Origin of the sequence: Enterobacter chuandaensis (assembly GCF_003594915.1) — a bacterium.
Taxonomy (GTDB): Bacteria; Pseudomonadota; Gammaproteobacteria; order Enterobacterales; family Enterobacteriaceae; genus Enterobacter; species Enterobacter chuandaensis.
The window spans coordinates 1-108,210 of the sequence record NZ_QZCS01000016.1 but is presented as its reverse complement, the minus strand read 5'-3'; the positions used below and the strand labels follow the sequence as shown (position 1 = coordinate 108,210).

The following is a 108,210-nucleotide window of genomic DNA, read 5'->3' as shown; positions in this document are numbered from 1 at the left end:
ATCGGGTAAAATTGTCGGGTGGCGGCTGCGCCTGACCCAACCTACAAAACCAACGGACCGCAGATCGACAAATAAAAAAAGCTCCCTGTCACCAGAGAGCCTTTTTCACAATTCGCTGCGATTACTCGCTTTTTGCTTCGGCGTTTTTGATTTCGCCCATCACTTTCAGCTTCTTAGAGATGTCGCGACGCTCTTTGGACAGCTCCGCATTTTTGATGATGTAATCATCAACACGGTCTTCATAGTCGCTCTTCATGCTGGCGATGATGCCCTGAATAGCTTCAACGCTCATGCCTGGCTTGATGTAGTCGCTCAGGTTGTCGAGCAGCAGAACACGCTTCTGGTTGTCACGGATCTTCTTCTCAACGTCCTGGATTTCACGCTGCAGCTTGTTTTTGCGGCGGAACAGGCGGACGAATTCCAGAACATCCTGGAACGAAGGCTTGGTAGTTTCCATTTTTACACCCCTGATAATGTGAGATTCGGATTCGTTAAAGCAACCGTTGTAACAATAACCTTACTGACAGCGGCTGCGAATGACAATGGCTATATCGTTTAAAGCTATCATAACCCCAATTGCTGCTGAATCGAAGCAGCAGGCGTCACATCCGCGTTTTATTTGCGCAGCGCCCGACAAATCAGGTGCGATAGCAGCTCAAGCTGACGCGCCAGTTCCAGGCTCAGCCAGACATAGCCATGGATGGGCGTTTCCGCCACGTTATCGCCCTGCCGCTCATTGATCAGCTGTTTCAGCTCTGCCACAATTTCATTCAGACGCTCGCTGTTCGCCAGAACGGGCTGCGGGTTGCCTTCATAGAGCGCATGGGCGATGGTCAGCAGGGTTTGCTGCGTCATCATTTGCGTCTCTTTGAGGGTCTGCGCGTTAAGCATCAACAGGTGGCTGGGGCGAGAAGCCCAGTGCGCATTGATTTGCAGTTCAAGCATGCACACCAGATTGCGGCTGACCGTCTGGATAGCTTCGAAAATTGCTTTCTGGATATGGGTCTCTTTGCTGACGGGCGTGATCAGTCCGCGCATTTTAACCACGTCGTTGAGTATGGTTTGCAGATGCTTTTCCAGCCGCGGACGTTCAACCAGATTAGGGGAAAAACCGGCCTGATAGACGCGGTTAAAGGCGGTAACGTAGTTTGCCATCTGGATACGCCAGTGCAAAAAAGCCCGCTGCGGCCAGATGCCGGTAAACAGCATGGCGAGCAGCGATCCCAGAATGACGTCCCCGCTTCGCCACAGCGCCGTGGTCATATCCCCGGCGGGCGCACCGACCACGACCGCGAGAGTGATACCAATCAGCAGCGCCTGATAAGGCCGCTTGCCCAGCGCCAGCCAGCCGCACAGGAACATGGCGGCCCCGCACCATGCCAGCATCACCGGAAAGGAGATCAGCTCCAGCTTCAGGGCGATAAGCCCCAGTGCAGAGCCGAGAACGGTACCGCCGATGCGCTCGAAGGCGCGCGGGACAACGTTCCCCCAAAATGAGATAGGCCCCATCACCACTACCAGCGTGATCAGCGGCCATGTCCCTTCCGGTACATCCAGCAACCGGACGAGGACAAACGTCAGCACAAATGCCAGCGCAATGCGGCACCCGTGCACCACGCGGTAATGTTTATATAAACGAATTTCAAAAGGGGTTAATGATTTGTCGGGACGCACACCCGCTCTCCAGCTACACGGCAAACCACAATTGTACTGTGTTTTCAGCCGGACGGATCGCTCCCGGCTGAAAAACCCTTCATTAAGCAGGCTTAAACCGTTTTGTGCTCTACTGCGATGAACATTTCAATATCCCAGTAGCCGTCCGCGTTGCCATCATTAAGATAGCGCTCAAAGCAGGGCTTAAGCGCCATCTGATATTTATTGTCCTGCAGCAGGGAATTAAAGAACTGATACCACGGGGTCGCAAAGTCGTAGTTTTCCACGCGCGCCGTCGCCACGGCATAATCACCAGCCGCGATTTCCGTCATCATCACCCCTTCGCTATTTTCCGGGATCACGAAATCATCCGGCACCGTAACGGCCGTATCGCAGCGCAGTTTTTCTGCCGGAACCTCATCGGGATTATCGTAATAGACCGCCACCCACTCCAGCGGCTCAATGTGACGCCCGTCCACCCACATGACCAGCTGTTCAAAGCCCTGCTTGACCGTTTTTTCCCACGGCCCAACAAGATGAAAACCCGCAATTTTACGCTTCTGTTGCTGCTTGATGCTGTAGTCCATGCTGCCTCCGATTATCACTGTATATTTATACACTATAAAGCAGGATTTCTATTATCGGCAAACGAGGAGTGTTTATTATGTGAGCAGACTCGCAACCCTGCCAGTCTGCTCATCAGCGGTTACAGCGTGTGGTGAAGATAATCGCTCAGGCGTGAGAATACGCCGCCCTTATCAACGGCTTCCAGCGTGACCAGCGGCCAGTGCGCCACAACTTTGTCGCGATCGTAGAGCTGGATCTCCCCGACCCGCTGATGGGCGGCAATCGGCGCTTCCAGCTCTTTTTTATCCAGCACGTATTTGGCTTTGATGTTCGGCACTTCCGCTTTTGGCAGTGCCAACCAGAAGTCCTGATCGGTGCCCAGGTTTATCTGTTCTTTATCACCGTACCAGATACGCTCTGTCCCCACTTTTTTACCGTTATGCAGGATCTGCACCGTATCAAAATTCTGCTGTCCCCAGTGCAAAAGCTTGCGTGCCTGGTCCTCGCGCCCTTTCGGGCTGTCGGCCCCCATCACCACCGCGATCAAACGACGCTGGCCGTCCACCGCGGAGGCAATCAGGTTAAAGCCCGCGCCCGAGGTATGCCCCGTTTTCAGACCGTCCACATTCATGGTCTTATCCCACAGCAGGCCGTTACGGTTCTGCTGAGTGATCCCGTTCCAGGTCAGGCTCTTTTCGCTGTACATATGGTAAAACTCTGGCTCACCGTGGATGATGGCGCGGGAGAGCACGGCCAGATCGTAAGCGGAGCTGTGCTGGCCCGGCGCGTCCAGACCGTGGACGGTTTCAAAGTGCGTATCGCGCAGGTTCAGCTTCTGCACGTAGTCGTTCATCATCTTCACAAACTGCGGCTGCCCGCCCGCCACGTGATCGGCCAGCGCCACGCAGGCGTCGTTGCCGGAATCGACAATCAGCCCACGGCTCAGGTCACGCACGGAGACGCGATCGCCCTCTTTCAGGAACATCAGCGACGATCCGTCAAAAACCGGGTTGCCTTTCGCCCACGCGTCACGCCCTACGGTGACAATGTCGTCCGGCGTAATGCGATGGCTGTCAATGGCCCGATCGACCACATAGCCCGTCATCAGCTTGGTGAGGCTCGCCGGATTGCGTTGCTGATGTTCGTTGCCCGCCGTTAAGATCTGACCAGTCGTGTAATCCATCAGCACCCAGGAGCCCGCCTGAATGGCCGGAGGCTGCGGCGAAAAATCCAGTGGTTCGGCCGCAAAAGCAGATGAGACACTCGAAGCGAGTAAAGAAACAGCAATAAACAGACGGCGTTTCAACGGTATATCCTCAGGTCATTAAAAATCGATGACCTTTTTACGGGAGTTCTGATGTCGTTACCTGGCTTAATTGAAAAAAAATGTGACAGAACTCAGGTTTTTCTCTGAAGCTGTCTCACAAATTTACGCCACCGCGGCGCTTTTTATTCGGTCTGACCCGCACGATCGTTTACCATAGTGACGTCATTTTTTAACAGGATGGTATTACTGGTGTCTGACTCTGCCGCACGCCCGACTTTTTTATTCCACGACTACGAAACCTTTGGCACGCATCCGGCGCTGGACCGACCGGCGCAGTTTGCCGCCATCCGTACCGACGACGAATTCAACATCATTGGCGAGCCCGAGGTCTTTTACTGCAAACCGGCGGATGACTACCTGCCGCAGCCTGGCGCGGTGATGGTCACCGGAATTACGCCGCAGGAAGCGCGGGAAAAAGGCGTTAATGAAGCAGAGTTCGCCCGCCGCATTCACGAGCTGTTTACCGTTCCCAACACCTGCGTGGTCGGTTACAACAACATCCGTTTTGACGATGAAGTGACGCGCAACATCTTCTATCGCAACTTTTACGATCCCTACGCCTGGAGCTGGCAGAACCGCAACTCGCGCTGGGATTTACTCGATATCATGCGCGCCTGTTATGCCCTGCGTCCTGAAGGCATTAACTGGCCGGAGAATGAGGAAGGGCTGACGAGCTTCCGGCTGGAGCACCTGACGCGCGCCAACGGCATCGAGCACAGCAATGCCCACGACGCGATGGCGGACGTTTATGCCACCATCGCCATGGCAAAGCTGGTGAAAACCGCGCAGCCAAGGCTGTTTGAGTATTTGCTTAGCCACCGCAGCAAGCAGAAACTGACCATGCTGATTGATGTACCGCAGATGAAACCGCTGGTGCACATTTCCGGCATGTTTGGCGCCTGGCGCGGCAACACCAGCTGGGTTGCGCCGCTGGCGTGGCATCCGGATAACCGTAATGCGGTTATCATGGTGGACCTGGCGGGCGATATTTCGCCGCTGCTGGAACTCGACAGCGATACCCTGCGCGAACGGCTTTACACCCCGAAAAACGAACTCGGGGATCTGCCTGCGGTGCCGGTCAAACTGGTGCATATCAATAAATGTCCGGTGCTGGCGCAGGCCAACACGCTGCGCCCGGAAGATGCCGACAGGCTGGGTATTAACCGCCAGCACTGCCTGGATAATCTTAAGGTTCTGCGTGAAAATCCGCAGGTGCGCGAAAAAGTTGTCGCCATCTTTGCCGAAGCAGAGCCATTTGTTCCGTCGGAAAATGTAGACGCACAGCTGTATAACGGCTTCTTCAGCGATGCCGATCGTGCAGCCATGAATATCGTCCTGCAAACCGAGCCGCGCAACCTGCCGGCGCTGGATATCACCTTCGCCGACAAGCGCATCGAAAAGCTGATGTTTAATTACCGGGCACGTAACTATCCCGGCACGCTGGATGAAACAGAACAGGAACGCTGGCTACAGCATCGTCGCAATGTCTTTACCCCGGAGTTCCTTAATAGTTATGCCCAGGAGCTGGAAATGCTTTATGGCCAGTACGAAGGGAATGCTGAAAAACAGGCACTGTTGAAATCCCTGTTCCAGTACGCGCAAGAGATAGTCTAAGTGAGGGGAATAAAAAAGCCGGAGGCGATGTCTCCGGCTTTTTTTGCCCGCTGGCGCGGGCCTGCGTGTTTTGTAGGTCGGGTAAGGCGTAGCCGCCACCCGACACAATATTACGCGACGTCTTCGTACTGAGGAACCGGGTTACGGAAGCTCTTCGTAACGCAGGCCAGGTAAACCAGACCGATACCGCCCCAAATCAGCCCCAGAACCATAGAGCTCTCTTCCAGGTTAATCCACAGCGCGCCTACCGTCAGGGCACCACACACTGGCAGTACCAGGTAGTTGAAGTGGTCTTTCAGCGTTTTGTTGCGTTTCTCACGGATCCAGAACTGAGAGATCACGGAGAGGTTAACGAAGGTGAACGCCACCAGCGCACCGAAGTTAATCAGCGCGGTCGCCGTCACCAGGTCAAATTTAATCGCCAGCAGGGCAATCGCGCCAACCAGCAGCACGTTCCACGCCGGGGTACGCCATTTCGGATGCACGTAGCCGAAGAAACGAGTTGGGAACACGCCGTCACGACCCATAACGTACATCAGACGAGAAACACCCGCGTGTGCCGCCATGCCGGACGCCAGCACGGTCACGCTGGAGAAGATCAGCACGCCCCACTGGAAGGTTTTACCTGCTACGTACAGCATGATTTCAGGCTGTGACGCATCCGGATCTTTAAAGCGAGAGATATCCGGGAAGTACAGCTGCAGGAAGTAGGAGGCACAGATAAAGATCAGGCCGCCAATCAGCGCTGTCAGGAAAATCGCTCGCGGGATTACGCGCTCGGCGTCTTTGGTCTCTTCAGACAGAGAAGAGATACCGTCGAAGCCCAGGAACGAGAAGCACAGGATGGTCGCACCGGTGATCATCGGCACAACGTGTGCACCTTCAGACCAGAATGGACGGGTGCTGGTCAGCGTGCCTGCGCCTTCGCCGTGAGAAACGCCGTAGATGATCAGGCCGACGATAACCGCAACAATCCCCATCTGCAGGATAACGATCAGGGTGTTGAAGTTAGCCACGGTCTTGATGCTGCGCAGGTTAGAGATGGTCATAAAGGCCACCAGCGCAACAACGAAGAGCCACGACGGCACGGAAGGCACCAGCGCTTCAAAGTAAATTTTTGCCAGCAGAATGTTGATCATCGGCATGAACAGGTAGTCCAGCAGCGATGACCAGCCCACCATAAAGCCAACCGCCGGGCTGATGGATTTCTGGGCATAGGTGTACGCAGAGCCTGCGGACGGGAAACGGCGAACCAGCTTACCGTAGCTCAGCGCAGTAAAGAGAATAGCGACCAGTGCAAAGGCGTACGCCGTCGCAACGTGACCGTCAGTGAGGCCCGATACGATACCGAATGTATCGAACAGCGTCATCGGTTGCATATAGGCAAGGCCCATCATAACAACCGGAATCAACGTAAGCGTTTTACGTAATTCCACGCGAGAGGTGTTTGGAGTTGCGTTATGCGACATAGTTATTCTCCTTTACGGTGATAACCGCCACGTAAGCGAAAAATTGCCCCATTTGTTTCTTCCTCAGCGACAACAACTGTCGGATTTTAGTAAATATCTATCCGGTACGAAGCCCGGCCTCTTGGTTTTTAGTTTCGTTTCGTACATGCAAAAAAAAATAACCGACGCCTTTTATATCGTCGATTATTCATTTGGTTGCAGCGGCGGCATTTTGCCCCACATCGGATACAAAAGGCAATACTTTGCAACGCACCGGGCAATTTTCTTTTTGCTAACTGGCTGATTTCTCGACGCTGCTCTGAGAGTAAACGGCGGCGATAGCACTATTTGCTAAAATTTCGTCCCGCCACCAGGCGCTGGCAAGCCCGGCGGTTTGTTCATTCCAGCCCACCCACACCGATTCGTTACTGCTTTGAGCAAGTACCTGTTTTTCAACAAGCGCACCGCTATCAATAAAGCGCTGCGCCAGATAACGCGGCAAATAGCCACAGCCCAGACCGCTAATTTGCAGTTCCAGCTTGGTTTTGAAGTCGAAAACGGTGATGGCTTCCTGCTCATCCAGCAGCTGCGAGGAAACCGCACATTCGGGGCGTGAACTGTCTCCCACCACAATCGCGCGGTACCCCTTAATGATGCGGCGGTTAAGGGGCTCCGGCACCTGGGCCAGCGGATGATGGGGCGCCACGGCAAATACCTGCTCCAGCACGCCCAGGCGGGCAAAACCAAAATCACTCAACTGGGGAGGCTCATGCAGGGCACCGACAAAAATGTCCGCCCTGCCCTGGGTTAATGCATCCCAGGAGCCGCCCAGCACGCCATTGATGAAGATAAGCCGGGTGACGCTGTGATGCAGATAAAACGCTTCAATAAGCGGCGTCAGGAGAGAAAACGGAAAGGTATCATCCACGCCAATAACCAGCTCGTTTTCCCACCCCTGATGGAGCTTGACCGCCTGTTTTTCCAGCTCGCGAACGGTATGCAGAACGTCGCGGCCTTTTTCCAGCAGCATTTGCCCGGTGCGGGTGAAACGCGCGCGATGCCCGGTGCGATCGAGGATCTGAATATTGAGATCGCTTTCCAGTTTCTGAACGGTATAGCTAAGTGCCGAAGGGGTTTTGTAGAGCTTTGCCGAGGCAGCCGCAAAGCTCCCCTCTTTTTCCAGTGCATCCAGAATAATAAGAACATCCAGCAGCGGTTTCATGCTCGCCCCCTTCTGGTGTGCGATCGTCTCCGCTGCGGGACTTATTCCATGGGCATCACCAGCGGATCGGGATACTGATACTCAAACCCCAGCTCATGGCAAATGCGATTGCCATCAACAATTTTGCCTTTGCTTTCGTCCTTTGCTTCACCAAAAACTGGCGGAGTTAACCCAAGCTGGCGTGCCATGAGCGGGTAAAACGTGCTTCGCGCCGGATGAGACGGTGCACATATATTATAGATGTGTCCGCCTTTTGGAGCCTGCAAGAGTAGCTCAATCGCGCCAATAACATCTTCAAGATGCACAAGATTCACGCCATGCTGACCGTCTGGCGCGGTTTTTCCGGCAAAGAAGCGTCCCGGATGACGCCCGGGGCCAACCAGCCCCGCCAAACGGACGATATCCACCTGCGTGCCGGGAAGGTTGTGCAGCCAGTCTTCCAGTTCTTTCAGAACCTGACCGCTTGCTGTAACGGGACGTCGCTCGGAACTCTCTTTCACTACGCCCTCGGCATCGCCATAGACCGACGTCGAGCTGGTAAAAATAATGCGCGGCACGTGGTGCGCCAGCGCGCTGTCGACAATCTCCTGCATCGCCTGCAGATAAAATGACTCGCCCGGCCCGCTGCGCCGCGCGGGTAGCGTAATCACCAGCGCATCCACGTTCATCAGCGTGTCCAGATCGTCAGCATCACACACCAGCTCCGGTTCAAGACGCAGTTCAACGCCATCAATACCACACATGCGCGCGGCCTCTACCCCATCCGCCGTGGTTTTGCTCCCGGTCACCTGCCAGCCTTTCGCGGCTAATGACATCGCCAGCGGCATTCCCAGCCATCCTAAACCGACAATCGCGACCTTTTTCATGCGAATTCTCCTGACTCTTACTCGTCTTTCATAAGGCTACGCCAGCCCGGCAGAACACACAATTCATAGCATCAATATGAAATGAATTAATGATCAAAAAAAGCCCTTGCAATATGTCGTACAACTGGTTTAGGTTAAAAGACATCAAATGAATAAGCATTCATCGAGAATTTATATGACACGCGTTCAATTTAAACACCACCATCATCACCATCATCCTGACTAGTCTTTCAGGCGATGTGTGCTGGAAGACGTTTGGATCTTCCAGTGGTGCATGAACGCATGAAAAAGCCCCCGGAAGATCTTCTTCCGGGGGCTTTTTTTTGGACCAAATTCAGACAGGTTAAAACAGGTTAACGAGGAATAAAGAATGTTAGATAACTCACGTTTACGCATAGCTATTCAAAAATCAGGCCGTTTAAGTGATGATTCACGCGAACTGCTGGCCCGCTGCGGGATCAAAATCAACCTGCACACCCAGCGCCTGATTGCTCTGGCTGAAAACATGCCGATCGACATTCTGCGCGTGCGTGATGACGATATCCCGGGCCTGGTGATGGATGGCGTTGTTGACCTCGGTATCATCGGTGAAAACGTGCTGGAAGAAGAGCTGCTGACCCGCCGTGCTCAGGGCGAAGATCCGCGTTACTTCACCCTGCGTCGCCTGGACTTCGGCGGCTGCCGCCTGTCGCTGGCAACGCCGGTCGATGAAGCCTGGGACGGCCCGGCCGCACTGAATGGCAAACGTATCGCCACCTCCTATCCTCACCTGTTAAAGCGTTACCTGGACCAGAAAGGCGTACAGTTTAAATCCTGCCTGCTGAACGGCTCTGTTGAAGTGGCGCCGCGTGCGGGTCTGGCGGACGCCATCTGTGACCTCGTCTCCACGGGTGCCACCCTGGAAGCGAACGGGTTGCGCGAAGTGGAAGTGATCTACCGCTCTAAAGCGTGCCTGATTCAGCGAGACGGCGAGATGGCCGACGCCAAGCAGCAGCTCATCGACAAACTGCTGACCCGCATTCAGGGCGTGATTCAGGCGCGTGAATCCAAATACATCATGATGCATGCCCCAACCGAACGTCTGGATGAAGTGATTGCCCTGCTGCCAGGCGCCGAGCGTCCAACAATCCTTCCTCTGGCGGGCGATCAGCAGCGCGTGGCGATGCACATGGTCAGCAGCGAAACCCTGTTCTGGGAAACCATGGAAAAACTGAAGGCGCTGGGCGCAAGCTCTATCCTGGTGCTGCCAATTGAGAAGATGATGGAGTAATGGCCATGAGCTTTAACACAATCATCGACTGGAATAACTGTAGCGACGCACAGCAGCGCGAGCTGCTGATGCGCCCGGCGATTTCCGCCTCTGAGAGCATCTCGCGCACCGTTGCGGAGATCCTGGATAACGTCAAAGCCCGTGGCGATGAGGCTCTGCGTGAATACAGCGCGAAGTTTGATAAGACCGAAGTCGACGCACTGAAAGTGACCGAGCAGGAAATCAGTGATGCAAGCAATCGTCTGGGTGATGACATCAAGCAGGCGATGGCCGTCGCGGTAAAAAACATTGATACCTTCCACACCGCGCAGAAACTGCAGACCGTGGATGTTGAAACCCTGCCCGGCGTGCGCTGCCAGCAGGTGACGCGCCCGGTTGCATCCATCGGCCTCTATATTCCTGGTGGCTCTGCCCCGCTCTTCTCCACCGTATTGATGCTGGCGACCCCGGCGCGTATTGCCGGGTGTCAGAAAGTGGTGCTCTGCTCTCCGCCACCGATTGCCGACGAGATTCTCTACGCGGCGACGCTGTGCGGCGTGCAGGCGGTCTATAAAGTGGGCGGTGCGCAGGCGATTTCCGCCCTGGCGTTTGGGACGGAATCCATTCCGAAGGTCGACAAAATCTTTGGGCCAGGCAATGCGTATGTGACCGAAGCCAAGCGCCAGGTCAGCCAGCGTCTGGACGGTGCGGCCATCGATATGCCTGCCGGCCCGTCTGAGGTACTGGTGATTGCCGACAGCGGCGCCACGCCGGACTTCGTGGCCTCCGACCTGCTTTCACAGGCGGAACACGGCCCGGACTCGCAGGTCATCCTGCTGACGCCGGACGGCGATATGGCGAAACGCGTGGGTGAAGCCGTCGAGCGCCAGCTTGCCGATCTGCCCCGCGCCGACACGGCACGCCAGGCGTTAGCGGCCAGCCGCCTGATTGTGGCGCGCGACCTGGATCAGTGCATAGCCATCTCCAACCAGTACGGCCCGGAGCACCTGATCATTCAGACCCGCAACGCGCGCGATCTGGTCGACAGCATTACCAGCGCAGGCTCGGTGTTCCTCGGCGACTGGTCACCGGAGTCCGCGGGGGATTACGCCTCCGGCACCAACCATGTGCTGCCGACTTATGGCTACACCTCTACCTGTTCCAGCCTCGGCCTGGCGGATTTCCAGAAGCGCATGACCGTGCAGGAACTCTCCCGCGAAGGGTTTGCTTCACTGGCTTCTACTATTGAAACCCTCGCTGCCGCCGAGCGCCTGACTGCCCACAAAAACGCCGTGACGCTGCGCGTTGCCGCCCTGAAGGAGCAAGCATGAACATTGAAGAATTAGCCCGCGAAAATGTCCGTCGCCTGACGCCTTACCAGTCCGCGCGTCGTCTCGGCGGCAAAGGGGATGTCTGGCTGAACGCCAACGAATTCCCGACGGCAGTGCAGTTTGAGCTGTCGCAGCAAACGCTGAACCGCTACCCGGAGTGTCAGCCAAAAGCAGTAATTGAAAACTACGCGCAGTACGCGGGCGTGAAGCCAGAGCAGGTGCTGGTCAGCCGCGGCGCGGATGAAGGCATTGAGCTGCTGATCCGCGCCTTCTGCGAGCCGGGGAAAGACGCGGTGATGTACTGCCAGCCCACCTACGGGATGTACAGCGTCAGCGCGGAAACCTTTGGCGTGGCGTGCCGCAACGTGCAGGCGCTGGAGAACTGGCAGCTGGATCTGCAGGGCATTGCCGACAATCTCGACGGCGTGAAGGTGGTCTTTGTCTGCAGCCCAAATAACCCAACCGGGCAGATTATTAACCCGCAGGATATTCGTACCCTGCTGGAGATGACCCGGGGTAAAGCGCTGGTAGTGGCCGACGAAGCCTACATCGAGTTCTGCCCGCAGGCGACGCTGACGGGCTGGCTGGAAGAGTATCCGCATCTGGTGGTGCTGCGCACGCTGTCAAAAGCCTTTGCCCTCGCGGGCCTGCGCTGCGGGTTTACGCTGGCGAATAAAGAGGTTATCGACCTGCTGTTGAAAGTGATCGCCCCGTACCCGCTCTCAACGCCGGTCGCCGATATCGCTGCACAGGCGCTGACGCCTCAGGGTATCAACGCGATGCGCGAACGCGTGGCGCAGATCCTGGAGGAACGTCAGTACCTTGTCACCGCGCTGAAAGACATCCCTTGCGTCGAGCAGGTGTTCGACTCGGAAACCAACTACATCCTGGCGCGCTTCACCGCCTCCAGCGCCGTATTTAAATCTTTGTGGGATCAGGGCATTATCTTACGAGACCAGAATAAACAACCTTCTCTGAGCGGATGCCTGCGCATTACCGTAGGCACCCGTGCAGAGAGCCAGCGCGTGATTGACGCCCTGAAAGCGGAGAAAGTATGACCCAGAAGATCCTTTTCATCGATCGTGACGGCACCCTTATTTCGGAGCCACCAGCCGATTTCCAGGTCGATCGTTTCGACAAGCTGGCTTTTGAACCGGACGTGATCCCGGTGCTGCTTAAGCTGCAAAAAGCAGGCTATAAGCTGGTGATGATCACCAATCAGGACGGTCTGGGCACGGACAGCTTCCCGCAGGCGGACTTTGACGGCCCACATAACCTGATGATGCAGGTGCTGACCTCTCAGGGCGTGGTATTTGATGAGGTACTGATTTGCCCGCACCTGCCGGCTGACGAGTGCGACTGCCGTAAGCCGAAGGTGAAGCTGGTTGAGCGCTATCTGGCTGAAGATGCGCTGGATAAAACCAACAGCTACGTCATCGGCGATCGCATCACCGATATTACGCTGGCGGAAAACATGGGCATCGCGGGGCTGCGCTACGACCGCAACGACCTTAACTGGGCGAAAATTGGCGAGCAGCTGACAAAACGTGACCGCTATTCCCACGTTGAGCGCAACACCAAAGAGACGCAGATTGATGTGAAGGTCTGGCTGGATCGTGAAGGCGGCAGCAAGATCCACACCGGCGTCGGTTTCTTTGACCACATGCTGGACCAGATTGCCACCCACGGCGGTTTCCGCATGGAAATCGCGGTGAAAGGCGACCTTTATATTGACGATCACCACACCGTGGAAGATACCGGCCTGGCGCTGGGTGAAGCCCTGAAGCTGGCGCTCGGCGACAAGCGCGGTATTAACCGTTTTGGCTTCGTTCTGCCGATGGACGAGTGTCTGGCGCGCTGCGCCATGGATATCTCCGGTCGTCCGCACCTGGAATATAAAGCCGATTTCACCTATCAGCGCGTGGGCGATCTCAGCACCGAAATGGTGGAGCACTTCTTCCGTTCATTGTCCTATACCATGGGCCTGACGCTGCACCTGAAAACCAAAGGCAAAAACGATCACCACCGCGTGGAGAGTCTTTTTAAAGCCTTTGGCCGTACGCTTCGCCAGGCGATCCGCGTGGAAGGTGACTCCCTGCCCTCGTCGAAAGGAGTGCTCTGATGAACGTGGTGATTCTGGATACCGGATGCGCCAACCTGAACTCCGTGAAATCGGCTATTGCGCGCCACGGCTATGAGCCGGTGGTCAGCCGTGACCCGGACGTGGTGCTGCGCGCCGACAAGCTTTTCCTGCCGGGCGTTGGCACGGCGCAGGCGGCGATGGATCAGATCCACGCTCGCGATCTGGTCGATTTGATCAAAGCCTGTACTCAACCGGTGCTGGGGATATGCCTGGGCATGCAGCTTCTTGGCCGCCGCAGCGAAGAGAGCAACGGCGTTGACCTGCTGGGCATTATCGACGAAGACGTACCCAAAATGGCCGACCACGGCCTGCCGCTGCCGCATATGGGCTGGAACCGCGTTTACGCCAAAGCAGGCGATCGGCTGTTTCGCGGCATTGAAGACGGCGCGTACTTCTACTTCGTGCACAGCTACGCCATGCCGGTGAACGTCAATACCATCGCCCAGTGCACTTACGGCGAGGCGTTTACCGCGGCGGTGCAGAAAGACAATTTCTTCGGCGTGCAGTTTCACCCGGAGCGCTCTGGTGCCGCAGGCGCGCAGCTGCTGAAAAACTTCCTGGAGATGTGATGATTATTCCCGCTTTAGATTTAATCGACGGCACAGTTGTCCGTCTTCATCAGGGCGATTACGGCCAGCAGCGCGACTACGGAAACGACCCGCTGCCGCGCCTGCAGGATTATGCCGCTCAGGGTGCTCAGGTGCTGCACCTGGTGGATTTAACGGGCGCGAAAGATCCGGCGAAGCGCCAGATCCCGCTGCTGAAAAAACTGGTTGCGGGTGTTGATGTGCCCGTCCAGGTAGGCGGCGGCGTGCGTACCGAAGACGACGTGACAGCTCTGCTGGACGCGGACGTGGCGCGCGTGGTGGTAGGGTCAACCGCCGTGAAAGATCCTGAGACGGTGAAGGGCTGGTTCCGCCGCTTTGGCGCCGAGGCCCTGGTGCTGGCGCTGGACGTTCGTATTGACGAGCAGGGTAACAAACAGGTTGCCGTGTGCGGCTGGCAGGAAAACTCCGGCGTGACGCTGGAAGAGCTGGTCGATATTTATCTGCCCGTTGGCCTGAAGCACGTGCTGTGCACGGATATCTCGCGCGACGGTACGCTGGCGGGCTCTAACGTCTCGCTGTATCAAGAGGTCTGCGCGCGTTATCCGCAGGTTGCGTTCCAGTCTTCGGGCGGCATTGGTGATATAGACGACGTGGCCGCGCTGCGCGGTACCGGTGTGCAGGGCGTGATTGTGGGCCGGGCCCTGCTGGAAGGTAAATTTACAGTAACGGAGGCGATTCAATGCTGGCAAAACGGATAATTCCTTGTCTTGACGTGCGCGATGGTCAGGTCGTGAAAGGCGTGCAGTTCCGCAACCACGAGATCATTGGCGACATCGTCCCGCTGGCAAAACGCTATGCAGATGAAGGCGCAGATGAGCTGGTCTTCTATGATATCACCGCCTCCAGCGATGGCCGCGTGGTCGATAAAAGCTGGGTGGCACGCGTGGCGGAAGTGATCGACATTCCATTCTGCGTGGCGGGCGGGATTAAGTCCGCTGACGACGCCGCCAAAATTCTCTCCTTTGGCGCGGACAAGATTTCGATCAACTCCCCTGCTCTGGCCGAGCCGGAACTCATCACCCGCCTGGCCGATCGCTTTGGCGTGCAGTGTATTGTGGTAGGCATTGATACCTGGTTCGACGCCGCAACGGGCAAGTACCACGTCAACCAGTACACCGGAGATGAAAGCCGCACGCGCGTGACGCAGTGGGAAACGCTCGACTGGGTGCAGGAAGTTCAGAAGCGCGGTGCAGGCGAGATAGTGTTGAATATGATGAACCAGGACGGCGTGCGTAACGGGTATGACCTCGAACAGCTGAAAAAAATTCGTGCGGTCTGCCACGTGCCGCTGATTGCCTCCGGCGGCGCGGGCACCATGGAACATTTTCTGGAAGCCTTCCGCGATGCGAACGTGGACGGCGCGCTCGCAGCCTCCGTGTTCCACAAACAGATTATTAATATTGGTGAGTTAAAAACGTACCTGGCTGACCAGGGCGTGGAGATCAGGGTATGTTAACAGAGCAACAACAGGCGCAGCTGGACTGGGAAAAAACGGACGGATTACTGCCGGTAGTTGTCCAGCATGCCGTCTCAGGCGAAGTGCTGATGCTGGGTTATATGAACCAGGACGCGCTGGCGAAAACGATCGACAGCGGAAAAGTGACGTTTTTCTCACGCACGAAACAGCGCCTGTGGACCAAAGGGGAAACTTCGGGTCACTTCCTGAACGTGGTCAGCATGACGCCTGACTGCGATAACGATACACTGCTGGTGCTGGCAAACCCGATTGGGCCGACGTGCCACAAAGGGACCAGCAGCTGCTTCGGCGAGACGAGCCACCAGTGGTTGTTCCTGTATCAACTGGAACAATTGCTGGCAGAGCGTAAAACGGCGGATCCTGAGAGTTCTTATACGGCGAAGTTGTACGCCAGCGGGACTAAGCGTATTGCACAGAAGGTGGGAGAAGAAGGCGTTGAGACGGCGCTGGCCGCGACCGTGCATGACCGCGAGGAGCTGACGAATGAAGCGTCTGACTTGATGTATCACTTGCTGGTGCTGCTGCAGGATCAGGAGCTGGATTTGACGGCAGTGATTGAGAATCTTCGCAAACGTCACAAATAAAAAAACCGGGGATAATCCCCGGTTTTTTTTATCTGCAAATCAGGCTTTAGGTTTGTAGTTGCGCAATGCATTACGCCCCAGAACCACACCACAGCCAATCATACCGCCCAGCAGCACGGCAAGAACCAGAATAACCGCTTTCTTAGGACTATCGCGACGAACGGGCAGATCCGGCTTCATAACGTAACGATAAACATGGATAGTGTCCGGGTTTACGTTCAGGTTCTGGATGTCCAGCAGGTTTCGTTTGGTCTGATAATATGCGGTAGAGAAGATCAGCGGGCGGGACGCTTCATTATCTATCATCGATTTCAGCCCTTCACTACCCAGCAGGAACATCGTCTCCTGGGTGACATCCTGGGTTTGCTGAATCTGTGGCGAGGAGATTTTCGCCGCTTCAGCATTCTTCAATGCTTCTGCAATCTGTTTAATACGCAGATCTTTCTGCTCCTGAGCGACCTTCTCCTGGCTAACCAGAGAATCGTTCAGGGTTTTAATCTGCTCTTTAATATTGTCTTTGAGATCAAGGGCCAGTTCCTTTGACGTTTGCTCATCAACCTGTTGGATGTACTGCGCCAATTGCTTTTGCGCCGCTTCTGCAGAGGTACTGGTATAGGATACGCTTAACGGCAGCGGCTGCCCTTTAACAGCAGGCTCAATGGTCAGTTTTTCAGGCACATCCTGGTTGTCCAGGGCTTGCGATAACGCCGAGAAAGAGGCGTTAAAACGATCAATCGCGCGCGTTTGAATGTCCAGCATTGAAGGAGCAGCGCTGCCGTAGAGGATGTTCAATGCGTTTGAGTAGGTCGCTATCTGCGCCGCATCAGGTTGGGCGATGATCGCACTTGAGGTCCACTTTTCCTTTGCAACTGTGAGATATCCCACGGCCAGGGCAATAAAAACAACGACAAACGTTGCTATTATCCATTTCCCACGCCACAGCTGTACCACTAAATCAAGTAAATCAATTTGCTCAGGGTCGTTGCTTCGGCTGACCTGGCTATTGTTGTTTTGCGTCATACAATCCCTAACAGATGAAAAAGGGGAAACATAATTATGTTTGCATAGTTTATCGATTACTGCGGATTTTTCTATAAGAATCCGATGAGTTATATCGTAAAGATGGGTTATGTAACTCATCCCCCTTCGCGCTATCATAGACATCATGTGATGCGTTATAGCATCTGTAAGAATAGGGTTTAAGAGGGAATATATGAAATTTTTGGTCACGGGTGCAGCAGGTTTTATCGGTTCGAATGTCAGTAAACGCCTCATTGAAGCTGGCCATCAGGTTGTCGGTATTGATAACTTAAATGATTACTACGATGTCAACCTGAAGCTGGCACGTCTGGAACGGCTGCAATCAGAGCGTTTCACCTTTCACAAGCTGGAGTTAGCGGACCGTGAAGGCATGGCAGCGCTTTTCGCCGGTGAGAAGTTTGATCGGGTCATTCATCTGGCTGCACAGGCTGGCGTGCGCTACTCCCTGGAAAACCCGCACGCCTATGCGGATGCCAACCTTATTGGCCATCTCAACGTGCTGGAAGGATGCCGTCACAACAACGTTCAGCACCTGCTTTATGCCTCATCAAGCTCCGTGTATGGCCTCAACCGCAAAATGCCGTTCTCCACTGACGATTCAGTGGATCACCCCGTTTCACTCTATGCTGCGACCAAAAAAGCCAATGAACTGATGTCGCACACCTATTCGCACCTGTACAACTTGCCGACCACCGGACTGCGCTTCTTTACCGTGTACGGTCCGTGGGGACGCCCGGATATGGCGCTGTTTAAATTTACTAAGGCAATGATTGAAGGCAAAAGCATCGATGTCTATAACTACGGGAAGATGAAGCGCGACTTTACCTACATCGATGATATTGCTGAAGCAATTATTCGTCTGCAGGATGTTATTCCCCAGCCTGACACAAACTGGACCGTTGAGACCGGCTCACCGGCAACCAGTTCAGCACCTTACCGGGTTTACAACATCGGTAATAGCTCGCCAGTAGAGCTGATGGACTACATCACCGCACTGGAAGACGCACTGGGTAAAAAAGCCGAGAAAAATATGTTGCCACTCCAGCCAGGGGACGTACTGGAAACCAGTGCCGACACGAAAGCGCTGTATGACGTGATCGGTTTTAAACCGCAAACCTCGGTTAAAGACGGCGTGAAGAACTTCGTTGACTGGTACCGAGAGTTTTATAAGGTCTGAAAATAATAAACCCGGCAAATCAGCCGGGTTTTTTATGAAGCAAGAGAATTAGTCGCTACCGAACAGATCGCGGGTATAGACTTTGTCCGCTACGTCAGCCAGCTCTTCCGCCATGCGGTTCGAGATGATGACATCCGCTTCCTTCTTGAAAGCATCCAGATCGCGGATCACGCGGGAATTGAAGAACTGATCTTCCTGCATGGCTGGCTCAAAGATAATAACCTCTACGCCTTTCGCCTTAATACGCTTCATGATCCCCTGAATGGAAGAGGCGCGGAAGTTATCGGAACCGCTCTTCATGATCAGACGGTACACACCAACCACCTTCGGTTGACGTGCAAGGATCGAATCGGAGATGAAATCTTTACGCGTACGGTTAGCATCAACAATCGCCGAGATGAGATTATTCGGCACCGCCTGATAGTTTGCCAGCAGTTGCTTCGTGTCTTTCGGCAGGCAATAGCCACCGTAGCCAAATGACGGGTTGTTGTAATGGTTGCCAATGCGCGGGTCGAGACACACCCCTTCAATAATCTGGCGCGTATTCAGTCCAAGGCTTTCTGCGTAGCTGTCGAGCTCATTGAAGTAAGCCACTCGCATTGCCAGATAGGTATTCGCGAAAAGCTTAATCGCCTCGGCTTCGGTTGAATCAGTGAACAGCACCTGAATATCTTTCTTCACTGCGCCTTCCTGAAGCAGCGCGGCGAAACGTTCAGCGCGCTCGGAACGTTCACCAATGACGATACGGGAAGGATGCAGGTTATCGTAAAGCGCTCTCCCCTCACGCAGGAACTCTGGCGAGAAGAAGATATTATCAATACCAAACTTTTCTTTGATGGATTTGGTAAAACCAACCGGGATCGTCGACTTGATGACCATTACCGCATCAGGGTTGATGGCGATAACGTCCCTGATAACCGCTTCTACGGTTGAGGTGTTGAAATAGTTGGTTTTTGGATCGTAGTCAGTAGGCGTGGCAATAATGACGTAATCCGCATCGCGGTATGCATCTTCTTTATCCGTCGTGGCGCGGAAATTCAGCGTTTTATTGCTGAGATAATCCTGGATTTCTTTGTCGACAATCGGCGATTTCTTCTGATTGAGCATATCCACTTTAGTCTGCACGATATCCAGTGCAACCACTTCATGATTCTGAGCAATCAGAATGCCGTTAGAAAGACCGACATACCCTGTTCCGGAAATTGTTATTTTCATTCGCTAATGACTTCTTTTAGTTAACTGTATTGATGGCCGGCAGACCATCGCGATAAACATAACTGTTGGGCTTTGTACCTCCTGGCAAACAGCACTGTCAAGGCAAACCAGGAGCAATCACTACGAGCGGGACGAGATTCAGACTACTTCGAATATTGCGCGGCATTTTTTGCATAAAAAAAACCCGGAGACGAGCTCCGGGTTGATGTTATTCCTGAGAGTTAACTCATTCCATCCATTCGGTATGGAAGACACCCTCTTTATCCGTGCGTTTGTAGGTATGCGCACCGAAGTAATCACGCTGTGCCTGAATCAGGTTGGCAGGCAGCACGGCAGCACGATAGCTGTCGTAGTACGCCACCGCAGCGGAGAAGGTTGGAACCGGAATACCGTTCTGTACCGCGTAAGCGACCACGTCACGCAGCGCCTGCTGGTACTCGTCCGCAATCTTCTTGAAGTACGGTGCCAGCAGAAGGTTGGCGATACCGGCGTTCTCAGTATAGGCATCGGTGATTTTCTGCAGGAACTGCGCACGAATGATGCAACCCGCACGGAAGATCTTCGCGATTTCACCGTAGTTCAGATCCCAGTTGTTCTCGTCTGACGCCGCACGCAGCTGAGAGAAGCCCTGCGCGTAGGAGACGATTTTACCCAGGTACAGTGCACGACGCACTTTCTCAACGAACTCAGCTTTGTCGCCAGCTGGTTTAGTCTGTGGACCGGACAGCACTTTAGATGCCGCGACGCGCTGCTCTTTCAGAGAAGAGATGTAACGCGCAAAGACGGATTCGGTGATCAGAGACAGGGGTTCCCCCAGATCCAGAGAGCTCTGGCTGGTCCATTTACCGGTACCTTTGTTCGCTGCTTCATCCAGAATCACATCAACCAGGTATTTACCCTCTTCATCTTTTTTCGTGAAGATATCTTTGGTGATGTCGATCAGGTAGCTGTTCAGCTCGCCTTTGTTCCACTCGGTAAAGGTTTCAGCCAACTCTTCGTTGGAGAGGTTCAGGCCGCCTTTCAGCAGGGAATAAGCTTCAGCAATCAACTGCATGTCGCCATATTCGATGCCGTTGTGCACCATTTTCACATAGTGACCTGCACCGTCCGCACCAATATAGGTTACGCAAGGCTCGCCATCTTCAGCCACGGCTGCGATTTTGGTCAGGATAGGCGCAACCAATTCGTATGCATCTTTCTGGCCACCAGGCATGATAGATGGACCTTTCAGCGCGCCCTCTTCACCACCGGAAACACCGGTACCGATGAAGTTGAAGCCTTCAGCGGACAGCTCACGGTTACGACGAATGGTGTCCTGGAAGAAAGTGTTACCGCCATCAATGATGATGTCACCTTTTTCAAGGTAAGGCTTCAGGGAGTCGATAGCTGCATCGGTACCCGCCCCTGCTTTCACCATTAACAGGATACGACGAGGCGTTTCCAGAGACTCAACGAACTCTTTCACCGTATAGAAAGGAACCAGCTTCTTGCCTGGGTTCTCGGCAATGACTTCTTCGGTCTTATCACGGGAGCGGTTGAAAACGGAGACGGTATAACCACGGCTTTCGATGTTGAGCGCCAGGTTGCGCCCCATCACTGCCATACCGACAACGCCGATCTGTTGCTTGGACATTACATACTCCTGTCAGGTGTGGATACCCCGCCGGAATGCGAACGACGGGTAAAGTAAAAAACATGTTAACTCAAGGGCGAGGTAAGAGGATAGCAAATGATGCACTGATCACATAACTGCATATTTTCTAGTGAATTATCGGCTGAAAATCTCAGTATGCACCATCGCGATGTAACACAACCTTCACCGTCTTAAACAAAATGGCAATATCATTCCAAAGAGTCCAATTTTTGACGTACCATGCATCAAAATAGACGCGTGTATCGTAATCAACGTCGTTACGACCACTCACTTGCCATAAGCCCGTCATGCCAGGCTTTGCCATCAGATAATAGTCAACATCATCACAGTAACGTTCCAGTTCGTCAGAAATGATAGGTCGCGGACCAACCAGGCTCATTTCACCTTTAAGCACGTTGAATAATTGCGGTAATTCATCAAGGCTGGTTTTACGAATAAAACGCCCCACAGCGGTAATGCGTGGATCATTCTTTAATTTAAAATCTTTTTCCCACTCGGCCCTCGCTTCCGGATCGCTATCCAGAAGCTCTTTTAACACTTCCTGAGAATTCATCACCATTGAGCGGAATTTGTAGCACGGGAATAACTTTCCGTTTCGCCCTACGCGCTGATGACCATAAATGGCTGGCCCACCGTCACGTGTCACTTTATACCACAGGTAAATCATGAGTGGTGATGCGACTAACAATATTAATGAAGAGCAAACAATATCGAAAGTACGCTTAAGAAAACGAGAGGTCCTTTTGGCAAGATTGTTTTGTATCCTCAATAACATCACTTCATGGCTAAAAATGAAGGACATATCTGTATTATATAAGGGCAATCCGCGGAAAGAAGGCACAACAGTAACTGAACGACAATGGTGTTTAGATAACTCACGAAGCCATAATTGTGTTTTATCAAGCTCGGTATATTCATAGGCAAGTATATAATGAATATCGCCAGTGCGATTTAAACTCCAAATTTTTTCTACATCTTGTATTACAGGTAGTGAACAAATTTCAGATGATACAGCATCAGTATCAAAGAAAGCCACAACATTAAAACCCATCATTTCTTCGCTCTGCAAGGCATTGTATGCGCCGATTGCATTTTCACCACATCCAAGAATGACGGTTGTTTTTTTCCAGATACCTAATTTATTTAGCAAGTGTTTTGTTAGAACACGGAATAAGGGCACCAAAATCAGCGCAAACGACCAGCAGAACACCCAAACATAACGAGAAAATTGCCATTTTGTAAACGCAATCAGCGCCAAATCAAACACGGCAAAAATCACAATAGTCCGAATAATCTCTTTTAATTCATACCAAAATGGTTTGCGATAAGTGTAATGACGCAAACGTATCCAAAACCATCCAACACAGACGATTGAAAGTATGAAATGGGAAATGAAGCGCGAGTCTAATTGTTCTTGCGGAATAAAACGCTGAACCTCATTAAAAACTAAATATACGCATCCCAAAGAAAGCCATAAAGCCACATTAAAGAATATCAGATCTGAAACAGCCAATAAGATCTTACATAATTGTGGATTATACTTATTATGAATATTATCCATTAACCCTCACCCTCTAAATGGGTAACAACACATCGTATAAATATGTTTTTATTTATTTGCACTCAAACACAAAAATGAAAATAAAGATATTCTCAACTAAGTATTAACAATGGTAGTGAGAACTCTCTTCACAATATGTTGAGCTGTCTCGAGCGAATTAGCTTCTGCATAACAACGTAACTCTGGGGCATTTCCTGAAGGGCGTAAATGCACGATACTATTACTGTCGAGCGCTATTCTTATCCCATCAGTTGTATCTAGCGATACAGCAATTTCGTCTTGTAGACCTATAGTATTTAATAATAATTGCTGATTTTTTATGCCCATCGCAATCAACTTGTGGCTCTTTTCAGGGCTGACGTTCTGTAATCGATCAGAGTAAGTGTAGCGACAAGGCAGTTGTTGAACAAGAGAACTAATACTTTTGTCTCTGCTACTATAAAGAAGCATGATGGCAGGCAGTACAGCATCACGAGTTGGTAGAGCTGCTAATGGTTGCTCGTTAACTAAAATATTGCTTCCTAACAGGAACCCGCCGTTAGCTTCAAAACCTGCGATATTTTTATAGCGTGTTGATAATTCAGAGAAGGCCGCGATCACGAAGGGAGAGCCAATTTTAGTAAGTTTAACATGCTTAAAAAAATGTCCGGTAGAAATCATGCTATTGCAACTCACTGGAATAGCGACTGCCTCAGCAGAAAGTGCCAACGAACACAAAAGACCTAAAACATCGCCTCGCAGCCACTGCCCTTTCTCATCAGAAATTAAAGGCCTATCTCCATCACCATCAGTAGAAAAAATAGCATCTAGTTTATAATGCTCAGCCCAGAGAATCGCTTTCTCCCTATCGCCTTCACTAACTGCTTCAGTATCGATAGGAACAAAATTGTCGCTTCTACCCAAACTGATAACTTCGGCTCCTAAGGCTTCAAATAAGGGTTTATAAAGATCGCGCCCTGCACTTGAGTGCTCATAAATTCCAATGCGTTTATTCTTAAGGAATGGCGTAGGGAATAAGGAGAGATAACGCGAGATGTAATTTTCTGCAGCAATTGTAGAAACTGGCAAGGTCTTGAGTACAAGTTTTTTACATGTGGCTTCAGTTTTAAGTATCGCTAATTCATCATCTTTCGTAATTTCACCATCGGGACGGTAGAATTTTAACCCGTTCCGATCAAACGGTATGTGGCTACCCGTGATCATGATTGCAGGAATACGATCAGTCATAGCCTGGAGCGCTAAAGCAGGTGTTGGGATAACACCATAAAAAATAGCACTAATGCCTTTATCTTCTAACGCTGCCACGCAAGCCTGGGCCATTGCGTAGCTGCTTGGTCGATTATCAATCGCTAATGCAACAGTTTTAAACACAAAATCTTGCTGCATAACGGTCACAAATGAAGCGGTAAAAGCAGCACATACTTCAGGTGTAAAATCGCTAACAAGACCCCGAGCACCACTGGTTCCAAAAGCAATGCCTGAGGCAGCAATTACATCACAACTATTACTTACCTGGTTCATCATTCCCTTCCTCTGAAAATCCCGAACGCTGTTCAAGGCGGATAATATCATCCTCGCCAAGGTAAGAGCCAGACTGGATTTCTATTAATTCTAATGGAGTTATTCCTGGATTTTCTAGCGCATGAATTGTCTGAAACGGGATAAAGGTTGACTCATTTTCAGAGACTAAGAATGTCTGCTCTCCCTTTGTGACACGGGCAGTACCAGATACTACAACCCAATGTTCAGCACGATGGTAATGCATTTGCGCAACAAATTTCCCTCCTGGGTTAACAGTAATACGTTTGACTAAATAGCCATCACCGCTATCGATTATGTTATATTTTCCCCAAGGACGAAAAACTTCTTGATGTTGCTTATATTCACTTCTGTTTTTTTGTTTTAAATGGTCTACTATTTTCTTAACGTCTTGTACATCATTTTTACTCGCAACAAGCACAGCATCAGCTGTTTGAACAATAACAAGATTAGTGACGCCCAAAGTACTTACAAATGCACTTTCAGAATAAATATAATTATCTTCACTTTTGTGTATAAATACATCGCCGTGAAGGACATTTCTTTGCTGATCTTTTACAGAAATATCCCATAACGAAGACCATGACCCCACATCTGACCAGCCTGCATCCATTGGCACAACTACCCCATGCTGCGTATGCTCCATAACGGCATAATCTATAGAATCACTGGGGCAAAGCGTAAATGCCTCTTGATCAATACGAATGAAATCAAGATCGGGATTGACACGCCCTATTGCTTTTTCGCATGCAAGATAGATATCTGGAGATAATTTCTTTAATTCATTTAGATAAGCGCTTGCACGAAAAAGGAACATACCACTATTCCAATAATATTTCCCAGTTTCAAGATAATGGCAGGCAGTGTCAAAATCAGGCTTCTCGACAAACTCAGCAACAGCAAAAGCATCTTCCCCGAGATGTTCACCACGTCGTATGTATCCATAACCCGTCTCGGCATGCGTAGGGACGATGCCAAACGTCACAAGTTTACCTTGCTGAGCAAGAGGTTCAGCCTGCTTAATTGCCCGAATAAAAGCAGCCTCATCTCGAATAACATGATCCGCTGCGAGAATCAGTAAGATAGGATCATTATTCAACGAATTCTGCCGAGCACCTAATGCAGCTAGTGCAATCGCTGGAGCTGTATTACGGCCTACAGGTTCAAGAATAATATTATTGGCAAGTTTATTAATGGCTCGAAGTTGTTCCGCCACGAGAAAGCGATGGCGGTCGTTACAAATAACCACAGGCGAAGCCGTTGTGAGAGGCGCTAATCTGGATATCGTATTTTGTAGCATCGAAAACTTACCTTCAACGCTAAGAAATTGTTTAGGATGATATTCACGAGAAAGCGGCCACAGACGGCTGCCTGTACCGCCTGCCATTATTACGGGAAGAACAGACATTTTATCTTATCTCTTTCGTTTTTGATCCCTGGACATTGTTCCAGTAACTCTTGTACATACTTAAAGTCCGGCACAGAGGCAATGGTAGCGACTGCCAACGTTTTCCTAACTTATATCCTAAAAGCTTAGCAACTGTTGTAAGTAGCGCCCTGGGAATCCATAAGGGGGCCTCTTTAAGAAGAAATCGCATTTCGGACTTAACAAACCGTAATCCTTCACCACCAGCGCCGCCAAAATCGCGCTGGATCCATGGTGTGCATGCATGGAATACGCCAGTATCAAAATATCGTTGGAACTCTTCTTGCGGTGTATAGTTGTGAGAATGTCTTACTACTGCCTCAGCACAGTACGCGACCTTATAACCTGCCTGAATCATTTTTGCTGCCATAAACATATCCTCGGCGAGAATTGTATGTTCAGGAAAACCACCTAATTGTTCAAAAACGGTACGCCTATAGGCAGCAAAGGAATTCGACATAAATACTGTTTTAATACCGAAAGTATTTATATCAGACTGGCTTTTTATTTGAGAATCAGAACTATAATTAAAATTTCTGGCATGAATCGCTAAAGGGTTTGCATCATAATGAGGAATTTGTCTTCCGCAAACAGCGGCAACTTCAGGATCTCGAAATACAGCTATCATTTGAGCCAACGCATCCTCATTGTCAAGGATGGCATCCTGCGTCATAAATACAACTAGTTCACTTCCGGCCGCATTGGAGAGTGCTCTATTTCTTGAACCACCGTGGTTAAATTCACTTGAAGGGATTATGATTAATTTGCAACCAAATTCTTTCGCTATTTCTGCCGTCTTATCAACAGATGAAGAGTCAATTATAATTAGCTCTGATGGTTGAATAGTTTGTTTCCCAAGAGCAATAAACCATTCTTTCCATCTATCACCTGCGTTATATGTTGGTACAATTAAAGTAAATGAATACATATTTATATTAATCCAACAATTGTAATATTTTTATTCCAATATTCTCTTTATCAACTACATAAAGATCTTTATGCTTCTGAATTCCTTCAGCCCCAACCTCTGTGGCAACAACTTTAGCTCCAGCATCAAGCATTTGAAGTACTTTAATTTTTACGCCGGCACCATATAACAATGGGGCAACGCTTAAATCTGATTTTTGGAAGGCTAACGTAGGATCAGACACAGCACCAACAACATGAACATTTGCAATGCAACTACCAACAATCTTTAACAGGCGTCGTGGACCTAAACCTAAAATCCAGAAATGAAGATTAGGTTGTTTGCGTTTCAGTCTCAAGAATACAAAAAATATAAACCATATTATAGACCAATGGTTTTCAGAGCGAGTCATATTACCAAAAAAAATAATATTTTTTTTATTCATAAATTCAGAAACTATTTCTTCAATCGGTACAGAATTAAAAACCTCACCAACTTTTTGTTTACCAAGTTCTGCGACTTCAACATTTCCATAGTAATTCATGGAGTTAATTAAATCTCTATCTTTATTAGACATCGCAATTATTGACGACAAACTATTAAACAAATCAGCCTCGATACCTAAAATTTCTGAATTTATCGGTTTTTTTAACAAAGAGCGACTCGTTCGTTGCGATACAACATCATGTGCAAAATATATGATATTGTTATGTGAAATATGTTTAACCACACCTAAGACAGAAGGAAAATCTAGCCAAATCAGATCATACGTTGTTTCCTTCAATCTTTTATTAACATAATCAACTAACTTTTTGCTGACCCGAGTAAAAAACCATGGAGCTAAAAATGATCTGTTTTTTAGGTTAAAGAGAATACCTTTAACATAGTCTAATTTATCAACGTTAATTAATTCATATGAATGACATAACTTTTTTAAATCCGGGTTTTCATGTTGTGATGCCGGAGACAACACGATAACATCAACTTCGCTACCATTAGCTATATGCTTTTTTAAATTATCGCCACATATTGCCTCCCCCGCACCAATTGTTCCTTTAGCTCCAGGATGGAAAGCACTAATGAAAAGTACCTTATGCATCATCTATTTTACCTGTCTTGAGTGGTAGCAATTTATATACAAAATAAAAGAAGATCATAAAAATTAATAACAAGGAGATATATTTAACACCATATGTCAGATCTTTTCGCATTGCTACAAAAATCAATGAAACAATTGGGAAATGATAAATTATTAATCCACTCTTTTTTGCTATGCGGTAAAAAACTATCAACGTTATCCCAAGCATTAGTCCGTGAATAAAAACTCCGACATACCCCAAAGAGTGAAATCCTTCAGTAAAAATAAACTGCCCCCCTTTATCTTCATAATAACGGATTTCAGTATTTTCGAATAATTTTTGCTTATCTAAACCTAAAACACCATATATAAATGCTGGGATAATGAACAGTATCGGTGATAAAATCTCCAGAACACCACCATAAGGCAAATTGTTATACAAATGCCCTCTGACTTCATTAGCTAATGTCGCTAAAGAAAAATGTGTTTCATACATAATAGCAAAGGGAATTGCTGTAATAATACTACCACCCGATGTGGAGGTGCTTTCGCGAAGATACAGACCTAGCCCAGCTATAAAAAATAAAATAGTAAAAATAAGTAAAACTTTAATAATACGTAAAAAATTGATACTGCTGCTTAATAGATAATATGAAATAAAGCAAAAAATCAATAATATCAAATTCTCTCTGCGACCTTGAATAAAGATAGAGATAAGAACAAATAAAGAAATTATTATAACTATTTTATTAAATAAAGTCGTATTTTTTATTTGTGTTCTAATACTAGTCAACAAAGCATAAATTGAGAGTAAACCAGATGAAGAAATAAGAACATCCTTGGTTTCATTTTCGGCACTTCCTTCATAGATCGGTGCATAAGGAGTATGGATGAAAGAGAAATAACCTCCATAAGAATGGACACCTAAATAAAAAACAAGGAGCGCTGCAATTGCGAAACACATCGAACAAAAGTTAATAAAACTTGGATTATTAAAATCTCTTATACCTATAAGTCTGACCTTTGAAAAGGATAAATAACCCATACATACGCCACACATACCTATTATAATTACTATAGCTAGATCATTAACTGTATCAGGGAATGATAATGCTCCGAGAGGTGATAATTGTGGGAATTGTAGATAAAGTATGCCACAAATCAGATATAGAGCTATAACAAGAATCCAAGCTATTAGTACCATACATATATCTCATTTTTAATGGCAGAAAATAAAGTAAACTGATTTTTTAGCATTCATTTGCTTATTTTTTTTAAGCATCTCTTGATGATATCAACATTTTTAGCATATCCAGCTAAAAACCCAAATCTGAGTAAGGTACCAGTTAGATTCTTTGAGTACCCTAACCGAGCATAGAAGTCTGAAATATCTCTTTTATCCGCTGTATCGCCATAACATGCAACAGCTAATGTTGTATATATCCAAGGTCTTTCACTTAATAAAATACTTTCAAACTCCCTCTTGAGAACTGGATTATTAGCGTATAAAGTATCAGCCAGTTTAAAATAACCCATAAAATCAATCTTTATTCTATGTGCCTTGCCTTCGTGCGCGAATGTATCATTGTCTCCACGACAAAGCACAAGAGGCTTCGAGATATAATGTAACCGGCATCCATTATTATTAAATATATTCATCATAATGAAAACATGAGGGTAAGAAGTTCCAATAAAAGAATTATCAAATTTTACAGCAGTCCACCTCTGTCTTTTTACAACTAAGGAACTTAGATAACTAAAAACACCACCTATAGATAGACAACTTTTAAAATAATTAATTCTATCTAATTCTTCATCAAGAATGTTTAATTTATCCTTAATACTTAGCCAAGAACGATGTGGGTTTTTTATATCATTTAAGTTATATCCGGTTTCGCACCTATCACATAGATATATATCCCCATTGGAAATAAGATAAGACTCCAAAATAACTAAAGCGTCATCAGCGAGAGCATCATCACTTCCAAAGATCCAACAGTAATCCCCTTTAGCCAAAGATACCGCTTCAAGGAAATTTTTATCCGGGCCAACATTTTCACTATTACGCTTATATACAATGGGGAAACTATATTTGTTCCGCCAAATGTCGATCATGATGTCCGTACCATCCGTAGAAGCATTATCTGAAATGCAAACCTCTATATCAAAGTTTGGTTTCTTCTGATTTTCAATACTATTTAGCAATTCTTCTAAGAATGTTTTTCTATTATACGTAGGTACACAAAATGAAACGAGCATAATTTTAAACCTTTTTTGCTTTTATAACATAAGCTACTGGAAGTCCCCAAAACACAGTCAGGGCAAAAGAGATAATTAATCCAAGTAATACACCATTGATTCCATATGCAGACGAGAAATACCATTGAGAAATAAACCCGATAACTGCCTGTAGTGGAACCATCAGCCAAAGTATTTTTAGATAATTCATACTTTGCAGGAGCATTGCATATGTATCACACCAAACACGCAAACAAAAATAGATTGCTATTAATACAAATGACCATATAGAAACTTGGTATGTAATACCCTTCGCAATTATTGCAAATATCTGTACTCTAAAAACATAAGCTAACATTGTACAGGCAATCACGAAAAGAGAACCAGATAAAATGTTTACGCCGACCATTTTATTAAGTTTCTTCCACTCGCGCTTTACTCTTAGTTCAGCGCATATTGGCCATAGTGCTTGTAGTACAGCTGTATAAATGAAGAATACTAATCCAAACACCTTCATTGTTATCGTATATTGAACAATATCAGTTGGTGCAAGTCTTTGTGATATAACAATATAATCTGTCTGAAGAACTATAATAGACAGTAATGTAAAAATGAAAAAACCAGAAGATCTGCGAAGGAGAGTTAAGTAATGATATTTAGTCGTTTTTATATGAAAGAGTTTGAAATATCTATAGATAATATAGAGGCCAGAAATAGCCCCAACAGGCAAATATACAATCACCAGTGATTCTTTTATGTCGATAGGAATTTTTGCATAATATACATATAGAAGTCCTAGTAAACCCACCATGTACGATGATGCGTTCAAAATATTAGCTTTCCAGCCAACTAATTCAGCGAAGAGGATTTTATATGCAATAGTGCCAATACCTATAGAACTAAACACTAAGCATGCAATAAAGAAAATAGAACTAGCCTTGCCCTGGAGAATCTCATAAAATGATGAAAGATAACGTGATGAGACAACCCCAGATAAAAAATAAAATAACACAATGAATAAGAGAATTGCACCGAAACTCAATTGCAATGCAGCTTTAATCAATGGTCTATAATCTTTATTTTTTGCTCTGAATTCTGATATGTAATTTTGAAGACCAGTCCCAATACCAAAATCCACAATGCTACACCATACTAACAATCCAGTTAATAGGCTAAATGCCGCATACTTCTCCTCTCCCAATATAGAAAGAAGATAAGTTATGCTTGCAAGTTGTACGCCAGCAATTACTATTTTAGATAACCAAGAAGAACAGGCAACGATTAAATGATTTGGAATCTTTAACAATTTATATTTCACTATATTATTGTTCAACTGTGTCTTAAATGTTTTTTGAATTTATTAAGATTTTTTCTCTGCACAAACAAATGAATAAGCATTTAGCATTTCCCTAATACCACTTTTATAATCGTATTTTGGTTGCCATCCCAACAATATTAGCCCTTCATTATTAGCAACAGATTTCATTATTTCATTTTTTCTCTGCTCCAAAGCCCCGAATTTAAATGAACCAGGAGAACCAGGTATCATCTCATGTAAATAAAGAAGAAATTCTTTTAAATTAACACCATGTCCTGTACCAACCTGATATTCAATATAGGTAGGTACTTCGCTAATCTTGTCTAAAACCACCAAATATGCCGAGACAACATCATCGACGTAAGTGAAATCTCTTATCTGCTGTCCTGAAGTACAATGGATATCTAAATCCCCATTGCATAATCGGGATAGAATATGGGGTACAAACTTAGTTTCAGCATCTCCTGGTCCGTATACATGTTCAAGTCTCATGTTTACAAAACTAATATCATGATTATCGCTATAATACCTTCCTATCTCATTAAAATGCCTTTTCGTCATTATATATGGCCGCATATATTGATAATCAAAAGCTTCTTTTGCAAAAAAACTATCTGTATTTAAGAATATAGATGCTTGTTTTTTAACAGCCAAATCAAGAAGTTTCAATGGTTTTACAACGTTTCCATCTTCAACTTCCATCAGTGACGATGTATTACGTCCATATTCTGTAGCAAGATGAATAACTCCGACCATAACTGCATCAATCGGCATTTCGTCTACTGCCGAGTCGATACTTTCCCAGTCACACCACTTTAAACCAGGGGTAGTACTATTATGATAATTCCCAACATTACGGCTGATTGCGATGACAAACAAGCCAACGTGTTGCAAAGCTTTGAGCATATGCTTACCTATAAATCCGGATGCCCCAGTTAAAACAACATATTCTTTATTGTTCATCACCACAATCACCAATATTTTAAAAATTAAAAGTTCAAACCAAAGAATTCTTCAAACTTACTCACGACGTAGTCCAGGTGCTCGGTAGTCAGCCCTGGATAAATACCAATCCAGAAAGTTTGATTCATAATACGGTCTGTATTTGTTAATCGCCCCACAACACGATATTTCACATTTGCAAAATATGGCTGACGCGTCAGATTGCCAGCGAATAACAGACGGGTACCAATTTTAGCTTCATCAAGAAACTTGACCAAATCAATGCGTTCAACACCGCTAGTTTCTTTCAGCGTAATAGGGAAACCAAACCAGGATGGATCAGATTTCTCCGTAGCTTCCGGTAATTCCAAAAACTCAGCGCAGGATTGCAAACCATTTTTAAGGTATGCAAAATTCTCTTTGCGTTTTTGCACAAACTCTTCCACTCGTTCGAGCTGTGCAAGGCCACAAGCAGCCTGCATATCCGTAATTTTCAGGTTATATCCCAAATGCGAGTAGGTGTATTTGTGATCATATCCAAATGGCAGAGAACCCAACTGCTGACCAAAACGTTTCCCACAGGTATTATCACAACCAGGAGCGCAGTAACAATCACGTCCCCAGTCTCGGAAAGATTCAATCAATTTCTTTAATTCACCTGATTTGGTGAACACAGCTCCGCCCTCACCCATCGTAATATGGTGGGCCGGATAAAAACTTACTGTACCAATATCCCCGAAAGTACCTACCATCTGGCCATCATATGTCGAGCCCAGAGCATCGCAGCAGTCTTCAATTAACCACAGATTATACTTATCCGCGATGCGGCGAACTTCTGTAAGATCAAATGTGTTACCTAAGGTGTGCGCGATCATAATCGCTTTTGATTTTTCACTCACAGCAGCTTCAATAAGAGAAGCATCAACATTATACGTTGGGATATCTACATCAACAAAAACTGGAATCAACCCATTCTGAATTGTTGGGTTAACAGTAGTCGGGAACCCGGCGGCAACAGTAATTACTTCATCACCGGGTTTGAGCGCACGGTCTCCTAACTTTGGCGACGTCAATGCGGTCAAAGCTAACAAGTTTGCTGAAGAACCCGAAGTGGTGGTTAATACATGTGGTACACCAATAAACTCACCGAGTTTCTTTTCGAAAGCATCATTAAAGCGTCCCGTTGTAAGCCATCCATCTAAAGAAGCCTCAACCATCAGCTGTAGCTCTTTAGCCCCGATGACTTTACCTGAAGGTGGTACAACGCTGACACCAGCATTAAAAGGTTTCGGGCTTAATGCCTCATCGGCATACTCAGCAACGAGTTTGGAAATTTGTTCACGCAGGTTTTTTGCTGTCATTGCTATAATTCCTGTACTTATCTGTTTAGCTAAAAGTAGTCGCGGTCATGTAGTCATGGATTTCACGTTTCGAATATTCCAGCATATCCGATCCGCCTATCCATGCTTTGTGCCATTTAACAATACGACCAAGTGTTTCAACGAGCGCCCATCGAGGGTGCCAACCTAATTGCATATGCGCTTTTGAGCAGTCGAGTTTAAGATAGTGAGCCTCATGAGGATGGTTCTGCCCATCCAACAACCAGCTTGCCCCTTCCCCCCACAACGTAACCATCTTTTCAACAATAAACTCAACCGTTTTTGCATCCTCTTCACGAGGACCAAAGTTCCACCCTTCTGAGTATTTCGCACCGTCAATAAAGAGATTTTGTGCGATGACGATATAACCAGAAAGAGGTTCCAGCACATGCTGCCAAGGACGAATAGAGTGTGGATTACGAATAATAACCTGCTGATTATTCTCGAAGGAACGCAAGATATCTGGTATGAGACGGTCTTCCGCCCAATCACCGCCGCCAATAACATTACCTGCTCTAACTGAAGCCAGACCCACACCATGGTGAGCATAGTTTTGAGGGTTAAAGAATGAACTTCTAAACGCAGAGGCGACTAATTCAGCACACCCCTTACTATTAGAATATGGGTCATAGCCCCCCATCGCTTCATTTTCGCGATAACCCCAAACCCATTCACGATTTTCATAGCACTTATCGCTGGTAATATTGACTACAGCTTTTATACCTCCAACCTGCTTCACCGCTTCAAGCAAATTAACGGTGCCCATGACATTCGTTGAGTAGGTTTCAATGGGCTCCTTATAAGAGAGCCTGACAAGCGGCTGAGCGGCCATATGGAAAATAATGTCTGGTTTAAAAGAGGCAATAGCGTTACGTAATTTTTCAAAATCACGAATATCACCTATTTCTGACTCCATCAACGAACTGATATTGACAGTGTCAAAAAAACTTGGCGTTGTAGGTGCATCAAGAGAATAACCTTTTAGCGTTGCACCCATTTCACTTAGCCAAAGTGAAAGCCATCCACCTTTAAATCCCGTATGACCAGTAATAAAAACGCGTTTTCCTTGCCAGAAGTTTTTATCAATCATGATATCACTCCCACGTTTTCCAGGGTGCCGTTCCTTTCTCCCATAAACCTTCCAGGTACGTTTTATCACGCAACGTATCCATTGGTTGCCAGAATCCTGCATGCTCGTAGGCCATGAGTTCCCCTTGCTTTGCAAGCGTCATCAACGGCTCTTGTTCCCAGGTAGTTGCGTCGTTTTCAATGAGATCAATCACCGAAGGATTCAGTACAAAGAACCCCCCGTTAATCATTGCGCCATCGCCTTTCGGTTTCTCCTGGAAAGATTGAACCTGGCCGCCACGGATATCCAGCGCGCCAAAACGCCCCGGAGGGAAAGTTGCCGTTAGGGTTGCTTTTTTGCCATGCGCTTTGTGAAAATCAATTGTCGCGCGGATATTAATATCAGCAACGCCATCACCGTAGGTAAAAAGGAAGGCTTCATCATTTTTTACATATTCAGCAACACGCTTTAAACGTCCGCCGGTCATCGAAGAATCACCCGTATCAACCAATGTCACATTCCATGGTTCGACCCGTTTGTGGTGTACTTCCATTCTGTTTTCTGCCATGTGAAAGGTTACATCTGACATATGCAGGAAGTAATTCGCAAAATATTCTTTGATGACATACCCTTTATAGCCACAGCATATAATAAAATCTTTAATTCCATGAGAGGAGTACATTTTCATAATGTGCCAAAGTATCGGCTTACCACCGATCTCTACCATTGGCTTTGGTTTTACTATTGTTTCTTCACTTAATCTGGTTCCTAGTCCACCAGCCAGAATCACTGCTTTCATACCTAACCCTCTATTTTATTTAGATGCAGTGAATGCATCCGAATAGAAATTATCAACTGACATTTTTTTGGAAATAAAATCTTTTTTACTCGCATCAATCATGACTGGTGAACCACAAGCATAAATATCAAATGACTCCAGCGAATCGAAATCCTCGAGTATTGCATGATGAACGAAACCTTTACGCCCATTCCATGTTGGATCATTACCGGAGACCACGGGCACAAAATGAATTCGTTCAAATTTATCATCTAGTTCCTGAGGCAGTAAAGAGTAGAAGTCCTTACCTAAAGGCATACCCCAATAGATATAAATTTCTCGAGATGATGCATTTTCTACCAGATGCTCAACCATGGCTTTAACTGGGGCAAACCCAGTACCACCCGCAATAAAAATGATGGGCCGGTCACCTTCTCTGATAAAGAACGTCCCACATGGGCCTTCAATGCGCATCAGGGTATTGACTTGCAATTCGCTGAATAATAATGAACTCATTTGGCCATTAACAACGTTTCGTATGTGCAACTCTATGCCATCAATGCCATTACAGTTTGCAATAGAATAACTCCGCGTTACACCTTTATACTGAAGGTTAACGTATTGCCCTGGGAGAAAATCCATTTTTGCAGTTGGTGGTAAACGGAGAGTTAACTTCATGACGTCATCAGAAACCAGCTCAATGCTATTTACCTTGCATGGAACAATTCTTTTTACTTGTCCCTGTAATTCTGGATAATAATGGGCCTGCAATTGAAGATCACTTTTAGGTTTGCAATTACATGTCAGAACCTTATCTCCCTGACCATATGCTTTACCCTCACTATCTGTTACCTCGCCGACGAGTAAAGTCGATTCGCAGACTCCGCAGTCTCCATTTTTGCAACTATGTTCCAGATGTATACCCGCAGCTAAGGCAGAATCAAGAATAGATGACTCTTCAGTTCCAGAGAATTCGATATTAGATGGAAAAATTTTAATTAAATGAGACACTGTCATTATTACTCAAATGATGAAATTTGTGTCAACAAAGGAGCAATAGCATCTTTTGCTGAAAGTTCAGGTTGCTGAGTTAACGGCCATTCAATACCTATTGTCTCATCACTCCACAAGATACTCCCTTCGGCAGCTGGTGCATAATAATTTGTTGCCTTATAAAGGAATTCAGCAGTTTCGCTTAGGGTGACGAACCCATGAGCAAAGCCTTCGGGAATCCAAAGTTGTTTTTTATTTTCTGCTGACAGATATACACCGACCCACTTTCTAAAAGTTGGAGAATTTTCACGTATATCGACGGCTACATCAAAAACTTCGCCCAAGGTACATCTTACTAATTTACCTTGCGCATGATCTCCCTTTTGAAAATGCAGGCCTCTAAGCACTCCTTTACGAGATTTGGAGTGATTATCTTGTAAAAAAGATATCTTACGGCCAACAGCATCTTCGAAAAGTTTATGATTAAAGCTTTCAAAGAAAAAACCACGTTCATCTCCAAACACTTTTGGTTCAAAAATTAAAACGTCTGGAATAGTTGTTTCAATAACATTCATTTCTTATAAACCTTTAATCATCTTTATAAGATATTTGCCATAGTCATTTTTAAAAAGTGGTTCTGCAAGCCTTTCTACCTGTTTTACATCTATAAAGCCCTTGCGAAAGGCAATTTCCTCCGGGCAAGAAACCTTCAGACCCTGGCGCTCTTCGAGCGTGGCAATGAAGTTACTAGCTTCAATCAAACTCTGATGCGTCCCCGTGTCCAGCCAAGCATAACCGCGCCCCATCATAGCAACAGACAAACGCCCCTGCTCCATATAAATTCGATTTATATCAGTAATTTCAAGCTCGCCACGCGCGGAAGGCTTCAGGTTTTTAGCCAGTTCTACGACATCGTTATCATAGAAATATAATCCGGTGACCGCATAATTACTTTTCGGTTCCAGCGGTTTTTCTTCAAGGCTGATGGCAGTTCCATTCTTATCAAATTCAACGACACCGTAACGCTCAGGATCATTAACATGGTATGCGAATACGGTCGCACCACTCTCTCGATTGACCGCCGTTTCCATTAATTTAGGCAGATCATGACCGTAAAAAATATTATCGCCGAGTACCAACGCGCAGTCATCATTTCCGATAAAATCTTCACCGATGATAAATGCCTGGGCTAAACCATCCGGCGAAGGCTGAACCTTATAATGTAGACTTAAACCCCATTGACTGCCATCACCCAGTAATTGCTCAAAACGAGGTGTATCCTGCGGAGTGCTAATAATCAAAATATCACGAATACCCGCTAACATTAGCGTTGAGAGCGGGTAATAGATCATTGGTTTGTCATATATGGGCAACAATTGCTTGCTGACGGCCATGGTCACTGGATATAAACGGGTACCAGAACCACCAGCTAAAATAATGCCTTTACGGGTTTTCATTTCATTATCTCTTTATACGCAAAAGTACCCACTGACGGGCACTAACATTATATTCAGATTGCTGTCGCAGCAAACAATTCATTCAGCATACGTTTAACTCCGTTCTCCCAATTGGGAAGAACAAGCCCAAAGGTACGCTGGAATTTTTCATTATTAAGACGAGAGTTATTTGGTCGGCATGCCGGGGTTGGATAAGCGCTGGTTGGTACTTTATTTAACTGCTTGATTGCAAGTGCAACATCAGCTTTTCTGGCTTCGGAAAAGACTAATGCAGCATAATCATGCCATGTAGTGACACCACTCGCAACGAGGTGATAAAGGCCAGCAACCTCCTGATTTTTCTGTGCAATCCGAATAGCATGTGCGGTACAATCCGCCAATAATTCTGCACCCGTTGGCGCACCAAACTGATCGTTAATGACGGAAAGTTCAGTTTTCTCTTTAGCCAAACGTAACATGGTTTTTGCAAAGTTATTGCCTTTGCCAGCATAAACCCAGCTGGTACGAAAAATAAGGTGCTTTGGGCAATATTCTTGTAATGCCCTTTCACCGGCCAGTTTCGTTTTGCCATAAACATTTAATGGTGCAGTGGCATCATCTTCAAGCCAGGGTGCATCACCGGTACCCGGAAAAACGTAATCAGTCGAGTAATGCACAACCCACGCGCCTGTTTCAGCAGCGGCTTTGGCAATAGCCTCTACGCTTGCGGCATTAAGGAGTTGTGCAAAGTCCACTTCAGATTCAGCTTTATCCACGGCAGTATGTGCGGCAGCATTCACAATCACATCTGGACGTATTTTTCTTACGGTTTCAGCAACACCTTCAGGATTACTAAAATCGCCGCAATAATCGGTAGAATGCACATCAAGGGCGATAATATTTCCCAGCGGGGCGAGTGCCCGTTGCAACTCCCAGCCTACCTGACCATTTTTCCCGAACAACAGAATATTCATTATTTGCGTTCCCCATAATTCTGCTCAATCCAGGTTTTATAAGCCCCGCTTTTTACGTTTTCCACCCAATCGGTATTGCTCAGATACCACTCCACCGTTTTACGAATGCCGCTTTCGAATGTCTCCTGAGGCTTCCACCCTAACTCAGCAGCAATTTTATGTGCCTCAATCGCATAGCGACGGTCATGACCCGGACGGTCAGCCACATACGTAATCTGATCGCGATACGAACCCTCTTTAGGCACAATCTCATCCAGCAGATCGCAAATCGTATGCACCACATCCAGGTTCTGCTTTTCGTTGTGTCCACCAATGTTGTACGTCTCTCCCGGTTTCCCTTGGGTGAGCACGGTGTAGAGTGCACGCGCATGATCTTCTACATACAGCCAGTCACGAATCTGGTCACCCTTCCCGTAAATAGGCAGAGCTTTCCCTTCCAGCGCATTCAGGATAACCAACGGGATCAGTTTTTCCGGAAAATGGTACGGGCCGTAGTTATTTGAACAGTTGGTGACGATGGTCGGGAAACCGTAGGTACGCAGCCAGGCACGAACGAGATGATCGCTCGAGGCTTTCGACGCTGAATACGGGCTGCTGGGCGCATACGCAGTTGTTTCAGTAAAGAGTGGCAACTCAGTTGATGCCGGATGCTCATCTGGATGCGGTAAATCACCATATACTTCGTCGGTAGAGATGTGATGGAAACGAAACGCTTTCTTCGCCTGCTCATCCAGCGTGGACCAGTACGCACGAGCGGCTTCCAGCAGCACATAAGTGCCGACGATATTGGTTTCAATAAACGCAGCCGGGCCGGTAATGGAACGATCGACGTGACTTTCAGCGGCCAGGTGCATCACCGCATCAGGTTTATGCTTTGCGAAGATGCGATCCATGACGTCTTTGTCGCAGATATCGGCATGCTCAAAAGCATATCGGTCGCTAGCACTAACTTCAGTTAGCGACTCCAGATTTCCGGCATAGGTGAGCTTATCCACATTGACGACATCGTCCTGGGTATTTTTAATAATATGTCGTACAACCGCTGAGCCGATAAAACCAGCCCCGCCCGTCACAAGAATTTTCACGTTATCTGTTCCGTCTGGTGTATGTGTCTGGATACTGGCGTTCTGAAACCGGAGCATTTATTGACGGTTTCAGAAATTGAGCACGCTACCGCCCCTGGCTTAACAGCTACCAGTGCACTGAGCGATGTTTGATTAAATGATTTTTCTTGTCTGGATACAGACAAAAACTGGCGTTAATTGTCGTCCTAAACGACCTCAGAAACAAGCACAAATCGCTACAAAGCTGCTGAGATTTGAATCAGATAACTCTATGTAATCATTAAAATTAATAACAAAAAACGGCAGTTATCATTTTGGTTATGTCTCAACATTCCAAAATGATAACTGCCGTTTGTTCAGGCCGTGGCAGGAATATCAGTCGTTAGCCAGCAGCTTCTCAATCCGGCTTCTGAACTTCTGTCCTTCCTTCAGGTTACGCAGGCCGTAGTTAACAAACGCCTGCATATACCCCAGTTTCTTACCGCAGTCATAGCTGTCACCGGTCATCAGCATCGCGTCAACAGACTGTTTTTTCGCCAGCTCAGCAATCGCGTCGGTTAGCTGGATACGGTCCCAGGCGCCCGGCTCAGTTTTTTCCAGCTCCGCCCAGATATCCGCATTCAGAACATAACGGCCAACCGCCATCAGGTCAGAATCCAGCGTCTGCGGCTGATCGGGTTTTTCGATAAACTCAACGATGCGGCTCACCTGCCCTTCCGTCTCCAGCGCTTCTTTTGTCTGGATAACGGAGTACTCGGAGAGATCGCCCTTCATGCGTTTTGCCAGCACCTGGCTACGGCCAGTTTCATTGAAACGTGCCACCATTGCCGCCAGGTTGTAGCGCAGCGGATCGGCAGAAGCGGTATCGATGATGATGTCCGGAAGAACAACAATGAATGGGTTATCACCCACAACCGGACGGGCACACAGAATAGAGTGACCCAGCCCCAGCGGCTGCGCCTGACGGACGTTCATAATGGTCACGCCCGGCGGACAAATAGACTGCACTTCCGCCAGCAACTGGCGTTTGACGCGCTGCTCAAGCAGCGCTTCGAGTTCGTAAGAGGTGTCGAAGTGGTTCTCAACCGCATTCTTGGACGAATGGGTAACCAGGACGATTTCTTTGATCCCTGCAGCAACAATCTCGTCGACGATATATTGAATCATCGGTTTGTCGACGATCGGCAGCATCTCTTTAGGAATGGCTTTAGTGGCTGGCAGCATATGCATGCCCAAGCCTGCTACCGGAATGACTGCTTTCAAATTAATCATTATTTCTTCCACCTTAAAATGGTTGACGAATTATAGCTCTTAAACCTGTTTTCGCCAGCATGATTTGCCGTAATCCTATGGCAATGTTACGCCTTAGCCCCACAAATTTCTGTAGTTGTAATCTGAATAGATCACACTTCTGTGCCAGGAATAGTCTCAAAAAAGAAAATTGTCGATTATCTGTGCGGAAGCGCAAAATTCAACTTTTCCACATTCACTACCTGCTGGTCAACGCGGTCAATATCCACCGAACTCTGCCCCTTCTCATTAACCGCTTTGATGTTCGCCAGCGACAGCAAGGTTTCATCTTTGGCCATAAATTTACCCCGCACATCTTTACGCAGGTCGAAGTTGATCTTCAGCGCGGGGCCAATAGCGGCTTCCTGCATCACGTTGATATTACGCAAGAAAAGATGCTGCGGCTTGTTGTGCAGCTCAAGCGTCGCTCGCTTCATCTCCACGTTAGTGATTGCCACAAAGGAGGTCGCATTACCGGATGAAATTTGTATTCCGCGCAGCTTATACGCAAGCTGGCGATTATCCAGATGAATATTGTTGAGCTTGAAGTTCTGCGGGATGGACAAATAATCGCCTTTAATTACCCCATAGCCGATTAACATTCCGGCACTATTGACCATGTCGACATTATCAATAATGAAATTATCACAGCCATAAATGGCGACCGTGGCGTTGTCTATACCCGCCTTTTTACTGAAATCGGGGGTAATATTTTTGGCCTTTATATTGCGGATAACAAAGTGTTTCCCGTTCTCAACGTGCACCAGCTGGCGACAGTTGCTGCCGGTGATATTTGCCACCACGAAGTTCTTCACGGTTTGCTTTTCCGGGTAGTCGTTATCGTAGGTGCTGCCAGCAAGGCCAATGCCGATGCCCCAGTTGATCTTGCCGTTTGTGCAGTTGATATTGTCGATCACATGATCGGATATCAGGATATTGCGATCGTTGATGGCGACGTTCCACTCGATCGCATCCCCCTGCAGATGGCTGAATTTACTGTTGGTGATGCGAGCGCCATCGACCTGATTATGGAAGCCCTGGCGCAGAATGGCGTAGTTTGCCTGGCTCACGCTAATGTTATCAATCAGCAAATTGCGCATCACGCTGGGTTTCTTGCCGCCGATGTAGATCTGCGTTACCGGGCCAAATCCACTCATCGCCAGGCCTTTAATCACACAGTCAGATCCGCGAACGTCGAGCGTAATGTTCTCCGTGCGCCCGCCGCCTTCACCGATCACTTTGCAGCCTTCCTGCAGCACAAAGCGGCCGCGTCCGTTGCCGGTTAATGCCCCGCGGATCAGCAGCGTTTTACCGTCGGGAATAAAAATACCCGTATTGATGTTTTCACAGGTGAGTCCGGCCGGGACCACAACGGTATCACCGTCCTTAAACGCCTGCTTAAAGGCGGCAATCCAGTCGTTGTTATTGTACTGATTAATGGAAACCGTCTTTCCGCTTGCCGCCCGCGCGATGCGGGTCGACAGCAGCGGCGAGGCCGCCAGAACGGAAAGAGAGGAGACAAAAGTGCGTCGGGTAATCTTTTTCAGCATACAACCTCGGCGTTACAGCGTTTGCAGCAGGCTCGCTAACTGGCGGTTAATCACCTGCTGGTTAAAATCGGTTTCAACTTTTTGTCGGGCATTGTGGAGCACCGGCTCCAGCGCCTGCTGGTCAATGTCGCTGAAGGCAGCTAATCGATCCGCAAGGGCCATCGCGTTATTCTCCGGCACCAGCCAGCCGGAATGGTCAGATTTGATCAGCTCCGGGATCCCGCTATGCAGCGTCGATACCACCGGGATCCCCACGGCCATCGCCTCCATCAGCGCCACCGGAATGCCTTCCATATCGCCATCGGCGCCCGTTACCGAAGGCAGCAGGAACACGTCCGCCTCATCGAGCATCGCCTTGACCTCGTGGCTGGGCTTGAAGCCCGGCATCTCCACGACATCCTCCAGTTGATACTGCTCGATAAGCGTGCGCAGACGACGTTCCCACGGCCCAATACCGAGAATGCGATAGTGGAAATCCACCCCGCGCGCCTTCAGCTGGCGGCAGGCTTCAATCGCCACGTGCAGACCTTTCTTCTCGGTCAGACGTGCTACGGAGATGATCTGCAGCGGTTTCCCCGGCACCTTAACCGGGCGGCGGGTAAAGCGGGCTAAATCCACACCCATACGCGACACGGTAATTTTCTCCCCCGGGCAGCCCATGTTTTTCAGACGTCCGGCCCACAGTTCGCTGATGGGCAGCATCATGTCGCCGCGGCGGAAAAGCTGCTGATATTCCGGCGTGTAGTGGTTCAGCACTTCGCGGCTGGAAATATCGATCCCGTGGAAGATGGTGGCAATTTTGCCGTCAATCACCCCCAGCTCACGCAGCTTCGCTGCTGTTACGCCCGCCGGGCCAAAGTGGGCGATAAACACGTCGGCTCGATACGGCTGCGCCGTTTGCCCGCAGATGGCCGACAGAATTAAATTGCGAGATTCAGAGCCATAGCGGGAAACATTCAGCGCCCGCCAGGTCGACGCGCGGTGGATCCCGCGTAACGTCTGGCTCGCCCGGTGGCCCAGCTTGCTCAGTTTCCCGGAAGGTTCGTCCTGCAGCCAGCGGGTTTTCGCCTCCAGCCCATACTGGGTATACGCCGCATGGGTATTTTGGGTGTCGCCCTTTTGCAGGGCGATAATCTCCACGTCATATCCCATATCGATAAACGCGGTGATTTGGTTCAGGACAAACGTTTCAGACGACAGCGGAAATTTCAGCAAGAAGAAACCAACCTTCATTTCCCCTCCCGCACGCGATCGAGCACCGATTTCACCATATCAATCCCCTTCTCGCGCTCGGCTTTCACCGCTACCGCCAGGCGTTCATTGATGGCAGGCAGCTGACCCAGGGTGTCGCCCACCATCGCACCGAGCGAACCATCGAGAAGATGACGAATATCCACGGCCATTTCAGGCATGCCAAGCTGCTGCATGATGCCTGCTGATTTGTGCTCATAGTTGATGGCAATGGCCGGCGTGCCAAAGTTCATGGAGATAATGGCGGAGTGCAGGCGCGTGCCGACGGTCAGGTCGCAGGCTGCGAGCAGTTTGCCCATCTCCAGGTCGTTCAGTTCGTCCATCACCACATGGTAGCGGGACGGGTCGTTCACCAGGTTGCGCAGGTTCAGCGCCACCATGCGGTCATCTTTGTTGTAGCTGTCGATGCCGGTACAGGTTGAGAGCGCCAGCACCTGGTAACCGCTGTCCAGCACGCGGTTCACCACGTCGGCGAACGCTTTCTCGTAGGCTGCCTGGGTGGTGCCAAGACGCTTATCGAACGGAGCGAGTTCACGCAGGGTAATCGCGACGGTTTTCTGTTTCGCCGCCACGTCGAGCCAGTGCTGTACCGCGTAGCTCGGCTGGAAATTATCGTCCTGGTGATCCACCAGCCAGGCGGTGTCCACGCCGTGTTCAACTTTCGAGGTGTCAATTTCGCTGCGCTTCATCATCTCGAGGCTGACCGATTCACGCAGGATCAGCGCGTCACAGTGGCCGAACACGTAGTTCGCCAGCTGGTTAAACTGCGGATCCTGGAATGGCCCGACGCTGTGGCCGATCATAAACAGCGGCTTTTTCGCCATAAACGTGCACAGCGCATGCTCAAACTGCGGCACGCCGTAGAGATCGACGAAGAACGATCCGCCGACCTGAATAATCGCGTCATAGCCAGACAGCAGACGCACGAAATCGGTAAAGCCCTGCGCGATTGCGATGTTGCGCAGCTTGCCGGTGTCGGTCACGCGGGAAAGCAGCACCTGATGCTGGTAGCGACGGCGCAGCACTTTTTTCACGCGCCCCATCACGCCCGCGGCGTTGTTGTGCTGTTTCATCTGGCTGTAGAGCGGGTCGCCCATCACCGGGCGGTTCAGTAACCAGGATGAGCTGACCGGATAACGGCTCATCACGTCCACTTCAGTCTCAGGCTTAAGGGTGTTAATTGCATCCAGTAAACCGCGCAGGATGGCGCTGTCGCCACGGTTGCCGCAGGTATGGTTGCCAAGAATTAATAATTTCATAATGGCCTCTTAAAGAACTAGCCTGCGCGAAGCAGCGTTTTCATTTTTTCGTTACGGCAAAACTGGCGCTTCATCTCAACCACCAGCGCGTTGCGCGACAGCACAATCATCACGCCAAAGGCCAGCGCGCCCGCGGCAACCTGCACCGCCAGCAGCGCGGCCAGCGGCAGATGCCCGCTGAGGATAATGCCCAGGCCGTAGCTCACCGCCAGGGTCGGCAATGAGAGATAGAACGGCAGCCACAGGCTCAGGATGTACTGACGGTAGCTGGAGCCCAGCACCGGTTTGATCATGATGAAGTAGCTCAGAACGGTGTTGACTACCTGCACCAGCAGGAAGCCCAGCGTGACGCCGATGGCGCCCGCCATATGCCCGCCAACGATAATCGCCGGAATAAACAGGAAGGTTTTGAACACGTTGAACTTAAAGCTGATATCAACGCGCGCCTTCGCCATCAGCAGAGAACCAATCGGATTCCCCACGGAGCGCAGCAGCCCCACCACGCACAGCAGCTGCAGGATCGGGATAATGCCGTTCCACTTCTCGCCAAACACCAGCGGCACGAAGTTACTGGACACCACCATCAGCCCCAGCAGCACCGGGAAGTTAATGATCCCCACCACGGAGAGCAGCTTGTAGAAGTTGACGCGCAGCTTCTCGGTGTCGTCCTGAATCTTGGCGAACGCCGGGAACAGCACGCGGGTGATAATCGGGTTCAGCTTCATAGGAGGAACAACCGCGACGTTATAGGCCAGATTGTAGCCCCCCGCCACGCTCGCGCCCAGGATGCGCGCCAGCACCAGCGTCGAGAGGTTGGTGTTCACGTAGTTGATAATGCTGTCCGCCGTCAGCCACGCGCCAAAGCGCAGATTGGATGAAACGGATGCGAGAGAGAAGTGCAGCCCCGGACGGTAAATCTTGCGGCCAAAGTAGCCGAACAGCAGCGTACGCACGGCAGAATTCACCAGATAACCGAGGATGGCGGTCATCGCCAGCGGCCAGAAATGGGCGCTCACCACGGTGAAGGTAAAGCCCGCCAGCACCGCGCTGGTTTCAATCATGCCGATTTTGTTGAACTCCAGCTCTTTTTGCATCAGCGCGCGAAACTGCTGTCCGTGGGGGATCACCACGAAAGCAAACGACAGCGTGCGCATCAGCGGAGCCAGATCCGGGTTGTGCAGCACGCTGGCGATGGTGTCGCTCAGCAGGAACACCAGCACGAACACGAAAATGCCCAGCCCAACGTTCAGCCAGTAGAGCGTGGTCAGCTCGAGATGGCTAATCTCTTTACGCTGGATAATGGAGTTGGCGATACCAAAGTCAGACAGCGTGTCGGCCAGCGCGATAATCACCAGCGAGACAGTCAGCAGGCCGAACTGGTGATTATCAATAATGCGCGCCAGCACCGTCATCTGCACCAGGCCGAGGCCAATGATGACGATGGTCGCCATCGCTGACCACTTCGCCCCGCTGATGGTTTTTTCACGTAAGCTCATCTTAGTACGCCGCTTTGTTCACGAAACCTTTGAAGATGGTCAGAAAAACAATCTTGATATCGAACCAGATACTCCATTCACGGATGTACTCCAGATCGAATTCGATACGTTTTTCCATTTTTTCCAGCGTGTCGGTTTCGCCGCGCCAGCCGTTGATCTGCGCCCAACCGGTAATGCCCGGTTTCACCTTATGGCGCAGCATGTAGCCTTCAATCAGCGAGCGGTACTGCTCGTTGTGCGCCACCGCGTGTGGACGCGGGCCAACAATCGACATGCCGCCGGTAAAGACGTTGATGAACTGCGGCAGCTCGTCAAGCGAAGTGCGGCGCAGGAAGTTCCCCACGCGGGTGACGCGGGGATCGTTCTGCGTCGCCTGGGTCACCACCTTGTCGTTTTCCATCACCTTCATGGAGCGGAATTTCCACACCATGATCGGCTTACCGTCCATGCCGTAGCGGGTCTGACGGAAGATAACCGGGCCGGGAGAGCTCAGCTTCACCGCCAGGGCAATGCAGCACAGCACCGGGGAAATAAGCAGTAAAATCAGCGAAGAGAGCACGATATCCTCCACGCGCTTGAGCACGCGGTTAATACCCGACAGCGGCGTGTCATACAGCGGTACCACCGGCACACCGTTTACTTCTTCAATGCGTGAATGGAGGATGTTGAAGGTAAAGACGTCCGGGATGAGGATCACCGAACAGGTGGTGTCCGCCAGCTCGCGCATCAGCTGCTTGATGCGGGATTCGTCCTTCATCTGCATGGCGATATAGACGTTGTGAATTTTGCCGGCCTTCGCATCTTCAATAAGCTGCGCGTAATTGCCCGCCCAGTCCGACGGCACGCCGCCCGGCTTCGCGTCGTGGTAAATCCCCACCACTTCAAACCCTAACCACGGCTCTTTGCGGAAGCTGTCGAGCAGCACCTTCCCGACCGGCAGATCGCCCGCCACCGCCACGAAGCGACGGTTATAGCCGCGGTTACGCAGCCAGCCCGCACCGAAGCGGATCAGAGAGCGGCACACCACCATGCCGACGCTGGTTAACAGGTACCAGCAGAGATAAGTCACGAAGCGGTTGTCAAAATCATGGCTGAACGCCACCAGGCCTGCGCTGAAGATCAGGCTCAGGGTCCAGTTCTGCAGCAGCAGCATCAGTTCGGTGGTCATTTTCACGCCGCGCCACGAGCGGTAGAAATCGGTCATCCCGCCGATCATCTGAAACACGACCAGCGCAATCAGTGCCATCAGCAGATGCATGTATAAGAACGGCAGCCCGCTGATCCGACACACCGCCCACAATCCACCGACCATGATGGTGATATCAGAAAAACGCTGCACCATAGAGATTAACGATGCATTCGTTCTCGCTCGTTCGCGTTTTTTTAGATTCGTCATCGTTGTTCCTTTATTCAACCAAAACCTTACCCCTCACCCTAACTCTCTCCCCCTCTGGGGAGAGGGCCGGGGTGAGGGCAGACTTCAGGTTTTCGTATTACTGATTCAACAGCGCCAGAATGTCCTTCGTTCGGGCTTCCATCAGCGCCGTGTCGGCGCGGGATTCCACGTTCAGGCGCACCACCGGCTCGGTGTTGGACGAGCGCAGGTTAAAGCGCCACTGCGGGAACGCCATGCTGATGCCGTCGGTACGGTCAATTTCCAGCGCGTGAATGGCAAAGTGCTGCTCCACGCGGGCAATGGCCTCGGCCGGCTGCGCCAGCTTGCTGTTGATCTCCCCGCTCGCCGGGAATGCCGCCATGCGGTCGCGCACCAGCTCGCCCAGGGTCTGCCCCTTCAGGCACAGCAGCTCGGTGACCAGCAGCCACGGGATCATCCCGCTGTCGCAGTAGGCAAAGTCGCGGAAGTAGTGGTGGGCGCTCATCTCACCGCCGTAAATGGCGTCTTCTTCGCGCATGCGCTCTTTGATGAAGGCGTGGCCGGTTTTGGACATCACCGGCGTGCCGCCCGCCGCGGACACTACGTCAACCGTGTTCCAGGAAAGGCGCGGGTCGTGAATAATCTTCGCGCCCGGGTTTTTCTCGAGGAATGCTTCCGCCAGCAGGCCGACTATGTAGTACCCCTCGATGAACTGCCCTTTCTCGTCGAACAGGAAGCAGCGGTCGAAATCGCCATCAAAGGCGATGCCCATATCGGCACCGTGCTCAATCACCGCGTTGCGGGTGTCGTCGCGGCACTCCGGCAGCAGCGGATTAGGAATACCGTTAGGGAAGTTGCCGTCCGGGGTGTTGTGTACTTTGATGAAGGTCACCGGCACGTTCAGCGCCTTAAAGCGCGCTTCAAGAGCATCAACAACCGGGCCAGCGGCACCGTTACCGGAGTTGATGACCAGCTTCAGCGGCTTGAGGTTCGCCACGTTGATGTAGCCCAGCAGGTGGTCGATGTACTCTTTTTGAAGGTTGATCTGCTTATAGCTGCCGCGCTTCGCCTCGTTCACCGGCGGGAAGTCGTTGGCTTCCGCGAGGCACTGCACGTCTCGCAGGCCGGTGTCGCCGCTGATCGGACGGGCACCCTTGCGCACCAGCTTCATGCCGTTGTAGTCCATCGGGTTATGGCTGGCGGTGACTTCGATACCGCCGTCCACGCCCAGGTGGAAGGTGGCAAAATAGATCTCTTCGGTCCCGGACAGGCCGATATCCAGCACGTCCACGCCCGCGTCCTGCAGCCCTTTTGCCAGCGCCAGCTTCAGGGACTCGCTGGTCAGACGCACGTCGCCGCCCAGCACGATAGTTTGTGGCTTCAGATATTCGCCGTATGCGCGGCCAATACGCCACGCGATGTCTTCATTCAGCTCTTCGCCCAGCTTGCCGCGAATATCGTAGGCTTTAAAACAGGTTAACTTTTCCATGATGACCCCTTTTTCAGGCAACAGTTGGCCCTGACCACTTAATGGCCAAATTTATTTTTGTCATTCGTAGGCCCGGTAAGCGCAGCGCCACCGGGCATGAAGCAAAGGTTTACACTCGCCCGTAACGGTCCTGGAAGCGGATAATGTCATCCTCTTCCAGATACGAGCCGGAGCGCACCTCAATTAAGTCGAGCGGAATTTTCCCCGGGTTTTCCAGACAGTGTGTGGCGCCCAGTGGAATATAAATGGACTCGTTTTCGCCCAGCAGTTTGACTTCACCGTCGATAGTGACTTTAGCGGTACCCGCCACCACCACCCAGTGTTCGGCGCGGTGATGGTGCATCTGCACCGACAGCCCCTCGCCCGGCTTCACGGTGATGCGTTTCACCTGATAGCGGTCACCGGAGTCAATGGAGTCATATTTCCCCCACGGACGGTAGACTTCGCGGTGAATATGGTGCTCGTGGCGACCGTCCGCCTTGATCTTCTCCACCACTTTTTTAACGTCCTGCACGGCATTACGGTCGGCAATCAGCACCGCGTCTTTGGTCTGGACAACCACCAGATCCTTCACCCCGACGGTGGTCACCAGGCCGGACTCGGCGTAAACGTAGCTGTTTTCCGTTTTGTGACTAATCACATCGCCGTGATGGACGTTACCCTCCGGGGTATGGGCGCTGATCTCCCACAGGGAGGACCAGGAGCCCACATCGCTCCAGCCCGCATCCATCGGTACCACGACGGCATCTGCCGTACGTTCCATCACCGCGTAGTCAATGGACTCTTCCGGGCAGGCGAGGAACGCCTCTTCATCCACGCGGATGAAGTCGAGATCCGGGTCCACCACCGCCATCGCTTTTTCGCAGGCGTTAAGAATATCCGGGCGGTATTTGCGCAGCTCTTCAAGATAGCGTCCGGCGCGGAACAGGAACATCCCGCTGTTCCAGTAATATTCACCGCTGGCAACGTAGGCCTGCGCGGTTTCGAGATTCGGTTTTTCAACAAACTGCGCCACGTCAAACGCCACGCTGTCGCCTTCACCCGGCGTCACGCTGCAGCGCCGGATGTAGCCATAGCCAGTTTCCGGCAGATCCGGCACGATGCCGAAGGTCACCAGCTTGCCGCTCTCGGCGTAAGGAATGGCCGCACGCACCGCGTCGCGGAACGCGTCTTCCTGCTGGATAACGTGGTCTGCCGCCAGGACCAGCATCAGCGGGTCACAGTCAGGGCTGCTGCGTTTTGCCGCCAGCGCCGCCAGGGCGATCGCAGGCGCGGTATTACGGCCAGCAGGCTCCAGGATAATATTTTCGGTGAGTTTGTTCAGCTGGCGCAGCTGCTCGGCAACGATAAAGCGGTGCTGTTCGTTACAAATCACCACCGGGCTTTCACACTCCACGCCATGCAGACGGTTTACCGTCGTCTGCAGCATGGTGAGATCCCCTTTCAGGCAGAGGAACTGTTTTGGATAGAGCACGCGGGACAGCGGCCACAACCGGCTACCAGAGCCACCAGCCATCACAACCGGATACAAAGTGGTTTGACTCATGATTTATCCCCGTATATCTGCAATAAATTGGCTCAGCACGTTCTCTTTCTCGAGCGTGCGTTCGGCATATTCACGTGCCACCGTGTTCACTTTTGGCATGGCTAGCGCCTGTTCAATGCCGGTGACCAGCGCCGGGACCGATTCCGGCTCCACGCACACGGCAATCCCCGGATAGCTGTCACACAGCTGGCCTAATTCTGTTTCGGCTTCTGCCGTAATCACCGCGTTACCGCCCACTGCCAGAATGTTGGTCAGCTTGGACGGCAGCACCGCGTCCGCCGCGCCGCGCTTTTGCACCACCAGATGGCAGTCGCCCATCTTCAGCAGCGCAGGCAGCGCGTCGTAAGACTGCAGCGGGAAAAACTTCACGTTGGTCAGACCGCGAACGCTTGCCATCTTCTCCAGCCGCGCTTTTCCCCCGCCCTGCCCGACAATCACAAACGTCCACGGCTGTTCTCTCAGCTGCTGGGCCGCTTCAATCACGCTCTCCAGCCCCTGCTTTTCGCCGATGTTGCCTGAGTAAAGAATGATTTTTTGGTCTTCAGGCAAACCAAGCTGGTCGCGGAGCGTCTGAGCGTCTTGCTCTGTCACATCGCGAAAACGCGCCACTTCGGACCAGTTCGGGAAGAAAATGACTTTCTCCGCCGGGACGCCCTTCTCCTGCGCCTTGTTCATCATCGAGCGCGAGATAGTCGAAACGTAATCCACGTTATGCAGGCCGCTGCGCTCAAAGGCGCTGGCGAGCTTCGCCACTTTGCCGCCCTTGCCTTTGCCTGCCATCCCCAGGCCCAGCATCGCGTCGACTTCGTAATCCTGAATGTGCAGCAACGTGCGCGCGCCGGAGAGTTTGCCCAGCAGGCGCATGCCCGGCGTGCAGAACAGCGTCGGCACCACGCCGATGATGCGATCCGGCTTCCAGCGACGCTGCGCCATCAGCGGGAAAAAACTGCTCAGGGCAAAGCTGCCCAGATGAAGTAAGCGTTTCAGCGTCGAGGGCTGCTTAGGGACATACAGCGGGCAGCGCCAGACGGTCGCTGTACCCTCTTCGCGACGGTAGCGCCAGCTTGAGTAGCGCTCCCCGACTTTCCACTCCGGGTAGTACGGCGGCGCGGTAATGACCCGCACGTCATGTCCCTGGCTCGCCATCCACTCCACCATCTCGCCGGTGTATTTCCCGATGCCGGTTAGCTCCGGCGAGTAGTTAATTCCGTATACGAGGATCTTCATAAGCCCGGCACCCCGGCCTGACGATCGGCCAGGAAATAGGCACGGCTGTTGTCGTGCACATTGTCGCTGGCCAGCAACGCCTCTGGCGTCTGCCAGCGGTAGTCGTCATGCTGAGAATCAGGCAGACGCAGGTCTGCCTCACTCACCTTCAGGCGGAACCCCAGCACGATGTAGTGTGTGGAGAACCCGGTACCTGAAAAGTTATCGTCATAGAAGTGCTGCCAGACCCCGTAAAACTGGCCTGCTGCCATTGGCAGCTGCAGACCCAGTTCCGCCAGAGTGAGACGCTCAAACGCATCATGAAGCGTCTCATCCTTCTGCACGCGCCCGCCGGGCACGAACCAGAAGCCCTGTGCAGGACGGTTGGTTCGTTTCCCCAGCAAGAACTCGCCGCGTTCGTTCTCCACGATCAAATCAATTGAGATGAGCGGAGTGGAACGCACTACCGTGGCAAAATCTTCCTGACTTAAAAACATCATTACCCCCGGAAGCGGTGCTGGTTTTCCAGGAACCACTGATAGGTGCTGGCGAGCCCCTGCTCCAGTGACACCTCGTGATACCAGCCCAGCTGATGCAGACGGGTCACGTCCAGCAGCTTGCGCGGCGTGCCGTCCGGTTTAGTCGCGTCAAACACCACGCGGCCCTTGTAGCCCACCACCTGCGCGATGGTTTGCGCCAGCTCGCGAATGGTGCAGTCCACGCCGGTCCCGACGTTGATGTGCGACAGCATCGGCTCGGTGTTCTCCTGCCACACCTCGCGATCCAGCTCCATCACGTGAATGCTGGCGGCAGCCATGTCGTCCACGTGCAGGAACTCACGCATCGGCGTCCCGCTGCCCCACACCACCACGTCCGGCGCGTTCTCGGCGGTTGCCTCGTGGAAGCGACGCAGCAGCGCCGGGATCACGTGCGAATTGCTCGGGTGGAAGTTGTCGTGCGGTCCGTACAGGTTGGTCGGCATCACCGAGCGATAGTCGCGGTTATACTGACGGTTGTAGGACTCGCACAGCTTGATCCCGGCAATCTTGGCAATCGCGTACGGCTCGTTGGTGGCTTCAAGCGTGCCCTGCAGCAGCTCGCTCTCGGCGATCGGCTGCTTCGCCATTTTCGGGTAGATACAGGATGAACCGAGGAACAGCAGCTTGTTCACGTTGTGCAGATGTGCCGCGTGAATGATGTTGCTCTCAATCATCATGTTCTCGTAGATGAAATCCGCCGGGTAGGTGTTGTTAGCGACAATGCCGCCCACCTTCGCCGCCGCCAGATACACCTGGTCAATGCGTTCGTTCGCAAAGAAGTCCTGTACCGCACGGCTGTCGAGCAGGTTCAGCTCGTCGCGGGTGCGGACAACCACCTCAACGTCACCGCGCTGTTCGAGCTGGCGAACAATCGCGGAACCCACCATTCCGCGATGACCGGCAACAAAAATACGTTGTTTTGTCATTCTCAGGACTCCAGCGCGATGGCAACCTCGTAGCCATGAGACTTGAGCAGGGAGTGTTTTTTCGCTGCTTCAAGATCTTTGGCCACCATCTCGGAAACCATCTCCTGCAGAGTGGTCTCTGGTTTCCAGCCCAGCTTCTCGTGCGCTTTGGTTGGGTCGCCCAGCAGGGTTTCCACTTCAGCAGGACGGAAGTAGCGCGGGTCAACCTGCACAATTACGTCGCCTGGCTTGACGCCCGGCGCGTCGTGGCCGGTCACGGAAACAACGATACCTTTCTCTTCCACGCCGGTGCCTTCAAAGCGCAGTTTGATGCCCAGCTGCGCCGCGGCCATTTCAACGAACTGACGAACGGAGTACTGCACGCCGGTCGCGATCACGAAGTCTTCTGGCTGTTCCTGCTGCAGCATCATCCACTGCATTTTCACGTAGTCTTTCGCATGGCCCCAGTCACGCAGGGAGTCCATGTTGCCGAGGTGCAGGCAAGATTCCAGACCCTGAGCAATGTTGGCGATAGCGCGGGTAATTTTGCGGGTCACGAAGGTTTCGCCGCGGCGCGGGGATTCGTGGTTGAACAGAATGCCGTTACAGGCGTACATGCCATAGGATTCACGGTAGTTCACGGTGATCCAGTAGGCGTACAGTTTTGCTACCGCATACGGAGAACGCGGGTAGAACGGCGTGGTCTCTTTCTGTGGAATTTCCTGCACCAGGCCGTACAGCTCGGAGGTCGATGCCTGGTAGAAGCGGGTTTTCTTCTCAAGACCGAGGAAGCGAATCGCTTCCAGCAGACGCAGGGTACCCATGGCGTCAACGTCAGCGGTGTATTCCGGGGACTCGAAGGAGACCGCTACGTGGCTCATCGCGCCCAGGTTGTACACTTCATCCGGCTGCACTTCCTGCAGGATACGTGTCAGGTTGGAGGTATCGGTCAGGTCGCCGTAGTGCAGGTGGAATTTCGGGTTCGCGGCATGGGGATCCTGATAGATATGGTCCACACGTTCGGTGTTGAATGAAGAGGCACGACGTTTAATACCGTGAACTTCATAACCTTTTTCCAGCAGCAATTCTGCCAGGTAAGAACCATCCTGTCCGGTAACGCCGGTGATGAGAGCGACTTTAGACATGTTTATATTCCTCTGTACTTATCAAAGTTTTTCAGTTTCAACGCGTTCGCGTATCACCACTGCGGGATTGCCACGGCAAATTTTATTTGCCGGTAGCGATTTAAAAACGCTGCTGCGGGCACCGACTACCGTGCCATCGCCAACAGAAACACCAGGTGCAACAAAAACATCCGTTGCCAGCCAGCATTTTTCGCCGATCACAATTGGCGAAGCGGTAATATCAAAATGCTGACTCATAAAATCGTGGCTGCCGGTGCACAAATAACACTTCTGTGAAACTACCGAATTTGCGCCTATCGTAATCTCGCCCAGGGTATATAACACCGCGTCATCCCCTACCCAGGCGTAATCCCCGAGGGTTAATTTCCAGGGGTAGGTAATTTTTACCGACGGCCGAATAACTACGTTTTTTCCGATTTTTGCGCCAAACAGGCGCAATAAAAAGGCACGCCAGCGGTACAATATTTGCGGTGACCAGGCAAATAAGGTTGCCTGAACCGCCCACCATAACTGCACCTTAATACCACTCCCGCCCCGAAAACCTTTCGGCACGGAGAAACCGTTCAGATCCTGCATTGCGTTTCCTTATATTCAGGCTTTGTTATATAAGGTTTTCGTTTTACCTGTGGTACGCAGGCGTAATAAATAAGATAATTCCGCCCAGAACCCCGGCACGCGTAATATTTTACGCTGCACGTTTTTGGCATCCTGACACAATTCCAGATTATTCGACGTTGACACACCGCCCATCGAGAATTCAGATACCAGTCCTTTAATTCGACGGAACGGGTAGCCAGATTTATACAGGCTGGCGGCAAGCGCATAATCCGAAGACACTTTATACTGCAAATCGTAAGGCTGTTTTTTCAGACCGTTTACCGGGAAGAAAATGGCCTGATGGCTGGCCGGCAGGCTGTGGTAGATATACCAGCCCGGTTTCGCGCTGCGGCACACTTTATGTCCGTCGCCAAAATCGAGCAGCGCATCGCCAATATACATGGCATCCTCTTTCTGGCGCGCCAGCTGACGGGCAAACAGCGCCACGTCATCGTGGAAAATATCACCGGAATTGAGGAAGATGGCATAACGGCCCTGGGCCATATTAATGCCCTTGTTCATCGCATCGTAGATGCCTTTATCTTTCTCGCTGATGTAGCGTAAGTTGAACTCACCGTTGAGTTTTTCCAGAAACTCCGCCGTGCCATCGTTCGAGCCGCCGTCGACCACAATCCACTCAAAGGTGAGGCTTGGATCGCGCGCCAGGTTGCGCAGCGAGCGCCAGGTTTTTACCACCCCTTCGTAATTACGAAAAGCGACAGTAATGACGCTAAGAAACATAAATCACCTCATTTCGTCATACGTTCGTAATATTAAGCGCCTTGCGCAAAATAAACGGACAGACAATCAAGAAAGCATATTCCGGGCTAAATATTGACCCGGTAAAAAACAGCGACACCGGCGTAAAAAGATAAAGCTGCACGCGAAAGTTCTGGTTATCACCAAACGCGTTGATCATCATTTTGAATACTTTAAACAGATACCACAGCGTCAACAGTACGGCGAACCATGAAAAATAAATAATTAACAGATACAGACCATTGTCTATGGTTTTACCGACATCCGCACCGTTAAAGATTCCGAATGATGCAACATATTCGTAAAGTGAGCCGAATCTTACTACACCATCAATATGGGTTAAGGAATAACCCACCATCACCAGCGGACCAATGATGCGATAATAGGACGATGACCCTTCCGTTCCCAAATCACCCAGACGTTCTGAGATGTACGGGAAGGCAAATATCACGCCGACCATAAATACCGTCAGGGAGATAATCGCCAGCGGCAGTTTTTTCTTAATCGCATCTTTGTTCAGGTACTGGAACGCCCACTCCAGCAGGTAAAACAGGATAAATGTCATTACCCCTGAGAACGACCCGGACAGAACAATTCCTGCAAGAATCATAGCATCGGTCTTAGGCGTTTTGATACCAAACTGTTTGATGCTGAGCCAAATTGAGATTAACGCCAGAGCGAAAAACGCCGGTTCAAAATAGAGCGCCGTGGTACGCTTCCCGCCAAACTTAATGAAGTTCAGTACATAGCTGTTGCTGTATATGAGATATTTCGAAATTATCTCCATCAGGCTACTGCCACCGGTCAAAATAATTTGCGCCATTTCCAGTGCGGCAAGCATAACAATTAACGCAACGGCAATATAAAAGAACCTGAGGATTTTCCGATAATTGTGCGGAGATATTGTTTTAAAGCGAATACTCCAGACCATTCCGATAATAATGACAATATAAACAAACAGCATGGTTGACGTGACGTATTTACTGGCATCCAGCGACTGGCCAAAGATGTAGTTAAACAGCGTCAGGCCCGTGCCCAGCCCCAGGGCAATCATCAGCTTCTTCAGGTTGATTTTATCGACATACAGCAGAAGCAGAACGGGCAGAAAAGTCACGATTGTTATCGGGAAGCTTTCGCCAAGCTGGGCAATTTTGACGTTGACCAGCAGGTAGATTAGCGGCAGCAGCAGATAACTACAGATTCTGATAGAACGAGACATACTCCTCCAGCATCTGTTGTCCGCTGTAGGCCTTGCGGCTGCGGTTGCGGAACGATTCCAGGTCAGTGCCAAAAACGGCCTCGGCGATCTGCGCCTTCGGCAGCTGTACCAGCGGCAGAACCTCGTGCTCGGCGAAGGTTTTCCCGCCGGATTTTTCCAGCACCTCACGTGCCGCATCGCTGTGGGTGGCAATCACCGGCACGCCGATGGAGAGCGCTTCGCAGAGGATTAGCGGGTAGTTATCCACGCGGGAGCTGAACACCAGCGCGTCCATACCGTTCAGGGCGCTCATCAGCTTGCGCTTGTCGGTTTCAAACCCGTGGTTCACCACGTTGGCCCCTTCGAACGGGGAAAACTTGCCGAAGGTGTGAAGCTCAATCTTGTCACCCAGCGCCATCATGTCGCGCACCAGCTGCTGGTTGGTTTTTCCGTCGTAGCGAAGGTCATGCGCAACGATGGCGATTTTCGGTTTGCCCGCGGTTTCCGCTACCGGCGTCAGTTCGGCCAGGATGGCTTCCGTCGCCACGTCGATACCGTTGTTGATAATCTGACAGCGCCCTGCCCCATACAGGCTGTTAAAGGCATCGGCCACGTGCTGGCTCGGGGAGATAAACGTGCAGCCGAGCGAGAGCATGTCGCGGAACAACTGGCGTTTGCCGTCTACCAGCTGATGCGCGCGATCCACCTTCACCGGCGGGTAGTTGCTTAACGTCGGGCATTTCTGGCAGCTATTTTTCCAGCCTTCGCAGCCGTCGGTAAAGGCGCAGCGTCCGGTCACGCTCCAGTGGTCATGCAGCGTCCAGACGAAACGGGTGTCGGGCTTGTGGGCCTGCACCTTCTGACAAAACGCCACCACCTCTTCCAGGTTCAGCCAGTAGCTGTGCAGCACGTGAAAATGCAGCACAACCGGGCCGGTCGTGCGGGTCACGGTGCGATAAAGATTGTTCAGGTTGCCAAACAGATCGCGGTTAAACAGGCGGAACAGCGCAATGTTGGCAATCGAGGTCAGACGCGGCGTGTGCTTGTGCACCTGCGGGAAGTTATCGTGGCTAACGCTTTTCTTGCCGCCTTTGCCGTAGCCGTAAATAAAACGAGACTGGAGTCCTTTTTGCAGCGCGCGCTGGTGCAAATCCAGCGCTACGCCTGCCGCTCCGCCTTCTGCGAGGCGTACGTTAAATTGCAGAATGTTCATTTAATCACCTTCACGCGGGCTTTTTCTCCCACCACCAGCGCGTTATCGGGAACGCTGTCCAGCACCACGCTGCCCGCCCCGATCGTCACGTTGTTACCGATCGTGATGTCACCGATGACCACCACGTTGGCGCCCAGCTCGACGTTATTGCCGATGACCGGGCAGGCCAGGCTGTCAGGCCCGCGGTTGCCAATGGTGACCGCGTGGCGGATGGTGAAATCATCACCCGCGACCACGAACTTGTTGATCACCACCGCATAGCCGTGATGGATGGTGAAGCGGCGGCCAATGGTGGCAGCGGCCTGAATCTCATAACCAAAAAAGCATTCGGTGATGATGCGGTACAGCACCAGCACAGGTGCCGCCCAGATATTGTTCAGTACGTTTTTCTTGCGCCACACCGAGCAAAAGTGCGCGATGCGGTACGCCAGAACCATGCAGCACGGGCGCAGGCTCCAGCTGTTTGCGCGGCAATCTTCCAGAAACATTATTTCCCCCGAAGCCCGTCAGCCAGACGTTTGCCGTTACGCACGGACAGCAGCGTCAGCAGGGTGCGCCAGTTCATGCGCTTGTTGCGGATCTGATACAGGGTAAAGAGCTGATACTTCCGGCTGGCACGGTCAAACTTGTCCTTGTGCTTGCGGTAAAAATGGAAATAGCCCGAGAACTTCTTCGGTGAGGAGGTGATCTGCATCTCCCCGTGGTTGATGTGCAGGATCTGCGTGGCCTCTTCCACTTTCCACGGCTCGCCGTACTCCACCACCATTCGCAGGAAGATGTCGTAATCCTGCGCGGCCTTCAGTTCGGTATCGAACAGGCACTCCTTAAAGCGCCACGCCCAGGTAAAGACCTGATTACCAATAATATTGCGCTTGTAGAACAGGCGACGGGAGTACGGTGATTTCGGGTACAGCGGCAGGCTGGCTGGCTGCGAATACACCTCGCCCTGGCAGACATAGTCGTTGGCATAGAGAAACGCGTGCGTGACCAGCTGCTCTTTATGCGACAGGAAGACGGACAGGCGGTTCGGCGTCCATTCGTCATCGTCGTCGATGCCGGTCAGATACTGCCCTTTGGCCTGCATAATCGCCTGATTACGTACTGCACACGCCCCGGAGTTAATCGCGTTATGCGTATAGACCACCCGCGGGTCGTTGAGGTCAGTCACAAACTTTTGCAGCTGTTCATACGAGGAAGAACAGTCATCCACGATGATCAGTTCCCAGTTATCGTAATCCTGACGTAAGACCGACTTAATTGCGCGGATCGCCAGCTGCTGACGGTTCCATGTCGGCATATAGATAGAAATCAAAGGGCGTTGTGTGGTCATATTTTCCCCTCACCCCTCACCCCGGCCCTCTCCCCGAGGGGAGAGGGTTAGGGTGAGAGATCTTTTTTATTTAGAGTCAGATTTGTATTCGTACTCGTAGTAACCGTAATCCTGATACCCGGTCGCGCGGCGGAAGATGGAGTTCAGAATGACCCCCTTCACCTCAATGCCGTTCTGCTCGAAGCGGCTCAGGCTGGTTTCCACCTCTTTCAGCGTGTTCACCGCATAGCGCGCGACCATCAGCGTGGTGCCCGCATGGCGGCCCACCACGGCGGCATCGGTCACGGCCAGAATCGGCGGCGTATCGATCAGCACCAGGTCATAGTGTTTGCTCGCCCATTCGATCAGCTGGGTGAAGCGCTCGCTCATCAGCAGTTCAGACGGGTTCGGCGGCACCTGACCACGCGGGATCAGGTCAAACTGTGGAATCGAGGTCGGCTTGGCGCTCTCGCTGATTTCCCCTTTACCCAGCAGGATTTCCGACAGACCGTTCACGTTGTTGGTGCCCAGCAGTTCGTGGGTATAACCCTTACGCATATCGCAGTCGATCAGCAGCACGCGCTTGTTGGTCTGGCTCACCACCGCCGCCAGGTTGGCACAGACAAAGGTCTTACCGATTGACGGGCTGACGCCGGTTAACATCAGGACGTTGTTTTTGGCCTGCATCATGGCGAAGTGCAGGCTGGTACGCAGGCTGCGGATTGCTTCAATCGCCAGGTCGGTTGGGTTACCCACGGCCAGCAGCTGGCTCTGTTTGTAACGCTTAACGCCCTTGATGGTCTTGACACTGTCACGGGATTTTTGCCACTCAGACAGCGGGATGCTGGCATAGACGTTAATACCACTCTCTTCCAGCACCTGCGGGCTTTCGATGCCGCGGTTGAACAGCGAACGCAGCAGCACGCCGACGATGGAGAGCATCAGGCCAAGAATAATGCTGCCGAGAATAATCAGCGCTTTCTTCGGCTTCAGCACGCCGGGCTGAGTAATGGCCGGGTCGACGATGCGCACATCACCCACGGTGCTGGCCTCGGTGATTTTCAGCTCCTGCTGCTTGTTCAGCAGCTGCATGTAAACCTGCTGTCCGGACTCCACGTCACGGGTCAGACGCACGATCTCCTGCTGCGTTTTCGGCATCGCGGTCACGCGGTCGTTCAGCTTCGCCTTCTCCTCTTCGAGGGTGCGGCGTTTTTCCAGCAGCGTGCGGTAGGCCGGGTGGCGTTTGGTGTAAAGCTTGGAAATCTCCGCCTCTTTGAAGGTCAGCTCGTTGAGCTGCGCATCAATATTCACCATCGAGTCGAGAACCGATTTGGCCTCCAGCGGCAGGTCAACGGAGTCTTTATCCTGACGGAAGGCGTTCAGCTTGTTCTCGGCATCGTCCAGACGGGCACGCACTTCCGGGAGTTGTTTAGAGAGGAACGCCAGGCTTTTCGCCGCTTCCGCCGACTTGCGCTCGACGTTCTGCTCAAGGTAGTTGCGGGTAATGCTGTTCAGGATGTCGCGGATTTGATCCTTATCTTCACCGGTAAAGGTCATGCTCAGCACGCCGGTGTCCTTACCGTTTTCGGTGACTGTCAGGTTGTTCTGCAGATTGTTGATCATTCCAAGCGTGGAGAATTTGGTCACGGTGAATTCACCGCCCTCCTGGGCGTGGATCGCGCTAACCATCATGCTGACGCCGTCTTTGTTCAGCATCTGCCCCACTTCGCCGCGTGCGCTAAAGCCCGCATCACTGGTCAGCTGGTACTGTTTCGGACCCAGCACCGTCAGGGTAAAGGTTTGATCCCCCGCCCCTTTCGGCAGCACAAAGTCAGTGACCTTGACGGTGTCATTACTGCGCCCCATCAGACGGTCCCAGCCCGCACCGAAGATTGGGAACGTATTTTTGGTAACGGAAATGTCGAGGCCAAGATCGTGAACCGTTTTACCCAGCACCAGACGCGACTGGATCAGCTGAATTTCAGCGTCGGATGCCGGCGGCTTGTTCGCCAGCGCCGAGCCGATATCCTGCACCAGCGAGTTACCGGTATTCTGTTCAATCTGTACCAGCGCGTCGGCGCTGTAGATAGGCGTGGCGAACAGCGTATACACGACGGCCGCCGCGGCGAACACGGCGGTAATGCCAACTACCCACCACTTTGCTTCGATAACTGTGCCGACCAGGCGACCAATATCAATTTCATCACTGCCCGAAGTCGGGGCGGCAGAAGGTTTTGTTTTTTCTGTCATTGTTATCCCTGCTGAGCTTTCAGTGCCTGCGCCCACTGTTGGGCAGACTGGTCAAGTAAGGTGTAAACCGCCTCGAAGGCCTCATGGCTTTTGCGATACGGATCGGGGATTTCGCGCTCGTTGTCCCAGTGACCAAACAGCATCACCTTGCCGCGCATCTCCGGTGCGATATCGCACAGCGCATGAATATGACGTTTTTCCATTGCCAGAATCAGGTCATACTCCCGGCACATGCGGCCGGTGACCTGGCGGGCGATATGCCCGTCAAGAGAGAGGTTATGATCGCGGGCCACGCTCGTTGCGCGCTCATCGGCACTTTTGCCCACCAGCGCGCCCAGCCCTGCGGACTCGACCGTTAACTCGGGCTGGTACTGTTTCAACAGCCGTTCAGCCGTGGGGGAACGGCAAATGTTCCCCACGCATACCACCAGAATTTTGTTAAACATCGCGAATTACCAGGTATGAATGTCGCGCGCCGTATCCGTCATGTAGCGAACGCCACTGATGGTTGGCAGCAACTGATTGATCAGACGGTTCCAGCGGGCAACCGGCGCGGTGGTGACATACACCACATCGTATGGCTGGAGACGGAACTCCGTCGCCATCACCAGAGATGTCGCATCGGACATATCCAGCTGGTAGATGTTGGCAATCTTGCCTTTCGCACTGCCTTCACCTTTCAGCGGACGGATGACGAAGATACCGGTCGCGTTGGAGGTGGTCAGATCGATACCTTCAGCATTGCCCAGCGCTTCGGTCAGGGTCATGCCGCTGAAGTCCATTTTGAGGGTGCTCTGTTTCTTCACTTCACCCATCACGAAGACTTTCAGATCGTCGTTGCGCGGCACGTAGAGAATATCGCCCGGATAGAGCAGACGGTTCTGGGTCAGGTCGCCGTTTTGCATCAGCGCCTGCAGCGAAATGCGCTGCTCTTTGCCGTTGTGGGTCAACACGACGTTGCGCCAGTCGGCGCCGTCGGTTAAGCCGCCCGCGGCGTTAATGGCGTCCAGAACGGTGAGCGGAACGTTGGTGATGGCCTGCTGGCCGGATTTGTTCACCTGGCCGGAGATATAGGCTTTTTGCGAGCGGAATGCGGCGATATTAACGTCCACCTGCGGGTCGGCGATGTACTGCGCTAAGCGGCCGGTAATATCACTACGGATCTCGGCAAGCGTTTTCCCGGCAACATGGACTTTACCAATGTACGGATAGAACATGGTGCCATCTGACTGCACCCAGTTCCCGGTGTCGCTTGAGCTACGGTACTGGCCCGCTGGGGTGGTCAGTTCAGGGTGATCCCAGACGGTCACGTTAATCACGTCACCCGGTCCCACGCGATACTGGTAGGAGGCAATTTCCTGGTCCAGAGACATATTCGGCTGGGCAACATTTGGGCGTGGACGTAATTGTTCGACCAGACGTGGCGTAAGTGGATAAACATTCACCATTTTGTCGAGATCAAAATCGGCATCCTGTTGCTTGATCACATCCTTACCCATTGTTGACATATTGCTGCCGGGAAAGACCGTACAACCACTCATCAAGGTCACAGACACCAATAATGGCATCAATTTCATTTTGGATTTCATCATTGATTATTTATCACTTTGGCAGAGTAATTATCCTGTGCAATTTAAATAAGCTTGAGACGTATTGGGTTTCAGCATGCAGTTAATCAAATAGAAATATAACTGGCATCAGTCCTAAAAAAAGCTTATTCATCCATTGGCTATTGACAGAATAATCGAGGCTGATTCACACGCTTTCAGGCACGCTACCGCCCTTGGCTTTCAGTTACCAATCCACTGACTAAACAATGTGTTATGGATAGACACCCTCTTGAACAAGGTCTTCTGGAAATATATCAGCCGTTTGCAACACCCAACGGATAATGAATAACCATCCCGAAGACCAAAACAATAATAGCAACAACAAGATTTAACATTTGATGCTGGGAGAATTGTTGCAGCTAACCTAATAGCAGGCAAGGAGACAACTGTCCTAATATCTGTTTTTAAGATTAATATTAAGAGCAAAGTTTTACCCTTTTAGGATTTTCTTTATATTGACAAATAGAGAGTAAAAACCATTATCTGCGATATATCCTAAAGTGCCCGCTTTGTAATTAAATATACGTATTTCGCTTATTTACACCCTTTTGAGAATGCTCTCTTTTTTACGCGTCGTATTAAGAGAAATCTCAGCCCGACATTGCATTTTTCCCCGGTTTTATCCATGATCGAAGTGTGACATTCGTCATATAACAGAAGGTATTGCTATTACTATGGAATGGATTGCCGATCCATCAATCTGGGCCGGGCTGGTGACGCTGGTGGTCATTGAGCTCGTGCTCGGGATTGATAATCTGGTGTTTATCGCCATCCTCGCTGAAAAACTGCCCCCTTCCCAGCGCGACCGCGCGCGCGTGACGGGCCTGCTGCTGGCGATGGTGATGCGGTTACTGCTGCTGGCCTCTATTTCGTGGATGGTCACGCTGACTCAGCCTCTGTTCACCGTTCACGGTCTGAGTTTTAGCGCCCGCGATCTCATCATGCTCTTCGGCGGGTTGTTCCTGCTGTTCAAAGCCACGGTGGAGCTTAACGAACGACTCGAAGGAAAAGACAGCGAGAACCCGACCCAGCGCCGCGGGGCGAAATTCTGGCCGGTGGTGGCGCAAATTGTGGTCCTGGATGCGGTCTTCTCCCTTGATTCAGTCATCACCGCCGTCGGGATGGTGGACCACCTTGCGGTGATGATGGCCGCGGTGATTATCGCCATCACGCTGATGGTGATGGCAAGCAAGGCGCTGACCCGCTTTGTGAACAGCCACCCGACCATCGTGATCCTGTGCCTGAGCTTCCTGCTGATGATTGGCTTTAGCCTGGTTGCCGATGGTTTCGGCTTCCACATTCCGAAGGGCTATCTGTACGCTGCCATCGGCTTCTCCGTCATGATTGAAGCGCTTAACCAGCTGGCAATATTTAACCGCCGCCGGTTTCTCTCCGCTAATCAGACGCTGCGCCAGCGCACGGCCGACACCGTCATGCGCCTGCTGAGCGGCAGGAAAGAGGATGCCGAGCTGGACGCCGAATCCTCTGCCCTGCTGGCCGATCACAGCGACGGGCAGATCTTTAACCCGCAGGAACGGCTGATGATCGAGCGCGTGCTCAACCTGAATCAGCGCACGGTCAGCAGCATCATGACCTCGCGGCACGATATTGAGCATATTGACCTCACGGCACCGGAAGAGCAGATCCGCGCCCTGCTGGATAAAAACCAGCATACCCGCGTGGTGGTCACCGGCGGCGACGAAGAAGAGGAACTCCTGGGCGTAGTGCACGTAATTGACCTGCTCCAGCAGCAGCTGCACGGCGAGGCGCTCAACCTGCGCGCACTGGTGCGTCAGCCGCTGGTCTTCCCGGAAGCGCTTCCGCTGCTCTCCGCGCTGGAGCAGTTCCGCAACGCCCGCACCCACTTTGCCTTCGTAGTGGATGAGTTTGGTTCTGTGGAAGGGCTGGTCACGCTCAGCGACGTGATGGAAACCATCGCCGGTAATTTGCCTAACGAGGTGGATGAGATTGATGCCCGCCACGACATCCAGAAAAACGCAGACGGTTCGTGGACGGCTAACGGACATATGCCGCTTGAAGACCTGGTGCAATTTGTGCCGCTGCCGCTGGATGAAAAGCGGGAATACCATACCATCGCCGGTCTGCTGATGGAGTATTTGCAGCGCATCCCGCAGCCGGGAGAAGAGGTTCAGGTGGGAGACTATCTGCTAAAAACGCTGCAGATTGAAAACCATCGCGTGCAGAAAGTGCAGCTTATTCCATTGAAGGATGAGGAAGATCTGGATTTTGAGGTGTAAAAAAGCCTGACACCGTAGGCCGGGTAAGGCGAAGCCGCCACCCGGCACTACGACCGTCAAAGCTTATCCAGCAGCTTCTTCACATCCTTGCCGTTCTGGGAATCTTTATTACGATCCGCCCAGCTGTTGAGCCGACGTTTCGCTTCATCCTGCAGATGCTTACGCAGGATCTGATCCACCTGAAGGCTGTAATTCAGCGCCTGCCATTTGCCATATACGCTAAGCGGAACGGGCGTCTCTTTCAGGAAATCAATCAGCTTGCTTTCGCCCTGCCAGCCGGAAAGTACCCGGACGTTAAAGCGCGTGTCCGCCGTCTCTTTGACCAGATCCAGCGAGCCTTCCCCGGTTAATGACAGCATGGATGAGGTTCCCTGCATCCCGGCCAGCGTCAGTACCCCGTTATCCAGCGTCAGGTCAGTGGTGAAGCTGTCGAGGCGCGTTGCGCTGTCGTAGTTTTCCTGGGCTTTAACATCGCTGCTGCGCTCCACCGCCTGCTGAACCAGCTGCTGGAAGTTAAGCCCTTCCATACGCGAATCTTTCAGGTCAACATGCGCCTCGCCCTGCCACTCACGGCGGAAAGCGTCGGCATCAATTTTGGTGCCTGAAAAATCCCCCGTCAGCGTCAACTGCCCCGTCAGGGATATCGGATAGTTAAAGGCTTTCAGGATGCTGCCAATCTCAACGTTGTCGAGACGCGGCTGGAATTCGGCGCTGGCAATGTCCTTACGTACATCCAGCGTGCCCGGCAGCGAAAGATGCCCTGCCCCCATTTTTCCGCTCAACTCAGAGATCGCCAGCAACCCGTTATGGTTGAACAGCTTGCTGCTCACGTCGGTAAAATCAATGCCGCGCCAGCGCACGCTGTTGGCTTTCAGTGCAATATCCGCCGTGAAGCCGCGCAAAACGTTATAGTCAGGCTGCTCAAGGTTGGACGAAATGACCGGGCGCGACACCGGAGACTGGCTTTGCCCGGTCTGGGTCGCATCGCTGTCCGTTGCGCTAGCCGGCAGCGGTGGCAGGAGGTTTTCCAGGTTGAGCTTGTCAAACTGCAGGTTCAAAACCCACTTCGGTTTCTCTTCGAGCGTGACGCTCGCCTGCCCTTTCAGGCTGCTGTCGTTGGCCTGCAGATTGAGGTTATCCAGCGCCAGCTGTTTTTGTTCTTCGCGCCATACGGCCTGCAGCGTTCCCTGCCCGGTTATCCCCTGGGTAGGGAGATCCGCCCCCGTCAGCTGCCAGTTAAGCTGCTGGATGTCGGCCGTGAGCTGGTGCGGGTAGTCCGAGGCATTCACGCTGGCGTTCAGCGACAGCGTCAGATCGCGCTGATCGCGATTTACCCGTCCGCTAAACTCCAGCGACGCAAGATGGTGTTCATCCTGCTCCATCTGCAGGTTGATGTTGCGGACGGTGACCTGCTCTGCATCCTCATGCTGGAACACCAGCACGCTATCAGCAACTTTCAGTTTGCCAATATCAAATGACCAGCCCGTATCGGACGGTTCATCCGGTAAGGTATTCTCGCGCGGCGCGACAGGCGCATTCGCGTCGCGCACGGCTTCGGTTTGCGGGGTAAGCTGAATGACCGCGCCTTTCAGCATCACCTGATTAACCTGCAGCTGATGGGAGATAAGCGGGATCAGCGCCACATCGAGACGCATGTTGTCCGCAGAGACCAGCGGCTGTGCCGCGCCCGGTGCGGTTAACGACATGCGGCCAGAGAGAATGCTGAGCTGCGGCCAGACGTGCCAGCGCAGCGGCCCGTCAAGCTTCAGTTGGTAACCACTGCGTGCCTCGACCTGCCGCACCATGTAAGCGCGGAAATCATTCGGGTTAACCAGCAGAACCAACGCCGAAAGGCCAGCAACCAGCACCACCAGCAAAATCATCAGCGTTGTCAGAACTCTTCTCATGGCATCCTCAATGGACTAACGATCAGTCTTTATCAATACGGCTGGCAACCGCACCCTGCTGGTCGCGGTATTTTGCGTCCTGACGGCGGTTATAAGGCCTGTCTGCCGGGCCGGTGAGTGGTTCAAAGCTTAACGCACCGATCATCATTCCCGGACGCAGCGCCAGCGGCAGTTTACCGGCATTGAAAAACTCCAGCACAATCCGGCCCGACCAGCCTGGATCGATACGGTGCGCGGTCACGTGAACCATCAGCCCCAGACGCGCCAGAGAAGAACGGCCATCGAGCCAGCCGACGAGGTCCGCAGGCAGAGTCACGGATTCATACGTCACCGCCAGCGCCAGTTCACCCGGATGCAAATAAAACGCTTCGCCTTCGTCAATGACGATTTCGTCACTCATCACGCGATCGAGCGCGGCGCTGACTTCATCCTTCGGCCCGCTGAGGTCGATGAACGGCGCGGTATGACCGCTAAAGGTACGGAATTTATTCCCCAACCGTACATCAACGGTCACCCCATTGATACGCTCCACGGGAGGACGTGGGGTAATAGACAAGCGGCCTTCATCCAGCCAGGCTTCAATATCACGATCGCAAAGACGCATGGCACTTTCTCCTTTCATGCATCGTACCCTGAGCCGTTGAACGCTCAGGGTAAAACCAGGTTATCTCTGAACGGTACACAATTCGCGCGGCTTATTCAAAAAACTGGCTGATTTTCGCTTTTAAGATATCAATAGCAATGCGGTTTTTGCCCCCGCGCGGCACGATGATATCGGCGTATTGTTTGGAAGGTTCAATAAATTGCAGGAACATCGGGCGGACCGTTTTCTGGTACTGCGCCATGACCGAGTCCATCGAACGGCCGCGCTCGTTAACGTCACGCTTGATGCGGCGCATCAGGCAGATATCCAGCGGGGTATCAACGAAAATGGAGAAGTTCATGGATTCACGCAGGCGAGCGTCGGTCAGAAGCAGGATACCTTCAAGGATAATCACCTTCTTCGGCTCAATGCGGATCGTTTCCTGAGTGCGGGTGTGTTCTACGTAACTGTAAACGGGCAGTTCGATCGCCTGACCGCTCTTAAGCGCTTCTAAATGCTGGAACAGGAGACTGTGATCCATTGCATTCGGGTGGTCATAGTTGGTTTTTACACGCTCTTCCATCGACAGATGGGATTGATCTTTGTAATAACTGTCTTCGGGAATGACGCCGATATGCTCATCACCTACCTGTTCACGCAGTTCGCGATAAAGCGTACTGGCAATTAGACTTTTACCTGAAGCCGATGCGCCGGCGATGCCTATAATGACGCACTGATGAGACTTATCAGTCATAAATTTAGCGACCTGATTAACCTGGATGTGAAGGAAGGACGACGCCGGAGCGTCAAACGCGGCAATTATAGGGATTTCGCGGGCGTGATACCAGTCGAATGCGCAGGTTATGCGAGACAGCCTGAAAAGTGACGCATTGTTCCCTGAGTGAAATTTTAATGGCCGTTTTTTCAGCGCTAAACATGAATTTTTTAGCGAGTAACTATTTAATAAGTCTATGATGTCAAATTATGAGCAGTCGCCATATGAATTGTAAATTGTTTGTACTAGCATAAACCAAATTATCAAATTCACTCGTGCGGACTTCTCTCCTGACGGCATGGCGTCTCTGGATAAAGCGGTAATGAATAAACAATACCAGCGGGTTTTGGTTACTACCCCACATCCTTTATTGCGACTTGTCTGTCTGGGCCTGGTCACCTTTATCTTTACCTTATTTTCGCTGGAGCTCACCCGCTTCGGCACCCTGCTGGCCCCGCTCTGGTTCCCCACCGCGATTATGATGGTGGCGTTTTACCGCCATGCCGGGAAAATGTGGCCCGGTATTGCCCTGGCCTGTTCGTTCGGCAATATTCTGGCCTCGTGGATGCTGTTCTCCTGGGGGGAGATAAGCCTCGCCTTTACCTCAATAAACGTTATTGAGGCCTTCATTGGTGCAGTGTTACTGCGTAAGCTGCTCCCGTGGTATAACCCGCTGCAAAATTTAAATGACTGGATCCGCCTCGCCATTGGCAGCGCGCTGGTACCGCCGCTGGTGGGCGGCGTTCTGGTCTATTTGTTGGTCCCCGCTCCCGAACCGCTGCGTAATTTTATCGTCTGGGTGCTCTCTGAATCCATCGGCGCGCTGGCCCTGGTGCCGCTGGGATTGCTGTTCAAACCTCACTATCTGCTGCGCCACCGTGACCCGAGACTACTGCTGGAAACGCTGGTCACCATGGCCGTCACGCTGGCTCTTAGCTGGGCCTCCATTACCTGGCTGCCGTGGCCCTTTACCTGCGTGATCGTTCTGCTGATGTGGAGCGCCGTGCGCCTGCCGCGAATGGAAGCCTTCATGGTATTTCTGGTCACTGTTATGGTCGTGTCATTGATGATTGCCCGGAACCCGGCGGCGCTGACCACCCAACATGTGGGACCCATGCTGAACGCGCCGTGGCTGCCGTTCCTGATGCTGCTTCTCCCCGCTAACGTGATGACCATGGTGATGTATGCCTTCCGCGCCGAACGCAAACACATCACCGAAAGCGAAGAGCGTTTTCGCAATGCGATGGAGTATTCCGCCATCGGCATGGCACTGGTCAGCATTGAGGGCCAGTGGCTTCAGGCCAACAAGGCATTGTGCAATTTCCTCGGTTACAGCCAGACGGAACTGCAGTTGCTCACCTTCCAGCAGCTCACCTGGCCGGAAGATCTGCATACCGATCTGGAACAGCTGGAGCAGCTGGTTAACGGCGACATTAACACCTACACCCTTGAGAAGCGCTACTACACACGCAACGGCGAGGTCGTCTGGGCGCTTCTGGCCGTGTCCGTCGTGCGCCATGCCGACGGCTCACCGCTCTATTTCATCGCCCAGATTGAAGATATTAACGACCTGAAGCAGACCGAGTGGGTCAACAAACGCCTGATGGAGCGCATTACGCTGGCCAACGAAGCCGGCGGCATCGGCATCTGGGAGTGGGATCTGGAGCCAGACATCATCAGCTGGGATAAGCGGATGTTCGAGCTGTATGAAATCCCGCCGCACATTAAGCCCACCTGGCAGCTCTGGCACGACGCCATGCTGCCGGAAGATCGCGCGCATGCTGAAAAAGTGCTGCGAGATTCCCTGGTTTCCCGTCTGCCGTTTAAGCTGGAATTCCGTATCCGCGTGAAGGAAGGTGTGCGCCATATTCGCTCCCTGGCAAACCGGGTACTGAATAAAGAGGGTGAAGTCGAACGCTTGCTCGGCATCAATATGGACATGACCGAGGTGAAGCAGCTTAACGAGGCGCTGTTCCAGGAAAAAGAGCGTCTGCACATCACCCTCGACTCCATCGGCGAAGCGGTGCTCTGTACCGATATTGATATGAACGTCACCTTTATGAACCCGGTCGCCGAGAAGATGAGCGGCTGGCTGCAGACCGAGGCCATCGGCCAGCCGATCCTGAAGGTGTTACATATCACCTTTGGTGAGCAAGGTCCGCTGATGGAAAACATTCACAGTGGTGATATGTCCCGTTCGGATATCGACCAGGACGTGGTGCTGAACTGCCGCACCGGGGGATCGTTCGATATCCATTACAGCATTACGCCGCTCAGCACGCTCGAGGGGAAAAGTATTGGCTCGGTTATCGTTATTCAGGATGTTACTGAATCGCGCAAAATGCTGCGCCAGCTGAGCTATAGCGCGTCACACGATGCCCTGACCCACCTGGCAAACCGGGTCAGCTTTGAAAACCATCTCAAAAGGCTTCTGCAAACCGTACGTGAGACGCGTCAGCGTCATGCGCTGGTCTTTATCGATCTGGACCGCTTCAAAGCCGTCAACGATAGCGCTGGCCATGCGGCGGGGGATGCCCTGCTGCGGGAACTCTCTTCCATGATGTTAACCCTGCTCCGCTCCAGCGACGTGCTGGCGCGTCTTGGCGGAGACGAGTTCGGGCTGCTGCTGCCGGACTGCAATATTGAGAGCGCGCGCTATATCACCGGTCGCCTGATCCACACCATTAATGACTATCACTTTATGTGGGAAGGCCGCCTGCACAGGATTGGTTCCAGCGCAGGGATCACGCTGATTGATGAAAATAACTACCAGGCGTCAGACGTGATGTCGCAGGCGGATATTGCCTGTTATGCCTCGAAAAACAGCGGGCGCGGCATCGTGACGGTTTACGAACCCCAGCAGGAGCGGGACCGCAGCACGCGCAGCATGCTGTCGCTGGACGAGCAGTGGCACATGATCAAAGACAATCATTTGTTGATGATAGCCCGCAGCGTCGCCTCCCCACGCATACCGGAGAGCTGTAACTTCTGGCTGATTTCGCTGCGCCTGTGGACCAGCCAGGGCGAGGTGCAGGAGGAACATGCTTTCCGCGCGGGTCTGGCGGAGCCTGAGCTGCTGCATGCCCTTGACAGACGCATCTTCAGCGAGTTTTTCCGTAACTACGCGGCCCAGGTTGCCAGCAAGGGGATGGGCGTGGCGCTGCCGCTTTCTGCGGCCGGTTTAGCCAGCGTGACGCTGGTGGATGAACTGCTCGATCTTCTGGATAACAGCTCCCTGCCGGGCCGTCTGCTGCATCTGGTTATCACCGCCGACGTGGTGTGTCACCCGGATGAGAATCTGCAGCGGGGTTTGCAAAAGCTTCGTCAGGCGGGCTGCCGCGTGATCTTCAGCCAGACAGGACGCGACATGAACGTCTTCACCCACCTGAGCCCGAACATGGCCGATTATCTGATGCTGGATGCAGAAGTGGTGAGCAACGTATATGGCAATCTGATGGACGAGATGATGGTGACCATCGTCCAGGGCCACGCCCAGCGTCTGGGGATGAAGACCATCGCGGGTCCGTGTAATCAGCCCATCATGATGGATACGCTGTCCGGCATTGGCATCGATTTTATTTATGGCGATACCATCGCTGAACCGCAGCCGCTTGATCTACTGCTTAACACCAGTTATTTCGCCATCAACTGACGGTGCCCAGCCGTCGGTATACCAGATGTGCAGCAGCGCGTAAGAACGCCACGGCTGCCAGCGCTCGGCGTAACGACGAATCTGCGCGGGCGTCATCCCGGCAAAGCGTTGCTTAATCAGATAATCATCCGGCAGGAACACATCTTTCGCCTGCCAGCCGCGCAGGGCCAGGTAGTTTGCCGTCCAGCGTCCGATCCCTGGCCGCTGCTGTAGCGCCTTCATGCCCGCCTCAACGTCTTCAGGCGGCGTCAGCGGAAAGGTTCCGTCGACGACCGACTGCGCCAGATGAATCAGCGACTCCGCGCGTTTTACCGGCATCCCGAGCGCCTTGAGCGCCAGCGGATCGGCAACCGCCAGCGCTTGCGGGGAGGGAAAGCAGACATAACCCGGTGCATCTTTTACCGGCTCTCCGCACAGGGCGACAACGCGGGAAGCCAGTTTCGCCGCCATCGCCACGCTGACCAGCTGGCCGAGAATGGCCCGGACGCCCTGCTCGTACGCATCCATCGCCCCCGGCAAACGCAGGCCGGGCCGGGTAGCGCCGAGATCCCCCAGGGTATCCGCGATGTGCTGCGGGTTGCAGGCGAGATCGAACAGGCGCGCGATGCGTTCAAGACACGTCTGCGCAACCGGAATTAATCCCGGGCTGAGGGTCACATTCAGCGTATGGGTGGCGATATCCGGCGTTACGCGAAAAATCCCCTGATGGCCCTCGCAGGCAAAGCTGCGCTCGTAATAATCGCTCGTGACGGTTTCAATGCCCGTCACCGCACGGGCGCCGAGAAAGCCAAACATCCACTGCCAGTCGTAAGGGGGTTGCCACGTCAGGGTATACATCGCTGCTCCTTTTTTATTCCTCTCAGGATAAACGGAAAAGCGGTGTTTCGCCTTGCTTTCATATTCCTGTTGTCGCCATGCAGACATTTCGTTAAAGTCTCGCCCCTTCTCACCGGCATGGGGATTCATTGTGTTTATCGGATTTGACTACGGTACGGCAAACTGCTCGGTTGCGATCATGCAAAACGGACAACCGCAGCTTCTTAAAATGGAAAAAGAGAGCACGCTGCTGCCGTCAATGCTCTGCGCGCCTACGCGTGAAGCGGTGAGCGAGTGGCTGTTCCGCCACCATCAGGTTCCGGCTACCGCAGCGGAAACCCAGGCGCTGCTGCGCCGTGCGGTCAGCTTTAACCGCGAGGAAGACATCGACGTTACCCCGTCCAGCGTGCAGTTCGGCCTCTCTTCGCTCGGGCACTACATTGAAGACCCGGAAGAGGTTTACTTTGTTAAGTCACCGAAGTCCTTCCTCGGTGCCAGCGGCCTGAAGCCGCAGCAGGTGGCGATGTTTGAAGACCTGGTGTGCGCGATGATGCTGCATATCCGTAATCAGGCGCAGACGCAGGTCTCTGAGGAGATTACCCAGGCGGTGATTGGCCGCCCGATCAACTTCCAGGGGCTGGGCGGCGACGAGGCCAACCAGCAGGCGCAGGGGATCCTTGAACGCGCCGCACATCGCGCAGGCTTCCGCGACGTGGTGTTTCAGTACGAGCCGGTTGCGGCGGGGCTGGATTTTGAAGCCACGCTGACGGAAGAGAAGCGCGTGCTGGTCGTCGACATCGGGGGCGGTACAACGGACTGCTCCCTGCTGCTGATGGGCCCGCAGTGGCATAGCCGTCGCGACCGCGAAAACAGCCTGCTCGGGCACAGCGGCTGCCGCGTAGGCGGTAACGATCTCGATATCGCCCTGGCATTCAAGAGCCTGATGCCGCTGCTGGGCATGGGTGGGCAAACGGAAAAAGGCATCGCTCTGCCGATCCTGCCGTGGTGGAACGCCATTGCCATCAACGACGTTCCGGCGCAGAGTGATTTTTACAGCACCGCGAACGGGCGCTTCCTCAACGATCTGGTGCGCGATGCGCAGGACGCCGAGAAGGTCGCCCTGCTGTATAAAGTGTGGCGTCAGCGCCTGAGCTACCGCGTGGTGCGCACCGCCGAAGAGAGCAAAATTGCGCTGTCGGATCGTCCTGAACATGCGGTTTCGCTGCCCTTCATCAGCGACGATCTGGCCACGGCGATCTCTCAGGAGGGGCTGGAGACGGCGCTTGCTCAGCCGCTGCAGCGTATTCTGGAGCAGGTGCAGCTGGCGCTGGAGAACGGTAAAGAGAAGCCGGATGTGATCTATCTGACCGGCGGTAGCGCCCGTTCGCCGCTGATCAAGAAAGCGCTGGCGGAACAGCTGCCGGGCATTCCCATTGCCGGTGGAGATGACTTTGGCTCCGTTACAGCAGGGCTGGCGCGCTGGGCGCAGGTGATGTTTAGCTAATGCGGTTGTGCCGGGTGGCGGCTTCGCCTTACCCGGCTAAAACGATCGCCACACTCAGACCATTCCTGACAGTCTTCCATATTTCCTCCATTTTTCCGCTGTGTTAGCTGACTAAACTAGTATCATTCCCCGAAGTGTTTCAGGATGAGAACGTATAACGATGAAAGGCAGTAACAAATCCCGCTGGGCAATCGCCGCTGGCATCATTGTGGTGGCCGTTGCCGCCGCCTGGTACTGGCACAGCCAATCCGCAAATTCCGCAGCCCCCGCTGGTGCCAATAACGCATCGCAGCGCCCGGCAGGCGGTGGCCGTCACGGCATGCGTGGCGGCGCGCTGGCACCGGTACAGGCTGCCACGGCGATGAGTAAAGCCGTTCCGCGTTATCTGACCGGTCTCGGCACGATTACCGCCGCGAACACCGCGACGGTGCGCAGCCGCGTTGACGGCCAGCTCATCGCGATCCACTTCCAGGAAGGGCAGCAGGTCAAAGCCGGCGATCTGCTGGCCGAAATCGACCCGAGCCAGTTTAAGGTCGCCCTCGCCCAGGCGCAGGGGCAGCTCGCGAAAGACAAAGCCACCCTCGCCAACGCCCGTCGCGATTTAGCGCGCTACCAGCAGCTGGTGAAAACCAACCTCGTGTCACGTCAGGAGCTGGACACCCAGCAGTCGCTGGTCAGCGAAACGCAGGGCACCATCAAAGCCGACGAAGCTGCCGTAGCAAGCGCACAGCTGCAGCTGGACTGGAGCCGCATCACCGCGCCGATTGACGGGCGCGTCGGCCTGAAGCAGGTCGATATCGGCAACCAGATCTCCAGCGGCGACACCACGGGCATCGTGGTGATCACCCAAACCCACCCGATTAATTTAGTCTTCACCCTGCCGGAAAGCGATATCGCAACCGTCATGCAGGCGCAGAAAGCCGGTAAAGGCCTGGTGGTGGAAGCCTGGGACCGCACCAACAAGCAGAAGCTGAGCGAGGGTACTCTGCTCAGCCTGGACAACCAGATCGACACCACCACCGGCACCATCAAGCTGAAGGCGCGCTTTGATAACCAGGACGATGCCCTTTTCCCGAACCAGTTCGTCAATGCGCGAATGCTGGTTGCGACCGAAGATAACGCTGTGGTGATCCCAACGGCTGCGCTGCAGATGGGTAACGAAGGTAGCTTCGTCTGGGTACTTAACAGCGACAATAAGGTCAGCAAGCACCTGGTGAAAACCGGGATTCAGGACAGCCAGACGGTGGTCATCGCCGCCGGCCTTTCCGCGGGCGACCGCGTAGTCACCGACGGCATTGACCGTCTGACCGAAGGGGCCAAAGTGGAAGTGGTTGAACCTGCGAAACAGGGAGAGAAATCCTGATGCAGGTCATGCCGCCAGGCTCTACAGGTGGGCCGTCACGCCTGTTTATCCTCCGTCCTGTCGCCACCACGCTGCTGATGGTGGCGATCCTGCTCGCCGGGATTATCGGCTATCGCTTCCTGCCCGTGTCGGCGCTGCCGGAGGTGGATTACCCCACCATTCAGGTGGTGACGCTCTACCCTGGCGCCAGTCCGGACGTGGTGACGTCCGCCATTACCGCTCCGCTGGAGCGCCAGTTCGGCCAGATGTCCGGGTTAAAACAGATGTCCTCCCAGAGTTCCGGGGGGGCATCCGTCGTGACGCTGCAGTTCCAGCTGACGCTGTCGCTGGACGTCGCCGAGCAGGAGGTGCAGGCCGCCATCAACGCCGCCACCAACCTGCTGCCGTCGGACCTGCCTAACCCACCGGTCTACAGCAAGGTGAACCCGGCGGATCCGCCGATCATGACCCTCGCCGTCACCTCCTCCGCCATGCCGATGACGCAGGTGGAAGACATGGTCGAAACCCGCGTGGCGCAGAAAATTTCTCAGGTCTCCGGCGTCGGCCTCGTCACCCTGGCGGGCGGCCAGCGTCCGGCGGTACGCGTGAAGCTGAACGCGCAGGCCATCGCCGCGCTGGGCCTGACCAGCGAAACCATCCGCAGCGCCATCAGCAATGCTAACGTCAACTCGGCAAAAGGCTCGCTGGACGGCCCGACCCGCGCGGTCACCCTCTCGGCGAACGACCAGATGCAGTCCGCCGACGAATACCGTCAGCTGATTGTGGCCTACCAGAACGGCGCGCCGATCCGCCTGGGCGACATCGCCACCGTGGAACAAGGCGCGGAAAACAGCTGGCTCGGCGCGTGGGCCAACAAGCAGCAGGCGATCGTGATGAACGTGCAGCGTCAACCGGGCGCCAACATCATCGAAACCGCCGACAGCATCCGCACCATGCTCCCGCAGCTGATTGAAAGCCTGCCAAAATCGGTCAGCGTGAAGGTGCTTTCTGACCGCACCACCAACATTCGAGCGTCGGTCACCGACACCCAGTTTGAGCTGATGCTGGCGATTGCGCTGGTGGTGATGATCATCTACCTGTTCCTGCGCAACGTCCCGGCAACCATTATCCCCGCCGTCGCCGTACCGCTCTCGCTGGTCGGCACCTTCGCGGTGATGGTGTTCCTCGATTTTTCGATTAATAACCTGACGCTGATGGCGCTGACCATCGCCACCGGGTTCGTGGTGGATGACGCCATCGTCGTTATTGAGAACATTTCGCGCTATATCGAGAAAGGCGAAAAACCGCTGGCCGCCGCGCTGAAGGGCGCGGGGGAAATCGGCTTTACCATTATCTCACTCACCTTCTCGCTGATTGCGGTGCTGATCCCGCTGCTGTTTATGGGCGATATTGTCGGGCGGCTGTTCCGCGAGTTTGCCGTGACGCTGGCGGTCGCCATTTTGATCTCCGCCGTGGTGTCGCTGACCCTGACCCCGATGATGTGCGCCCGCATGCTGAGCCACGAGTCCCTGCGCAAGCAAAACCGCTTCTCCCGCGCCTCCGAGCGAATGTTCGAGCGGATTATTGCCGCCTACGGTCGCGTGCTGGCGAAAGTGCTGAACCATCCGTGGGCCACGCTCGGCGTGGCGCTGGGAACCCTGGCGCTCAGCGTGATGCTGTGGATTTTTATTCCGAAAGGTTTCTTCCCCATTCAGGATAACGGCATTATTCAGGGCACGCTTCAGGCTCCGCAGTCGGTCTCCTTCGCGAATATGGCGCAGCGCCGGCAGCAGGTGTCTGACATCATCATGAAAGACCCGGCGGTGGAGAGCCTGACGTCCTACGTGGGGGTGGATGGCACCAACCCGTCGCTCAACAGCGCGCGTCTGCAGATCAACCTCAAGCCGCTGGATGAGCGCGACGACCGCGTGAACGCCGTCATCGAGCGCCTGCAAAGCGCCGTGGCCCGCGTGCCGGGCGTTGAGCTTTACCTGCAGCCGATTCAGGATCTGACCATTGACACCCAGGTCAGCCGCACGCAGTATCAGTTCACGCTCCAGGCTACGTCGCTTGATGCCCTCAGCACCTGGGTGCCGCAGCTGGTTGAAAAACTTAACACCCTGCCGCAGCTCGCCGACGTCAGCAGCGACTGGCAGGACAAAGGGCTGGCGGCCTACGTGAACGTCAACCGCGATACCGCCAGCCGTCTGGGCATTACCATGGCAGACGTGGATAATGCCCTGTACAACGCCTTCGGTCAGCGCCTTATCTCCACCATCTACACCCAGGCAAACCAGTATCGCGTGGTGCTGGAGCACAACACGGAAAACACGCCCGGCCTTGCCGCGCTGGATTCGGTGCGCCTGACCAGTAAAGACGGCGGTATTGTGCCGCTGAGCGCTATCGCCACGGTGGAGGAGCGCTATACCCCGCTGTCGATTAACCATCTGGATCAGTTCCCGTCCACCACCATTTCATTTAACGTGCCGGACGGTTACTCGCTGGGCGAAGCGGTGGAGGCCATTCAGAGCGCTGAAAAAGCGGTAAGCTTCCCGTCCGATATTCAGACCCAGTTCCAGGGCAGCACGCTGGCGTTTCAGGCCGCGCTGGGCAACACCGTCTGGCTGATCGTCGCGGCGGTCGTGGCGATGTACATCGTGCTTGGCGTGCTGTACGAAAGCTTTATCCACCCGATCACCATCCTCTCTACCCTGCCGACGGCAGGCGTGGGGGCGCTGCTGGCATTGATGCTGGCGGGCAGCGAGCTGGACGTCATAGCCATCATCGGCATTATCCTGCTTATCGGGATCGTGAAGAAAAACGCCATCATGATGATCGACTTTGCGCTGGCCGCCGAGCGCGAGCAGGGCATGTCGCCGCGCGATGCCATCTTCCAGGCCTGCCTGCTGCGTTTTCGCCCGATCCTGATGACCACGCTGGCCGCCCTGCTGGGGGCGCTGCCGCTGATGCTCAGCACCGGCGTCGGCGCGGAGCTGCGCCGCCCGCTGGGTATCGGTATGGTCGGGGGGCTGCTGGTGAGCCAGGTGCTGACCCTGTTTACCACGCCGGTGATCTATCTGCTGTTTGACCGCCTGGCGCTGTGGACCAAAAGCCGTTTCCCGAAACGTGAAGAGGAGGCGTAAGTGAAGTTTTTCGCCCTCTTCATTTACCGTCCGGTGGCGACGATTTTACTCTCCGTCGCCATCACCCTTTGCGGCGTTCTGGGCTTCCGGCTGCTGCCCGTCGCCCCGCTGCCGCAGGTGGATTTCCCGGTGATCATGGTCAGCGCCTCGCTGCCGGGTGCGTCGCCGGAAACCATGGCGTCGTCGGTCGCCACGCCGCTGGAGCGTTCCCTTGGGCGGATTGCGGGGGTCAACGAGATGACCTCCAGCAGCTCGCTGGGCAGTACGCGCATCATTCTGGAATTTAGCTTCGACCGGGATATTAACGGTGCGGCGCGTGACGTGCAGGCGGCGATCAACGCCGCGCAAAGCCTGCTGCCGAGCGGGATGCCGAGCCGTCCGACTTACCGCAAGGCCAATCCGTCCGATGCGCCGATCATGATCCTGACGCTGACCTCGGACACCTATTCTCAGGGGCAGCTCTACGACTTTGCGTCGACCCAGCTGGCGCAGACGATCTCACAAATCAACGGCGTGGGCGACGTGAGCGTCGGCGGCAGTTCCCTGCCCGCCGTGCGCGTGGGGCTGAACCCGCAGGCGCTGTTTAACCAGGGCGTGTCGCTGGACGACGTGCGCTCCGCCATCAGCAACGCCAACGTGCGTAAACCGCAGGGGGCGATTGAGGACGGCAGCCATCGCTGGCAGATCCACACCAATGACGAGCTAAAAACCGCCGCGGAATACCAGCCGCTGATTATTCACTACAACAACGGCGCGGCGGTGCGCCTGAGCGACGTCGCCAGCGTCACCGACTCGGTGCAGGACATGCGCAACGCCGGGATGACCAACGCTAAACCGGCCATTCTGCTGATGATCCGCAAGCTGCCGGAGGCGAACATTATCGAGACGGTGAACAGCATTCGCGCCCGCCTCCCGGAGCTGCAGGAGACCATCCCGGCAGCAATCGATCTGCAGATTGCCCAGGATCGCTCCCCGACCATTCGCGCCTCGCTTGAGGAGGTGGAGCAGACGCTGATTATCTCCGTCGCGCTGGTGATTCTGGTGGTGTTCCTGTTCCTGCGATCCGGCCGCGCGACGCTTATCCCGGCGGTGGCCGTGCCGGTCTCGCTGATCGGTACCTTTGCCGCCATGTACCTGTGCGGGTTTAGCCTCAACAACCTGTCGCTGATGGCCCTGACGATCGCCACGGGCTTCGTGGTGGATGATGCCATCGTGGTGCTGGAAAACATTTCCCGCCATCTGGAAGCGGGCGTGAAGCCGCTTCCGGCCGCGCTGCAGGGCACACGCGAGGTGGGCTTTACGGTGCTCTCCATGAGCCTGTCGCTGGTGGCGGTATTTCTGCCGCTGCTGCTGATGGGCGGGCTGCCGGGCCGGTTGCTGCGCGAATTTGCCGTCACGCTGTCGGTTGCCATCGGGATTTCGCTGGTGATTTCTCTGACGCTTACGCCGATGATGTGCGGCTGGATGCTCAAGCGCAGCAGGCCGCACTCGCAGCCGCGCCGCAAAGGCTTTGGTCGCTTTCTGATGGCGATGCAGGAAGGCTACGGCAAATCGCTGAAGTGGGTGCTGAACCATACGCGGCTGGTCGGGCTGGTGCTGATCGCCACCATTGGGCTCAACGTCTGGATGTATATCACCATCCCGAAAACCTTCTTCCCGGAGCAGGATACCGGCGTGCTGATGGGCGGTATTCAGGCGGACCAGAGCATTTCATTCCAGGCAATGCGCGGCAAGCTGCAGGACTTTATGAAGATCATTCGTGAAGACAACGCCGTGGATAACGTGACCGGCTTTACCGGCGGGTCGCGCGTTAACAGCGGGATGATGTTTATTACCCTGAAACCGCGCGGCGAGCGCAACGAAACCGCCCAGCAGGTGATTGACCGCCTGCGGGTGAAGCTCGCCAAAGAGCCGGGGGCAAACCTGTTTTTGATGGCCGTTCAGGATATCCGCGTCGGCGGACGACAGGCGAACGCCAGCTACCAGTACACGTTGCTCTCGGACGATTTAGCCGCCCTGCGCGAGTGGGAGCCGAAGATCCGCAAGGCGCTGGCCGCCCTGCCCCAGCTGGCGGACGTGAACTCCGATCAGCAGGACAACGGCGCCGAGATGGCGCTCACCTACGACCGCGAAACCATGTCGCGGCTGGGCATTAACGTCGAAGCCGCTAACAGCCTGCTGAACAACGCCTTCGGCCAGCGCGAGATCTCCACCATCTATCAGCCGATGAACCAGTACAAGGTGGTGATGGAGGTGGATCCGCGCTACACCCAGGACATCAGCGCGCTGGATAAAATGTTTGTGATTAACAGCGACGGCAAGGCGATACCGCTCTCCTACTTCGCCAGCTGGCGGCCAGCCAACGCGCCGCTGTCGGTGAACCATCAGGGGCTTTCAGCAGCGTCGACCATCTCCTTTAACCTGCCCGCCGGTTCGTCGCTTTCCGAGGCCAGCGACGCGATCAACCGCGCGATGACGCAGCTTGGCGTGCCCTCCACCGTGCGCGGCAGCTTTGCCGGGACCGCGCAGGTGTTCCAGGAGACGATGAACTCGCAGGTGATTTTGATTCTGGCGGCGATTGCCACGGTCTATATTGTGCTGGGCGTGCTGTATGAAAGTTACGTTCACCCGCTGACCATCCTCTCGACGCTGCCGTCGGCGGGCGTGGGGGCGCTGCTGGCGCTGGAGCTGTTCGGCGCGCCGTTCAGCCTGATCGCGCTCATCGGGATCATGCTATTAATTGGCATCGTGAAGAAAAACGCCATCATGATGGTGGACTTCGCGCTGGACGCCCAGCGCAACGGCAACCTGACGCCGGAGGAGGCGATCTTCCAGGCCTGCCTGCTGCGTTTTCGTCCGATCATGATGACCACCCTGGCGGCGCTCTTTGGCGCGCTGCCGCTGGTGATTTCCGGCGGCGACGGCTCAGAGCTGCGCCAGCCGCTGGGGATCACCATTGTCGGCGGTCTGGTGATGAGCCAGCTGCTGACGCTGTACACCACGCCGGTGGTCTATCTGTTCTTTGACCGCCTGCGGCTGCGCTTTTCGCGTAAAAACAGAACCACGGTGACCGGGTAAATGACTGAACTTCCCAGCAACGTTCGCTGGCAATTGTGGATAGTCGCCTTCGGCTTCTTTATGCAGTCGCTGGATACGACCATCGTCAACACCGCCCTCCCTTCGATGGCGAAAAGTCTGGGGGAGAGCCCGCTGCATATGCATATGGTGATTGTTGCCTACGTGCTGACGGTTGCTGTGATGTTGCCTGCCAGCGGCTGGATGGCGGATAAAGTGGGCGTGCGGAATATCTTCTTTACCGCCATCGTGCTGTTTACCACCGGCTCACTGTTTTGCGCCCAGGCCAACACCCTCGACCAGCTGGTGATGGCGCGCGTGCTGCAGGGCGTCGGCGGGGCGATGATGGTGCCCGTCGGGCGGCTAACGGTGATGAAGATTGTGCCGCGCGAGCAATACATGGCGGCGATGACCTTCGTCACCCTGCCCGGTCAGGTGGGGCCGCTGCTGGGCCCGGCGCTGGGCGGCATTCTGGTGGAGTACGCCTCCTGGCACTGGATCTTCTTAATCAATCTTCCTGTTGGCATCATCGGCGCTATTGCCACCCTGACGCTGATGCCGAATTACAAAATGCAGACGCGGCGCTTTGATTTCTTTGGTTTTATTCTGCTGGCGGCGGGCATGGCGACGCTGACCCTGGCGCTCGACGGGCAAAAGGGGCTGGGCATTTCGTTCCTGACGCTGGGCGTTCTGGTTGCCCTCGGCCTTACCGCCATTGGATGGTATTTGCGGCACGCTCGCGGTAATGACAAGGCGCTGTTCAGCCTGAACTTGTTTAAAAACCCCACCTACCGTCTTGGCCTGTTCGGCAGCTTCGCCGGACGTATCGGCAGCGGCATGCTGCCGTTTATGACGCCCGTGTTTCTGCAAATTGGGATGGGATTTTCGCCGTTTCATGCGGGCCTGATGATGATCCCGATGGTGCTCGGCAGCATGGGAATGAAGCGCATCGTGGTGCAGGTGGTGAACCGCTTTGGCTACCGTCACGTGCTGGTGACAGCCACGCTGGGGCTGGCGCTGGTGAGCCTGCTGTTTATGGCCGTGGCGCTGATGGGCTGGTACTACGTCCTGCCGCTGGTGCTGTTCTGCCAGGGGATCGTCAACTCCATGCGCTTCTCGTCGATGAATACCCTGACGCTGAAGGATCTCCCGGACGAGCTGGCGAGCAGCGGCAACAGCCTGCTGTCGATAATCATGCAGCTCTCCATGAGCGTCGGCGTGACCATTGCCGGTTTACTGCTCGGCATGTACGGCCAGCACCATCTCAGCGTCGACACGCCCGTGGCGCATCAGGTCTTTTTATACACTTATCTCAGCATGGCGGTGATTATCGCCCTGCCCGCCGTCATCTTCGCCCGGGTGCCGGATGATACCAGCAAGAACGTCGTGATCGGGCGCGGCAAAAGGAGTGGCTCATGAAATTCTGGCGTCCGGGCATTACCGGCAAGCTCTTCGTGGCGATATTTGCCACCTGTATCGTCCTGCTGATCACCATGCACTGGGCGGTGCGGGTCAGCTTTGAGCGCGGCTTTATTGACTACATCAAGCATGGCAACGAGCAGCGCCTGCAGGGCTTAAGCGATGCGCTGAGTGAACAGTACGCCCAGCACGGCAACTGGCGTTTTCTGCGTAATAATGACCGCTTTATTTTCCAGATCCTGCGCTCGCTGGAGCACGATACCGGTGACGATCGTCCGGGGCCGGGCATGCCGCCGCACGGCTGGCGCACCCAGTTCTGGGTGATCGACCAGGACATGCGCACGCTGGTTGGCCCGCGCGCGCCGATACCACCGGACGGCACCCGCCGGGCGATTAAGGTGAATAACGCGACCGTCGGCTGGGTGATCGCCTCGCCGGTGGAGCGTCTGACGCGCAACACCGACATTAACTTTGACCGCCAGCAGCGCCGGACCAGCTGGCTGATTGTCGCCCTCTCCACGCTGCTCGCCGCGCTCGCCACCTTCCCGCTGGCGCGCGGTCTGCTCGCCCCGGTGAAACGGCTGGTGGAGGGCACGCACAAGCTCGCCGCCGGGGATTTCACCACCCGCGTCGATACCCGCAGCCAGGACGAACTGGGCAAGCTGGCGCAGGACTTTAACCAGCTTGCCAGCACGCTGGAGAAAAACCAGCAGATGCGCCGCGACTTTATGGCCGACATTTCTCACGAGCTGCGCACCCCACTGGCGGTGCTGCGCGGCGAACTGGAGGCGATTCAGGACGGCGTGCGCCAGTTTACGCCGGAATCGGTGGCCTCTCTGCAGGCGGAGGTGGGCACGCTCACCAAGCTGGTGGACGATCTCCACCAGCTCTCTATGTCCGACGAAGGCGCGCTGGCCTACCAGAAGGCGCCCGTTGATGTCATTAACGTACTGGAGGTGGCGAGCGGCGCCTTCCGCGAGCGCTTTGCCAGTCGCAACCTGAAAATCGATCTCTCCCTGCCGGACAGCGCGGTGGTATTCGGCGACAAAGACCGGCTGATGCAGCTGTTCAACAACCTGCTGGAGAACAGCCTGCGCTACACCGACAGCGGCGGCGGGCTGCATATCTCCGGCAGACAGGAAAACGGACGCTTCGCCCTCACCTTCGCCGATTCCGCACCCGGCGTGCAGGACGCGCAGCTGGAAAAACTGTTTGAACGCTTTTACCGCACCGAAGGCTCCCGCAACCGCGCCAGCGGCGGTTCCGGCCTGGGGCTGGCGATTTGCGTTAACATCGTCGAGGCGCATAATGGCACCATTCGCGCCGCCCATTCGCCTTTTGGCGGGGTTAGCATTACAGTAGAGTTACCTCTGGAACGGGATTTATCGAGGGAAGCATGACCGAGTTACCGATTGACGAAAACACGCCGCGCATTTTGATTGTCGAAGACGAACCCAAACTTGGGCAGTTGCTGATCGACTATTTACGCGCGGCCAGCTACGCCCCTTCGCTGATCAGCCACGGCGACCAGGTGCTGCCATACGTGCGCCAGACGCCGCCGGACCTGATCCTGCTGGATCTGATGCTCCCCGGCACCGACGGCCTGACCCTGTGCCGGGAGATTCGTCGCTTCTCCGACGTGCCGATCGTCATGGTCACCGCCAAAATTGAAGAGATTGACCGCCTGCTGGGGCTCGAAATTGGCGCAGACGATTACATCTGCAAGCCCTACAGCCCGCGTGAAGTGGTCGCCCGCGTGAAAACCATTCTGCGCCGCTGCAGGCCGCAGCGCGAGCTTCAGGTGTTGGACGCCGAAAGCCCGCTAATTGTCGACGAAAGTCGCTTCCAGGCGAGCTGGCGCAGCAAGCTGCTGGACCTGACGCCAGCGGAGTTCCGCCTGCTGAAAACCCTCTCCCACGAGCCGGGAAAAGTCTTCTCCCGCGAGCAGCTGCTGAACCACCTGTATGACGATTACCGCGTGGTGACCGACCGCACCATCGACAGCCACATCAAAAACCTGCGCCGCAAGCTGGAGGCGCTGGACACCGAGCAGTCGTTTATTCGCGCGGTGTATGGCGTGGGGTATCGGTGGGAAGCGGATGCGTGCAGGATTGCGTGACAAAATTTCCCCCCTCTCCCCTTTGGGGAGAGGGTTAGGGTGAGGGGCAAAGCTTTACCTCCCTCCCCCGCAGCGCTACAATGCCCGCCCTTAAAGTAGGGGATCTCCCCTTACCGCTGCACCTGGTGTATGCGGATCTGACCTGTCATCAGAACGAGAACAAACATGTTTAAACCGGAACTCCTTTCCCCGGCGGGAACGCTGCAAAATATGCGTTACGCTTTCGCCTATGGTGCCGACGCCGTGTATGCGGGCCAGCCGCGCTACTCGCTGCGCGTGCGTAACAACGAATTCAACCACGAGAACCTGCAGCTCGGCATCAACGAAGCGCATGCCCTGGGCAAAAAATTCTACGTGGTGGTCAACATCGCGCCGCACAACGCCAAGCTGAAAACGTTCATCCGCGACCTGAAACCGGTGGTGGATATGGAGCCGGACGCGCTGATCATGTCGGACCCGGGTTTAATCATGCTGGTTCGGGAGAACTTCCCGGAGATGGATATTCACCTCTCCGTACAGGCTAACGCCGTCAACTGGGCGACGGTTAAATTCTGGAAGCAGATGGGGCTGACCCGCGTCATTTTGTCTCGCGAACTGTCTCTGGAAGAGATCGAAGAGATCCGCACTCAGGTGCCGGATATGGAAATCGAAATCTTCGTTCACGGCGCGCTGTGCATGGCCTACTCCGGTCGCTGCCTGCTCTCCGGCTATATCAACAAGCGCGACCCGAACCAGGGCACCTGCACCAACGCCTGCCGCTGGGAATATAACGTCCAGGAAGGCAAAGAGGACGATATCGGCAACATCGTCCACAAGCATGAGCCTATTCCGGTGACCAACGTTGAGCCTACGCTGGGCATCGGCGCGCCAACCGATAGCGTGTTTATGCTTGAAGAAGCCAAACGTCCGGGCGAGTACATGACCGCCTTTGAAGACGAGCACGGCACCTACATCATGAACTCGAAAGACCTGCGCGCCATCGCCCACGTTGAGCGTCTGACCCAGATGGGCGTACACTCCCTGAAGATCGAAGGCCGCACCAAATCCTATTACTACTGCGCGCGTACCGCACAGGTGTACCGCAAGGCCATCGACGATGCGGCAGCCGGTAAACCGTTCGATACCAGCCTGCTGGAAACCCTGGAAGGGCTGGCACACCGTGGTTATACCGAAGGCTTCCTGCGCCGTCATACCCACGACGACTACCAGAACTACGAGCACGGCTACTCGGTTTCCGAGCGCCAGCAGTTTGTCGGCGATTTCACCGGCGAGCGCAAAGGCGCGCTGGCGGCCGTCGCGGTGAAAAATAAGTTCACCAAAGGCGATAGCCTGGAGCTGATGACCCCGCAGGGCAACATGAACTTTACGCTGGAGCATCTGGAAAACGGCAAAGGCGAAGCGATTGACGTGGCGCCGGGTGACGGTCATACCGTCTGGCTGCCGGTTCCGGAAGAGGTGGAGCTGAAGTTCGCGCTGCTGATGCGTAACTTCAACGGTGAAAGCACCCGAAACCCACACGGCAAATAGTTAAGCAGGGAAATTTTTTCGCGCTGGGATAATTCTTAGAATCGGATCACATACCGCTTCGTTCAATACGGGTATTATCCCCCCGCTGAAAAACATAACCCATAAATGCTAGCTGTACCAGGAACCACCTCCTTAGCCTGCGTAATCTCCCTTACGCGGGCTTATTTTTTGCCTTCTCTCTCCTCAACCCAGGCAATGAGTTCGTCGATTTGCTTCTCTGAGAACACGGCGATCCCATTCTCAGCGAGCAATGATGCAGCAACCCCTCTCCCCGCTTTCTGTATACCGCGAAACGATCCGTCATAAATAAACTGACTGCCGCACGTTGGGCTGCCATCGGTTAACAATGCAGCGCTACAACCCGACGCCTGAGCAGCGCGTAGCGCGAGCCAGGCTGCAAGCTGATAATGTTCAGTCACATCCTGCCCTGTATTTTCAATAATTCTGGCTTGTCCGTGCATCACGTCTTTGCCATCAGCGGACATAATCTCTGCCGGAGGACGAGGTATAGGCAGCCCGGCCGCAAGTTCAGGGCAGTGGATAACCAGACGTTGTTCCTGGTGCCAGCGAGCGAGTTGCCCATTCATTCGCGCTTTTTCACTTCCGTTATAACGGACCCTGAAGCCCATCAGGCAAGCGCTTACCAAAATTTTATTCATCATCACTTTCCTGTGATTACATTAATCTCATCGCTGAAGTGTAACGCGCTTTCGTGCCTGTTTTGTTCCTTTCATCCTGTTCTTACCCGCTTTTTTCCTCTCTGCTATACACTCTTACTAACGCTAAAAAAGGGAGCAGCGCGGATGGCAACCTATCCAGACAGTTTATTGATTCTCAATGGCAAAAGTGCAGGTAACGATCCGCTGCGTCAGGCGATTATGGGTTTGCGTGACGACGGCGCGCGCATCCACGTACGCGTGACGTGGGAAAAAGGCGACGCGGCACGCTATATCACCGAAGGGTTAACGTTAGGTATCAGCACCATCATTTCCGGCGGCGGCGACGGCACCATCAATGAGATCGCCTCTGCGCTGATCGACCTGCCCACAGCAGACCGCCCGGTGATGGGCATTTTACCCCTTGGCACCGCCAATGATTTTGCCACCAGCGCCGGGATCCCGGAAGATTTAGAGAAGGCGCTCCAGCTGGCGATCCTCGGCAAAGCCACCGCCGTGGATATTGCCCAGGTGAATGACAAAACCTGCTTTATCAATATGGCAACGGGCGGATTCGGCACGCGCATTACCAGCGAAACGCCGGAAAAACTGAAGGCGGCGCTGGGCGGCGTGTCATACCTGATCCACGGTTTGATGCGCATGGACACCCTCAAGCCGGACCGATGCGAAATTCGCGGCGAGGATTTTCAGTGGCAGGGTGACGCGCTGGTGATTGGGATTGGCAATGGACGTCAGGCTGGCGGCGGGCAGCAGCTCTGCCCGGAGGCGCTGATTAATGACGGTCAGCTACAGCTGCGTATTTTCACGGGCGATGGCCTGTTGCCCGCGCTGTTTACCACGCTGACGCAGCCGGAAGAGAGCCCGAATATTATTGACGGTAAATCGGCGTGGTTTGAGGTAAATGCTCCGCACGGGATGACGTTTAACCTCGACGGAGAGCCGCTGAGCGGGACGCAGTTCCGCATTGAAGTGTTGCCCGGCGCGCTGCAGTGCAGGCTGCCGCCGGACTGTGTGCTTTTGCGCTGATGTTTCACATAGTGCGCGATCATGCCCTCACCCCAGCCCTCTCCCACGGGGAGAGGGAGTTAAAGGGATCAGGCTATCGTCACTTTGCTGTCCAGATAGACATCCTGAACCGCATTAATCAGCTTCACGCCGTCGGCCATCGATTTCTTAAACGCCTTACGGCCAAGGATCAGCCCCATGCCGCCCGCGCGTTTGTTGATAACCGCCGTACGCACCGCGTCTGAGAGGTCGGTATCACCGCCCGCCGCGCCACCGGAGTTAATCAGCCCCGCACGGCCCATATAGCAGTTCGCCAGCTGGTAGCGGACCAGGTCGATCGGGTTATCGCTGGTCAGCCTGCTGTAAACGCGATCGTCGGTGTAGCCAAAGTTCACTGCCTTATAACCGCCGTTATTCTCGGCCATTTTCTGCTTCACGATATCCGCGCCGATGGTGGCCGCCAGATGGTTTGCCTGGCCGGTCAGGTCGGCAGAGACGTGGTAATCCACGCCGTCTTTTTTGAACGCCGAGTTACGCAGGTAGGCCCACAGCACGGTCACCATACCCAGCTCGTGCGCGCGCTCAAACGCCGCGGAGATCTCTTCAATCTGACGACGGGATTGCTCAGAGCCGAAGTAAATCGTCGCCCCGACGGCCACCGCCCCCATATTGAACGCCTGCTCGACGCTGGCGTAGAGGGTCTGGTCATATTCGGTAGGGTAGCTGAGGGTTTCGTTGTGGTTCAGCTTCACGAGGAACGGAATGCGGTGGGCGTAGCGACGCGACACCGAGGCCAGCACGCCGTAGGTGGACGCCACGCAGTTACAGCCCGCTTCAATCGCCAGCTCTACGATGTTCTTCGGATCAAAATAGAGCGGGTTCGCCGCAAAGGAGGCGCCCGCCGAATGCTCAACGCCCTGGTCTACCGGCAGAATCGAGAGATACCCGGAGCCACCGAGCCGCCCTGTGTTGTAGAGCGTCTGCATGTTTCGCAGAACCGCAGGCGGACGGTTGTTATCCACCATCACACGGTCAACGTAGTCGTGACCAGGCAGATACAGCTGGTCGGCTGGAATGGTCATACAACGATGCTGTAAAAGGCTGTCGGCGTCTTTGCCAAGCAACTGCGCAATATCAGTCATGTGATACTCCCGTAAGTCCGACGTCGTGTCGGTGTGTGTTTATCCAGTCCCATCTTTTATGGGCAGACTAAGCCTGGTACCGACTTAACAGATTTTCCACCATTTGCATTTTTTTTCAGCACAATCTGCTGGCTCGATTCGTGTACAACAAAACTGTTACATTGATCAAACAATCGCCACAAAGGTATTTAAAAGGTATTATTGAATGGTATGTTAAAGGCGTACCTTATCTGACATGCAGGATTCAAAAATGAAAACGAAAGTCCAACTGTCATTCATGATGTTTGTTGAATGGTTTATCTGGGGCGCGTGGTTTGTGCCGCTGTGGCTGTGGCTGAGTAAAAGCGGGTTTACCGCCGGGGAAATCGGCTGGTCTTACGCCTGTACCGCGATTGCCGCTATCCTTTCCCCGATTCTGGTCGGCTCGCTGACGGACCGCTTCTTCGCCGCGCAGAAAGTGCTGTCGGTGCTGATGTTCGCCGGTGCCATTCTGATGTACTTCGCCGCGCAGCAAACCCAGTTCAGCACCTTCTTCCCGCTGCTGCTGGTCTATTCTCTGACCTATATGCCAACCATCGCGCTGACCAACAGTATTGCCTTCGCCAACGTGGACGACGTCGAGGCCGATTTCCCGCGCATTCGCGTGATGGGCACCATCGGCTGGATCGCCTCCGGTCTGGCGTGCGGGTTCCTGCCGCAGATGATGGGCTACAGCGACATCTCCGATACCAATATCCCGCTGCTGATGACCGCAGCCAGCTCCGCCCTGCTCGGCGTCTTTGCTCTGTTCCTGCCGAACACGCCGCCGAAAAGTACCGGCAAGCTGGACTTCAAAGTGATGCTGGGGCTGGATGCGCTGGTCCTGCTGCGCGACAAAAACTTCCTGGTGTTCTTCTTCTGCTCGTTCCTGTTCGCCATGCCGCTGGCCTTCTACTACATCTTCGCCAACGGCTATCTCACCGAAGTGGGGATGAAAAATGCCACCGGCTGGATGACGCTCGGCCAGTTCTCTGAAATCTTCTTTATGCTCGCCCTGCCGTTCTTTACCAAACGCTTTGGTATTAAGAAGGTCTTGCTGCTGGGCCTGATTACCGCCGCCATCCGCTACGGGTTCTTCGTCTATGGCGGTGCGGAGCAGTACTTCACCTACGCCCTGCTGTTCCTCGGCATTCTGCTGCACGGCGTGAGCTACGACTTTTACTACGTCACCGCGTACATCTACGTGGATAAAAAAGCGCCGGTGCATATGCGCACCGCCGCGCAAGGCCTGATTACGCTGTGCTGTCAGGGGTTTGGTAGCCTGCTGGGTTACCGCCTGGGCGGCGTGATGATGGAAAAAATGTTCGCCTACAAAGAGCCGGTGAATGGGCTGACCTTCAACTGGGCCGGAATGTGGACATTTGGTGCAATCATGATTGCCGTGATTGCCGTGCTGTTTATGCTGTTTTTCCGCGAATCGGATAAAGAGATCACCGCAATTGAGGTGGTTGATGGCGATACCGCGCTGACACAAGGGGAAGTTAAATGAAACAAGACCGTATTCTCGGGGCCCTTTACGGCCAGGCGTTAGGGGATGCGATGGGTATGCCGTCGGAGCTGTGGCCGAGAAAGCACGTCAAGGCGCACTTCGGCTGGATCGACCGCTTTTTACCCGGCCCGGCAGAGAATAACGCGGCCTGCTATTTCAAACAGGCAGAGTTCACCGACGATACCTCAATGGCGCTGTGCCTGGCAGATGCAATCGTTGAGTGCGACGGGGAGATTAACGCGGACGTTATCGGCAAGCATATTCTTCGCTGGGCGCTCGACTTCGACGCGTTTAACAAGAACGTGCTCGGCCCGACGTCGAAAATTGCGCTTAATGCGATTCGTGACGGGAAGCTGGTGAGTGAACTGGAAAACAACGGCGTGACCAACGGGGCGGCGATGCGCGCCTCCCCGCTGGGCTGTCTGCTGCCAGCGACGCGGCTGGAACACTTTGTTGAGCAGGTCGCGCTGGCCTCCAGCCCGACCCATAAATCCGATCTTGCCATTGCCGGCGCGGTGGTGATTGCCTGGACGATTTCCCGCGCCGTCGACGGGGAACGCTGGCAGAACATCGTCGATGCCCTGCCGGGAATTGCCCGTTTTGCGCAGGAGGCAAAAACCACCACCTTCAGCGCGTCGCTGGCGGCGCGCATTGAGCTGGCGCTTAAGACCGTGCGGGAAGCCAACGGTATCGACTCCGCCAGCGAGCAGATTTATCAGCTTGTCGGCGCAGGAACCAGCACCATTGAGTCCGTTCCGGCGGCCATCGCGATGGTGGAACTGGCGGGAACCGACCCAAACCGCTGCGCCATTTTATGCGCCAATCTGGGCGGTGATACCGACACCATTGGCGCCATGGCGACGGCCATCTGCGGCGCGCTCCACGGCGTGCAGGCCATTGACCCGGCTCTGAAGGCCGAGCTCGACGCCGTTAATCAACTTGATTTTGGCCACTACTGCGCGAAACTGCTGCACTTCAGGGAGCAAAGGGAGGGCGTATGAATTCGTTTGCCCAACGTCTCGACACCCTGCACGCCACGCGTCCGGTGACGGTGCTGGGCGCGGCGGTGATTGACGTCATCGCCGACGCCTACGCCCTGCCCTGGCGCGGGTGCGATATCGAGCTTAAACAGCAGGGCGTGAATATCGGCGGCTGCGCGCTGAATATCGCCATCGCCCTGAAACGGCTCGGCATTACGGCGCAAAACGCCCTGCCCGTCGGCCACGGCGTGTGGGCGGATATCATCCGCAACGCCATGGCGAAGCAGGATCTGCACAGCGCCGTGGAGGCCGAAACCGGCGACAACGGCTGGTGCCTGGCGCTCGTTGAGCCTGACGGCGAGCGCACCTTTATGTCCTTTAGCGGCGTCGAGAACCAGTGGCAGCAGCGCTGGCTTGACGGGCTTCGGGTTCCGCAAAACAGCCTGGTTTATCTCTCCGGCTACCAGCTGGCCTCACCGTGTGGCGAGCTGCTGACGGGCTGGCTTGAAGGGTTGCGGCACGTGACGGCCTTTATTGATTTTGGCCCACGCATTGCCGATATTGCCGACGCGCTGATGGCGCGCATAATGGCCTGCAGGCCGATTGTGTCACTCAATCGTCAGGAAGCGGAAGTTGCCGCTGAGAGACTGGGAGTGGAAGTGGAAACCCTCGGCGCGCAGTGGCAGCAGCGCTTCGGCGCCGCGCTGATTGTGCGCCATGATAAAGACGGTGCTACGTGGTATGACGGTGACGTCTCGGGCGTTGTTCCCGCGTTTCCCGCCACGGTCGTAGATACCATCGGCGCAGGCGACAGCCACGCGGGCGGAACGCTTGCCGGGCTGGCGGCGGGATGGTCGCTGGCGGATGCGGTTCTGCTGGGAAATGCCGTGGCGTCGTGGGTGGTCAGCCACCGGGGCGGCGACTGCGCCCCGACTCGCGACGAATTACTCCTCGCACACAAAGACGTATAAATCGCTGCGACAGTAGCTGATGCTGTACTCAATCGGCCGGTGCTGCTGGTCAAGCGCAACCTGCTTAATCACCAGCACCGGTATTTTGTCATCCATTTTGATGTGCGCCTGAAATTCCTTGTCCGGCATGCGGGCGCTGACCCGTGAACGGGTGCGCTGCGGGAAGATATTCTGGCTGCGGAAATAGTCGTACAGCGAAATGCCAATCGCATCCGGATCGGGAATGAGCCCGACCGGCACCCAGGACTCTTCAATAGATACCGCGTCGTCGTCAACGTAGCGAATGCGTTTGAGCAGGAAAACCTCGCTCTCCGGGGGAATTGAAAGGTGATTGGCCACCTCATCCGGGCACTTCACCACCCGTTTGTTGACCCACAGCGTATTGGGCTTTTGGCCGCGCAGCACTACCTGCTGTGAGAACCCGCGCGCCGCCTTGAGCGAATACTCAAAGATGTTGTTGATTTGCGTCCCGTAGCCCCGGGCCCGCGTCACCACGCCCTCAGCCTCCAGCGCCTGCATCGCTTTACGGACGGTAATGCGCGACACCCCGGTTAACTGGCTTAAATCGCGCTCGCCGGGGAGAATATTCCCGTGCTCCAGCACGCCGCTGCGCACCGCGTTTTTAACCGTTTCGGCAAATTTCAGGTACAGCGGCGTGTTGTCCGGCGCGGCGATCCGTTCATTCAGTTGAGCGATTAACCGGGTATGCGCTTGTTCCATCTCTGTTTTTCTCAGGCGTGGTGTTTCCTGCCAGTATAAGGCTTACCACCATTCATGAAAATGGTGAACCGGCCCAATACCGTGACCCACCTCCAGAGTATCGGCTTTGGCAAGTGCGGCCGAGAGCCAGGTTTTCGCTTCACGCACCGTATCGGCCCAGCTGTCATGCCGGGGACGCAGCGCCGCCAGCGCGGAAGAGAGAGTGCACCCCGTGCCGTGGGTGTTTTTGGTCTGTACGCGCGGGGTCGTAAAACGCTGTTCGCCGTCACGGGTGAAAAGCCAGTCCGGACTTTCGGCATCATCCAGATGCCCGCCTTTCATCAGCACCGCCCCGCACCCCATAGCCAGCAGCGCTTTCCCCTGCTCTTTCATCTCACGTTCAGTTTTTGCGTGCGAAGTGCCTAACAGCGCAGCGGCTTCCGGCAGATTGGGCGTGATGAGCGCCACCTGCGGCAGCAGCTTACTGCGCAACGTCTCAACGGCGGAGGCGGAGAGCAGCGGATCGCCGCTTTTTGCCAGCATAACGGTATCCAGCACCACGTTTTGCACCCGATAGCGTATAAGCCGCTCGGCTACCGCTTCCACAATATCCGTTTCGGCCAGCATGCCAATTTTGGTGGTATCAATGCGCACGTCGCTGAATACCGAATCCAACTGTGCGGCGACAAAATCCGGCTCGATACGGTAGACCGACTGCACCCCGCGCGTGTTTTGCGCCACCAGCGCGGTAATCACCGAGCAGCCATAGGCACCCAGCGCGGAGAAGGTTTTCAGGTCAGCCTGAATACCTGCGCCGCCGCTGGGGTCGGTACCGGCGATAGTGAGGGCGTTAATCCGTTTCATGCCGGCTCCTCCAGCGTATAGAGCGCATCCAGGAACACGCTGGCAAAACTGCCTGGCCCATGTGACTGCGCAACGGCTTGCGTTCCGGCACGCTTCATCCATCCGCAGGCGGCGGCAACGTTATCCAGCCGGTCGCCCGGCAGCGAGCAGCTCGCCGCCACAACGGCAGAAAGCGCGCACCCGGTTCCCACCACGCGGGTCATTAACGGGTCTCCGCCCGTGACCGTTCGGGTCCGCTCTCCGTCAGTGATGTAATCCACCTCGCCGGTGACGACCACAATGGCATGGGCCTGACGGGCAAGCGCCTGAGCGGCAGGCAACGCGCTGGCGGCGGTGTCGGTGGTATCAACGCCGCGCCCGCCCGCGCTCATTCCGGCAAGGGCCAGGATTTCGGAGGCGTTGCCGCGAATGGCGGCCGGTTTCAGGGCCAGGATTTGATGGCAAAAGCGGGTGCGGAACGTTAGGGCACCCACCGCAACCGGGTCCAGCGTCCAGGGTTTACCTGCCGCCACCGCGCTTTCAATCGCCCGACGCATCGACTGCGCTCGCGGAGAGGTCAGCGTGCCGACGTTAATCAGCAGCGCATCGGCGATGGCGGCGAACTGTTCAGCCTCTTCAGCCTCAATCACCATCGCGGGGGATGCACCCAGCGCCAGCAAAACGTTAGCCGTAAAGGTCTGTACGACGTCGTTGGTCATACAGTGGGTCAGCGGAGAACGGGTTCGGAAGTGGTGTAAAACGTGTAAATCGAGCAGGTCAGGCTGCATGGTTTCGCTCCTGCCTTGCGTGAAGAAGCGATGACCGGGAAGGCATCTGACTTCCCTACGCTGGCATTATCCAGATCAGGTAATACGGGTATTTCTCAGCCCATCAGCGATGGGGCACCCCGAGTCATGAAGATTGAATCTCTATACTTTTTGCCAGCTTAGGGGAAGTTGCTTGCTCTTGCAAGCCCACCCTTCCGGTTATCGCTTCTTAACGCTGTACCCCATCTTGTACCTCAGTTTGTACCCCATATCTGTATGACAACCCCCTTGATTATCTAAATTAGCTAATTTATATTATTTATCTAAACTTGATGAGTGAGATATGCAAATGACAGAAACCCAGATTTACGAGAACATTAAGCAAGCCATCAATAGCGCACCGCGAAATGGTCAAACGGTTGAAATGCACCTCCAGATGATCAAATACGCCGACCACCTGAAAAACGTCACTGCTAAAGAGTTTTGCGAGGGTGTGGGACTTAAAGCCAGTTTTGGTACTGAATTCAGCAAAATGAGGAATCTCACCGAACGGCTTAAAGCCGCTGGGCTTGATACCTCGAAGCTGTGATTAACAAGATCATCGGTATCTACGATTAGTTAACGAGGTTAGATGGATGAGTGCACGTGAAGCATATCGGCAATATCGAGAAGCGGTGACTACTTGCAAAGGCATTTTTGCCCGAGGTGGTAATGTCACTGGTGATTATGGTGAACATCTCGTAAAGCAACTTTATGGTGGTGAATTATTGCCAAACTCCCATAAAAGCGCCGATGTCAGATTAGACGATGGCACGTTGTTGCAGGTCAAAACCAGAGTCAATAAAACCCAGTTAGGCGGAATTCGCTCCTGGGATTTCGATTACCTGATCGGTATACAGCTTAATGACGATGCCGAAGTCATGTTGGCAGTTCGTGTCCCTGTAGATGTTTGTCGCCAAATTGCCGGATATGCCAGCCATGATAACAAATTTGTGATCCATCTTAATGGCGTGCTTCTTAAAACGCCTGGCGTAGAAAACGTCACTGAAGAGTTTCAGTCAGTGTAATCCCTAAGTGTTCGTTTTTTTCTTTTCTGGATGCGAGTGGCAATGTACCAAACAGCGCGAAAGAATAAGAAGATGTAGAGCTGGGTAATCATAATCCTCCTGGTTAAAATGGTATTGTGTCGAAATCGTCATAGATTTCAGGGTGGGTATTCTTGAAGTAATCCTCAATCCCTTGTGGTAGCCGTATCTTTCGATTATTTCTACAAACTCTTTCGGTAAACTGGGTGAAACTTTCCGTTTCCGCCTGGATGTCAATATTCCGAATCAAGATCGTACAGGCTGCATCCATTTCATTCATTGGTGGTGTTGGTCTTGGTATAACTTCGTCTTTAGTGTTGAACCAATCGGGCACATCATCACCTCCCCTTTCCTCTACGGTAACTGGTTCAGGGGCTGGCATTTGTGCTGGCTGGTCAAATATAACGGCAGAAACGATAATGGGCGCTGCTGTTAGCTGATCAGGCGGGATAACGTGAGCATCAGTAAGCGGTAACGCAGTGTACAGAAGAGTGTCATACTTGGGATCGGGATTCGGTTCTGTTGTTACCAGTCCCATGTCTACCAAATCTCGAATTTTATCGCCTATCGTTCCAGGGTCACTTCTAAATATTTGGCCTAATCGCCCCTGGCTTTCGTAACATTTTTTTCCATTACTCTGGAAACGCTGGAAGCGGCAGTATAAAACGATGTGGAGAAGTTCGAGCATTTTCCCTTCCGGGTATTTTTCCGAGTAAATGCAGTTTATGTCTTCGAAGTGGTCATAATTTTTGGTGAAAGCCTGAGATATGCTTCCATCTGAATTTGTCGCTTCGTTATCTTTCATAATCTCAGCGATTGACTTACCTGAATTAGGTACGAGTTTTTTCTTTTTTGGCATTTGGTTCCTCAGTTTGTAGGATAGTATTTTTGACAATGGCATTAACGAGTGCGGGAATACTCAGCCCTTTTCGGGCCGCTTCTTCACGCAGAGCGTTAAAAACCTCGGGGTTAAATCGGATATTCATTATTGTGGTTATCCCAATGGATTAGCTGGTCACGGGTGTGAAGTTTGGCGTTGCTCGCCATTCGTCAAAGCGTCGGATCGCTTCTTCGAACATCTCCACTCTGCCGGGCTGTTCGCGCTTACGTGCTCGGACAAGTGAACTGTAAACAAGTGTTCGTGATGTTCGGCCTGTAATCAAATCTGCGTAGATTTGGTCAACGTTGAAGTAACGCATGTTATTTGCTCCTGTTTGGTTTTCTCCAGACGCAAAAAAGCCCCCGCACCAAAAACCTGGTGGAGGCTGCAATTCATGCGCATGGAACGTTGTTAGATGGGAATTAGATGATAATGATTATCACCATACTTTTAATAATACACTAAAAGCACACCTGATGTCAATAGTTATTTCAATAAGTTCGAAAAAGTCAAGTTCATTACGTGCTTTACACCAAAAAACAACCCTATCGGTCAAGGTAAATTTGTGATATGATCCATTCCCAAGCAGTTTACCCATGATCACTGCCAAAAAGCTCCTGTGGCGCTCTCTACGGCTTTCTGACACATTCAGGCTACCCTCTGCATTCCCTACCCTGTTTAAATCGTTCTACGGGCTTCCTGTGAAGCTTGGCGGCATTCAGGCGCACCTCTGGCACTTATCCCACACCAACACCAAGAATCTGCACACAGAAGATTGAACGGCAGTGAGATCGGACGGGTGTAGATGATTGGATATGTTGGCTTGGTTAACTGGAACCGTAGCACTGTGAACAGGGGGCCTTAGCCTCTGACTTGCTGAAACCTTACATGGTGAACATCAGTTCATGAATGGATGGTTGAGGTTAGTCAGCTTATCAGATGGTCAATCAACGGTAGTTGGTTGGTCAGATGGTAACAAAGCGCACAGCGCATGGGTATTCGCCGACGGCGAAAGCAATCTCTTGCCGATGGCAAATAATCATTCGTGCCTGACGTTCGTCAGAAACGAAGTTTGCACGAGTCCAGAAGGTACAGAGTACGCTTGCGCTTGTTCCACGAGCGGTACGGGGCTGACCGAGGAGCCAACCAAAGGCGAAACAGGTCACTTGCCCGGAGAGTACCGAGCAGGGACAACGACAAAAGGTATAATGAAGAAGATCATTCTTGCGCGGCGTAGCCTGACCTAAGTCAGCGCAAAAGATAATGATCTAATAACTAATCTTAAACCTAATCTAATCATTAATCTTATTGTCGGGTATAGTGCCTTACCCCCTCCGGTTCTTTACCTGACCCCCTCCGGTATAGTGCCTTACCCACTCAGGTAAAGTGCCTGAGCCTACCATTCAGAGAGTGACCAAACGTCACTTCACCCAACGGCAGATCGTCAACCTGCTCACTGCGTACCGTTCCACCAACTGAGCAACTTTATCGCCCTTCCGGTGTGCCTGGATAATCTCATCTCTTACACTATGCGAATGTAGCAGCGGCTTCCTGTTACGTCTGCCTGATATGTCATGCAGCAGTACCCCATGCAACAACGCCCAAGTTAATTCCTATCAAACAGGCATGTAACCCGGTGGTAATTGGCAGGTAAAGAAGCGCCATTGATACGGGGTAAAGTTGCCATACCCACCGAGATCGTAACAATTAAAACTATCACCTACCGTGCATAAAACCTTGCTCCGTGCGGAATTCACAGAAATAATAGTAAAATCATTATGATACTTGTGTTAAGCAAACGGCCTTGATTCGAATTTAAAATTACCCGGCTCGTTTTATCCCAACTACTACTGAGCATCATCAGTGTCAAATGTCTTCGCAAATGGGCACTTGCCCTTTGTTATGTAGGTGAACAGGTAAATGCTGTTCTGGTATGTGCAGAGCGTCTTTCCACTCTCCGTCATTTCCTGCTGGGGATCGGTCATTGTGATCTGCCCTGCTGCCGCCAACGGTGAAAACAGTAGTCCCGATATCACCAATATTGCTTTCTTCATAAGCCTCACTCCAGTTGCTTGTTATCGTCGAATAGCTTAGCGCTCATTGTTTACACAATAGCATTGTGCCATTCAAATCGATCGATTTTACTGATCTATAAGATCGATTTTATTGATTAAAGTGGTAAGATAAAGTGATGCGCTAACAGCGCCTTGTCAACAAATCCAACAAGAAAAGGAAGACCATGAAAAAATTGATTCTCGCGGCGCTGCTCGTCCTCCCCTTCGCCTCAAGTGCAACCACATTCACCTGTAAGGCGATCCAGGAAGGGCAGATCGATTCTGGTAGCCAAAAATCCTCAGTTGAGACTCACCTTGATGTTCAGGACAAAAGCATGAAAGTGAGCATGGGTGGTAAAACCTGGCGGCTGGGTTTCATTGGAGAAAAAAGTATTGCGAAGATGTACGCCACTCCAGACGGTGGAATAGCGGTTACTTACATCGACAACGGCAGTGATCCAATTTTCGTTATGCGCCCAACTAACAACGATGGTGAAACGGCACTCTATACGCTGAGCCTGTGCTCTGAGATCTAAACAAAGGCGTGAGCAATCACGCCCAATAAGTTGAATGTCCATTCCGAATTTCCAGCCTCCCCATATTCTCGTTCTAAGTCTCTATTCCTAAACCGCTGCAATCCAGTCTCAAAACCATCTCCTTTTAAGACCACACCGACGCAACGACAGAATGCGGCTTCAACTTGTATCAAAAGGTTGATCTTTAATTTTGAGACAGCCATTATTTTGACACTACCTTTTGAGACCTTGAGGACATCATGACTACTGTGATCGGATATGTGCGAGTTTCCACCAGCGACCAAAACGTTGAAAACCAGAAGCAGCAGATTTCCGATGCTGGTTATAGCGTTACTCGCTGGTTTAGCGATGAAGCAGTGGGTGGTGCAGTGAAGGCAGCAGAGCGTCCAGGGTTTGGTGAACTACTCAGTTATGTGCGAGAAGGCGATACGCTGATAGTTATTGCTATAGACCGCCTTGGGCGTAACACGATTGATGTTCTTTCCACCGTGGAAATGTTGCAGACAAAAGGCGTGAAGGTTGTCAGCTTGCGTGAAGGATTCGACCTGTCAACGCCCGTTGGCAAAGCGATGCTTACCATGATGGCAGGACTCGCGAGCCTTGAGAAAGACCTGATAGCAGAACGCAGAACAGCAGGTATCAAGCGTGCTCAGACTGAAGGAAAGCATTGCGGTAGACCTATCAAAGCAACCGTTGAACAAGTACAAGAACTGTTATCACAGGGTCTACCGCCAGCAGCGGTGCAACATAGGTTAGGCATCAGCAAAGCCACCTTCTACCGATTAAAGACATCCGGTCATCTCTCTGATATTTGAAAATTGTGCAGTTTGAAATTGGGTGGACAGGAAAAAAAGCGCTGAGCAGCCTAAGTATACTGCGTAGATCATCAATCACTTCCCCCCTCTCTCATTCATGGTGAAAATAAGTGCATAAGAATTCATTCGGGATAGAAATGCAATTACACCCATCCGTGGATCGATTTGATAAATATGAATATTTTATTGATTCAGTGTCTGAAAGACCCTATTGTTACCATAGAAACTGTAGTCTCTCATACATTGAGTTCCATTTTTGGGAACTCATTGACATAGCAATCAAAGAACACTAAGATGTTCCCATATTAGGAACAAATTATGAAGCTGCTTGGAAGAAATCGGTTGAACCAGCTTATAAGTGAGAGTTCCGCCACCAAAGTTTGGGTAAACGCATGGTCATCTGAGATTGATTCATGTAGTTGGAAATCCGTTGATGATGTGAAAGATCGATTCCCATCTGTCGTTTGTATCGAGAATTGTATGTTCACATTCAAAGTTGATGGCTGTGATATGTCGATTGAAACTATTATGGATTTCAATGCGTTGACTGTATTGATTATTGCTGTAAAGGTCACATGAATGGATATTAAAGTTATAAAGACAGAGCAACAGCATCAGGACTACCTGGAGCGAATCCATTCTTTGATGCTTATGATGCCACCGACTCGCTCGGAAGAGCATGAAGAACTCGAGCTTTTAATCACGATCGTAGAAGCCTATGAAAACTCGAAGTATCCGATTGAGCCACCTGACCCTATTGATGCAATTTTGTTTAGGATGCATGAAAAGGGTTTAAAACAGGTTGATCTCGTTCCCTATCTGGGAACAAGGAGCCGTGTTTCTGAAATTCTTTCCCGGAAGCGCCCCTTAACAGTTTCAATGATTAAAGCCCTGTCCATTGGATTGGGGATTTCTACTGATACACTGATAGGTATAAATTCAGATGATAATCAATCTCATGAGGAAGGGGTAGATTGGTCAAAATTTCCATTAAAAGAAATGATCAACCGTGGATGGATTTCTGAAAATGGAAATGCTCTAAAAAGTTCTGCTGAAGACATTATCAAAGGTTTTATAAACCAATTAGGCTGGCAAAGCGGAAGCCTTTCTTTCAAAAGAACATTGTCTGGTGATGCGTACTCGCCTTCAACACAATATGCACTGTATGCGTGGGTTAGTAGAGTCGTGCAGCAAGCGCGAAAGAAAAAAAGCTCTCTCGGGATTTTCGATCCAAATGTGTTATCGGCAAGTTTTCTACGAGATCTCGCACAATTAAGCTGGTTCGAAAAAGGCCCACTTCTTGCGATAGAATTTCTTGAGAAACATGGGATAGCAATAATTATAGAGCCAAGTTTAAAAGGTACTCGTATTGATGGTGCTGCATTAAAAGATATTGATGGACAACCTATCATTGGCCTTAGCCTGAGATATGATCGTCTTGATAACTTTTGGTTTACTTTGCTTCATGAAGTCGCGCATATCTGGAAGCATGTTCATAATGAAGAAACATTTCTGGATGATTTAGATGCATCTTCGGATGATAAAAAAGAATCAGAAGCAAATAGGTTGGCAAGGGAAGCATTTATACCAAGAGCCGTTTGGAAAAGAAGCGATGCATATATATCCCCAACGAAAGAAAATATAGACATATTATCAAGGGAGTTAAAAATAACGCCAGCAATCATTGCTGGAAGATTAAGAAGAGAGTTAGGCAATTACCGTCTTTTTGCAGATCTCATCGGTCAGGGTGAGGTTAGTAGAATTTTATCTACAGCAATTATCGAATAATTTCCGGAGGCCGATATATGTATCCTACTTATGTTCCTATACTGAAAGCAAAGCCTGGTGAATTTGCAGCATTAGAAAAACTTAAAACTGCATATTCACAAAGAATAACACCTTTCTTCGAGATCCCTAAATTCACACAAAAAATGCGTGAACAGGCTTATTATCGTGACTCCACCCAACCTAAGAAACATTACCTCGATAAGATTTCGCATGAAATTTCAAAATCATGCAAAAGTTCGGCAATCTTTTTTGATCATTTTGAATGGAAGCCTAATGAATATACCGAAACAGGAGAGCATGTATACAGTTACATGTTTCGCAAACTCTCAGAAAGTGGCCTGAAAGTTCACCCAGTCGTGGGATTTGACCGATGGGATGATGTTGATTATCAGAACGCGTTATGTAATTTATCTATTACAGACGACACATATTTTTGTTTGCGTATTGACTCAGAAACAATAGAAGATGCTTATGATGAAGATTATTTCAAAGATAGCATTGACAGCATTGTTCAGGGATTGAATCTCACAAACAAGCAAATCATCATTTTGTTTGATTTTGGTGATGTTACCAAAAAATCTATCGTTTCATTACTTGCAGACATGCAACATCTTCTGAAGATTGTCAGTGAATATAAATTTGGTTCTGTGATGATGGCTGGTGCTTCATTTCCAATGATTATTAACGAAGCCGTTAAGGATGAAGACTCTACTGACTACGTCGAACGTCGTGAAATGGTTGTTTGGAAAACACTTCTGGAAGATAGTAATCATAACCTCATATTTGCAGATTATGGGATACGAAATCCTTCAGCAGCAGATGATATTATTGCAACACATGCAAATGGGAAAATTCGTTACACTATTTCTAATAGATATTTTGTGGCTCGAGGGCATTCTAAGCAAAAAGGCAATAAAGGCGAGCAAATTTATGACCTCGCCAAGGTTATTGTCAGTTCGTCTCATTACTTAGGACCGGAGTTTTCGTGGGGCGATGAGAAAATACTTGATTGTAGTATGAAAAAATTGAAAGGTAGGCCTCAGGACTGGATCGGATTTGATACGAATCATCACATCAGCTATGTTGTTGAAGAAGTATTAGAGTTCAATCGTATAAAAGCAGCAAAACGTGCAGAAGAAATTTAAATTGTACATTAAAAATGCCCACTGATGTGGGCATTTTTAATTTCATATGGTTATGCAGCATTAACTGAAATATATATTATTAATGAGGATCACCATATTTTTTGTAGTCGTACACACAGAGTAAACGCCTATAATCTGTTCCTTTCTTATCTGGCATCGAACGTAAAAGCACTTCTACATCATCAGGAACAATAATATCATGCCATGTTGACCATATGATAGAATTTATTTTATTCGTTCGAGTGATTGATTCATCAGCATAAATATCACCCCAATTATCATGAGTATTTTGTACAGCAAATGGCAAACCAGCAAGATACTCTTCGATTTTTCTTCTTTGTTGAGCTTTAAGCGGCTCACACTTAATAAGCTCATGGCAGATCTGACAGAAGCCGTATATTGGAAACCATTGGGTAGAAGTTATATTTATTTTATCGATTAACTGCAACAATTGATGATTTGATTCATCAATTATATCAAAATAATCTGTCATGAAATTGGACGAGTTCTTATGTTCATATTTGATAGAATTACTTGATCCTATAACTAATATTTTATCGCTATTATTAAGAGAGTCGATATCCTCTGTAATATTGACTTTTATACTGGTTCCATCATCATGTACACCAGAATATATATCCTTAACAATACTTTGAACTTTTCGTATGTCCATAGCAGACACTGGTAGATTCAAGTTAGATAGTGATCTATATATTTCTATGAAATCATCAGTCTTTATTTTATTTATTCTTATTGTGGAAAACCCCTCTAAATCAATATCATGCTCAGTAATATCATGTGATGTTGAATGCTTTTCAAATTCGACCAATAGGAAATTATTTCTAATACGTTGTGCAGTAAGTGAATTTGGTTCGACATAAGTGAAAATAGTTTTCAGTAAGCTCTTTATGTTTTCATCACCAATTCCATATCCCATGAATATAATAGGATTATGAATGAAAATTGAGAGCAATTGAGCACGAATCAACTCATACTTGTTATCAAAATGAGAATAGTCATCTTCAGTTATAATTATTTTTGAAGGATCTTTAATACAACCATGAATCTTATATACGGAACCATAGGGATTACTCAATAATATATCATTCCCTACTAATGGCTCAAAGCTAAATACATCTTCAACAAGGCCATCATAGTTTGTAGTTATAACTGAGCCAACATTTTTCCTGATTTTCTTTAGCTCTGCTAATTCCTCTTTTTTGTCCTCTCTATAATCCAGACTCCCGACTAACTTTGAAATATATATTTTGAATCTGCTCAGGTTATTTTCACGTTCCATCTCAGCATAGAAATAATCATTTATCTCTTTAAACTTACCATTACGATCTTCACCTAATGCTTGGTTAAATGTTTTTTCTAATTTAGTTGCAATTAGGGAATAGTTATATTTACCATCGACTTGGCATTCAGCTTTAATATCTAAATAAAATTCATTATTCCCTTTCAACTCAAAAGCAATATACTTTAACAATCCATCCCATGTATGCGAATTGTTAAGATACCTCAAACTGACACCTGCTCCGATGAAAAGCACTGGGTGGTTGCGATACTGGCCTATAAATTCCCGGATATTCATGTCACCCCCTCTGATAAGTCAGAACATTCTATCTTGACTGCTTGGCAAATCAATCATGTAGACAAATATATATGGGCTAAGATAGTCCAGAAGTTATCGCTGACTTTGCGACCCTAAGATTGATTTCTCATGTCTTCGATGTTAGACCCAGCAAAGCCCATCGACTACATAGGAGACTGTAGAGAGCGGAAACGTATGTAAATATCGTTTAGTGATCCCTCCGCTCTTCTCATGGCCTACTGTTTGCTGTAGGTGCAGAATGTTTTTCACCCATCCAGCCATTGCAGCAGAACAAACCGAGTGACGGATAGAATGCAACAGCCGCCGTTGTCCATAATCATCAAGATAAGGGATACCGAGCTGATCACGCAGATCCGCAAAAAATTTACCGATCTTAGTCATGTTTGTACCTGCCACTTCTGAAAAAATTCGCTCTTTCCATTGGCGATCAACATACTCTATGAAACCCCATTCGATTAACTTAGGGTGGATGACTACCTGCCTTGTGGCATTCTCCGTTTTCCCCTGCCCTCCCTCAGCAATCAGGAAATAATAACGCTGACTATCTTCGTCGAACTTGATCTGTGACTTCTCCAGTTTTCCTATCTCACTTCTTCTTGCTCCAGTATATGCCAATAACAACGTGATCCATTTTTGCCAGTTATCAGGCTGCTTTAGTGCCCACCCTACAAACTTTTTCATCTCAGCTGTGCTGTATGCACCAAATCTCGCTTTCGATGGTGCAGCCACTACGCCATCAGTTGGCGACTTAGTTAGAATGTCTTTACTTTCTGTGAGGAAGGTTTTGAAGAGTGATTTATACAGTTTGAGATGCTTATGGATAGCCTCAACACCAACCAGATCATCCGGTGGGACATCATCGCATGCTATCAATTGCTGAATGGACATTGAGCGATAAGGCTGAACAACGCGCTTAGGGAGATTTTCAACAACTTCCATCACCTGCTTAATATCCTGCTTAGTGATCGCCGTTACATCAGTTTTCTCTCCCAAGACAGTTAACAATACTTCCATGTAGCGCTCATTCGCCATTGAGATCGATTTCGTCCAGTTGCGCCCTTTTTCATCTTTGTACATCGCCCACGCATCCGAAAGGGTTAACACTTTTTCCGATTCGGCTGGTGGTGGAGTTTCCACGATTTCAGCAGGAATAATTATCTGCTGTTGAGGTAAAAGAGGATTTCTCGCTGCCTTGCGTTCTGACGCAATGAGGTTTGACAAGAATGCTTCGAACACGAAGATCGGCGTAGCTAATGATTTCACAAAAGGAATATGCGGAGTAACGCCAATCATCAAAGCAGATGCTTCGCGATAGCTGTCAGTAAGGAGTGATTTTTTATACATCCTGCCATTTGAAAGCCGGATTTGCAGATAGTAGTTGCCGTTTCGCTGAAACGTGTAGGGAAGAGTTCTGTACCCCATTAATACACCCTTTTTGTACCTCATGTGCATACGCACCGACAAAAAGAGAGTCAATTTCATGATAAGTAAGCCGAATTTAGGCCCCCTACGCTGGCATTATCCAGATCAGGTAATACGGGTATTTCTCAGCCTTCACAAAGAAGGGCACCCCGAGTCATTTGGTAAGAATTGACTTACTTTTTGCCAGATTAGGGGAAGTTTCATGCTGACGCAAGCGCCCTTTCGAGGTTCGCTTTCTTCATGCAGCGGAGGTGCGAAAGAAAAGGCTAG

The 108,210-nt window shown here is 52.2% G+C and carries 94 protein-coding genes, 2 riboswitches and 1 other annotated feature; of the genes, 32 read left to right on the top strand and 62 right to left on the bottom strand.

Going from position 1 to position 108,210, the window contains the following annotated elements; genetic code table 11:
* Positions 1-121 precede the first annotated feature (121 nt).
* The 4 genes from D5066_RS19960 to dacD all read right to left on the bottom strand — a co-directional run bounded on the left by D5066_RS19960 (position 122) and on the right by dacD (position 3,526).
* Positions 122-457 (bottom strand): DUF496 family protein, encoded by a 336-nt coding sequence (locus tag D5066_RS19960; RefSeq protein WP_010432067.1) that lies wholly within the window; start codon positions 455-457, stop codon positions 122-124.
* Between the two features lie 158 nt (positions 458-615).
* Entirely contained in the window at positions 616-1,674 is a 1,059-nt protein-coding gene (locus D5066_RS19955; protein WP_119916999.1) for an FUSC family protein, read from the bottom strand.
* 92 nt (positions 1,675-1,766) lie between these two features.
* Positions 1,767-2,240 (bottom strand): DNA gyrase inhibitor SbmC, encoded by a 474-nt coding sequence (gene sbmC, locus D5066_RS19950; RefSeq protein WP_028013756.1) that lies wholly within the window; start codon positions 2,238-2,240, stop codon positions 1,767-1,769.
* 119 nt (positions 2,241-2,359) lie between these two features.
* The gene (dacD, locus tag D5066_RS19945) at positions 2,360-3,526 is read right to left on the bottom strand and encodes a serine-type D-Ala-D-Ala carboxypeptidase DacD (protein ID WP_080329638.1); all 1,167 of its coding nucleotides are present in this window, start codon (positions 3,524-3,526) and stop codon (positions 2,360-2,362) included.
* 198 nt (positions 3,527-3,724) lie between these two features.
* Between dacD and sbcB the strand changes: the two genes are divergently transcribed.
* Complete coding sequence (gene sbcB / locus D5066_RS19940; protein WP_419179129.1) at positions 3,725-5,161, top strand: exodeoxyribonuclease I; 1,437 nt, start codon at positions 3,725-3,727, stop codon at positions 5,159-5,161.
* A 110-nt stretch (positions 5,162-5,271) separates the two neighbouring features.
* Here sbcB and D5066_RS19935 read toward each other — a convergent pair whose 3' ends face one another.
* The 4 genes from D5066_RS19935 to D5066_RS19920 all read right to left on the bottom strand — a co-directional run bounded on the left by D5066_RS19935 (position 5,272) and on the right by D5066_RS19920 (position 8,697).
* Positions 5,272-6,630: an APC family permease gene (locus D5066_RS19935; RefSeq protein WP_165853359.1), complete on the bottom strand. Its 1,359-nt coding sequence runs from the start codon at positions 6,628-6,630 to the stop codon at positions 5,272-5,274.
* On the bottom strand, positions 6,620-6,682 hold the full coding sequence (gene yoeI, locus D5066_RS19930) for a membrane protein YoeI (RefSeq protein ID WP_099458931.1): 63 nt from the start codon (positions 6,680-6,682) through the stop codon (positions 6,620-6,622). Before yoeI ends, D5066_RS19935 begins: the two co-directional genes overlap by 11 nt.
* A gap of 219 nt (positions 6,683-6,901) precedes the next feature.
* On the bottom strand, positions 6,902-7,831 hold the full coding sequence (locus tag D5066_RS19925) for a LysR substrate-binding domain-containing protein (RefSeq protein ID WP_119916996.1): 930 nt from the start codon (positions 7,829-7,831) through the stop codon (positions 6,902-6,904).
* Positions 7,832-7,872: 41 nt separating this feature from the next.
* A complete protein-coding gene (locus tag D5066_RS19920) occupies positions 7,873-8,697 on the bottom strand; it encodes an SDR family oxidoreductase (RefSeq protein WP_080329642.1) in 825 nt (274 codons plus the stop codon).
* Positions 8,698-8,872: 175 nt separating this feature from the next.
* On the opposite strand from D5066_RS19920, the gene hisL reads away from it, so the two are divergent.
* The 9 genes from hisL (at position 8,873) to hisIE (ending at position 16,089) form a co-directional block, all read left to right on the top strand.
* Complete coding sequence (hisL, locus tag D5066_RS19915) at positions 8,873-8,923, top strand: his operon leader peptide (RefSeq protein ID WP_001364200.1); 51 nt, start codon at positions 8,873-8,875, stop codon at positions 8,921-8,923.
* Positions 8,899-9,022, top strand: a sequence feature (His leader region). (Overlaps the previous gene by 25 nt.)
* A gap of 45 nt (positions 9,023-9,067) precedes the next feature.
* A complete protein-coding gene (hisG, locus tag D5066_RS19910) occupies positions 9,068-9,967 on the top strand; it encodes an ATP phosphoribosyltransferase (protein WP_000886595.1) in 900 nt (299 codons plus the stop codon).
* A gap of 5 nt (positions 9,968-9,972) precedes the next feature.
* Entirely contained in the window at positions 9,973-11,277 is a 1,305-nt protein-coding gene (gene hisD / locus D5066_RS19905) for a histidinol dehydrogenase (protein WP_119917004.1), read from the top strand.
* Entirely contained in the window at positions 11,274-12,335 is a 1,062-nt protein-coding gene (gene hisC / locus D5066_RS19900; protein ID WP_119916995.1) for a histidinol-phosphate transaminase, read from the top strand. Before hisD ends, hisC begins: the two co-directional genes overlap by 4 nt.
* Positions 12,332-13,399, top strand: coding sequence for a bifunctional histidinol-phosphatase/imidazoleglycerol-phosphate dehydratase HisB (gene hisB / locus D5066_RS19895; protein ID WP_119916994.1), 1,068 nt, complete (start codon positions 12,332-12,334; stop codon positions 13,397-13,399). The genes hisC and hisB overlap by 4 nt, the downstream gene beginning before the upstream one ends.
* A complete protein-coding gene (hisH, locus tag D5066_RS19890) occupies positions 13,399-13,989 on the top strand; it encodes an imidazole glycerol phosphate synthase subunit HisH (protein ID WP_080329645.1) in 591 nt (196 codons plus the stop codon). The genes hisB and hisH overlap by 1 nt, the downstream gene beginning before the upstream one ends.
* Positions 13,989-14,726 (top strand): 1-(5-phosphoribosyl)-5-[(5-phosphoribosylamino)methylideneamino]imidazole-4-carboxamide isomerase, encoded by a 738-nt coding sequence (hisA, locus tag D5066_RS19885; protein ID WP_119916993.1) that lies wholly within the window; start codon positions 13,989-13,991, stop codon positions 14,724-14,726. Before hisH ends, hisA begins: the two co-directional genes overlap by 1 nt.
* Positions 14,708-15,484: an imidazole glycerol phosphate synthase subunit HisF gene (gene hisF, locus D5066_RS19880; RefSeq protein ID WP_119916992.1), complete on the top strand. Its 777-nt coding sequence runs from the start codon at positions 14,708-14,710 to the stop codon at positions 15,482-15,484. Before hisA ends, hisF begins: the two co-directional genes overlap by 19 nt.
* Positions 15,478-16,089, top strand: coding sequence for a bifunctional phosphoribosyl-AMP cyclohydrolase/phosphoribosyl-ATP diphosphatase HisIE (gene hisIE / locus D5066_RS19875; RefSeq protein ID WP_119916991.1), 612 nt, complete (start codon positions 15,478-15,480; stop codon positions 16,087-16,089). Before hisF ends, hisIE begins: the two co-directional genes overlap by 7 nt.
* A 39-nt stretch (positions 16,090-16,128) precedes the next feature.
* Here the strand turns inward: hisIE and wzzB are convergent, their stop codons facing one another.
* Positions 16,129-17,109, bottom strand: a complete 981-nt coding sequence (wzzB, locus tag D5066_RS19870; protein WP_119916990.1) for an LPS O-antigen chain length determinant protein WzzB — start codon at positions 17,107-17,109, stop codon at positions 16,129-16,131.
* A 193-nt stretch (positions 17,110-17,302) separates the two neighbouring features.
* On the opposite strand from wzzB, the gene D5066_RS19865 reads away from it, so the two are divergent.
* Positions 17,303-18,307: an NAD-dependent epimerase gene (locus D5066_RS19865; protein WP_119916989.1), complete on the top strand. Its 1,005-nt coding sequence runs from the start codon at positions 17,303-17,305 to the stop codon at positions 18,305-18,307.
* A gap of 48 nt (positions 18,308-18,355) precedes the next feature.
* Here D5066_RS19865 and ugd read toward each other — a convergent pair whose 3' ends face one another.
* From ugd to D5066_RS19665, 40 genes are all read right to left on the bottom strand, one after another.
* Positions 18,356-19,522: a UDP-glucose 6-dehydrogenase gene (ugd, locus tag D5066_RS19860; RefSeq protein ID WP_119916988.1), complete on the bottom strand. Its 1,167-nt coding sequence runs from the start codon at positions 19,520-19,522 to the stop codon at positions 18,356-18,358.
* Positions 19,523-19,748: 226 nt separating this feature from the next.
* Positions 19,749-21,155, bottom strand: a complete 1,407-nt coding sequence (gnd, locus tag D5066_RS19855) for an NADP-dependent phosphogluconate dehydrogenase (protein WP_119916987.1) — start codon at positions 21,153-21,155, stop codon at positions 19,749-19,751.
* A 151-nt stretch (positions 21,156-21,306) separates the two neighbouring features.
* A complete protein-coding gene (locus D5066_RS19850; protein ID WP_119916986.1) occupies positions 21,307-22,737 on the bottom strand; it encodes an undecaprenyl-phosphate galactose phosphotransferase in 1,431 nt (476 codons plus the stop codon).
* A 96-nt stretch (positions 22,738-22,833) separates the two neighbouring features.
* Positions 22,834-24,258, bottom strand: coding sequence for a phosphomannomutase (locus D5066_RS19845; RefSeq protein WP_119916985.1), 1,425 nt, complete (start codon positions 24,256-24,258; stop codon positions 22,834-22,836).
* On the bottom strand, positions 24,242-25,684 hold the full coding sequence (locus tag D5066_RS19840) for a mannose-1-phosphate guanylyltransferase/mannose-6-phosphate isomerase (RefSeq protein ID WP_119916984.1): 1,443 nt from the start codon (positions 25,682-25,684) through the stop codon (positions 24,242-24,244). Before D5066_RS19840 ends, D5066_RS19845 begins: the two co-directional genes overlap by 17 nt.
* Position 25,685: 1 nt before the next feature.
* The gene (locus tag D5066_RS19835) at positions 25,686-26,630 is read right to left on the bottom strand and encodes a glycosyltransferase family 2 protein (protein WP_119916983.1); all 945 of its coding nucleotides are present in this window, start codon (positions 26,628-26,630) and stop codon (positions 25,686-25,688) included.
* A gap of 7 nt (positions 26,631-26,637) precedes the next feature.
* Positions 26,638-27,711 carry a glycosyltransferase gene (locus D5066_RS19830; RefSeq protein ID WP_244288158.1) on the bottom strand — a complete coding sequence of 358 codons (1,074 nt, stop codon included), beginning with the start codon at positions 27,709-27,711 and terminating at the stop codon, positions 26,638-26,640.
* A complete protein-coding gene (locus tag D5066_RS19825; RefSeq protein ID WP_119916982.1) occupies positions 27,701-28,891 on the bottom strand; it encodes an O-antigen polymerase in 1,191 nt (396 codons plus the stop codon). Before D5066_RS19825 ends, D5066_RS19830 begins: the two co-directional genes overlap by 11 nt.
* Positions 28,892-28,944: 53 nt before the next feature.
* Positions 28,945-29,946: a glycosyltransferase family 2 protein gene (locus D5066_RS19820; RefSeq protein WP_119916981.1), complete on the bottom strand. Its 1,002-nt coding sequence runs from the start codon at positions 29,944-29,946 to the stop codon at positions 28,945-28,947.
* A 4-nt stretch (positions 29,947-29,950) separates the two neighbouring features.
* Positions 29,951-31,243: an MATE family efflux transporter gene (locus D5066_RS19815; protein ID WP_119916980.1), complete on the bottom strand. Its 1,293-nt coding sequence runs from the start codon at positions 31,241-31,243 to the stop codon at positions 29,951-29,953.
* A gap of 42 nt (positions 31,244-31,285) precedes the next feature.
* The gene (locus D5066_RS19810) at positions 31,286-32,206 is read right to left on the bottom strand and encodes an SDR family oxidoreductase (RefSeq protein WP_276330576.1); all 921 of its coding nucleotides are present in this window, start codon (positions 32,204-32,206) and stop codon (positions 31,286-31,288) included.
* A gap of 26 nt (positions 32,207-32,232) precedes the next feature.
* Positions 32,233-33,546, bottom strand: coding sequence for a lipopolysaccharide biosynthesis protein RfbH (gene rfbH, locus D5066_RS19805; protein ID WP_119916979.1), 1,314 nt, complete (start codon positions 33,544-33,546; stop codon positions 32,233-32,235).
* A gap of 25 nt (positions 33,547-33,571) precedes the next feature.
* Positions 33,572-34,654 carry a CDP-glucose 4,6-dehydratase gene (gene rfbG / locus D5066_RS19800; protein ID WP_119916978.1) on the bottom strand — a complete coding sequence of 361 codons (1,083 nt, stop codon included), beginning with the start codon at positions 34,652-34,654 and terminating at the stop codon, positions 33,572-33,574.
* 4 nt (positions 34,655-34,658) lie between these two features.
* Positions 34,659-35,432: a glucose-1-phosphate cytidylyltransferase gene (gene rfbF, locus D5066_RS19795; protein WP_119916977.1), complete on the bottom strand. Its 774-nt coding sequence runs from the start codon at positions 35,430-35,432 to the stop codon at positions 34,659-34,661.
* A gap of 15 nt (positions 35,433-35,447) precedes the next feature.
* The gene (locus D5066_RS19790; protein ID WP_119917001.1) at positions 35,448-36,422 is read right to left on the bottom strand and encodes an FAD-binding oxidoreductase; all 975 of its coding nucleotides are present in this window, start codon (positions 36,420-36,422) and stop codon (positions 35,448-35,450) included.
* A gap of 8 nt (positions 36,423-36,430) precedes the next feature.
* Entirely contained in the window at positions 36,431-36,979 is a 549-nt protein-coding gene (gene rfbC, locus D5066_RS19785) for a dTDP-4-dehydrorhamnose 3,5-epimerase (protein ID WP_119916976.1), read from the bottom strand.
* Positions 36,980-36,982: 3 nt separating this feature from the next.
* Positions 36,983-37,861 (bottom strand): glucose-1-phosphate thymidylyltransferase RfbA, encoded by an 879-nt coding sequence (rfbA, locus tag D5066_RS19780; protein ID WP_119916975.1) that lies wholly within the window; start codon positions 37,859-37,861, stop codon positions 36,983-36,985.
* Between the two features lie 53 nt (positions 37,862-37,914).
* Positions 37,915-38,814 carry a dTDP-4-dehydrorhamnose reductase gene (gene rfbD, locus D5066_RS19775; RefSeq protein WP_080329663.1) on the bottom strand — a complete coding sequence of 300 codons (900 nt, stop codon included), beginning with the start codon at positions 38,812-38,814 and terminating at the stop codon, positions 37,915-37,917.
* A complete protein-coding gene (gene rfbB, locus D5066_RS19770) occupies positions 38,814-39,899 on the bottom strand; it encodes a dTDP-glucose 4,6-dehydratase (RefSeq protein WP_119916974.1) in 1,086 nt (361 codons plus the stop codon). The genes rfbD and rfbB overlap by 1 nt, the downstream gene beginning before the upstream one ends.
* 354 nt (positions 39,900-40,253) lie before the next feature.
* Positions 40,254-41,150 (bottom strand): GalU regulator GalF, encoded by an 897-nt coding sequence (gene galF, locus D5066_RS19765; RefSeq protein ID WP_080329665.1) that lies wholly within the window; start codon positions 41,148-41,150, stop codon positions 40,254-40,256.
* A gap of 176 nt (positions 41,151-41,326) precedes the next feature.
* The gene (gene wcaM / locus D5066_RS19760; protein WP_080329666.1) at positions 41,327-42,718 is read right to left on the bottom strand and encodes a colanic acid biosynthesis protein WcaM; all 1,392 of its coding nucleotides are present in this window, start codon (positions 42,716-42,718) and stop codon (positions 41,327-41,329) included.
* 12 nt (positions 42,719-42,730) lie between these two features.
* Entirely contained in the window at positions 42,731-43,951 is a 1,221-nt protein-coding gene (wcaL, locus tag D5066_RS19755; protein WP_119916973.1) for a colanic acid biosynthesis glycosyltransferase WcaL, read from the bottom strand.
* Positions 43,948-45,228: a colanic acid biosynthesis pyruvyl transferase WcaK gene (wcaK, locus tag D5066_RS19750; protein WP_119916972.1), complete on the bottom strand. Its 1,281-nt coding sequence runs from the start codon at positions 45,226-45,228 to the stop codon at positions 43,948-43,950. The genes wcaL and wcaK overlap by 4 nt, the downstream gene beginning before the upstream one ends.
* Before the next feature lie 17 nt (positions 45,229-45,245).
* Entirely contained in the window at positions 45,246-46,724 is a 1,479-nt protein-coding gene (wzxC, locus tag D5066_RS19745) for a colanic acid undecaprenyl disphosphate flippase WzxC (protein ID WP_023312393.1), read from the bottom strand.
* Between the two features lies 1 nt (position 46,725).
* Positions 46,726-48,120 (bottom strand): undecaprenyl-phosphate glucose phosphotransferase, encoded by a 1,395-nt coding sequence (gene wcaJ, locus D5066_RS19740; protein WP_080329669.1) that lies wholly within the window; start codon positions 48,118-48,120, stop codon positions 46,726-46,728.
* Positions 48,121-48,217: 97 nt separating this feature from the next.
* Positions 48,218-49,588, bottom strand: a complete 1,371-nt coding sequence (gene cpsG, locus D5066_RS19735) for a colanic acid biosynthesis phosphomannomutase CpsG (protein ID WP_119916971.1) — start codon at positions 49,586-49,588, stop codon at positions 48,218-48,220.
* 109 nt (positions 49,589-49,697) lie between these two features.
* Positions 49,698-51,134, bottom strand: a complete 1,437-nt coding sequence (cpsB, locus tag D5066_RS19730; RefSeq protein ID WP_119916970.1) for a mannose-1-phosphate guanyltransferase — start codon at positions 51,132-51,134, stop codon at positions 49,698-49,700.
* Between the two features lie 3 nt (positions 51,135-51,137).
* On the bottom strand, positions 51,138-52,361 hold the full coding sequence (gene wcaI / locus D5066_RS19725; protein WP_119916969.1) for a colanic acid biosynthesis fucosyltransferase WcaI: 1,224 nt from the start codon (positions 52,359-52,361) through the stop codon (positions 51,138-51,140).
* Complete coding sequence (locus D5066_RS19720) at positions 52,358-52,837, bottom strand: GDP-mannose mannosyl hydrolase (protein ID WP_119917000.1); 480 nt, start codon at positions 52,835-52,837, stop codon at positions 52,358-52,360. Before D5066_RS19720 ends, wcaI begins: the two co-directional genes overlap by 4 nt.
* Before the next feature lie 2 nt (positions 52,838-52,839).
* Positions 52,840-53,805, bottom strand: a complete 966-nt coding sequence (gene fcl / locus D5066_RS19715) for a GDP-L-fucose synthase (RefSeq protein ID WP_013097874.1) — start codon at positions 53,803-53,805, stop codon at positions 52,840-52,842.
* A gap of 2 nt (positions 53,806-53,807) precedes the next feature.
* Positions 53,808-54,929: a GDP-mannose 4,6-dehydratase gene (gene gmd, locus D5066_RS19710; RefSeq protein ID WP_003863514.1), complete on the bottom strand. Its 1,122-nt coding sequence runs from the start codon at positions 54,927-54,929 to the stop codon at positions 53,808-53,810.
* Between the two features lie 21 nt (positions 54,930-54,950).
* Positions 54,951-55,505 (bottom strand): colanic acid biosynthesis acetyltransferase WcaF, encoded by a 555-nt coding sequence (gene wcaF, locus D5066_RS19705; RefSeq protein ID WP_119916968.1) that lies wholly within the window; start codon positions 55,503-55,505, stop codon positions 54,951-54,953.
* A 15-nt stretch (positions 55,506-55,520) separates the two neighbouring features.
* Positions 55,521-56,267, bottom strand: coding sequence for a colanic acid biosynthesis glycosyltransferase WcaE (wcaE, locus tag D5066_RS19700; protein WP_119916967.1), 747 nt, complete (start codon positions 56,265-56,267; stop codon positions 55,521-55,523).
* Positions 56,268-56,283: 16 nt separating this feature from the next.
* The gene (gene wcaD / locus D5066_RS19695) at positions 56,284-57,504 is read right to left on the bottom strand and encodes a colanic acid polymerase WcaD (RefSeq protein ID WP_029742034.1); all 1,221 of its coding nucleotides are present in this window, start codon (positions 57,502-57,504) and stop codon (positions 56,284-56,286) included.
* Positions 57,479-58,696 (bottom strand): colanic acid biosynthesis glycosyltransferase WcaC, encoded by a 1,218-nt coding sequence (wcaC, locus tag D5066_RS19690; RefSeq protein ID WP_119916966.1) that lies wholly within the window; start codon positions 58,694-58,696, stop codon positions 57,479-57,481. The genes wcaD and wcaC overlap by 26 nt, the downstream gene beginning before the upstream one ends.
* Positions 58,693-59,184, bottom strand: a complete 492-nt coding sequence (gene wcaB, locus D5066_RS19685) for a colanic acid biosynthesis acetyltransferase WcaB (RefSeq protein ID WP_080329677.1) — start codon at positions 59,182-59,184, stop codon at positions 58,693-58,695. The genes wcaC and wcaB overlap by 4 nt, the downstream gene beginning before the upstream one ends.
* Positions 59,184-60,026, bottom strand: coding sequence for a colanic acid biosynthesis glycosyltransferase WcaA (wcaA, locus tag D5066_RS19680; RefSeq protein WP_045908626.1), 843 nt, complete (start codon positions 60,024-60,026; stop codon positions 59,184-59,186). Before wcaA ends, wcaB begins: the two co-directional genes overlap by 1 nt.
* Positions 60,027-60,092: 66 nt before the next feature.
* Complete coding sequence (gene wzc / locus D5066_RS19675; RefSeq protein ID WP_080329678.1) at positions 60,093-62,255, bottom strand: tyrosine-protein kinase Wzc; 2,163 nt, start codon at positions 62,253-62,255, stop codon at positions 60,093-60,095.
* A gap of 2 nt (positions 62,256-62,257) precedes the next feature.
* Positions 62,258-62,701 carry a low molecular weight protein-tyrosine-phosphatase Wzb gene (wzb, locus tag D5066_RS19670; protein ID WP_061097666.1) on the bottom strand — a complete coding sequence of 148 codons (444 nt, stop codon included), beginning with the start codon at positions 62,699-62,701 and terminating at the stop codon, positions 62,258-62,260.
* 6 nt (positions 62,702-62,707) lie between these two features.
* Complete coding sequence (locus tag D5066_RS19665; protein WP_014170829.1) at positions 62,708-63,847, bottom strand: polysaccharide export protein; 1,140 nt, start codon at positions 63,845-63,847, stop codon at positions 62,708-62,710.
* A 692-nt stretch (positions 63,848-64,539) separates the two neighbouring features.
* On the opposite strand from D5066_RS19665, the gene D5066_RS19660 reads away from it, so the two are divergent.
* Positions 64,540-66,123, top strand: a complete 1,584-nt coding sequence (locus tag D5066_RS19660) for a TerC family protein (RefSeq protein WP_119916965.1) — start codon at positions 64,540-64,542, stop codon at positions 66,121-66,123.
* A 56-nt stretch (positions 66,124-66,179) separates the two neighbouring features.
* Here D5066_RS19660 and asmA read toward each other — a convergent pair whose 3' ends face one another.
* The 3 genes from asmA to udk all read right to left on the bottom strand — a co-directional run bounded on the left by asmA (position 66,180) and on the right by udk (position 69,367).
* Complete coding sequence (gene asmA, locus D5066_RS19655) at positions 66,180-68,030, bottom strand: outer membrane assembly protein AsmA (protein ID WP_119916964.1); 1,851 nt, start codon at positions 68,028-68,030, stop codon at positions 66,180-66,182.
* Positions 68,031-68,052: 22 nt separating this feature from the next.
* Entirely contained in the window at positions 68,053-68,634 is a 582-nt protein-coding gene (gene dcd / locus D5066_RS19650; protein ID WP_020883257.1) for a dCTP deaminase, read from the bottom strand.
* Between the two features lie 91 nt (positions 68,635-68,725).
* Positions 68,726-69,367, bottom strand: a complete 642-nt coding sequence (udk, locus tag D5066_RS19645; RefSeq protein ID WP_008500855.1) for a uridine kinase — start codon at positions 69,365-69,367, stop codon at positions 68,726-68,728.
* 343 nt (positions 69,368-69,710) lie between these two features.
* Here udk and D5066_RS19640 point away from each other — a divergent pair, with 343 nt between their 5' ends.
* On the top strand, positions 69,711-73,040 hold the full coding sequence (locus D5066_RS19640; RefSeq protein WP_119916963.1) for a diguanylate cyclase: 3,330 nt from the start codon (positions 69,711-69,713) through the stop codon (positions 73,038-73,040).
* Here the strand turns inward: D5066_RS19640 and alkA are convergent.
* Positions 73,005-73,877, bottom strand: coding sequence for a DNA-3-methyladenine glycosylase 2 (alkA, locus tag D5066_RS19635; protein WP_119916962.1), 873 nt, complete (start codon positions 73,875-73,877; stop codon positions 73,005-73,007). The genes D5066_RS19640 and alkA overlap by 36 nt on opposite strands.
* Positions 73,878-74,007: 130 nt before the next feature.
* On the opposite strand from alkA, the gene yegD reads away from it, so the two are divergent.
* The 8 genes from yegD to trhP all read left to right on the top strand — a co-directional run bounded on the left by yegD (position 74,008) and on the right by trhP (position 87,985).
* The gene (yegD, locus tag D5066_RS19630) at positions 74,008-75,360 is read left to right on the top strand and encodes a molecular chaperone (protein WP_119916961.1); all 1,353 of its coding nucleotides are present in this window, start codon (positions 74,008-74,010) and stop codon (positions 75,358-75,360) included.
* A 160-nt stretch (positions 75,361-75,520) separates the two neighbouring features.
* Positions 75,521-76,723: an MdtA/MuxA family multidrug efflux RND transporter periplasmic adaptor subunit gene (locus D5066_RS19625; protein ID WP_119916960.1), complete on the top strand. Its 1,203-nt coding sequence runs from the start codon at positions 75,521-75,523 to the stop codon at positions 76,721-76,723.
* Positions 76,723-79,845 (top strand): MdtB/MuxB family multidrug efflux RND transporter permease subunit, encoded by a 3,123-nt coding sequence (locus tag D5066_RS19620; protein WP_119916959.1) that lies wholly within the window; start codon positions 76,723-76,725, stop codon positions 79,843-79,845. Before D5066_RS19625 ends, D5066_RS19620 begins: the two co-directional genes overlap by 1 nt.
* Positions 79,846-82,923 carry a multidrug efflux RND transporter permease subunit MdtC gene (gene mdtC, locus D5066_RS19615; protein ID WP_119916958.1) on the top strand — a complete coding sequence of 1,026 codons (3,078 nt, stop codon included), beginning with the start codon at positions 79,846-79,848 and terminating at the stop codon, positions 82,921-82,923.
* Positions 82,924-84,339: an MFS transporter gene (locus D5066_RS19610; protein ID WP_119916957.1), complete on the top strand. Its 1,416-nt coding sequence runs from the start codon at positions 82,924-82,926 to the stop codon at positions 84,337-84,339. It abuts the gene before it with no gap.
* A complete protein-coding gene (gene baeS, locus D5066_RS19605) occupies positions 84,336-85,739 on the top strand; it encodes an envelope stress sensor histidine kinase BaeS (protein ID WP_061097656.1) in 1,404 nt (467 codons plus the stop codon). The genes D5066_RS19610 and baeS overlap by 4 nt, the downstream gene beginning before the upstream one ends.
* Complete coding sequence (baeR, locus tag D5066_RS19600; protein WP_080329690.1) at positions 85,736-86,458, top strand: envelope stress response regulator BaeR; 723 nt, start codon at positions 85,736-85,738, stop codon at positions 86,456-86,458. Before baeS ends, baeR begins: the two co-directional genes overlap by 4 nt.
* 165 nt (positions 86,459-86,623) lie before the next feature.
* Complete coding sequence (trhP, locus tag D5066_RS19595) at positions 86,624-87,985, top strand: prephenate-dependent tRNA uridine(34) hydroxylase TrhP (RefSeq protein ID WP_119916956.1); 1,362 nt, start codon at positions 86,624-86,626, stop codon at positions 87,983-87,985.
* Between the two features lie 161 nt (positions 87,986-88,146).
* Here the strand turns inward: trhP and D5066_RS19585 are convergent, their stop codons facing one another.
* Positions 88,147-88,647, bottom strand: a complete 501-nt coding sequence (locus tag D5066_RS19585; protein WP_119916955.1) for a 2-thiouracil desulfurase family protein — start codon at positions 88,645-88,647, stop codon at positions 88,147-88,149.
* A 141-nt stretch (positions 88,648-88,788) separates the two neighbouring features.
* On the opposite strand from D5066_RS19585, the gene yegS reads away from it, so the two are divergent.
* Positions 88,789-89,688 (top strand): lipid kinase YegS, encoded by a 900-nt coding sequence (gene yegS / locus D5066_RS19580; RefSeq protein ID WP_119916954.1) that lies wholly within the window; start codon positions 88,789-88,791, stop codon positions 89,686-89,688.
* A 68-nt stretch (positions 89,689-89,756) separates the two neighbouring features.
* On the opposite strand, the gene fbaB is transcribed toward yegS, so the two are convergent.
* Positions 89,757-90,809: a class I fructose-bisphosphate aldolase gene (fbaB, locus tag D5066_RS19575; RefSeq protein ID WP_119916953.1), complete on the bottom strand. Its 1,053-nt coding sequence runs from the start codon at positions 90,807-90,809 to the stop codon at positions 89,757-89,759.
* Between the two features lie 250 nt (positions 90,810-91,059).
* Between fbaB and D5066_RS19570 the strand changes: the two genes are divergently transcribed.
* The 3 genes from D5066_RS19570 to D5066_RS19560 are packed head-to-tail and all read left to right on the top strand — an operon-like array spanning position 91,060 to position 94,288.
* The gene (locus D5066_RS19570) at positions 91,060-92,337 is read left to right on the top strand and encodes a nucleoside permease (protein ID WP_080329693.1); all 1,278 of its coding nucleotides are present in this window, start codon (positions 91,060-91,062) and stop codon (positions 92,335-92,337) included.
* Positions 92,334-93,338, top strand: a complete 1,005-nt coding sequence (locus D5066_RS19565) for an ADP-ribosylglycohydrolase family protein (RefSeq protein WP_119916952.1) — start codon at positions 92,334-92,336, stop codon at positions 93,336-93,338. The genes D5066_RS19570 and D5066_RS19565 overlap by 4 nt, the downstream gene beginning before the upstream one ends.
* Positions 93,335-94,288 carry a PfkB family carbohydrate kinase gene (locus D5066_RS19560; protein WP_119916951.1) on the top strand — a complete coding sequence of 318 codons (954 nt, stop codon included), beginning with the start codon at positions 93,335-93,337 and terminating at the stop codon, positions 94,286-94,288. Before D5066_RS19565 ends, D5066_RS19560 begins: the two co-directional genes overlap by 4 nt.
* Here D5066_RS19560 and D5066_RS19555 read toward each other — a convergent pair.
* The 3 genes from D5066_RS19555 to thiM are packed head-to-tail and all read right to left on the bottom strand — an operon-like array spanning position 94,262 to position 96,618.
* Positions 94,262-95,008 (bottom strand): GntR family transcriptional regulator, encoded by a 747-nt coding sequence (locus D5066_RS19555; protein ID WP_119916950.1) that lies wholly within the window; start codon positions 95,006-95,008, stop codon positions 94,262-94,264. The two genes, D5066_RS19560 and D5066_RS19555, sit on opposite strands and share 27 nt — an antisense overlap.
* Before the next feature lie 42 nt (positions 95,009-95,050).
* A complete protein-coding gene (thiD, locus tag D5066_RS19550) occupies positions 95,051-95,851 on the bottom strand; it encodes a bifunctional hydroxymethylpyrimidine kinase/phosphomethylpyrimidine kinase (RefSeq protein ID WP_119916949.1) in 801 nt (266 codons plus the stop codon).
* Positions 95,848-96,618 (bottom strand): hydroxyethylthiazole kinase, encoded by a 771-nt coding sequence (gene thiM / locus D5066_RS19545; protein ID WP_119916948.1) that lies wholly within the window; start codon positions 96,616-96,618, stop codon positions 95,848-95,850. The genes thiD and thiM overlap by 4 nt, the downstream gene beginning before the upstream one ends.
* A gap of 35 nt (positions 96,619-96,653) precedes the next feature.
* A riboswitch (TPP riboswitch) is annotated at positions 96,654-96,750 on the bottom strand.
* A 196-nt stretch (positions 96,751-96,946) separates the two neighbouring features.
* On the opposite strand from thiM, the gene D5066_RS19540 reads away from it, so the two are divergent.
* Both D5066_RS19540 and D5066_RS19535 read left to right on the top strand, forming a co-directional pair.
* Positions 96,947-97,186, top strand: coding sequence for an HTH-like domain-containing protein (locus D5066_RS19540; RefSeq protein WP_001318412.1), 240 nt, complete (start codon positions 96,947-96,949; stop codon positions 97,184-97,186).
* A 46-nt stretch (positions 97,187-97,232) separates the two neighbouring features.
* Entirely contained in the window at positions 97,233-97,664 is a 432-nt protein-coding gene (locus D5066_RS19535; protein WP_042718843.1) for a DUF6998 domain-containing protein, read from the top strand.
* Positions 97,665-97,767: 103 nt separating this feature from the next.
* Here the strand turns inward: D5066_RS19535 and D5066_RS19530 are convergent, their stop codons facing one another.
* Positions 97,768-98,541 carry a hypothetical protein gene (locus D5066_RS19530; RefSeq protein ID WP_050860284.1) on the bottom strand — a complete coding sequence of 258 codons (774 nt, stop codon included), beginning with the start codon at positions 98,539-98,541 and terminating at the stop codon, positions 97,768-97,770.
* Positions 98,542-100,409: 1,868 nt separating this feature from the next.
* Positions 100,410-100,616, bottom strand: coding sequence for a hypothetical protein (locus tag D5066_RS23170; RefSeq protein ID WP_042718840.1), 207 nt, complete (start codon positions 100,614-100,616; stop codon positions 100,410-100,412).
* A gap of 185 nt (positions 100,617-100,801) precedes the next feature.
* Here D5066_RS23170 and D5066_RS19510 point away from each other — a divergent pair, with 185 nt between their 5' ends.
* The 5 genes from D5066_RS19510 to D5066_RS19490 all read left to right on the top strand — a co-directional run bounded on the left by D5066_RS19510 (position 100,802) and on the right by D5066_RS19490 (position 104,900).
* A complete protein-coding gene (locus tag D5066_RS19510; protein ID WP_042718839.1) occupies positions 100,802-101,152 on the top strand; it encodes a hypothetical protein in 351 nt (116 codons plus the stop codon).
* Between the two features lie 239 nt (positions 101,153-101,391).
* A complete protein-coding gene (locus D5066_RS19500; protein ID WP_042718837.1) occupies positions 101,392-101,967 on the top strand; it encodes a recombinase family protein in 576 nt (191 codons plus the stop codon).
* Positions 101,968-102,285: 318 nt separating this feature from the next.
* Entirely contained in the window at positions 102,286-102,546 is a 261-nt protein-coding gene (locus D5066_RS22980) for a type II toxin-antitoxin system HigB family toxin (RefSeq protein ID WP_058128044.1), read from the top strand.
* Entirely contained in the window at positions 102,547-103,755 is a 1,209-nt protein-coding gene (locus tag D5066_RS19495; protein WP_105699458.1) for an ImmA/IrrE family metallo-endopeptidase, read from the top strand.
* 17 nt (positions 103,756-103,772) lie between these two features.
* The gene (locus D5066_RS19490; protein ID WP_042718836.1) at positions 103,773-104,900 is read left to right on the top strand and encodes a beta family protein; all 1,128 of its coding nucleotides are present in this window, start codon (positions 103,773-103,775) and stop codon (positions 104,898-104,900) included.
* Between the two features lie 79 nt (positions 104,901-104,979).
* On the opposite strand, the gene D5066_RS19485 is transcribed toward D5066_RS19490, so the two are convergent.
* Both D5066_RS19485 and D5066_RS19480 read right to left on the bottom strand, forming a co-directional pair.
* A complete protein-coding gene (locus D5066_RS19485; RefSeq protein WP_119916947.1) occupies positions 104,980-106,497 on the bottom strand; it encodes an SIR2 family protein in 1,518 nt (505 codons plus the stop codon).
* A 141-nt stretch (positions 106,498-106,638) separates the two neighbouring features.
* Complete coding sequence (locus tag D5066_RS19480) at positions 106,639-107,940, bottom strand: tyrosine-type recombinase/integrase (RefSeq protein WP_042718832.1); 1,302 nt, start codon at positions 107,938-107,940, stop codon at positions 106,639-106,641.
* Positions 107,941-108,007: 67 nt separating this feature from the next.
* Positions 108,008-108,102: riboswitch (TPP riboswitch) on the bottom strand.
* Positions 108,103-108,210: the final 108 nt, after the last annotated feature.

Excerpts from the sequence above, each read along its gene's own strand:
- D5066_RS19960 (WP_010432067.1), bottom strand. The coding sequence starts at position 457 with ATGGAAACTACCAAGCCTTCGTTCCAGGATGTTCTGGAATTCGTCCGC.
- sbmC (WP_028013756.1), bottom strand. The coding sequence starts at position 2,240 with ATGGACTACAGCATCAAGCAGCAACAGAAGCGTAAAATTGCGGGTTTT.
- sbcB (WP_419179129.1), top strand. The coding sequence starts at position 3,725 with ATGGTATTACTGGTGTCTGACTCTGCCGCACGCCCGACTTTTTTATTC.
- D5066_RS19935 (WP_165853359.1), bottom strand. The coding sequence starts at position 6,630 with ATGTCGCATAACGCAACTCCAAACACCTCTCGCGTGGAATTACGTAAA.
- D5066_RS19925 (WP_119916996.1), bottom strand. The coding sequence starts at position 7,831 with ATGAAACCGCTGCTGGATGTTCTTATTATTCTGGATGCACTGGAAAAA.
- D5066_RS19920 (WP_080329642.1), bottom strand. The coding sequence starts at position 8,697 with ATGAAAAAGGTCGCGATTGTCGGTTTAGGATGGCTGGGAATGCCGCTG.
- hisG (WP_000886595.1), top strand. The coding sequence starts at position 9,068 with ATGTTAGATAACTCACGTTTACGCATAGCTATTCAAAAATCAGGCCGT.
- hisD (WP_119917004.1), top strand. The coding sequence starts at position 9,973 with ATGAGCTTTAACACAATCATCGACTGGAATAACTGTAGCGACGCACAG.
- hisC (WP_119916995.1), top strand. The coding sequence starts at position 11,274 with ATGAACATTGAAGAATTAGCCCGCGAAAATGTCCGTCGCCTGACGCCT.
- hisB (WP_119916994.1), top strand. The coding sequence starts at position 12,332 with ATGACCCAGAAGATCCTTTTCATCGATCGTGACGGCACCCTTATTTCG.
- hisH (WP_080329645.1), top strand. The coding sequence starts at position 13,399 with ATGAACGTGGTGATTCTGGATACCGGATGCGCCAACCTGAACTCCGTG.
- hisA (WP_119916993.1), top strand. The coding sequence starts at position 13,989 with ATGATTATTCCCGCTTTAGATTTAATCGACGGCACAGTTGTCCGTCTT.
- hisF (WP_119916992.1), top strand. The coding sequence starts at position 14,708 with ATGCTGGCAAAACGGATAATTCCTTGTCTTGACGTGCGCGATGGTCAG.
- hisIE (WP_119916991.1), top strand. The coding sequence starts at position 15,478 with ATGTTAACAGAGCAACAACAGGCGCAGCTGGACTGGGAAAAAACGGAC.
- wzzB (WP_119916990.1), bottom strand. The coding sequence starts at position 17,109 with ATGACGCAAAACAACAATAGCCAGGTCAGCCGAAGCAACGACCCTGAG.
- D5066_RS19865 (WP_119916989.1), top strand. The coding sequence starts at position 17,303 with ATGAAATTTTTGGTCACGGGTGCAGCAGGTTTTATCGGTTCGAATGTC.
- ugd (WP_119916988.1), bottom strand. The coding sequence starts at position 19,522 with ATGAAAATAACAATTTCCGGAACAGGGTATGTCGGTCTTTCTAACGGC.
- gnd (WP_119916987.1), bottom strand. The coding sequence starts at position 21,155 with ATGTCCAAGCAACAGATCGGCGTTGTCGGTATGGCAGTGATGGGGCGC.
- D5066_RS19850 (WP_119916986.1), bottom strand. The coding sequence starts at position 22,737 with ATGGATAATATTCATAATAAGTATAATCCACAATTATGTAAGATCTTA.
- D5066_RS19845 (WP_119916985.1), bottom strand. The coding sequence starts at position 24,258 with ATGAACCAGGTAAGTAATAGTTGTGATGTAATTGCTGCCTCAGGCATT.
- D5066_RS19840 (WP_119916984.1), bottom strand. The coding sequence starts at position 25,684 with ATGTCTGTTCTTCCCGTAATAATGGCAGGCGGTACAGGCAGCCGTCTG.
- D5066_RS19835 (WP_119916983.1), bottom strand. The coding sequence starts at position 26,630 with ATGTATTCATTTACTTTAATTGTACCAACATATAACGCAGGTGATAGA.
- D5066_RS19830 (WP_244288158.1), bottom strand. The coding sequence starts at position 27,711 with ATGATGCATAAGGTACTTTTCATTAGTGCTTTCCATCCTGGAGCTAAA.
- D5066_RS19825 (WP_119916982.1), bottom strand. The coding sequence starts at position 28,891 with ATGGTACTAATAGCTTGGATTCTTGTTATAGCTCTATATCTGATTTGT.
- D5066_RS19820 (WP_119916981.1), bottom strand. The coding sequence starts at position 29,946 with ATGCTCGTTTCATTTTGTGTACCTACGTATAATAGAAAAACATTCTTA.
- D5066_RS19810 (WP_276330576.1), bottom strand. The coding sequence starts at position 32,206 with ATGAACAATAAAGAATATGTTGTTTTAACTGGGGCATCCGGATTTATA.
- rfbH (WP_119916979.1), bottom strand. The coding sequence starts at position 33,546 with ATGACAGCAAAAAACCTGCGTGAACAAATTTCCAAACTCGTTGCTGAG.
- rfbG (WP_119916978.1), bottom strand. The coding sequence starts at position 34,654 with ATGATTGATAAAAACTTCTGGCAAGGAAAACGCGTTTTTATTACTGGT.
- rfbF (WP_119916977.1), bottom strand. The coding sequence starts at position 35,432 with ATGAAAGCAGTGATTCTGGCTGGTGGACTAGGAACCAGATTAAGTGAA.
- rfbC (WP_119916976.1), bottom strand. The coding sequence starts at position 36,979 with ATGAATGTTATTGAAACAACTATTCCAGACGTTTTAATTTTTGAACCA.
- rfbA (WP_119916975.1), bottom strand. The coding sequence starts at position 37,861 with ATGAAAACCCGTAAAGGCATTATTTTAGCTGGTGGTTCTGGTACCCGT.
- rfbD (WP_080329663.1), bottom strand. The coding sequence starts at position 38,814 with ATGAATATTCTGTTGTTCGGGAAAAATGGTCAGGTAGGCTGGGAGTTG.
- galF (WP_080329665.1), bottom strand. The coding sequence starts at position 41,150 with ATGATTAATTTGAAAGCAGTCATTCCGGTAGCAGGCTTGGGCATGCAT.
- wcaM (WP_080329666.1), bottom strand. The coding sequence starts at position 42,718 with ATGCTGAAAAAGATTACCCGACGCACTTTTGTCTCCTCTCTTTCCGTT.
- wcaL (WP_119916973.1), bottom strand. The coding sequence starts at position 43,951 with ATGAAGGTTGGTTTCTTCTTGCTGAAATTTCCGCTGTCGTCTGAAACG.
- wcaK (WP_119916972.1), bottom strand. The coding sequence starts at position 45,228 with ATGAAATTATTAATTCTTGGCAACCATACCTGCGGCAACCGTGGCGAC.
- wzxC (WP_023312393.1), bottom strand. The coding sequence starts at position 46,724 with ATGAGCTTACGTGAAAAAACCATCAGCGGGGCGAAGTGGTCAGCGATG.
- wcaJ (WP_080329669.1), bottom strand. The coding sequence starts at position 48,120 with ATGACGAATCTAAAAAAACGCGAACGAGCGAGAACGAATGCATCGTTA.
- cpsG (WP_119916971.1), bottom strand. The coding sequence starts at position 49,588 with ATGGAAAAGTTAACCTGTTTTAAAGCCTACGATATTCGCGGCAAGCTG.
- cpsB (WP_119916970.1), bottom strand. The coding sequence starts at position 51,134 with ATGAGTCAAACCACTTTGTATCCGGTTGTGATGGCTGGTGGCTCTGGT.
- wcaI (WP_119916969.1), bottom strand. The coding sequence starts at position 52,361 with ATGAAGATCCTCGTATACGGAATTAACTACTCGCCGGAGCTAACCGGC.
- D5066_RS19720 (WP_119917000.1), bottom strand. The coding sequence starts at position 52,837 with ATGTTTTTAAGTCAGGAAGATTTTGCCACGGTAGTGCGTTCCACTCCG.
- fcl (WP_013097874.1), bottom strand. The coding sequence starts at position 53,805 with ATGACAAAACAACGTATTTTTGTTGCCGGTCATCGCGGAATGGTGGGT.
- gmd (WP_003863514.1), bottom strand. The coding sequence starts at position 54,929 with ATGTCTAAAGTCGCTCTCATCACCGGCGTTACCGGACAGGATGGTTCT.
- wcaF (WP_119916968.1), bottom strand. The coding sequence starts at position 55,505 with ATGCAGGATCTGAACGGTTTCTCCGTGCCGAAAGGTTTTCGGGGCGGG.
- wcaE (WP_119916967.1), bottom strand. The coding sequence starts at position 56,267 with ATGTTTCTTAGCGTCATTACTGTCGCTTTTCGTAATTACGAAGGGGTG.
- wcaD (WP_029742034.1), bottom strand. The coding sequence starts at position 57,504 with ATGTCTCGTTCTATCAGAATCTGTAGTTATCTGCTGCTGCCGCTAATC.
- wcaC (WP_119916966.1), bottom strand. The coding sequence starts at position 58,696 with ATGAACATTCTGCAATTTAACGTACGCCTCGCAGAAGGCGGAGCGGCA.
- wcaB (WP_080329677.1), bottom strand. The coding sequence starts at position 59,184 with ATGTTTCTGGAAGATTGCCGCGCAAACAGCTGGAGCCTGCGCCCGTGC.
- wcaA (WP_045908626.1), bottom strand. The coding sequence starts at position 60,026 with ATGACCACACAACGCCCTTTGATTTCTATCTATATGCCGACATGGAAC.
- wzc (WP_080329678.1), bottom strand. The coding sequence starts at position 62,255 with ATGACAGAAAAAACAAAACCTTCTGCCGCCCCGACTTCGGGCAGTGAT.
- wzb (WP_061097666.1), bottom strand. The coding sequence starts at position 62,701 with ATGTTTAACAAAATTCTGGTGGTATGCGTGGGGAACATTTGCCGTTCC.
- D5066_RS19665 (WP_014170829.1), bottom strand. The coding sequence starts at position 63,847 with ATGATGAAATCCAAAATGAAATTGATGCCATTATTGGTGTCTGTGACC.
- D5066_RS19660 (WP_119916965.1), top strand. The coding sequence starts at position 64,540 with ATGGAATGGATTGCCGATCCATCAATCTGGGCCGGGCTGGTGACGCTG.
- asmA (WP_119916964.1), bottom strand. The coding sequence starts at position 68,030 with ATGAGAAGAGTTCTGACAACGCTGATGATTTTGCTGGTGGTGCTGGTT.
- dcd (WP_020883257.1), bottom strand. The coding sequence starts at position 68,634 with ATGCGTCTTTGCGATCGTGATATTGAAGCCTGGCTGGATGAAGGCCGC.
- udk (WP_008500855.1), bottom strand. The coding sequence starts at position 69,367 with ATGACTGATAAGTCTCATCAGTGCGTCATTATAGGCATCGCCGGCGCA.
- D5066_RS19640 (WP_119916963.1), top strand. The coding sequence starts at position 69,711 with ATGAATAAACAATACCAGCGGGTTTTGGTTACTACCCCACATCCTTTA.
- alkA (WP_119916962.1), bottom strand. The coding sequence starts at position 73,877 with ATGTATACCCTGACGTGGCAACCCCCTTACGACTGGCAGTGGATGTTT.
- D5066_RS19625 (WP_119916960.1), top strand. The coding sequence starts at position 75,521 with ATGAAAGGCAGTAACAAATCCCGCTGGGCAATCGCCGCTGGCATCATT.
- D5066_RS19620 (WP_119916959.1), top strand. The coding sequence starts at position 76,723 with ATGCAGGTCATGCCGCCAGGCTCTACAGGTGGGCCGTCACGCCTGTTT.
- D5066_RS19610 (WP_119916957.1), top strand. The coding sequence starts at position 82,924 with ATGACTGAACTTCCCAGCAACGTTCGCTGGCAATTGTGGATAGTCGCC.
- baeS (WP_061097656.1), top strand. The coding sequence starts at position 84,336 with ATGAAATTCTGGCGTCCGGGCATTACCGGCAAGCTCTTCGTGGCGATA.
- baeR (WP_080329690.1), top strand. The coding sequence starts at position 85,736 with ATGACCGAGTTACCGATTGACGAAAACACGCCGCGCATTTTGATTGTC.
- trhP (WP_119916956.1), top strand. The coding sequence starts at position 86,624 with ATGTTTAAACCGGAACTCCTTTCCCCGGCGGGAACGCTGCAAAATATG.
- D5066_RS19585 (WP_119916955.1), bottom strand. The coding sequence starts at position 88,647 with ATGATGAATAAAATTTTGGTAAGCGCTTGCCTGATGGGCTTCAGGGTC.
- yegS (WP_119916954.1), top strand. The coding sequence starts at position 88,789 with ATGGCAACCTATCCAGACAGTTTATTGATTCTCAATGGCAAAAGTGCA.
- fbaB (WP_119916953.1), bottom strand. The coding sequence starts at position 90,809 with ATGACTGATATTGCGCAGTTGCTTGGCAAAGACGCCGACAGCCTTTTA.
- D5066_RS19570 (WP_080329693.1), top strand. The coding sequence starts at position 91,060 with ATGAAAACGAAAGTCCAACTGTCATTCATGATGTTTGTTGAATGGTTT.
- D5066_RS19565 (WP_119916952.1), top strand. The coding sequence starts at position 92,334 with ATGAAACAAGACCGTATTCTCGGGGCCCTTTACGGCCAGGCGTTAGGG.
- D5066_RS19560 (WP_119916951.1), top strand. The coding sequence starts at position 93,335 with ATGAATTCGTTTGCCCAACGTCTCGACACCCTGCACGCCACGCGTCCG.
- D5066_RS19555 (WP_119916950.1), bottom strand. The coding sequence starts at position 95,008 with ATGGAACAAGCGCATACCCGGTTAATCGCTCAACTGAATGAACGGATC.
- thiD (WP_119916949.1), bottom strand. The coding sequence starts at position 95,851 with ATGAAACGGATTAACGCCCTCACTATCGCCGGTACCGACCCCAGCGGC.
- thiM (WP_119916948.1), bottom strand. The coding sequence starts at position 96,618 with ATGCAGCCTGACCTGCTCGATTTACACGTTTTACACCACTTCCGAACC.
- D5066_RS19540 (WP_001318412.1), top strand. The coding sequence starts at position 96,947 with ATGACAGAAACCCAGATTTACGAGAACATTAAGCAAGCCATCAATAGC.
- D5066_RS19535 (WP_042718843.1), top strand. The coding sequence starts at position 97,233 with ATGAGTGCACGTGAAGCATATCGGCAATATCGAGAAGCGGTGACTACT.
- D5066_RS19530 (WP_050860284.1), bottom strand. The coding sequence starts at position 98,541 with ATGCCAAAAAAGAAAAAACTCGTACCTAATTCAGGTAAGTCAATCGCT.
- D5066_RS23170 (WP_042718840.1), bottom strand. The coding sequence starts at position 100,616 with ATGAAGAAAGCAATATTGGTGATATCGGGACTACTGTTTTCACCGTTG.
- D5066_RS19510 (WP_042718839.1), top strand. The coding sequence starts at position 100,802 with ATGAAAAAATTGATTCTCGCGGCGCTGCTCGTCCTCCCCTTCGCCTCA.
- D5066_RS19500 (WP_042718837.1), top strand. The coding sequence starts at position 101,392 with ATGACTACTGTGATCGGATATGTGCGAGTTTCCACCAGCGACCAAAAC.
- D5066_RS22980 (WP_058128044.1), top strand. The coding sequence starts at position 102,286 with ATGAAGCTGCTTGGAAGAAATCGGTTGAACCAGCTTATAAGTGAGAGT.
- D5066_RS19495 (WP_105699458.1), top strand. The coding sequence starts at position 102,547 with ATGGATATTAAAGTTATAAAGACAGAGCAACAGCATCAGGACTACCTG.
- D5066_RS19490 (WP_042718836.1), top strand. The coding sequence starts at position 103,773 with ATGTATCCTACTTATGTTCCTATACTGAAAGCAAAGCCTGGTGAATTT.
- D5066_RS19485 (WP_119916947.1), bottom strand. The coding sequence starts at position 106,497 with ATGAATATCCGGGAATTTATAGGCCAGTATCGCAACCACCCAGTGCTT.
- D5066_RS19480 (WP_042718832.1), bottom strand. The coding sequence starts at position 107,940 with ATGGGGTACAGAACTCTTCCCTACACGTTTCAGCGAAACGGCAACTAC.